The following is a 115,343-nucleotide window of genomic DNA, read 5'->3' as shown; positions in this document are numbered from 1 at the left end:
GCACAAGGGGATGTATGTCCGATCTGCGGTCAGCCGCTTACCTTCGATAAGGGCATTGAAGTAGGCAATACGTTTAAGCTGGGCACCAAGTATGCGCAAAGCCTGGGCTTGCAATATCTTGACGCCAATAATCAGCTGCAGCCGGTGGTGATGGGAAGCTATGGCATCGGTTTAGAGCGTTGCATGGCGGCAGTCGTAGAGCAGTACAATGATGAAAACGGCATCATCTGGCCAAAAGCCATCGCACCTTTTGATTTAGGGATCGTGATTGCCAATGCTAAGGACGAAGCGCAGATGGAAGCGGGATCACGCTTATATGATCTGTTGCAAGAACATGGCTATGATGTATTGTTAGATGATCGCAAGGAACGTGCCGGAGTAAAATTCAAAGATATGGAACTGATCGGCTTACCGCTTCGCATTACCGTCGGCAAACGTATCAATGAAGGCATTGTCGAAGTCAGAGAACGTACGGGAAAGGAAAACGTCGAAGTAGCGATCGCAGACTTGCTTTCTTATTTGAAACAGCTGTAGACGGCAGGTATGCATGAGGCAATGAACATTGATCAAAAAACGATAGAAAGAGAAAGAGGACGTTAACAAGCGTCCTTTTTTATCGGAAAGCTGTTGATAAACAAGTGATGAAAAAAGACATGTGATGTTTTTTCTCTGCTTTTCCTGATAGAAAGCCGTGCTGATCGCATACTGCCTGCTAATCTTTTATGGTATTTTTCAGTCTTTGTTAGTATAATAGGATAGAATGAGCATACATGGCAACATGGGAAAGGAGTTTTTATGAAAGAGAAGTTGTACTTGAAAAATGATTTGGCGATCATCAACTATACAGGCGATATTCCGAAAAGCAACGCAGAACTGATGAACTCATCGGTTTTTCATAATTTTATTCATGTTTATATCGACTACTTGCGTGATTTTGATGAAACGCTGTATCGCTATGCGTTAAATCATCGTTCACCGCGGGAAGCGTGCTTTGAGATCTGTAAGTTATTAAGAATGCTGATCGTTTTGAAATGTGAAGAAATTGAAAGCGACTATTTGAATGACAAAGGCAAGCTGGCGCAGTTTATTGAAGAACTGTATAATTTCTGGAAGCATCATCAGCGATTTGCGGTCATGGAAAATGCGACATCTGCTATGGTCATGGCTGCCGATACCACTTTCAGCAATCAGATTCGTGCTTTGTATCGTTTGCTGGAGGAAAAGATCCAAGGCAGAAGCACCCGCGTATATCGTCAGCTGCAGGCGGGCACCAATGCCTGTGTCAGCTTGAAAAAAATTGCACCGAAGCTGCCGGAACTGTATGCGGCGCTTCATGAAATTCCTTTTATTGATACGGTTACACTGCGTACACCGTTATTGATCTATCCAAAATCCAATAAACGTACCGGCATGTTTACGGAGCGTGATACCAACCCGATCCATGAATTCAGCGGCAATCAAGAGGAATGGATGTGTTATCCATGCAAGATCGGCAGTCTGCTTGCTTTTATTTATCTGCATCGCGATTATATTGCCAGCGGTATTTCCTTGGCGAACTTATTTGAATTAGCAACGGTTGAGGAATGCGGCAAAAAGCCGGACTTGATCTGCTTGTTTGGCAATGAGGACGGAAAAAATCAAACGACGTTTTATCATGATGTGCAGCACGATATCTGGGTAGGCTGTGTTTCCTATGGACCGCTGATCGATTATTTCGGCTATATCAAGAAGATGTCTTTGACATTGCATAATCTGGCGATGATGCAAAAGGGCTGGCTGCCGATTCACGGTGCATTTGTCAATATCACTTTGCGCAGCGGCTTAAAGAAAGGCATCATGCTGATGGGGGATTCCGGAGCGGGGAAATCAGAGTCCATTGAAGCATTGCGCGCGTTAGGGAAAGAGAAGATCAGAAAGATCGAAGTCGTATTTGATGACATGGGAAGCATTCATGTGGAAGATGGGATCCCTTATGGACAGGGAACCGAGATCGGTGCCTTTATCCGACTGGATGATCTGGATAAAGGAACCCCATACCGCGATATGGATCGTTCGATCTTCATGAATCCGGATTCTGCCAATGCCCGTGTCATTACGCCGGCCGCACCATATGATGTTGTTGCCCAAAATCATCGCATCGACTTATTCTGCTATGCCAATAATTATGACGATCAGATCGGCATGCGGGAAATCGAAGATCTGGAAGAAGCGAAGGCGATTTACAAGGAAGGCAAACGCATGGCGTTAGGAACGACGCAGGAGATCGGTATCTCTAAGACTTACTTTGCCAATCCGTTTGGGCCGATGCAGAAGCAGGAAATCTGTGATCCATTGATCGATGAAGTATTTGCGGTATTAAAGCAAAATCATGTTTATATCGGGGAAATCTTTACGCATCTGGGTTTTCGCGATGACAATACGGACGGCTTAAAGAAAGCCGCAGAAGAACTGTTGCGCTTTATTGAGGCAGATTAAGAAAACAAAAATACTGTCGATGGCGAGGTGTCCGTAAAATAGGTAAAGCTAAAATCGAACTGATTATGGTATCTGTCGGACAGGGGTGATTAAACAAGAGTAAGCTATATTTGGTTTGGTGATCAAATATAGCTTTTTTTATCTCAAAAGACAGGTCTGCTTCCTGTCATTTTTTAATTACCGGAAACTGGTTTACCAGTTATAGCCGCATAATTATGATGATGGGAAAAATAGAAACAAAAAGTTTCATAAAGTTTTCATGAAATACGCTTACAATTTATGATACAATAAAGATATTCAAAGAAAAAAGAGGGGTGTTGTTATGAATTATGTGTTTATTTCTCCCCATTTTCCGCCGACTTATTGGAATTTCTGCGATCGGCTGAAAAAGATGGGGCATCAGGTATTCGGAATCGGTGATGCGCCGTATGAAACCCTGCCGGAAGAATTAAGGGGATCGTTAAGTGAATATTATCGGGTAGACAATATGGAAGATTACGATCAAATGGTAAGAGCGCTTGGCTACTTTACGTTTCACTATGGCAAGATCGACTGGCTGGAGTCGAATAATGAATATTGGCTGGAACAGGATGCGGCATTACGTACTGATTTTAATATTGCGACCGGCCTAAAGAAAGAAGCGCTTGCATCATTCAAACTGAAATCAGCGATGAAGGCGCTCTATGAAAAAGCACAGGTACCTTGTGCGCGCTATCATTTGGTAGATACGCTTGAAAACGGCCTTGCCTTTATCAAAGAAGTAGGCTATCCGGTCATCGTAAAGCCGGATAACGGGGTCGGCGCCGCTGAAACCTATAAGCTGAAAAACGAGGAAGATGTCAAAGCCTTTTATGCGAAGGAGTGGATGACGCAGTACATCATGGAAGAGTTTATCGACGGCACGATCGTTTCTTATGACGGGATTGCCGATGCCAACCGCGATCCGCTCTTTGAAGTATCACATTATTTTCCTACACCGATCATGGATATCGTCAATGATCAGATGGATTTGTACTACTATACGCAAAAGACGGTCGATGCGGATCTGCAAGAGGTGGGCAGAAGGGTCATCAAGGTATTTCCGACCAATAGCCGCTTTTTCCACTGTGAGTTTTTTCGTTTGAATAAGGCAAAAAAAGGATTAGGGAAAAAGGGTGATATCGTGGCGCTGGAAATCAATATGCGCACGCCCGGCGGCTTTACTCCGGATATGATGAATTTTGCGGGAAGCTGCGATGTTTATCAAATCTTCGCCGATATGGTAACCTTTGATCATACGGACATCAAACCGAAGCAGGATCAGTACTGTGTGTTTGCTTCCAGACGTGATGGCAAAAGCTATCGCTATGACAAGAGCGAAGTCATGAAAAAATACGGAGATGAGATCAAGATGAGCGGCCGTATGCCGGATATTCTTTCCGGTGCAATGGGCAATGAGTTTTATATGCGAGTATGTAAAAAGAAAAGCGAGATCGAAGAATTTGCGGCGTATGTGCATGAAAAGGCGGTAGAAAAAGATGAAGATTGCGTATTATAAAGAATACAGTCATTTCTTACAAAGAGAAATGGAGTTTAAGGTGTATGGACATGCCGGCAAGCCGTGTTTGGTGTTCCCGGCTCAGGATGGACGTTTCTATGACTGGGAAAACTTCCGCATGGTAGAAGTAACGGATTATTTGCTGGAAGAGGGGCGCTTGCAGTATTTTTGTGTAGACAGCATCGACCGGGAAACATGGTCTGATCAATATGGCGATCCCCGCGGCCGCGCACTGCGTCATGAGGCGTGGTATCACTACGTGGTAGAAGAACTGGTGCCGCGCATCTATGAGATCAATACGCTGAGCAACGGCGGTAAGGTCGCAAGCGGTATCCTTACGACGGGATGCAGTATGGGTGGCATGCATGCGGCGAATTTCTTTTTCAGACGACCGGATTTGTTTGATGGCTGTATTTCACTGAGCGGGGTCTTTAACAGCCGTATGTTTTTCGGTGATTATATGGATGATATCATTTATAACAATGCACCGGAAGTGTACTTGCGCAATCTGGCAAATGATCATCCGTATGTCGATCTGTATAATCGCTCTTACATCGTATTATGCTGTGGACAGGGGGCATGGGAGGATGAAATGATCGCTTCCTCTAAAGAGATGAAACGCATTCTGGAAGAAAAGGGGATTCATGCGTGGATCGATTTCTGGGGCTATGATGTCAATCATGACTGGCCTTGGTGGCAGAAGCAGCTGCCTTATTTCTTAGAGAAGATCGTATAAAACAAGCGCTGCTTGCAGGGGGAAGGAATCACATATAGGGTTTCTTTTCCTATACTTTTGTGTATGAAAATGGAAAAGAACGCCGAGGGGGATGGCGTTCTTTCCATAAAAGTATGAATTATAAGGGGATAGAATGATATGGGAAACTACTAAGAGGGGATCTCATAGTTTTCCATTTGACAAAGGTTTTCCTTTGCCTGTCTATACTATACGAATTTGCTTTCGCGAAAATATCAATCCTTTATGGTAAATGATGTGAAAGCAAAAAAGGCAGCTGTTTCAGACAAAGAAAAACATCCGTGGGGAACGGATGCTTTTCCACTAAAAAATTATGATTTATAAGGGGATAGAATGATATGGATATACGATAGGGGAATCGTTATCCACGACAAGTTTCCTTGTCTGGTAATAGTATAGAAGAAAGCAATCGCAAAAATATCGTATGATTGTGGTAAATCATGTGAATTTAGTAGGAATTAAAAATAGGTGTGCTTGCTGATTGACCGAAGACCAAGTAAACGGAAACATTCATGACGAATGAAAAAGGAACGACAACGCAGCTGGATCCAATCACAGTGGCAATTGATTGGAAGAAAGGAGAAAGCATATTGTAAGGAATGACTGTTTAGATGCGTCAATTACGATATGCCAAAGAAATATGCGGTTTTGTTTATATCGTGGAGAAGCAATAGATGATACGCTGTTTGAAGCGATGCTGCGACTGGATAGCGTAGTATTCCCGATCGAGCAGGGAAATGCTTTGCCGCCGGAATACTTTTATGAGCTGTATGCGGAAAGCAAGGAAGGTTTGTTTTTGCTTTGTGATGCGGAAAAAGGAGAAGTGGTCGCTTATCTCAATGCGATCTTTTTGAATCAGGAACAGCGGGATCGCTATTTGCATGGCGGGCATTATCGTGAGTTAAAAAACTGCGGTCTGCGCAAAGGGGGCAATATTTTATATCTTTATACGATTGCCTGTGATGCGCGTTATCGCGGCGGTCAGGTGATGAAAGAACTGGCTAAGGGCTTTGTGATGTGGCTGGACGGCTGTGAGAGACAGGGCGCTTATATGCAGGAGGTATTTGCGGAAGCGGTAAGCGAGGATGGCGCACGAATCTTGTCAAAAGGCTTCGGTATGATTCCTTTTGACCCTGAACAGATTGATGAACAAGGCTGCGGCTATTATTATGCGCCGGATTGTCTGCGGCAGTATCGTCAAAAGATGAAGCGGATCATGCAGGAAGAAACAGCGGATCAGCATTGTTAAAGCTTGATCCATATAGAAAAAACCGGCTTGGACCGGTTTTTTTTGTATGACTGGTGGGGACAGCGGGACTTGAACCCGCACGGGAGTATAATTCCCAACGGATTTTAAGTCCGTTGCGTCTGCCTATTCCGCCATGTCCCCAATAATGGAGGTTCCGATCGGATTTGAACCGATGATCACAGAGTTGCAGTCTATTGCCTTACCACTTGGCTACGGAACCATGAGTGCCATTACATTATATTGTAACGCTATGGAATTGTCAATAACTTTTTTTCAAAAAGCACGTATCTGAAAAGTGATCTTCGAAGGATCAGAATATGGTAAAATTTCAAATCTGTTATATCCAATTTTAAGGAAACATGGTAGAATGATAGCGGTGGTGATGTTCATGAAAGTTCGATACTCCGAAGAGATGAAAAAACAGATCTTGGTTTACAGTACATCAGGAGGAATTTGTATCCTGTTGTATTTCATTATTGCGCATTTTGCGATCATTCGTGAAGCGTTTTATTATGTATCCGCATTGGCCTTTCCTTTCATCCTCGGGTTTGCGATCGCTTTCCTGCTAAATCAGCCGATGCTGTTTATCGAACGTCGTCTGCTTGGAAAAACGAAGCTGAAACAGTCTACCAAACGCTCGATTTCCGCGATCGGCGCACTGTTATTGGGCATCCTGATCGTTGTTTTGTTTTTATGGATCGTCATTCCGCAGCTGTTTGATTCACTGATGATGCTGGCGGATAAAATACCCGGTTATGTAGAGGGATTTCAGGAAGATGTAGAGGCGTTGATTGCCGAACACAATATCGACCTGCAGCAGATTCAAGATCTGCTTGGCGATCAAAGCGATATTTTCAGCAAGATCACGACATACTTCACCGATCTGCTGCCACAGATGCTGGCGGCCAGTTATCAGTTTGGCAAGACGCTCATGAATATCTTGATCGGTATTGTGGCGGGGCTTTATATCCTATTAGACAAAGAACGCTTCAGCCGCAACGTCAAACGTGCCAATTATGCGTTTTTACCGAAAGGCGTTGCCGATTATTTAAGCAAACTGATTCATATCATAGAAGATATTTTCAATAACTTCATCGTCGGCAAGGCGATTGATTCTTTGATCATCGGTATTCTTTGTTATATCGGATTGAATGTGTTTGGCTTCCCATATGCACCGCTGCTGGCGTTTGTGGTCGGCATTACCAATATGATTCCGGTATTCGGCCCTTTTATCGGTGCTGTTCCGGGTATTTTGATCCTGCTGATCATCGAACCGATGGAATCGTTGTATTTTGCGCTTTTCATCCTTGTTTTGCAGCAGTTTGACGGCAATATTTTAGGACCGTTGATCTTAGGCGATAAATTGGGATTGCCGAGTCTGGCGATTTTGTTTTCGGTCTGTGTCGGCGGCGGACTTTTCGGGATCGTCGGTATGTTCATCGGTGTACCGACCTTTGCGGTATTGTATTATGCGATCAAAGAATTGATCGATTATCGTTTGGAAAAGAAACAGATCAAGCCGCATGAATTGGAATTGAAAGAATAAACGACCGCTTCTGCTCATGATCCGTGGCAAAGCGGTCGTTTTTTAGGAAGAACAGCCGTGCTTGTTTGATGCCGGCTTTTTATTTTTTGCAGGCTGCCGCTTCATCGACCGATGCAAACAGTTCTTCATAGGTTGGCATCGGATAGTTTTCATAGGAGATCGATTCTTCTAATTCATCGATCACTTCCCGCAGGTAGCGCATGGAAACCACGACCTGATCATTGAGATAATAGGCGATTTCCTGATGATCGTTTAATCCTCTTACGCCCAGATAAGCATGCTTCAGATTGTGATAGCGCGTATGGAAGCGATCTAACACAGCTAACAGCTTATTGACCTTTTTCTCATAGAAAGGGTGTGGTGAAGGCAGTGCCTTTAATGCGTCGCTGTAAAAGCGGATTTCTTTAATGAGTGCTGGAAGCAGTGATTTTTTTGATACATCCAGCAGCGTTTTGACTTCTACATGCACCGAATTGATAAATTCCGTGTATAAGATGTCGCTGCGGGCAATCAGTTCATTACGATGATAAACTTGATTGCGTTCAAATAAAGCGACTGCCTTTTCCTCTGTCAAAGAAGCGATGGAATATACATAATAAGGGATGTGCGGTAAGCCGCGTTCCTTTGCTTCCTTTCGCCATGCCGGTGCATAGCCGTCTCCGCTAAATAAGATGCGGCGATGCTTTTGAATGATGCCGCGGCAGATCTTTAAGGAAGTCTTGCGAATATCGTCTATGTATTTATACTGCTGTAATTCATCGGCGATCTGTTTCAAAGTATCGGCGACGATCGTATTCAGTACGGTATTGGTCGTAGCGGCGGAGCGGGAGCTGCCGACCATGCGAAATTCAAATTTATTGCCGGTAAAGGCAAAGGGAGAGGTTCGGTTGCGATCACTGGTGTCTTTTGGCACATAAGCCAGATTGACAACGGACAAAGCGCCGGCATCCGCGGTCGGGTTAATGTCCATATCGCCTTTTTCAAGCCGCAGTAAAATGTCTTCCAGATAATTGCCCATGCAAATGGAAATGATTGCCGGCGGTGCTTCATGACCGCCTAAGCGATAGTCGTTGCTGTAAGAGGATGCCGCCATACGCAATAATTCCGGATAAGTGTCCACAGCCTGAATGATCGCACAGACAAATAATAAGAAACGGATGTTTTCATGCGGTTTTTCTCCCGGTTCCAGTAAATTTTGACCATCATCGCTGACAAGCGACCAGTTGTTGTGTTTTCCGCTGCCGTTTACATGTTCAAATGGCTTTTCATGCAGCAGACAGGCCAGATGATGGCGGGCAGCGCATTGCCGCAGTACGTCCATGATGATCTGATTCTGATCGACGGCGATATTGCTCTGCGCATAAAGCGGGGCGATCTCAAATTGACAAGGCGCTGCTTCATTGTGCTCCGTTTTCGCGTAGATGCCAAGCTTCCATAATTCTTCGTCCACATCGCGCATAAAGGCGCTGACCCGATCGGGGATCGCACCGAAATAATGATCGCTCATTGCCTGTGCCCGCGGCGGCAATGCCCCAAACAATGTCCTTCCGCAGTTGCGCAGATCCATCCGTTCATGAAACAGTTCCCGGTCCACAAGAAAATACTCCTGCTCTAAGCCGACCATCGGCTGCACTTGCTTGATGTCCTTATCCTTAAACAGATTGACGATGCGGGTCGCCTGTTTGCTGATGGCGTCGATCGACTTTAACAGCGGCGCCTTTTTATCCAGGGTTTCACCGTTGTAAGAAACAAAGATCGTCGGGATGCACAGCACATTTTCTCGAATAAATGCCGGAGAAGTACAGTCCCAGTATGTATAGCCGCGCGCTTCAAAGGTTGCCCGCAAGCCGCCGTTTGGAAAAGAAGAAGCGTCGCCTTCGCCTTTGATCAGATTTTTCCCGGAAAAGCGGCTGATTGCCATATAGTCGCCCGGTTCGATAAAGCTTTCATGCTTTTCAGCTGTGGAACCGCCCATTGGCTGAAACCAGTGAGTAAAGTGGGTAACTCCTTTTTCCATTGCCCATGTTTTCATCGCATGGGCGATCGCATCAGCGGTCGGCAGATCCAGCGCGTCTTCTTTGCGGGTCGCCGTCTTCCATTTCTGATAGATCGGAAACGGCAGGCGTTCCTTCATGACCTGCTGCGAAAAAAGATTGGTACCGAATGCGTCAAACGGATGTGTCTGCATAAATAAGCCTCCTTATTTTATCTATATTGGTAATTATATAGGAAATATGAAAAAAATCTATAAAAATATGAAATAAAAACAAAAATTAGAGGTAAATTATCATTTTATAGCAATAAAAACGGTGATAAAAACGAAAAAACGACATAATTTCAAAAAAACGAATATGCTTTGTGAAAGCTTTTGTGGTCATTTTCTTGCATTTGCCTGAATAGAAGCGTATAAATAAAGACAGAGGCATACCGTTTTTTGATTACCTGAAATAAAACAGACGAAATGAGCTGTTGATAAGGGGAAGCGCGTATCAATAGGAGGGTGAATGATGTTGTTGCTGCGGGAAATGAAACAAACAGATATTGAAGATTATGTACGCTGGTTTACCACAGAAACGAAGTGGGGATCGACAGATGCACCATGGGAGCCGTTTACCGGTACTGTGCAAGAGGAGCGGGAAAACTGGACGAACTATTATGAACAAATGCAAAAAAGGTCTGCCAATACGCTTTGCTGTCGCTTTGAAATAGAAGTGGACGGCGTCCATGTCGGCTGGATCAGCACTTATCGGGATATGGAATGGTTTACTGCTCCTGAAAGCGGCTTAGCGATCGGCATCAGCATCGCGCAGGACGGTTATCGTGGAAAAGGATATGGCAGGCTTGCTTTGTGCAAGGCGATCGATTATTATCGAGCGAAAGGGCTAACGTGTTTATATACCCAGACATGGTCAGGCAATGAAGCGATGATCGCACTGGCGAACAAGCTGGGATTCAAAGAGATCGCCCGCAAAAAAGAGCATCGGGAAGTAGCGGGGAAACGCTATGACGCATTGACCTTTGTTTTATGTTTATGACAGCAGCGGCGGATAAAAAGGTTAAAACATCCATCAGCAGGCAAGGCATGAGCGATCATGTCTTTTTTCATGTAAGACCTCTAAATAAAAGCTTTCTGTATTATGAAACGATACGTAGACGCATGCGTTTATCATAATCCGATGGAAAGCGCATATACTAAATGCAAAGGAGGTATGTCGATGGACTTGTGGAAATGTGATGTGTGCGGCTATGTCTGCGAAGCGATCCAAGCACCGGCAGTATGTATCAAATGCGGAGTAGGCAGCGAGCATTTTCAAAAACTGAATGAAGTGCAGTCACAGCTGCTGTATGACAGTGAACGCACCAACGATCAGCACATCAAGATCATCGCCTTGGCGGCAGAGTTAATAGAAGCAGCAAAGATCGGTATTGAAGAAAATTTAGATCCGGGCTGCAAAAAGGTGTTTGAAATCGTCATAAAAGACGCTTGGGAGATCAAACAGCTGGCAAAGGCAGAATTGGCAGGACATCAGAAGAAAGGGAAATTTTAGGAGGGGCATATATGGAATTAGCAGGAACAAAGACTGAGGCGAATTTGTTAGAGGCATTTGCAAAAGAGAGTGAAGCACGCAATCAATATACTTTTTATGCGAACAAGGCGTATGAAGAAGGGCTGGTCCAGATCGCTAAGCTGTTTGAACAGACCGCAGGCAATGAAAAGGAGCATGCCAAGCTGTGGTTTTCTTATCTTTGCTGTGGGATCCCATGCACGAAGGATAATCTGAAAACGGCGGCAGGAGCGGAAAATGCGGAATGGACGAGCATGTATGCACGCATGGCGAAAGAAGCAAGAGAAGAAGGCTTTTGCGAGATCGCGGAGGCGATGGAAGGCGTTGCCTGTATTGAAAAACGCCATGAAGCGCGCTTTGTGGCATTGCTGAACAATTTAGAAGACGGTACGGTGTTTGAGCGGAAAGAGGAAGTGGTTTGGGAATGTTTGAACTGCGGACATCTGCATTGTGGATGCAGCGCCCCAAACTGCTGTCCGATCTGTCATCACACAGCCTCTTATTTTGCATTGTGCTGTGAAAACTATTAAGGTTTTCAAGAGTCGATCTGTTGCGGATTGACTTTTTTTATGTGACTGTTTCTTACAAATGTTAAATCTACGTAAAATAGTTGAAAAAATTAAAAAAGTGTGTAAAATGGTGCGTAAGAGGTGGATTGAAATGATCACATTCATCAAAGAAAAGTATCGTCGTTTATCACCTGCCCGCAAGATCGCATTGACCTTTTTATTGGTGATCTTAAGCGGAGCAGTTTTGTTATGGCTGCCGATCAGTAATAAAGACGGCGGTTTTTTCCCGTTTTTAGACGCGCTTTTCACTGCCACCAGCGCGACCTGTGTAACCGGATTATTTACCAGTCCCATTGCGACACAGTTTAATCTGTTCGGTCAGATCGTCATGATGCTGCTGATCCAGATTGGCGGATTGGGGCTCATGACCTTGATGGCTTTGTTCGTGTTGGCGATGAAAAATAAACTGAGCATGAAAGAAAAGCTGGCGATGCAGGAAATGTTAAACAAAAACAATATTTTCGACATGCGTACGTTTTTGGTCGATATCTTACGCTATACCCTGTTTTTTGAAGGATTGGGCGTTGTCATTCTCGCGATTCGTCTCATGCCGGAATTTGGGATCTGGCAGGGCTTTTTCCATGCCTTGTTTTTATCGGTCAGCGCTTTCTGTAATGCCGGTTTTGATCTGTTCGGCGCCGATTCGCTCATCGGTTATCGCGGTGATCTCACTTTGAATTTTGTGATCATGACGCTCATTGTGTTAGGCGGGATCGGGTTTGCCGTATGGTTTGATGTAAGGGATAAGTTACATGATCTGTTCCATCGCCGTATTTCACTGCGCAAAGCGCTGCGGACGCTTTCCACGCATACCAAAGCGGTATTGCTTATGACGGCGATATTGATCTTCGGCGGCGCGCTGGTATTCTTTTTATTAGAATATCCAAATCCGCTGACCTTTCAGAATTACAGTGGTTTGGATATGGGCTTGGCTTCCTTGTTTCAATCGGTTACTTTGCGTACAGCCGGTTTTGCGACGATGGATCTTTCCACCACTACGGTCGCCACAAAGTTCTTGATGATGATCTTGATGTTTATCGGCGGGTCGCCGGGCGGAACGGCAGGCGGGATCAAGACGACGACTTTCTTCGTGCTGTGTGCTTTCATCTATACGATGTTAAAAGGACAGGAGCATGTCAAAGCTTTCCATCGTCTGATTCCCCGTGAAACGATCATCCGTGCCAGCAATGTGATGGTCATTAACCTGATCACGCTGTTTGTGGGGATCTTTCTGCTTTGTGTCAGCGATGGCGCGCTGGGTTTTGTGAATCTGGCGTTTGAAGCGGTTTCCGCCATGGCGACAGTCGGATTGACGCTTGGTATTACGACAAGTTTATCGGCAATAGGGAAAGTGATCATCATCTTATTGATGTATGCCGGCAGGATCGGCATTGCGACGCTGCTGTTGTCGCTGATCAAAATGAAACGGGTGGATGACCGCCCGATCGCGTATCCAAACGGAAATATTTTAATCGGATAAGGAGATGTGTGTATGCGTAAAATGAATGATCGTCAATATTGTGTACTGGGCCTTGGTATATTCGGCTCAACGGTTGCCAAAACATTGAGCAGTTATGATTGTGAAGTGCTTGCCATCGACAAGGATATGACCTGTGTGGAGCGCTTGGCTGATGATGTGACACAAGCGGTGCAGTGCGATATTACCAACAAGGAACAGCTGCGTGCGGTAGGCGTCGCGGATTGTGATGTTGCGATCGTCGGGACCGGCAGTCATTTGGAGGACAGCGTCATGGCCATTATCAACTTAAAAGAACTGGGTGTGCCATATGTCGTAGCCAAAGCGAAGAACAAGAGGTATATGCAGATCTTTCAGAAGGTCGGTGCAGATCGGGTCGTACGGCCGGAAAAAGAATACGGCAAGCAGTTGGGGAAAAGCCTATTGAGCCGTAATATTTTCGACATGATCGATATTGATGCCAATTACAGTATCGTCGAGCTGAAAGTGCCGAAGGAGTGGGTCGGAAAATCTTTGAAGGAAATCGACGCCAGAAGCCGGTTTGGAATCAATGTCATCGGTCTGCGCAATCAAAGCAGCGATGATTTGAAGATGAATATTGACGTAGACTATCATTTTCAGGAAGACGATCATATCGTACTGGTAACCGATATGGAAACGATTGCCGATTCCCGCAACCATCTGCTTGATGAATAAGCGCTGCATCACAGGCAGCCGCAAAAGGACGCAGGTCATGATGAAGAATCGGTTGATGCAAACGTTTTGTTTCAACTGAAAATATGCTTGAAACTCATGCACACTGGCATAAAGAAGCGCAGCACAGGAGAGGAGAAACCAGTATATGAATACACCGACACTGGAAACAAAGCGGCTGATCTTAAGGCGTTTTACAGAAGCTGATTTAGAGGCGCTGTTTCTGATCCTAAAAGATGAAGAAGTTAATCGCTTTTTGCCATGGTTTCCAATGAAAGACATTGAGGAAACAAGCGCGTTTTATCAAACGCATTATGCTGCGCAGTATGCAAAGCAATCAGGCTATGCTTATGCGATCTGCTTGAAAAGCGACAATGTGCCCATAGGCTACATAAAGGCAGATGTGGAGGAACCTTATGACTTCGGTTATGGACTGTTGAAAGCATATTGGCATCAGGGGATCATAAGAGAAGCGGGGAAAGCTGTTATTGAACAGGTAAGAAGTGATGGACTGCCCTTTATCAGTGCGACACACGATCGAAACAATGTGCGCAGCGGTAGGGTAATGCAGGCACTGGGGATGATATATCGTTATTCTTATGAGGAATTATGGCAGCCGAAAAACAAAAAGGTTGTCTTTCGCATGTACCAGCTGCATTTTACGGACAGCGATGATGTGTATGATGGCTATTGGAAACGATATGAGAATCATTTTATCGAAGAACTGGATGATGAAGCATAGCAAACGGTAAAAAGGCAGAATGATTCCTGCCTTTTGTTTTGTTTGAAAATATTGTTTGGGTGATCGATAAAGTTCCATAAGTATAGTGCTAAAAAGTTTATCTTTATGAAATACAGGTGTCTTATTCTTTTTGGATCGCCGCGGTAGATGCACCGAGCAGTTTGATGACAGCGTGAGGGTTCGTCTCGATCTGATAGCCGATCTTGCCGGCGCTGAACACGATCGTATCAAAACGCAGGCAGGTAATATCAAAAACAGTTACATACGTTTTCTTCATGCCGAGCGGAGAACAGCCGCCCCGTACATAACCGCTGACTTGATTGATCTCCTTGACCGGGATCAGCTCTACGCTTTTTGCCTTTACCGCTTTGGCGCATTTTTTCAGATCCAGTTCTGCATTTGACGGCACCACAAATACATAATATTGTTTTTTCAATGAAACGCAAAGCAAGGTCTTAAACACCATGGCAGGATCTATTTGTAAATGAGCGGCGACATCAACACCCAAAGAAGGGCCGTCTCCATGAGGATAAGTGTGTACGCGATAGGGAATGCCTGCACGATCTAATAAACGCATCGCGTTGGTCTTTTCGATCTTTTCTTTTTTCATCTGTTTCACCTTCTTAGCTTAATCATAATACAAAAGCATGCGGAATTCATCTTTTTTGTGAAACAACTACATGAAATGTTATAGCGTTTCCCAATGAATCAGTGTATAATTGACGAAGATGAGGTGGAAGATATGAAAATATCGTTAATTGCAATGGATATGGACGGCACGCTGTTACAAAGCGATCAGACGATCAGTGAGAAAACGACAAAGAAGCTGATCGAGCTGCAACAAAAAGGCATTAAGATCGTGTTGGTGAGCGGCCGTAATTATAATCGTTTGAAACGCTATGCCGAGCAGTTACAGTTAGAGAAGTACGGCGGCTATTTGATCGAAGTAAACGGAATGGCGATCAATGACCTGCAAAAGAAACAGCGTGAGGTGCTGGAACGTCTTTCCATTCAACAGGCCAGGGAACTGTTTGCCCTGCTTCAGCCTTATGAGGTGGAAACCCAATATATCATGGATGACGGCTTATATGTGCATATTCCCGAGGTGTGTATGCAGGAAAAAAAGAAACTGCGTAAAGAACATCATATCCCGGATGATTTCCCATGGACCGCCGGTGCCACAAATGTGTTTTTTGATGCGCGGGACGGTTATGCGCGCATTATGTATATGGAACACGCTTCCGAGATCGTCGAAGAGATCAATAAGGTCGGCATTCCCGCAACAGCGAAGCAGTTGGAAGTGATGATGAAAGATCTCAGTGAACTGAGCGATACGTACTGGATCGGCCGTACGACGCCGACTTGGCTGGAAATTATGCCGGTCAATCTCAGCAAGGGCAAGGCATTGCGCATGCTGGCACAGCGCTTGTCCATTCCGATGAGCGAAGTCATGTGTTTTGGCGATGGGGAAAATGATCTGAGCATGTTTGAAGTGTGCGCTTATCCGATCGCAATGAGCAACGCAATGGATATTGTAAAGCAAAAGGCGTATACTATCACTGTAGCCGATCATGATCATGACGGCATTATCGAAACATTGAAACAATATCATATTGGTGAAACGGAGGAAAATGTATGAAAGTAATCAAGCAAGCGGAATTTGAAGAATTGAAAAAACAGCCGGGCGTACTGGTCGTAGATTTCTTTGCGACATGGTGCGGACCTTGTAAAATGTTGTCACCGGTTTTGGAAGAAGTGGCAGAAGAATTAGCGGGAAAGGCTGCGATCGTAAAAGTAGATGTCGATGAATCAGGAGAATTGGCTTCCTCTTATGGCATCATGTCGGTGCCGACGCTGATCGTTTTCAAGGATGGAGAGGCAGTGAAGATGAGTGCCGGATTCCAGCCGAAAGAACAGCTGAAAGCGATGATCGAAGCTTATTTATAGTCTGCTGTGGTGAGAAAGGATGACGATGTGTTGCATCCTTTTTCTTTTGCATTTTTGCTTACTTCTGGTACAATGATTTTGCGATATAGAAAGGAGAAATGAATGATGTTGGCTGATTATCATATGCACAGTGCTTTTTCCCCGGACAGCGCGCTTCCTTTAGAGGAACTGATCGAAACCGCGATCCGAAAAGGTCTTGATGAGATCTGCATCACGGATCATTGTGATTACAGCGTCAAGGGTGCAGGGCATGGACTTTGGGAATTGGATTTTCCTCGTTATTATGAGCACTATCTGGCATTAAAGAAACGCTATCAGGATCAGATCACGATTCGCTTTGGCTGTGAGTTCGGCGTGCAGGAGGCGTGTATCAAGCGCTATCAGGAAGTATATGCGGCTTATCCCTTTGACTTTATCATTTTATCAAACCATCAGATCGATGATCTGGAGTTTTGGGATCAGGGTTTTCAAAAAGGCAAAACGCAGGCGGAATACAACAGACAGTATTACGAAGCGATCTTGGCGGTCATGAAACGCTTTGATGATTATCAGGTGCTGGGACATTTGGATATGATCAAGCGCTATGATGAGCAGGGCGTTTATCCGGATGAAGCGTGTATGGACGTGATCGATGCGATCTTAAAGCTGGCGATCGAAAAAGGCAAAGGCATTGAATTAAACACTTCTTATCATCGCTATGGTCTTGCGGACAGCACGCCTTCCCATATGATTTTGAAGCGTTATCGGGAACTGGGCGGCGTGATCGTTACGATCGGTTCTGATTCTCACGATGCCGCACAGGTCGGCGCTTATATCGAGGAGGGCAAACAGGTGTTAAGGGCATGTGGGTTTTCTTCGTTTTGTACGTTTGAGAAAGGGCAGCCGCTTTTTCACGCCTTATAGAAATCTGCCGTTCACCGGATCGTTCTTATTTTCTTTTGCTTGTTTTTCATAAACGTACAAAGTCTTGTTGATCTTCTCAATGGATGAGCAAGTGAACAAACAATGAAAGTTGGGAAAATGACAGTACTTTGTCATGCGAAAATATGAGTTTTGTTCTAAGATGAGAATGTAATAGGGATAGATGGCTGTAACTAACAATAAACGAACAAAAGATGATTTTTTTACTTTTTTTTCAGTTGCAATAAACATCAAAATAGTTGATTGTTATGCACTTATACAGAAAAAATACCGTCTTGGGGAAACGGTATTTTTTCATTAACAAATTATCAATACAAAATTAAGGGAGAAAAGTTATGAGAAAATTTATTTAAGGGGATTACTTCAACAGGAGTTCTCATCTCCTGTTGGCTATAGTATAGCGAATGGCAATGTTAAAAAGATGTTTCATTTTTGGTAAATGATGTGATTATCGAGATAATTGTGTTAGATTGTATGATGATGAAGGAGAATTTGCGTGAATTTTGTCAAAGATAGGAAAAAACCGGCAGCAAGACCGGCTTTTTCCTTGTTTTAGGGGATAGAATGATATACGGAATTGGGATAGATTAGGGGATTTTCCGTATGGCAAGTTCCTCTTGCCGCTTACAGTATAGCAAGTGTGAAAGCAGAAGTTTGTCGAAGCGTGGCAGGCAAAAATAAAAATGATGAAAAGATGAGAAAGTGGTATATGTGCACAAGGATTGGTAAAGCGGTTACAGAAAATGTAAAAATAATGATCATAATACGAGAAAAAGGTAACGATTGCTATTGACAAATATGACTGGGGGGGGGGTATAATATAGCTGAATATATCAGAATGATATGTCCGGATTCAACAGAATACAAGGAGAGGAGAAACGAAATGAAAAAAACAAGTGTTTTTGGTGTGTTGGCATCAGCTGCACTGCTTTTTGGCATGAGCGTTGTACCGACAACGGTTTATGCGGAAGGCAACAGCGGTTCTGCTCCGACTTACTCAGGAAATGAATTTTTTGCCAACGGTACACCGATTACCATTGAAGAAAGTGATGAAGCGGGGAAATCAGCGCTTATCACATGGGATGGCGGAAAACAGCTGATCGATGCCGATGACATCGTTTACGGCGGCAGTGATTCAACTGAGAGTGCTGTCAATCTGCCTAGCACCAAGATTACGATGAATGGCGGTACGGTAAGAGGCATCGTTGCCGGAAACAAGATGAAAAACGAGAAAAGCTGCAAAACCAGCAAAGTGACGAATGCCGAAGTAGATATCAACGGCGGTAAGATCACGCTTGGATTATGGGGTACTGATAATCAGAACGCAGCGTTTGGCCAAGCTGTGATCAAAGAAGAAAACGGCTATTCTTATAAAAATTATGCGATCGATAAACTGACGATGACGATCGACGGCGCTGAGATCAATGATCTAAGAGGCGCTACCTCTTATACTTATATCGGTGAGATGGATGTTCGCATCGGTGAGGAGCAAGCCGCTGTATTAAACAATTTTATCGCAGGAACAAACGGCAAACTGGGCAACGTAACGCTTTCTTTATATGACGGAGAGGTCAAGACGCTCAGCAGCTTATATCGTGCGATCATCGAAGGGAAACTGACTTACCATCTTTATGGCGGTAAGAGCGGTGTGATCTATGCGGGCTCTTATTATCCTGATGAAGAAAGCTATGAAGGAGCCGGCGGCGCCGGTTCTTGGTGGACGACAAATTTCGGCAATGTTGATTATGGCTATGCGAACGCAATTGAAATCAACGTGGAAGCAGGTGCTGCTTACCAAGACATCGTATCCGGATTCCAGTATCGCAGCGACGATGTAGCCAAGTTCAAAGCATTATACGCTGATCGTTTATGGGCGATCGAAGGGCTGAATGAAACGGCGCCGGTTACATTAAATTTAGGACAGCGTCCAAGCGCCGATCCGCTTGATGCTCATTCACTTGTGGATGCGTCCGCAGCCTATGTAACGACAAATTGGAAAGCAAACACGATTAGCATCGATCCGCTTAGCCTGTCGCTTCAGGTAGGAGAAAGCGCACAGATCAAAGCGACTGTCACTCCGTCTTATGCTACGGAAGCGATCTCTTACAGCAGCAGTGATCCATCAGTTGCGACCGTTGCACAGGATGGCACCGTAACAGCGAAAAAAGCAGGCACAGCGATCATCAGTGCGACTGTGGGAAGTGCAAAAGCAACTTGTGAGGTCAGCGTAGCGGAAGCGGAAAATGAAGTGGTTGTCGATCTGCCTTCCGTTGATCAAAACAGCAATGAAGTGGAAGCAGGCGTATCACAAAAAGACAGCGCGGCATTTACCGAAACGCTGAAGGACACGATCGAGCAGATCGAAAGTGTAAAGGGCAATGATGAAAAGGTTGTCGCTGCGATCAAGGCGGCGATGGAAGCCGGAGATGATATAGAAACGACACTTACCGTGGAAAAGAAAACAGCAGAAGAAGTAAGTGCGTCCGATGTCAAGGCAGTAGAGGCGGTATTACGCGATCTGATCACAAAAACCGAAGCAAAAGAAGCCAAAGTGGCACAGTATCTGGATCTGAGCATTTTGGTAGAAGCACAGGGAAGCGCGCTTGGCAAACTGAATCAGTTAAGTGAAAAAGTAACTTTTACCGTAGCGATTCCACAGCAGCTGCAAAAAGAAAACTATGACTTCTACATCGTGCGGATCCACGGAAATGAAGTAACCAGAATTCCGGTCGTGAAAAATGCGGACGGCACCGTATCTTTCCAGAGCGATCGTTTCTCGACCTATGCACTGGTTTATACAGACGGCGCGAAAACGACGCTGGATAAGGAAGAAGTAGTCAATCCTTCGATCATTTTGGATGATACAAAACCATCAGAGAACGGAAGTACGCCAAATACCGGTGATGCGAGCCAGACAGAAGCATATGCGGCACTGCTGATGCTGAGCCTTGCACTTGCAGGAGCATTGACACTGAAAAAGAAATTAAACTAAACAGATGTTAAATGATAACGAAGAAGTGGAGCGATCCACTTTTTTGTTATATATAGGAAAATAGTATTTGTGTAATCGCACAGACTATGCTATGATATGGCGGTTATGTTTTTAAGCGATGAAACCAATCAAGAAAGCAGGTAATTATGACGACATTTCAGGAATTAGCAATCAGCGCGCCAATCAAGCAGGCGGTGCTGGAAATCGGATATCAGGAAGCTACGGCGATCCAGCAGCAGGCGATCCCGCTTATTATAGCGGGTCATGATGTTTTAGGAAAATCACAGACCGGTACCGGCAAGACGGCCGCTTTCGGGATCCCGGCATTGGAGCATGTGCAGGCAGGACAAAAGAATCCGCAGGTACTGATCTTATGCCCGACCAGAGAATTGGTCATTCAGGTTGCAATGGAACTGCGGCGTTTTTGTAAATATAAAGAGGGTGTAAAGATCATTCCGATCTATGGCGGTGAACCGATCCAGCATCAGATCCGGCTTTTGGCAAGGGGATGTGGGATCGTGGTGGGAACACCGGGAAGGCTAATGGATCATTTGCGCCGGCATACGCTGAAATTGCATCATTGCGATATGGTAGTATTAGATGAGGCAGATGAAATGCTGAACATGGGATTTAAGGAAGACATTGAAGAGATCCTGCATGCCTTTCCGCATGCGCATCAGACGATCCTGTTTTCCGCAACGATGCCGGAAGCGATCATGGCAATCGCAGGGCAGTTTCAAAAAGATCCCATTACGGTCGAAATCGCATCTGCCCAGAAAACCATTCACACTGTGGAGCAGCTTTACTATGAAGTGCCGAGAGGACAAAAAGGCACGGCGTTAAAGATCTTGCTTCGTCATTATGCACCGCGTTTGTCGATCATCTTCTGCAATACGAAAAAACAGGTGGATGAACTGTCGGTGGAATTGAGCGCAGAGGGCATGAATGTGTTATCGCTGCACGGCGATATGAAGCAGGAGCATCGCACCAATGTGATGAAGCAGTACCGCAGCGGCGCTTATCCGATCCTGATCGCCACCGATGTGGCGGCGCGCGGCATTGACGTCGATGATGTGGAACTGGTATGCAACTATGATATTCCACAGGATAATGAATACTACATTCATCGCATTGGCCGAACCGGACGGGCTGGGAAAAGCGGGAAGGCGATTACTTTGATTAGCGGGAAAAGACAAGAACGAGCGCTGCGTGATATCATGCACTTTACGAAAACCAATATCCGCAAGTGCGCCCTGCCTAGCTCTGCCCAGCTGTTAAAGCAGGAAAAAGAAGCGTTTATCGAACGCTTGAAAACGGCATGTGGAGAGGAAATTACCGCAGAGAGCATAGAGATCGCCAATCGGCTGATGGCGGAGGGCATTGCGATCGAAAATCTGATCAGCGCACTTATCGCGATGAATTTCAAACCGCAGATCATTGAAACGGCGGCATTGAATCAAAAACGTCGTCTGCATGACTATGAAACGCTGACCCTTCAGTTTGACATCGGCAGAAAAGACCGCATTCAGGCGGGCAATCTGGTATGCGCGATTGCGGAATACGGCGAAAGTGGGACTGACATGATCGGACGCATCGATGTGCGCTCAAGCGACACGCTGGTAGCAGTCGCTGCCGACAGTGCTAAGATGCTGTTAGAACGCATGCAAAATGCTAAGATCGGCGGTAAAAGCGTTACCGTGCGTTTATTAGCAAAAAGCAAGAAGCAGACAAAACACATAAAGAAAAAAGCCTCTTCAAAAGGGCAGAAGAAAGCCGTTTTCCCCGATCGAAAGCAGCGTCGTCAAACGATGCGCGGTAAGAAAAAAACGATGCGAAAACAAAGAACAAGATAGCCGATGCCGTCTTGTTTTTTTTATCGAGCAGATTATCTTACAGAAATGTTAGGCGCTCGCGTCTGCTTTTATTTCCTATTGATAGGAAATATGATATAATGCCTGTGTTAAAAAGGTTTATGTGCTTGGGAGGCAGTTATGAAGATCTATTTATATTTTGAAGGTGAAAAAATCATTCAGACTTCCGGGATCGGCAGAGCGATGAAGCACCAGATGGCGGCGCTTACCTCCGCGGGAATTGACTTTTCGATCGAGCCGTGCGAAGATTATGATATTCTGCATATCAATACCGTTGGGCCAAGCAGCTATGGCATGATCAAAAAAGCGCGCAAGCTGGGCAAGAAGGTCATCTATCATGCGCACAGCACTGAAGAGGATTTTCGCAACTCGTTCGTGCTTTCCAATCAGATCGCACCGTTGTTCAAAAAGCATCTGGTGTCGCTTTACAGCAAAGCGGATTATATCATTACGCCGACTCCTTATTCTAAGAAACTGTTGGAAGGCTATGGCATCACGCTGCCGATTGCCGCTTTGTCTAATGGGATCGATCTCAAACGCTTTGAACCGGATGCGGGAAAGATTCGTGCTTTTCGCAATTATTTTTCTTTGACGCCGGAAGATAAGGTCGTGATTTCCGTAGGTCTTTATTTTGATCGTAAAGGCATATTGGACTTTGTGGAGGTGGCGAAGCGCTTGCCGCAGTATCAATTTATCTGGTTTGGCTATACGCAGCTTTACAGCATTCCTAAGCATATCCGCCAGGTGATCACGCACGATCATCCAAGCAATGTGCTGTTTCCCGGTTATATCAAGGGCGATATGATCGAGGGCGCTTATGCGGGAGCCGACTGCTTCTTTTTTCCAAGCAAAGAAGAAACCGAGGGCATTGTCGTATTAGAGGGATTGGCAGCCAGACAGAATATCGTTTTACGCGACATCGGCGTGTTTGAGCCGTGGATGAAGTCTGCCGTGAACTGCTATAAGGGAAGAAATGTCGATGAGTTTTGTGAACTGGTGCAGGGCGTGGTGGAAAAAACGCTGCCGGATGTGAGCGAAGCAGGGCATCAGACAGCGCAAGAGCGAAGCATTGAAGCAGTCGGACAAGGCTTGAAAAAAATATATGAGGAAGTATTGGCAAAGTAGATAGGGAAAGGCAGGTGGAGTGATGAAGGACGCAAAAAATAAATACGCGATCAATTTTATGGTCATCATCGCTTTGACCCTGCTGGCGCTGTGGTTTGCGATGAAAGACAATTATCGGGAAGTATTGGATCTGATTGCCGGAATGAAATGGTACTGGCTTTTGATCATTTTGCTTTGGGGCATTGTCTATAATGTGATCGCAGGCTGGATCATCGCTATATTCGGCAAGCATTATAAAAAAGACTATCGTTTGATCGATGGGATCTTGAATGGGTTTGTCGGTTCCTTTTTCAGCGGCATTACGCCAAGCGCGACCGGCGGACAGTTTGCGCAGGCTTATATTTTGAAAAAACAGGGCATCAAGGTCAGTGACGGCGCAAGCTTATTATGGACGGACTTTATCGTCTATCAAACGACGCTGATGATCTATGTAACGATTCTTTACATCTTGCGTTTTACGCATTATACAGATATGATGGGCGTATTCTTCGTGCTGATCTTATTCGGCTATTTTGTCAATATCTGTGTGATCGGCGCACTATGGACACTGGCGCTGTTTCCGAAATTATATGTAAAGCTGTCTCGTTTTTTGATTCGTTTGTTATGCCGCATCAAGCTGGTAAAGGATCCGGAGAAACTGATGCAGTCATGGACCTTGCAGCTGGAGGCGTTTACCTTGCAGATCAAAGCGATGAAGCATGAAAAGAAGATGATCTTAAAGGCAGCCGCGATCAATGTGCTGCGCTTGACGGTGTTATATGTACTGCCCTTTGTTACGGCAAGGGCGCTTGGCATTGCGATCAGCTTCGATCTGCTTATTGACGTCATAGCCATTTCCAGCTTTGTTTCAATGGCAAATGCGTTTATTCCGATTCCCGGGGCAAGCGGGGGAACCGAGCTGGTCTTTACCCGTTTGTTTATTCCGATCGTCGGCGGCGGCGCAAATGCGAGCAGCGTCATGATCTTATGGCGTTTCTCCACCTACCATTTTGTCATGCTGGTAGGCGGACTGATCTTTGTTTACTTAAAACGAAAGTATGATTTAGAAAAAACAGTGATTCATCTATGAGATGAAAGAAAGGAGCATTTATGCGAATCGGATTATTTACGGATACCTATACTCCGGATGTAAACGGCGTCGTATCTTCGATCGTTACGCTGCAAAAAGAACTGGAAGCGCATGGGCATACTGTGTTTGTGATCACCAATCATAAAGCCTTTCTTTCGACGCAAAGAGAGGGCAATGTGCTGCGTTTGCCGGGATTAGAATTAAAGTGGCTGTATGGGTATAAGCTATCAACGCCTTATCATTTTTCTGCCAAGGAAGAAATCAGAAAAATGAATCTGGATATCATTCATGTGCATACGGAATTCGGTGTTGGTTTGTTTGCGCGGATCGTGGCGCACAGCTTAGATCTGCCGATGGTATCGACCTATCATACGATGTATGAGGACTATACCCACTACATCAATAAGTTTGAAATCGAAGAAGTGGATAAATTAACCAAGCGTTTTGCGAGCAATTATTCAAGAATGCTCTCGGACAGCTGTCAGGGCGTGATCGCACCGAGCGATAAGACGAAGGAAGCATTGCTTCGCTATGGCATTCATGCACCGATCTATGTGATCCCGACCGGTCTTTCGTTAAAGCGTTTTGATCCGGCACTTTATGATGAAGTACGGATCCGGGAACTGAAAGAACGCTATGCGATCAAGGAAGAAGATCGAATCGTTGCTTATGTGGGGCGCGTTGCCAAGGAAAAAAGCATCGATCTGCTGATCGAAGCATTTGCTTATGTAGAAGATGCCTCCATGAAGCTGCTGATCGTCGGCGGCGGGCCGCAGCTAGAGGAATTAAAAGCAAGGGCCGCGCAGTTACAATTAGAGGAACGGGTGATCTTTACGGATCGTATCGCCAATGAAGAAATCGTCGATTATTATTTTATGGCAGATGTATTTGTGTCAGCTTCATTGACCGAAACGCAGGGCATGACGTTTGTGGAAGCGCTGGCGTGCAGGCTGCCGGTGTTTGCGCGTCCGGACGAACCGCTGGAGGATTTGATCGATGAAGGAGAAAGCGGCTATTATTTCCATACCCCGCAGGATCTGGCACAGGCATTGGAAAAACATTTTGCTTTGCCATCGGAAAAACGGGAAGCCATGGGTGAATATGCGCGTGCCAAAGCGAAAAAATATGACAGCGAGCTGTTTGCGGCCAAGGTGGTAAGCGTATATTATCAGGCAATCGAAGATTATGAAAATGCATACCGCATCACCAAAGTAAAAGCATATGATGATTATGTGAAGATCACTGTTGAAAATGATAAGGATGATGTACCGGTCAAGCTGCTGATCTCACTGGATGATTATTTTGATTACAAGCTGCGCAAGGATATGCGCTTGGATCGTTTCATGGTAGAGGAGTTTAAGCGAAAAGAAGCGATCTGGAAGGCGCACCGGCTCTGTATCAAAAAGCTGCGCAGCAAGGATCGCACGACGAAGGAAATTTTGACAGCGCTTGCGTATGTGGAAGGCTTAGAGGAACGCGACAAAGAACTGATCATTGCGGATCTGGAGGGAAAGGGCTACTTGAACGATGAGGCTTATGCGAAAGAAATGATCGAAAAGCTGCAAGCCAATATGACATCGAAGCAGAAGATCATCCGCGTGCTGATGAAAAAAGGGATCGATCGGGAATTGACGGAAAGTTTATTGGGCCAGTATGAAGGCGATGATGCGATGAAGGCATATGAGCGCGCAAAGCAGCTTTATGCGGGCATGCGCGGGAAATCGCTGGAGTTAAAGAAACAGGAAGTGATCCGTAAACTGGTGGGAGAAGGCTTTTCGTTAAGCGATGCCAAAGACGCGCTTGTGCGTTTGAATCCACAGGCTGACGAAGAAGAGCAGTCCGATGCCTTGAAGCAGACCATTCGCAAAGCGGTTAGAATGTATCAGCGTAAATATCAGGGCAATGAACGCAAGAACCGCGTCGTGCGCTATTGTATGAGCAAAGGCTTTTCACTTGAGGAAATCAAGGGCGGCATAGCAGGAATGGAGTGGGAAGATGAAACGATTGAATGAATTAAATGACGGAGAAAAGGTCAAGATCAAAGTATTGCTTCAAAGTGTGCAGCGTGGGGTTACGAATAAGGGCGCGCCTTATTTGTCGCTTGTCTTGCAGGACTGCACTGCCGCGATGGATGCGAAATATTGGAATGTAAGCGAAGAAGCATTGCATCTTTATCAGCCGGGCATGCTGGTGGAAGTGAGCGGAGATGTTTTATCGCACAATAAGCAGCTGCAGATCCGCGTCAATGCTTTGCAGATTTTAGATCGCAGCACGATCGACCTGCGCGACTATGTCAAGGCGAGTTCATTATCCAAGGCAGAGCTGAAAGAGCAGATCGCACAGGTGGTCGAAGGAATCAAAAACGATGAGATCCGCAATTTGATCAGCCATGTTGTGGCGCACTATGAACGTGATCTGTATTCCTATCCGGCTGCCAGCAAAAACCATCATGCGTTTGTGGGAGGTTTGGCAACGCATATTTTGGAAATGGTCAAGCTGGGCCGCTTCATCTGTACGATGTTTCCTTTCCTGAACGAGGATTTATTGATCGGGGGGATCATCCTGCATGATTTAGGCAAGCTGGAAGAATTGAGCGGGCCGGTCATTACCGAATACACGGTAGAAGGAAAGCTGTTAGGCCATATTTCGATCATGCAGGCAGAGGTGGCGCGTATTGCCGCAGAATTGCATACCGACAAGGAAGTGGAAACACTGCTGCGTCATATGATCTTGTCGCATCATGGGCAGAAGGAATATGGATCACCGGTCTTACCGATGATTCCCGAAGCCGAGGTGCTTTATTTCATCGACAATTTAGATGCGCGCATGAATACGTTGGAAAATCTGATGAAAACGGTGGAGCCGGGTGAATTCAGTGCGCGGGTATTCTCTTTAGAGCAGCGCAGTTTTTATCAAAGCAAACTGAAGAAGGCGTAAGACCTTCTTTTTTTGTCAGCTTTATATCGTTTACGACAAACTGTGGGATGTAAAAAACTTGAAAATCGGCACTTTCTCTTTTTATACGATAAGGAAAATGGTATAATAATTACTGCGTAATCAAATAAGGGAAATACGTAGTTAAGAAAGGAAAGGTGAGAAGAATGTCATTGTTTTTAGGCAAAATGCGTCAACATATCAACGGGCATAAAGAACTGAGCGAGCATAAAGACGTTGTGAAAGTAGATGCCGGCAAAGAAGTCTTGATCCCGCTGTTTGCGACGCATTCTACAAACTTTGATGTATTCGTTAAAGCCGGGGACCATGTCAAAGTGGGTACCAAGCTGGCACAGTGCAATGACCGTATGATCGTGCCGATCTATGCGAGCGTGTCCGGTGTCGTAACCGATATCGCGCGCAAATGTATGCATGCGACATTGAAGCCGGTGGCGCACATCGCGATCGAAAACGATGGAAAATATGAAACCACACAGGCGTTTGCCCCGCTGGATTACCGGCAGGCAAGCAAAGCGGAATTGGTGGAATTTATGAAGAATGCGGGCATTGTCGGATGCGGCGGTGCTTGTTTTCCGACTTACATCAAGTATAGCGGCGATGCAGCGATCGATACGCTGATCATCAATGCGGTGGAATGTGAACCATATATCACATCTGACTATAAGATGGTCGAAGCGCATATGGAACAGATGCTGTTAGGCGCAGACGCGATGAAGAAGACGGCAGGAGCAAGAAGAGTTTGCATTGCCGTAAAGGTCAGTCATCCCGAGCTGATCGAGCAGCTGAAACAGGCGTGTGCGAAATGGGAAGGCATGGAAGTCGCGGCAGTGGCGGATGTCTATCCGATGGGATGGGAAAAAACGTTGGTGCAGACGATCTTGAAAAAGACTTATTCCCGTTTGCCAAGCGAAGTCGGTGCGATCGTAAACAATGCTTCTACAGCGATCGCTTTGGCGGATGCTTTGACCAAAGGCATGCCGCTTTGTGAAAAGATCGTAACGGTATCCGGAGACGGTGTGAAAGATCCAATCAATGTGCAGGTGCGCATCGGTACGAGCGCCAAAACGATCATTGATGCGATCGGTGGTTATGCGGCTGAGGAAGTGATGCTGATTTCCGGAGGTCCGATGATGGGCAAAACGATCGTAAATGATCAGTTTGTGATCGATCGGGCGGTGAACGCGCTGACGGTGCTGCGCGTGAAAGCGTATGATGATGTGAACTGTCTTCGCTGCGGCATGTGCAGCGATCATTGTCCGGCTGGGTTACAACCGGTGCGGATCGCACAGGCGGTAAATGCCAAAGACAAGGATATGTTGCTGCGGCTTTGCGCCAATGAGTGTGTGGAATGCGGTTTGTGTACATACATTTGTCCATCGCGCTTAAATGTTACGGAAAATGTCAGAAACGGCAAACGGCAGACGATGGCCGCACTGAAGAAGTAAGGAGGGGAACAGATGAAATTTATTTATCACGCATCACCTAACTTACGTCAAAAGTTAAGCACCAAACGAATTATGTTAGAGTTGATGATTGCACTTTGTGCAGTATATGTATTTACATTGTTTTATTATTATACGCGCTATGATCTGGAACGTATGCTGCAGGCGGTATTGCTGCTTGCGGTTTCACTGGGAACGGCGCTGCTTACGGAAGGTGTCTGGGCGCTTTGTACAAAGCAGCCGGTCCTGCGCTATTTAAGCAGTTCCTTTGGCTGGATCACGGCGATGATCTTGACTTTGATGTGTACGATCAATACGCCGCCTTTTGCGATCGGGGTCGCGACATTCTGTGCGATCTTTTTCGGCAAGCTGCTGTTTGGCGGTTTCGGTCAGAACATCTTTAATCCGGCGGCGATGGGACGCGCGGTGATCTTTGCCTGCTTCGCGGGTGCGACCACTGATGCGATCACCGGCGCTACTCCGACAACGGTCATGGCAAACACCTATAACTGGCTGCCTACGACTTCTGCATCTTTTGACGCTTTATTAGAGCGGGTCGGCAGCATCTGGGATCTGTTCATCGGCTGGTATCCGGGCGCCATGGGCGAAACCTGTACGGCGCTGCTTCTAATCATCGGTGTGATCTTGGCGATCCGCAAGGTCATTGACTGGCGGGTACCGCTCATCTATTTGATGACAGTGGCGCTCATGGCATTGGTGCTTGGCTTATGCGCCGGTGTGGAAGAATTATGGCTGTATGTGGCATTCCATTTATGCAGCGGCGGGGTAATGTTTGGCGCGGTATTTATGTTGACCGATCCGGTTACTTCACCGACTGCGGCACAGGGACGAGTGATCTTTGCATTAGGCGCAGGGATCTTATCCATGCTGATCCGTGTCAAAGCCAATTTGCCGGAAGGCGTTTTATATTCGATCCTGCTTATGAACATGCTGACGCCGCTGATCGAACGGGCGTTAGATGGACAGCAGGTGCGCATGCGCAAGAAAGCCTATACGATTACCGCTGTGCTGGCAGTGCTGGGCATCGCTTTGGCGGCGCTTTTGGGCAATGTGATGGAAAGCGCGGAAGAAAAGGCGGAATCGCTTGCCCTTGCCGCAGAGACGACCACTGTGCAGGAGGTGCTGTGATATGAAAAAGATTTTACATTTGACGATCTTTTTAGCAGTCGTGGCAGCGGTTGCCGGCGGCGCCTTGGCGTTTGCCAACGATCTGACGACGCCGATCATTGAGAAAAATCAACTGGCAGCGGAAAAAGAATCACTGAAGATCTTATATCCGGAAGCCTCCGATTTTAAGTCCGTTGCTCTAAAGGGCGACTCTAAGACGATCCAGAAGATCTTTCAGGTCGATGACACGACTTATATCTTTAAGATGCAGGTAGCGGGCTACAAGGACGGTACGGTCTTTATGGTAGCCATCAATACAGAAGGCGACTTGCTGAAATATCATGCGATCTCTAACGGTGATACGAGCGGGATCGGCACGAAGGTAACGGAAGATGCTTTCAAGGCTTCTTTGGAAGGCAAAAAAGCGAATGAACCACTCGACACGATCAGCGGTGCGACCGTTAGTTCTAAACCGGTCGTAGAAGGTATTCATGAAGCAGCCGCTTATGTGGACGAGTATTTGAAGTAGGAGGGTGATCTGATGAACCGTATGAAAAATTTTACTGCGGGATTTGTTCGTGAAAACCCGGTATTCTCACTATATTTAGGAATCTGTTCGACGCTGGCGGTATCGACGACGCTAAACAATGCGATCGGTATGAGCGTTGCGGTGATCGTGGTGCTGGTATTGTCAAACATGATCATTTCGGCGATTCGCAACATTACGCCAAATGAAATTCGTATTCCGGTGTATATCGTGATCATCGCAGCACTGGTAAAGATCATTCAGATGCTCATTACCGCGTATGCACCAGCACTGGATACGGCGCTAGGCACCTTTATTCCGCTGATCGTCGTAAACTGCATCATCCTAGGACGGGCGGAAGCGTTTGCGAGCAAAAACAATATTTTCGATTCCGCATTAGACGGCTTGGGCATGGGCATCGGCTATATGTTTGCGCTGCTGGTCATGTCGGCAATTCGTCAGCTTTTAGCAACCGGCGTCTTGAATTTCGCCAATCCGTTTGACATGACGCAGATGATCTTTGAGATTCGCATCATTCCTGCCGAATATGTCATCAGCATGTTCTCGCAGCCGGTCGGCGCATTCTTCACATTTGCGATCTTGGCAGCCGGTGTGGCAGCTTATAAAAATCATTTAGAAGCAAAAGCGAAAGAACAGGAGAAAGCGGAAGCGGCACTGAAAAAAGCCGCAAAGGAGGCGTAAGCAATGACTGAATTATTTACGATGTTTATTACTGCCGTATTGATCAATAACGTCATTTTGAGTCAGTTTTTGGGCATGTGTCCATTCATGGGCGTTTCCAAAAAAGCAAGCTCGGCGATCGGGATGGGCGTGGCGGTCATCTTCGTCATCGTCGTTGCGTCGATCGTAACGTATGGTATTTACTATTTGGTGCTAGATCCGCTGGGAATCACTTATATGGATCTGCTTACCTTCATTTTGGTCATTGCCTCTTTGGTGCAGCTGACAGAGATGATCATTAAGAAGAGCAGTCCGGCACTGTATCGCTCTTTGGGCGTTTACCTGCCTTTGATCACGACGAACTGTGTGGTCTTGAATGTAGCGTTGGAAAATATCAAGCAGGGCTATAACTTTGTGGAAATGTTGACGTATTCGATCGCGATCCCGGTCGGCTTCACGTTGGTGCTCTATATTTTCGCAACGATTCGGGAGCGTTTGGATGCGGCGAAAACGCCGGCAGCCTTTAAGGGCAATCCGATCGCATTGATCGTTGCCGGTATCATGGCAATTGCATTCAGCGGTCTGGCGGGACTGGTATAGAGCTATGATCTATGCGGTGCTGCTATTTGCGGTAATGGGCGGTATTTATGCGCTGCTTTATTATCTCAATCATAAGACCCCCGTACCGGAAGGCTGTGAGAATGCAAAGGCTGAATGTACGGGATGCCGAATTACATCTTGTGCAAATCATCCTTCACATGATTTGGAGGAGGAAAGGTAAAGACGATGGTAACAACAATTATTGTAATGATCATATTAGGTGCAGTGCTTGGTTTGGGACTTGGAGTTGCCGATAAGTTTTTGAAAGTGGAAGTCGATGAGCGTGTTGAAAAAGTAACGGCAATGCTTCCGAACTATAACTGCGGCGGATGCGGCTATGCGGGATGCTCGGGACTTGCGGAGGCTTTGGTAAATGGCGAAGTAGCAAGTGTTTCCCTGTGCAAGCCAAGCAAACCGGAAGTAAAAACGGCGATTGCCGAATATTTGAATACTACACCGGGGCCGGATGGCACCTGCTGTAAAGTAAAGCCTTAAGTTTATAAAAAAGCATCTTGTCAAGGGTTCATACCCAGTCAAGATGCTTTTTCTCTGTTAAGCAGGTGAATGAAGCAATCTTATGCTTCTTCTTTGTCGATCTGCTTGATGAATAAGAACTTGCGGATCAGAAACAGCACGGCAAGCGATAAGATCGCAATCAGCGTTTCCAGCGTGGAGAAGTGATTGATGATGACTTCACGGGTAACCGCGATGATCAATACTTCCACGACGCTGTCTAAAGAAGGCTTACATACGACATGGATCATTTCTACCGCAATCAGCATATTGATCGCATATTGCAGAAAGCCGATCAGTGATTCGGAGCTGAAATCCAATAAGGCATGCAGCTGATCCGGCAAAGCAAACAGCGTCATGATGATCGCAATAAAGATCGAAAAAACTAAAATATAGATCAAATAATCGCAAATGCGATAAATTAAATCTCGCAGCCATAATTGAAATTTGTCATAGTTGCGCATAACATCCCTCATCTCTTATCATCATTATAAGGGAAATGCCGGTCATCTGTAAATATCAAAGCGAAATTTGTCGCTTCTGAAGAGGAAAACAATCGCTTTGAAAGCCCTTGTCAGAGAAAAAGGCAAGTGCTATAATGAAAGCAATCAAAGGAGGTGCAGCGATGAACAGCAAATAATGATAAGAATTTCGGTTGAACAGTTCTCATGTTTCTATTTACCGGTTTTTGTCATGCCCTCTCCATTTGGAAAGAGAGGTGTTGCTGATGCTGCAAGTCCAAAAGCTTACCGTTACGAAAAGTGATGGAAAACAATTATTTCATGATCTATCTTTTTCTGTTTCCAACCATGATCGTTTGGCGATCATCGGAGAAGAAGGGAACGGAAAATCAACACTGCTGAAATTGATTTGTCAGGAAGATACAGATTACATTGATGTGCAGGGGCAGATCGCATGCGATGAAGCAATCGCGTATTTGCCGCAGCATTTCCCAGATGGCTGGGAAGGACAGGGCATACTGGATTATTTATTAAAAGAAACACCGGAAGCGGAAATCGAAATGCATCGCTATAACCAACTGCCGGAAGTAGAGCGGTTATGGATCAAGATGAATGGTAAGATTTCCTTTTTATATGAAGAAACAAGGCTGGAATCATTGAGCGGCGGAGAAAAGGTGAAACTGCAGCTGTTGAAGCTGATGATGACACACTGCACGCTGTTATGCTTAGATGAACCGAGCAATGACTTAGATCTCAATACGATCAAATGGCTGGAGAATTGGATCAGACAATTAGAAATTCCATGTATTTTTATTTCTCATGATGAATGGCTGCTGCGAAAATGTGCGAATCAGATCCTGCATTTAGAGCAGGTGAATCGCCAAAGCAAGTGCCGTCATACGTTATTTAAGGGCAGCTATGATGCCTATCGAAGTCAAAGACAAAGCGCTTATGCAAAAGAAGTACAGATTGCGCATAATGAAAAGCTGGCGTATCGAAAACAGATGACAAGGATGAATGACATCGCCAATGCCGTTCGATCGGCGCAGAATCAAATTTCCCGACAGCAGCCCTATCTTGCGGCGCGTTTGAAATCAAAGATGCACACGGTCAATGCGCAGATCAAGCGAATCGAAGAAAAAAGCTATCATCAGGCGGATACCCCACAGGAAGCGATTTGTTTGTTTTTTGATGAAAAGGAGCCGCTGCCAAAGGATAAATGTATCATATCTTATAGCGGAACGATCGCTTTGGCAGATCGGCCTTTGCTGGTGTTGGAACAGTTTGCGATCTATGCAAGAGAGCGCATCGTGATCGTCGGTGATAACGGGTGTGGCAAGACGACGCTGCTGCGGTTTCTGCATGAGTGCTTAAAGCAGCGCGATGATCTGAAAGTCGGATATATGCCGCAGCACTATTTGGAAGGCGTCGCTCCAAACGGCACTGTTTTAGACATGCTTTGTCATAAACAGGAAAAAGAAGTGATGCAGCGGGCACGTGATCTGCTGGGCAGCTTACAGTTTACCGCAGAGGAAATGGAACATGCAGTCGCTTCGCTCAGCGATGGACAAAAAGCGAAGCTGCATTTGGCATCACTGGTATTGGCAAACTGTGATGTGCTGCTGCTGGATGAGCCGACTCGTAATTTGTCGCCGCTCTCTCAGCCGATCATACATCGGCTGTTACAGGATTATCACGGCTGCATCATCTGCGTCAGCCATGACCGCTATTTGATCAAACAGGTATTTCAGGATGCTTATGTCGTCCATAAGCGAAGATTAGTAAAAACAACGGTAGCCAAACTGTTGGATGAGGAGGAAGGATCATGAAAAAGTGCGCAGTGTTAGTATATGATCTATGCAGTAATTATGAAATGAGCGTTGCTTTATCAGCGCTTTACCAATGTGGCAAAGAAATCGTCGTGTTCGCTAAAAAAGAAGTGGTGATCAGTGAGGAGGGACTGCATATCAAAGCAGATCAGCTGCTGGATGAATTGCGCATAGAAGAGTTTGATTCTTTATTGCTGCCGGGGTGTATGAATTTAACTGAGGTAATCGATGATGAAGCGATCCTTGCCTTTGTGAGGTCCTTTCGTTCGCTGCCGATCGGCGCAATTTCCTCATCGCCCTTGCTGCTGTTAAAAGCAGGGGTGCTGGGAACGCGCAAGGTGATCGCCGGTATTGATAAAACAGAGCTGACGGAAGCCGGGTATTTCCGAAAGGAGGAACTGGAGGCGATCATTGATGTGCATGATCTGGATCACACAAAGCAGCGTATTCGGGTTGAACCCAATCTGATCACGACCGTAGGCGGGTATTTTGTCGCCTTTGGATTATTGTTTGCACAAATGGTCGGCTGTACGCCGCATCCGGGCTGGTATGGGAAAGAAGAAACCTTGCAGCTGCGCAGTTATGAACAGGATGAACTGCGTAAGATGTGGCGCTGAGAAGGTGAAGCAGGTGATTAAGCAAAAAAATTATTTGTTAGATAGTTATCTAATAAATATATTGATAATTTTCTAAAAAAAACATTGACAATCATCAAACGATTATCTATACTGTATATAGATATCAATCTAATTATATAGTTGATGGACGTCTATGGAGGTGCAAAATGTATCGTTTATTATGGAAGAACCGAAATTATCGCAGCTTACTGTTGGCCAATGTGGTCAATCGCTTTGGTGACAGTATTGATGCCATCGCCTTTACTTGGCTGACTTATACATTTACCCAAAGCGCCGCTTTGTCGGCAATCGTGTTTGCGGCCAATATGCTGCCGACCGTGATCTTTCAGCCCTTGGCTGCGCCGATCGTCGATAAGCTGAAAAAGCGCAAGGTCATGATTTATGCTGATCTGGCAAGAGGAATCTGTCTGGCGTTTTTCATCGCCCTGCATCAACTGGATCTATTGGCGGCATGGATGTTTGTCGTATTTACCTTTGTCGTCAATTCCATCGAAGCGTTTCGGGTACCGGCAGGAGTCGCTTTTCTGCCGTCTGTATTGTCAAAAGAAGAACAGGATGCCGGTATCAACTTCAATCAGTTAAGTTCACAGGTCTGTACGCTGGCGGGGACGGCTGCCGGCGGTGCACTGGTAGCGGTTTCGCCGGTGCTTGCCATGATGATCGACTGTGCGACCTTCTTTTTATCAGCGCTATTCATCGCTTTGATCCGTTTGCAGGAAATCATCGATCAAACGACTGCGGCCAACAATTACTGGAAAAATCTCAAAGGCGGCTTCCTTTATTTGGGTAAAAATCATGCTTTTCTGATCTTTATTATCGGTGCGGTCTTGGTCAATTCACTCAACGCGGTATTCAGCTCGGTTGCCGCTGCCTTTATCAGTGGAACGCTTCACGCCTCTGCCAATTATATGTCGATCGCAAACATCATTCTTACGGTATGCAGCTTGGTAACGATGCTTTTTTATCCGAAGCTGTCAATGAAGCTCAAGCCGTCGTTTATGTTTATGTGGATCCCCTTCAGCGGATTGGCGATCTTCTATTTATCGCTCAGTTTTTTGTCTCATCTAAATGAGTGGGCGTTATTCGGTGCATGGATCATATTGTTTTTGATCGAAGGTCTCTGCAGCGGTATCATGGGCGCGTTTATCAATGTGATGTTTGTGAAAGTGGTGGAACCGGCTTATCTTTCTCGGGCTGCCGGGGTCTTTAATTCAGTGGGAACGGTCATCATGCCGGTATTGTCGTTTCTGATCGCCGGGGTGCTGCAATTGATTGAAATTCCGACAATTTTCTTTATTACTGGGATATTTGCTGTTATGATGATATTGATCTTTGCGATCAGCGGTGCCGGGAAGGTACTGGACGCATTTGATGAGAAAAGAGGGAAAGCATGAAAAAACTGAATCCGGATCTTTATGTAGAAGCCTTTGGCGTGGTATTTCGCAAGGTGGTAAAAGATGACTGCCGTAAAACATTGGCGTCGATCTTATCTAAGCAGCAGGAAAAAGAACTGATCGAAACGCTGTTTCAACCGGCGATCGAAATGATGGATGCCTGTGCAAAGATCACTTTGCATGAAGAGAATCCCTTTTATCTGCCTCTTGATGACGATGATGAAAAAGGCAATGAGTATTTGTTACATTCCTTGTTTTATGTGTATTATGATATTACCGGCAGCCGGGATTTATCCAGTATCTTGACCGGTTTTGAAAAAGATCGGGGCAAGGCGTTTTTGGAGGCGGTATTTTCTTTGAATGAGGAGATCCAAGATCCGATCCATTATGTCTTATATTGTGAATGCAGAAATGAATTGAAAGTTGCGCTGCTTACCATCTTGCAGGATCATGAACGCTGGATCAAGGATTTTCTTGCGACCATGGAAGAAGTAGCAGTGAAAATTGCGCCGATCATGGATGCGCATCGACATCTATACGCTTATTTAGATCAGTTTCTGCACACCAAGGAAGCATATGATCGCCTGTTAAAGCGCATTGGCTTTCCATTAGCGGAAGATATGCCGGTCATTGCCTCTTTATCGGCCTGCAATATGGCGAATGTGCAGGGGACCCAGCGCGGCGATCGCCTCGACATCGTATGTTATATCGGTATTTTGCTTTGCGCAGTCGATTTCTTCATTCCGAGTGATTTTGATGAAGAGCAGATGAGCGAGCATCTGAAGATGTTAGCGGATCCGACGAAGTTTGCGATCTTGATGATCTTAAAAGAAGGTCCCGCCTATCAAAGTGAATTGGCAAGACGACTATCGCTTACAACGGCGACGATTTCCCACCATTTAGGGCAGTTATATCAAAACGGCTTTGTGGGAAGCATGCTGCAGGGAAAGATGGTCTATTATGTGCTCCAGCAGGATATGATCGATCATACGATCGAGCAGTTAAAACGGTATTTTACAAAACAATAAAATACTATAATCAGAGTGGCGGGAATCTCTCCTGCCATTTTTTACATAAGATCATCGCTTTCTTTCAGGAATGGTGTCAAGCGAAAATGAAAATGTCCCAAAAAAAGTCAAACATTAGCACCGTTCATTCGGTGCTTTTGTTTTGCCACATAATTGAGATAAGAAGCATGTTTCCAAGGATGTGACATAGGCGGTATATAGTACTTTCTTTGTTTAGGTTTCTCATATTGTACATCAAAAGTTTTAGATAGTTCTTCATGTTCAGGAATTTCTACCATAACGAAAAGCTGATCAAGAATATTGACATATAAACTTCCTTCAAAGGATTCGATGACCATGGCTGTAGTACCTTTTTTCAAGTATGTCCTGATTCCATTTTTTGTAACAGGTATGTAATACTTGTTCTTATAGCGTATACAGTGACCGTTGTCTATTTTACGTGTACTCAATACAGCTAAGATTTGATTGATTTTTGTGTTCTCTGGTTGCTTTTCAAATACTGTTTTAGTATTATTTAAGGGTAGAGAGAACATGTCATTGAATTCTTTTATGTAGGAGTTTAAGAACTCGTTGGCTTCCTCTATGGTGGAAATACCTGCAAGTCTAAGCTCAATAGGCAAACGAGATTGCAGGGTTTGGTTCAAGCGTTCTACACGCCCTTTTGCTTGCGGAACGCTTGAACATTCTAATTCGATCCCTAATTGATGACAGGCATAAGAGAACTGTGTAAACGTGTCTTCTTCATCAGAAGATGCGTTTTTTCTTTTGTATTCAAAAACAGTACGACGGTCTGTGAAGAACTTAGCAGGGATGCCATAAGCAGTGAGTATCTGGTAGGTAATTTGATAATAAGCATTTAATGTTTCCTGACGATCAAAATAAGCACCCACGATCATACCGGTGGCATCATCGATCGCTAAATGAAGATGAGAGATGGTATCACCAAACCAAAGGTGAGGAGAGGCATCCATCTGAATCAATTCACCAAAGTAAGCACAACGAGGACGGCGAGGATGAGCATCAGATCTATCTAAGCGTTCAAGTTTTTCCTCGATCTTAACCAGTTCTTTTTTAGAATTTGATCGTTTCTTATGTTCGCTCAAGATAGATTTCATTTTTTTGATCGTTTTCTTTCTTGCTTTAGGAGAAAGGATCCCTTCATCAAATAACCATTTCTTAATAGTAGAATCACTAACAGAAATATTCTCATTCTTCAAAAGGAGTTCAGAAAAATGAGTAAAATTGGCATCGTGATATTTAGTACGATACAGATCGATCACTTTACGTCTTGTATCTTCAGGAATAGTAGTAGAAGGTTTCCTGTTTCTATTCTTATGGATAAAACCTTCTTTTCCTTCATTCTGATATAACAGAATCAAACGATTCACGGTACGGATCGTGCAATGCAATTTCAAAGCAGCGTTTTTCTTGTTTCCGTTGGTATCAACTAATTTTTTAATAATTTCATATTTATATTGTTCTTTCATTCTTAATACAACCTCTCTCATATTAACCTCTCTTTCACGAAAGGTTTATCATATATCACTTTTGGGACAAATTCAATTCCGTTTCATTAAGACATTATCATTTTCGATTCATATAAGATCATCGCTTTCTTTCAGGAATGGTTTGGGTTCCTTGCGATTTATGCTATAATAAAAAAAGATTGGATGTGATGAGATGAAAAAAGTTACCAATACGCAGACGTGGAAAGACTTGCGTTTGTGGATCATCCTGATTACTTATGCAGTGCTGCTGACGGTGTTTTTATTTCGCTTTTCGTTTATCATGGCGGCGTTCTTATCATTTTTGGCACTTTTTCGCTCCTTGTTTTATGCGATCGGTATCGCCTTTGTCTTGAATATACCGATGCGCAAACTGGAACGATTGATGAAAAAACGCTTTGCGAAAAACGGCTTTCTCTATAAGCGCGTACGCGGCATCGCGATCTTTTTTACACTGATCTTGGCGCTGGTCGTTTTGATCGTTGTCGGTTCTTTGATCATTCCAAGTCTGGTGGATTCTTTGATCCAGCTGTTTCAAAATTTGCCGGCTTTATTTAACGGCGTCGTCCGTTCGCTGGATGAGGTGCTTGCTTATCTGCACATTGATTTTCAAGTGCAGGATATCGCCAGCGTTGAGAAATTTCTGGATATGTCATGGAGCAGTGTGATCTCCAATGCCGTGGCGTTTTTATCAAACAGCTTCAGCGGGATCATGGACAATGCTATGGCGTTCAGTTCGACTTTCTTTACTTGGTTTACGGCTTTTATGTTTTCTCTGTATCTGCTTTCCGGCAAAGAGAAGTTTATTCGTCAGGGGAAGAAACTGATCGTCGTCTTATTGCCGCGGCAGCAGGCTGAATTTGTACTGGCGTGCGGCACCAAGGCAAACCGCATTTTTACGAGCTTTGTGAGCGGCCAGCTGATGGAGGCATGTATTTTGGGTGTCTTATACTATACGACGATGCGCTTGTTTCACTTCCCTTATGCGGAACTGATCGCTACGATGATCGCGGTCATGTCGATCGTACCGGTACTGGGACCGATGCTGGCAATGGCGATCGGGGCGGTGATGATCTTATCACAGGATGCATTGCAGGCGCTGGAGTTTATCGTTTATTACCAGATTCTTTCACAGATCGAAGATAATTATATTTATCCGAAGGTCGTGGGCAATTCCGTGGGACTGCCGGGACTTTGGGTGCTGCTTTCGATCTTTGTATTCGGCGATCTGTTTGGCTTTATCGGCATGATCACGGCGGTGCCGACAGCGGCTTTTCTCTATGTGCTTTTCGCGGAATTGGTAAATCAACGCCTTGCCAAAGAACGGATCTTGGTCGATCATGACAAAGTGATCTTTCCAAAGGAAGAAGCGGAAAAAGCGCCTTTTGATTATGAGGAAGAGGAAGAGTTGCCTTTTGATCCGCTTGCCTTTAGTGAAGAACAAGAACAGTAAGAAGGTGTTTCATCGTTATGGTGAAACCTTTTTTATGACTTGACATAGTCAGGATCTATGGTAGAATAAATAGCGTGCTATCTATTAAAGGAGGGAGCGCCATGCGCCGACACATCGGCTTTTTGTTGAAACAAGCGAATTTGCTTCATCAGATGCAGTTAAATCAGATCTTCAAGGAATTCGATCTGACAGCCAGCCAGACTTTTTCTTTGATTTATCTGTTTGAGGCAAAGCGCGCGCAAAAGGAAGTCAATCAAAAAGATATTGAGCGGGAGATGGATGTGTCGAATCCGACTGTTACCGGGATTCTCAACCGTTTGGAGCATAAAGGCTTGATCGAGCGGGTGGAGTGTCCAAGCGATGCGCGGGTGCGCAATATCGTGGTAACGGAAAAAGCGCTGGAAATCGACAAGCAGTTACAGATTAAGTTTCGTGAAGCGGAGGAGGAGCTGATCGCTTCGCTCAGCGAAAAAGAAGCAGATGAACTGCAACGGTTATTGAAAAAGATCTTGCATCAGCACAGTTGATTTTTTCATCGCTTAAAAGATAGCGTGCTATTAAATTTGGGAAGGAGTGTTTAGATGATCAAAAGAATTTTGAAAGAAGTAAAAGAATATAAACTCGCTTCTTTTCTTGCGCCTTTGTTTATGGTCGGCGAAGTATTGCTGGAAATCGCTTTGCCGTTTTTGATGTCGTTCATCATTGACAAAGGAGTTGCGAAAGGGGATATGAAGCAAGTGCTTTTTTATGGCGGGATCATGGTGATCGCGGCATTTGGTTCTTTGTTTTGCGGTGCGATGTCAGGGAAATATGCGGCTTATGCTTCTGCGGGATTCGCTAAGAATCTGCGTAAAGCGCTGTTTCATCACATTCAGGAGTTTTCTTTTCACAACATTGATAAATATTCGACGGCAGGCTTGGTTACGCGTATGACGACTGATGTGACCAATGTGCAGAATGCCTATCAGATGGTGCTCAGAATGTGTGTCAGAGCGCCGCTTTCGTTGATCTGTGCCATGACGATGACTTTTGTGATCAATCATGAACTTTCGATGACCTTTTTGTATGCGATCCTTTTTCTGGGGGTCGTCCTCATCGTGATCATGCGTTTCGCACATCCGATCTTTCTGTATGTGTTTGACAAATACGATGATCTCAATGCCAGCGTACAGGAAAATATTACGAATATGCGGGTCGTGAAAGCCTATGTGAAGGAAGAACATGAAATCGAGAAATTCAAAAGTGCTTCTTACCATATTTATCGCTTATTTAAGAAAGCGGAAAATATTTTGATCTTCAATACGCCGGCCATGCAGTTGAGCATGTATGCAAGCATCATTTTTATTTCCTGGATGGGTGCGAAGATGATCGTGGGCGGTACGCTTACGACCGGTGAGCTGATGAGCATGATCACTTATACGACGACGATCTTGATGTCGCTCATGATGCTTTCGATGATCTTTGTCATGCTTTCGATGTCGTTAGCTTCTGTACGAAGAATCGATGAAGTGCTGGATGAAACCAGCGATATCGTATCGCCGCCGCATGCGGTCAAAGAAGTGAAAAACGGCGAAATCGTGTTTGATCATGTGGATTTCGCTTATAACAACGACCAGGCAGAACCGAATTTACAGGATATTCACTTTACGATCAAAAGCGGGGAAACGATCGGTATTTTGGGCGGTACGGGCAGTGGAAAGTCGTCCTTTGTCAATCTGATTCCAAGACTTTATGATGTAAGTGCAGGTACGTTGTCGGTAGGCGGTGTGAATGTGAAAGATTATGATCTTGACGCCCTGCGCGATCAGGTAGCGGTCGTTTTACAAAATAACGTCTTATTTTCCGGTACGATCAAAGAAAATCTGCGCTGGGGCGATCCCGATGCCAGTGATGAAGAACTGATCAAAGCCTGTGAACTCGCGCAGGCAGATGAGTTTATCAAGCGTTTTCCAAAAGGCTATGATACGTATATCGAACAGGGCGGAAGCAATGTGTCGGGCGGTCAGAAACAGCGTTTGTGCATTGCCAGAGCGCTGTTGAAGAAACCGAAGATCTTGATCTTAGATGATTCGACCAGTGCGGTCGATACTAAGACCGATGCGCTGATCCGCAAAGCGTTCAAAGAGGATATTCCGGATACGACCAAGCTGATCATATCCCAGCGTATTTCTTCTTTGCAGGATGCGGATCGCATCTTGGTGATGGATGATGGGAAGATCGTGGATGCGGGCAAGCATGAAGAACTGTTATCCCGCTGCAAGATCTATCGGGAAGTGTATGAAACACAGGTGAAAGGGGGCGAGGAAGCATGAGAAAGATCAGAGCCGATAAAGCGAGCATGAAAGTGCTGGGACGCTTAGTCGTTTATGTGCTCAAGCATTATAAAGCTGCCTGTCTGTTTACGATGTTCTTTATCGTAATCAGCTCCTTAGCCTCTGTCGCAAGCTCACTGTTTTTGAAAACCTTGATCGACGATTATATTACGCCGATGTTGGCAAGCAGCGGACGGGCAGACTTCGCTCCGTTATTAGAAGCATTAACGATGATGGGAGCGATCTATGGATGCGGTGTGCTTTCCACTTATCTGTATAGCAGGATCTTGATCAATGTGGCGCAGGGAACGATGAAAAATATTCGCGACGATCTGTTTTCGCATATGGAAAAACTGCCGATCCGCTACTTTGATACACGCAATCACGGCGATATCATGTCGGTTTACACCAATGATGCGGATACGCTGCGGCAGGCGATCTCACAAAGTATTCCACAGCTGTTTTCTTCACTGATCACAGTGATCAGCGTATTTATTTCCATGGTCATGCGCAGTCCTTATCTGACACTGATCGTCATCGTGATGACGGCGGTCATGTTTCAGGTCATGGGGAAGATCGCCGCAAAATCTTCGCTTTATTTCAATGCGCAGCAGAAGCATCTCGGTGAGGTAAACGGCTATATCGAAGAAATGATGGCAGGACAGAAGGTCATCAAAGTGTTTACCCATGAAGAGGCGACCAAGGAAGGCTTTGACGAGGTCAACGAACGCTTATGCGACAGTGCTTATCATGCCAATCAGTATGCCAATATCTTAATGCCGATCCTTGGCAATCTGGGGAATATCTCCTATGTGCTGACCGCGCTGATCGGCGGTTTATTGGCAATCAACGGCATCGGGGCGCTGACACTTGGCGGTCTGGCAAGCTTTTTACAGTTGAATCGCTCCTTTACGATGCCGATTACCCAGATTTCCCAGCAGTTGAACTTCGTGATCATGGCATCAGCCGGGGCGAAGCGAATCTTCGCTTTGATGGATGAAGCGGCGGAAAGCGATCAGGGCATCGTTACCCTTGTCAATGTCAAGGAAGAAAACGGCGTGCTGATCCCTTGTGAAAAGCAGACTGGGAAATGGGCATGGTGCCATCCGCGTCCAAATGGGAAAGTGGAATATGTGCCGCTAAAAGGCGATGTGATCTTTGATGCGGTGGATTTCGGTTATAACGCGGATAAACAGATCTTACATGATATTTCGCTTTATGCGAAACGCGGACAGAAGGTTGCCTTTGTCGGTGCGACGGGAGCAGGCAAGACGACGATCACCAATCTCATCAACCGCTTCTATGATATTCAAAGCGGATCGATCACGTATGACGGCATCGACATCAAGCTGATCAAAAAAGATGATCTGCGCCGTTCTTTAGGGATCGTCTTGCAGGATACGCATTTATTTACCGGAACGATCCGCGATAATATCCGTTATGGAAAAAGTGACGCAAGTGATGAAGAAGTGATCGCGGCGGCGAAATTAGCCAATGCGGATACGTTCATTCATTATTTGGAAAATGGCTATGATACGGTCATTACCGGTGATGGTGCGGCTTTATCACAGGGACAGCGGCAGTTATTGGCGATCGCCAGAGCGGCTTTGGCTAATTCACCGGTCTTGATCTTAGATGAAGCGACTTCTTCGATCGATTCCCGTACCGAAAAGATCGTACAGGACGGTATGGATAAACTGATGGAAGGCAGAACGGTCTTTGTCATTGCCCATCGTTTATCGACGATTCGCAACTCTGATGTCATTATGGTGATGGATCAAGGGCGGATCATTGAACGCGGCAATCATGAAAAACTGATGCAGGAAAAGGGTACTTACTATCAGTTATATACCGGAGGGTTAGAATTGGATTAACAAAAAAAACAGCGGTTTACTGCTTTTGGGCAGCAATCGCTGTTTTCTTATAGGAGAGGAGGATCAACGGTTGGCAACGGCTTTTTCCTTTAAGCAGATTGCATGCTCGCCCAGTGCTTCCTCAATGCGCAGCAGCTGATTGTATTTCGCCACGCGTTCACTGCGGCTTGGCGCGCCGGTCTTGATCTGAGAAGTATTGAGTGCGACTGCCAGATCGGCGATCGTGGTATCTTCGCTTTCACCGGAGCGATGGGAAATGATCGCACGGTAGCCTGCTTCCTGTGCCATCTTCACCGCTTCCATCGTCTCTGACAAAGAACCGATCTGATTCAGCTTGATCAAGATCGCATTGGCACAGTGCTGCTTGATGCCTTTGCTTAATCGCTTGGTATTGGTGACGAACAGATCATCGCCTACCAGCTGGATCTGCTTGCCTAAGCGTTTCGTTAATTCTTGCCAGCCTTCCCAGTCTTCTTCATCTAACCCGTCCTCGATCGAAATGATCGGATAAGACTGTACCAGCTGTTCCCAGCGTTCGATCAGCTGTTCGCTGGTATAGCGTATTTTTGATTTCGGCAGAAAATAAGCATCGTCGTCTTTGCTTTTCCATTCACTGGCGGCCGCATCTAATGCCAAGGCAAAATCACTGCCCGCCCGATAACCGGCTGCTTCGATCGCTTTTAAGATGTATTCGATCGCTTCTTCATCGTTCTTTAAGTTTGGGGCAAAGCCGCCTTCATCACCGACAGCGGTAATGTGTCCGTCTTTTTTCAAGATCGCTTTCAGAGTTTGAAAGACTTCCGCACACCAGCGCAGTCCTTCCTGAAAATCTGATGCGCCGATCGGCATGATCATAAACTCCTGAATATCGACAGTATTGGCGGCATGGGCCCCGCCGTTTAAGATATTCATCATCGGCAGCGGCATGCGGTTGGCATTGATCCCGCCGATGAAGCGATAAAGCGGGAGATGATAAGCTTTCGCAGCGGTCTTGGCACAGGCCAAAGAAACAGCCAGAATGGCATTTGCGCCTAAATGGATCTTGTCTTCACTGCCATCCAAGGCAAGCATCGCCGCGTCAATCGCATAAATGTCTGAAACATCCATGCCTTTGATCGCTTCTTTGATCTCATGGTTGATGTGGTGTACGGCCTTCATAACGCCTTTTCCCAAATAGCGTCCTGCATCTTGATCACGTAGCTCCAGCGCCTCAAATTCACCGGTGGAAGCGCCGCTTGGCACGCTGGCTCTTGCGGTGGTGCCGTCTTGCAGCACGATCTGTGCTTCAACAGTCGGGATTCCGCGAGAATCTAGGATCTCACGCCCGATGACGTTTTCGATCATATAAGGTTTCATAGTAGTCCTTCCTTTCTTTTTTTGTTAGTTTTAACTAACTAATATTTATCCTATCATGTTCCAATGACTTTTTCCACTCATATACAGTATGTCCTTAAGAACAGGTATTTATCCCATAAACAGGAAAGGGTTTCGATAAGCAGATTTGTTTCTTCGCGTATTCAATGTTATAATACAAAAAAAGATGAGGTGCATAAGATGAAATACGCATGGATCAACGGAATCATATTAGATGGAACAAAGGACATGGAGCCGGTGCGCGGCAAGATCGTTTTAACGGAAGGCAGCTGGATCAAGGACATCATAGCAGATGAACAGGTACCGCAGGGCTATGAGATCATTGATCTGAAGGGGCAGTATCTGATGCCGGGACTGATCAATTTGCATGTGCATTTGCCGGCGGGCGGAAAGCCTAAGAAAAAAGAAAGCGATCCAATCAAACTGGTCAAATGGGTAAGCAGCAACGCATTGTTTCGCTATGCGGCGAAACGCTTATGTGCGGCGAACGCACGGAAACAGCTGATGAGCGGTGTTACGACGATCCGTACGATGGGCGGCATTCTCGACTTTGACAGCGCGGTGAGAGAGATGAGCGAGCATGGCAAAGAGCTGCCGCGGATCTTAGCTTCTAATATGGCAGTATCGGTGCCGGGCGGACATATGGCCGGTTCTTTGGCATACGAGGCGAAAAGTGTGGAAGAAGTGATAGCGGATGTGCGTGCGATCATAAAAACCCATCCCAATGTCGTGAAGCTGATGATCACCGGCGGCGTGCTGGATGCAAAGGAAAAGGGAGAACCGGGCGCTTTGAAGATGCCGGGTGAATTTGTGAAGGCGGCGTGTGAAGAAGCGCATCGCCATGGTCTGCCGGTAGCGGCGCATGTGGAAAGCCCGCAAGGGGTGAAAGCGGCGCTGGAAAACGGTGTGGATACGATCGAACACGGTGCGGAAATCGATGAAGCGTGCATCGAGCTGTTTTTGTCAAATAAAGCGGCGCATGTGGCTACATTGTCGCCGGCGCTGCCGTTTGCTTTGTTTGATCGTTCAATCAGTCATGTTTCACAAACAGCGCAATATAACGGCAAGATCGTATTTGAAGGCATCATTGCCTGTGCGAAGGCATGCTTAAAGGCGGGCATACCGGTAGGACTGGGGACAGATACCGGCTGTCCTTATGTCACGCACTATGATATGTGGCGAGAACTTCACTATTTCCATAAATACTGTGATGTGTCCAATCGCTTTGCTTTGCACAGCGCAACGCAGGTCAATGCCCGCATTGCCGGTATCGGTGATCTGACCGGGGTCATCATGGCGGGGAAAGCAGCGGATCTCATCGTAACCAAGGAAAACCCGTTAGAAGATCTCAGCGCCTTGCGCAGCATCAGCATGGTCTGTACGCGGGGAAAGCTCATCAAAGCGCCGAAAGTAAAAAAGATCAAGCAGGTAGAGGAACAGTTGGACCGCTATTTATAATGCCTGATGAAAAAAACAGCTTCCTGATTGACAAAGCCGGATGTTTGGTGTATAAAGAAGGCAAGACGTTGAAAAGGATATGGGCAGCATGATTTGATGCAGAGAGAAGGGCGGCTGGTGAAAGTCCTTTGAAAAATGTGTTCGCTTACTCCCTTGGAGTCGTACCTGAAAAGGATTACCGTAGGTTCTGCGTTAAAGACAAGAGGGCATGACAAGTTTCATGAACAAAGGTGGTACCGCGATTTTTCGTCCTTTGACGAGAGATCGCGTTTTTATTTTATGACACAGTGATAAGGAGGATGTATATGATCGATATTAAGCAAGATGAAAAACTGAGCGTAATCAATCATTCCTGCGCGCACATGATGGCACAGGCAGTGAAAAGGCTGTATCCACAGACGAAATTTTGGGTAGGACCGGTCGTATCGGAAGGCTTTTACTATGATATGGATCTGGGAGATGCGGTCATTCGTGATGAGGATCTGGAAAAGATCGAAAAAGAAATGAAAAAGATCGCCAAAGACGGCAAACGGATCGTTAGGGAAGAATTAAGCAAAGCGGATGCGCTGGCGCTGTTCCATGATGATCCTTACAAGCTGGATCTGATCGAGGGCTTGGAAGATGGTGAGATCACCGTATATCGTCAAGGTGAATTTGTGGATCTCTGTCGTGGTCCGCATGTGGAAAGCGTCAAGCAGTTAAAGCATTTCAAACTGTTAAAGCATTCCGGTGCCTATTGGAAGGGTGATGCGAACAATCGGGTATTGCAGCGTGTATATGGAATCTGCTTTGAGAGCAAGGAAGCGCTGGAAGAACACCTGTATGCGTTAGAAGAAGCGAAAAAGCGCGATCATAAAAAGCTGGGCAAAGAGATGGAATTGTTCATGATGAGCGAATATGCGCCGGGCATGCCGTTTCTTTTACCGAACGGTATGATCATTCGCAATATCTTAGAGCAGTTTTGGTATGAAGAACATACCAAAGAACACTATCAGTTCATCAAAACACCGATCATGATGAGCCGTGAGCTTTGGGAAGTGAGCGGACATTGGGATAATTATAAAGAAAATATGTATACTTCCGAAGTAGATGATCGAGAGTTTGCGATCAAGCCGATGAATTGTCCCGGCAGCATGCTCGTTTATAAAAACGGTCTGCATTCTTATAAAGATCTGCCGATCCGTATGGGCGAACTTGGACAAGTGCATCGTCATGAGGCCAGCGGCGCATTGAACGGCTTGTTTCGCGTGCGTACGTTCACCCAAGATGATGCGCATATCTTCATGCGTCCTGATCAGATCGAAAGTGAAGTGGTCGGTGTCATCCGTTTGATCGATCGGATCTATTCGATATTCGGTTTACAGTATGACATCGAGCTGAGCACCCGTCCGAAAGAAAAATACATCGGCAGCATAGAAATCTGGGATCGCAGTGAAAAAGCGCTGGCAGACGCTTGTAAGGCGGCAGGCAAGGATTATAAGATCAATGAGGGCGACGGCGCTTTCTATGGACCGAAGCTGGATATCCATATCAAGGATTCTTTGGGACGCGTATGGCAGTGCGGTACGATCCAGCTGGATATGAATTTGCCGGAACGCTTTGATCTCACTTATGTGGATCATGACGGCAAGAAGGTAAGACCGGTCATGCTGCATCGGGTCGTATTCGGTTCGGTGGAACGCTTTATCGGCATCTTGATTGAGCATTATGCGGGCAAATTCCCGCTTTGGCTGGCGCCGCAGCAGGTAGCGGTGGTACCGGTGCATTGGGAAAAGCATATCGACTATGCGAATGAAGTGCAGAATTTATTGAGCGCGGCAGGTTTTAGAAGCAAATTAGATGCGCGCAATGAAAAATTAGGTTATCGTATCCGTGAAGCACAGATCCGTAAAGTGCCGTTACAGGTCGTTGTAGGAGATGGCGAATGTGAAAACCGCAGCGTTACCCTACGCCGGCTTGGCTCAAAGGATTCGCTCAATATGCCTTTGGATGAATTTATGGAGCTGCTGCAACGGGAAGTAGAGGAAAAACGATAAAATGAAATGGATGAAAGGCTTGCTTTTAACACTTTTACTGTTAGCGGGATGCGCGAATAGAGGTTCAAATGAAACCGTGCAGAAAGATCAAGAACCGCTCATGATCTTAGCGCCGAGCGGTGCACCGGCATTGGCGCTGTTGCCGCTTTATGGGAATTATGATATCGAGACCGTACAGGGAAGCGATGTGATCACAGCGGAATTAGCCAGAACGGACAGTATGTATGATGTCATCGTCGCCCCGATCAATACCGGGACAAAGCTGCTTGCGGAAGGAAAGAGCAGCTATGCTTTGAACGCAGTGCTTACCTGGGGCAATTTATATCTGGTAGGAACAAATCCGGATGCCTTGCAGGAAAGCGGCGTACTGGCGGCATTTGGCGAAGCGGCGGTACCGGGCATGATCTTGAAAAATACGATCGATCCGGATACGCTGCCTTTGCAGGTTACTTATTACAATGCGGTCAATGAAGTACAGGCTGCTTTGCTTGCCCAAAAAGCAAATGTCGGTTTAATGGCGGAACCGGCGGCGAGCGCAACGATTGCCAAAGGAAAAGAAAACGGGATCGACTTGCAGATCATCGCCGATTTACAGACCATGTATTTAGAAACGCATGAGATGACCAATCCATACGGTTATCCACAGGCAGCGCTGTTCATAAAAGAAGGCAGGGAGGAAGCCTGCAAGGAGCTGATCGAGCAGTTGGATACCTTCAGCAATCAAAGTGCAAAGGATCGCCAAACGCTGAAAAAAATGCTGGAAGAAGCAGACATGGAAATGATCGGTATGCCAAACGCTTCGATCGCGCTGGCAACATGGGAGCGGCAGAACATTCATTATGTGCCGGCAAAAGATCTGAAAGAGGATCTGAGCAGCTTTTTAGCACTGTTTCAGGTTACTTACAGTGAAGATATGTTGAGCAGGCAATAAGTGAATACGCTTTGTCAAGCATGTTCGACCAATGAAAAAGGACACCTCATGTCCTTTTTTTTCATAATAGCAGTGTTTGATTCGCTGTGGGAAGCAGCTGAAGCATTTTGAAACTACAAAGGAGCTTGTTCACAAAGCTGCTTTAGTTCTGCCAAAAACAGCTGTGCGCTTTTTGAAAGGATCTGGTTCTTTTTCCAGACGAGGTGCATCGTGGAAGTGATCGGCGGATCAAAGGGGCGAAAACAGAGGATGCTGTCAGTGCCGGTATGGATCAGATGATCGAAGCTGAGCGCATAGCCGATGCCCTCCTTTACCAGAATGGCGGCATTGTAGATCAGATCATAGGTAGCGACAATGTTCAACTGATCTTGTTTTTGTTTGAGCCATGACGGGATTTCATTGGCGATGCCTTGCCGTGAGACAATTAACGGCAAATCGGTCAGATCATCTAAGGTAAGCGTCTGTTTTGCGACAAGCAAAGCGTCCTTGCGCATGATGAGCCCCCAAGTATCACGAAAAGGGATCATCAGGCTTTCATACTTGGCCGTTTCAAGCGGCTGTACGATGAAGTTGAAATCCAGCAGTCCTTGATCAAGGCGTTCATTTACGCTTTGGGCATTGCCGCTGTATAAATGAAAACGGATGTTGTGATAGCGGCTGCGCAGCTGCTTGATCGTTTTGGCAAGATAGGCGATGCCTTCTGATTCAGCACAGCTGATATAGATGTCCCCGCCTTGAAAGCTCTGCATCGAAGCAAATTCTTCACTGGTCTTATCTGCGATCTGTAAAATATCTTCGGCACGTTTTAATAACAGTTTTCCTTCTTCGGTCAAATTGATATGATAATTGCTGCGCACAAACAGCTTTTGTCCCAGTTCCTCCTCCAGCGCTTTTAACTGGCGCGATAAGGTCGGCTGCGTTACATGCAGATTTGCGGCTGCCTTGGTCATGCTTTTTTCATGTGCGGTTTCCACAAAATACTTTAATACACGAAGTTCCATAGCGTTTTTCCCAAATGTAAAGGACTCATGTGTTCGATTCCTGATAAGGGCTCCTTTCTTTTTTATCATAGCAGAAAACAGTTATTTGTTTCAAGCATAATTAGATATGTGTAATAGGCAATAGACATAATTAAACGAGAAGTTATAATGAAAAGTAAAGGAGGTGTGCGACATGCAGAAAAAGGTATTGATTCTTTCTAGTAGTCCGCGTATCGGCAGCAATTCTGAATTATTGGCCGATCGTTTTGCGCAGGGAGCAAGCGAAAGCGGTCATCTCGTTGAAAAAATCACTTTGCGTGATCAGCAGATCTATTTTTGTAAGGGCTGTTTGGCCTGCGTGAAAAACAACCGGTGTGTCATAGAGGACGATATGGCTTGGATCCTTGGCAAGATGAAGCAAGCAGATGTATTGGTGTTTGCGACACCGGTCTATTATTATGAGATGTGTGGGCAGATGAAGACGCTCTTAGATCGTTCTAATCCGCTTTATACCGATACTTATGCGTTTTCTGATATTTATTTGATCATGACGGCGGCGGAGGACGGCAATCATGTGTGGAAACGCGTGGTAAACGGCTTAGAAGGATGGATCGAATGCTATGAAAAAGCCCATTTATCCGGTGTTGTTTTCGGCGGCGGTGTGAATGGACCAAAAGAGATCATTTCCCATTCAGCCATGCAGAAGGCTTATGAGATGGGAAAAGCAGTGTAAGAAGGAGGAAACAGATATGGAAAAACAGACAGCAGGCAGAGATGCTTTGGGAACATTTGCCCCAAAGTTTGCGCAGTTAAACGACGATGTTTTATTCGGTGAAGTATGGAGCAGAGAAGATCGGCTTTCTTTGCGGGATCGTTCCTTGGTAACGATCTGCGTATTTATGGGAAAAGGCATGGTTGATGATTCTTTGCGTTATCATATCATGAACGCCAAGCGCAACGGCATTACCAAGAGCGAAATGGCGGAAATCATTACTCATGCCGCTTTTTACGCCGGTTGGCCGAATGCGTGGGCAGTATTCCATATGGCAAAGGAAATCTATGCGGATGAAGAAGACGAGGAACATGGCGGCTTGTTTGGTTTGGGCGAACCGAATGATGCTTATGCGCAGTATTTTATCGGCAATTCTTATTTGAAACCGCTGACCGATCCGCAAAACACCTCCCTGTTTCTGGCAAATGTTACTTTTGAGCCGGGTGCGCGCAACAACTGGCATCGCCATTTGGCGAAAAAAGGCGGCGGACAGATCTTGGTCTGCGTAGATGGACAGGGCTGGTATCAAGAAGAAGGGAAAGCAGCGATTAGTCTGGAACCCGGCATGGTAATTACGATCCCCGCAAATGTCAAGCACTGGCATGGGGCAAAAAAAGATGCATGGTTCAGCCATATTGCGATAGAAGTACCAGGTGAGGAAACAAGCAATGAATGGTGTGAACCGGTAAGCGATGAAGCATACGATCAGCTGTAAAACAGGCATGCGCATCGTTTGAGCAGACGATAGAGACAAGAAGCACGGAAACGATCGATCCTTCTGTGCTTTTTTATTTTCTTGCGGCATTGTCTGAAAAAGTGATGGCGTTATGAGGTGAAAATGGTACAACCGGCTAAATCATGGTATAATACAAAAAATAAAGAGAGGTGAAGGAAATGCGGAAAAGCGATTATCGAAAACTAGGCGGCATCGTTATTTTGCTTGTTTTATGGTGGCTGCTTGCCTATGCGCTGAATCGACATTTTTTGTTTCCTTCCCCTTTTGCCGTAGGTAAGGTCATGCTTTGTCAGCTGCAAAACGCCGCCTTTTATCAGGCGATCATAATGACCTTGTCGCGCTGTGTGATCGGCTTTGTGATCTCTTATGGCACTGCGCTTGTCTTGGCGCTTGTTACCGGTCATATGAAATGGCTGCGGGATTATCTTGCGCCGCTCATCACATTGTTGAAAAGCGTGCCCAATATCTCGTTTATCTTGTTGATCTTGATCTGGTTCAACCGAGAAATCAGTGTGATGATCATCGTGTTTTTTGTTTTATTCCCTTCTTTTTACAGCAGCTTTACAAATGGGCTTGACGCAATCGATCAAAGCCTGCGGGAAGTGATGATCCTGTATCCGCAATCACTATGGCGTCAGATCGTAAAGGTAGAACTGCCGCTGTTAAAGCCTTATTTAGCAGCGAGCTATGAAAGCGGCATCGGCTTGGCCTTTAAGGTAGGGGTCATGGCGGAAATCTTAGGACAAGTGCCGGATGGGATCGGTAAAAAACTGCAATGGAGCTATCTGAACATTGAAATGGCGGAAGTATTTGCATGGACGATCTGGCTCATTATTTTATTGGTGCTGTTGGAGCATGGACTGCGCTTGCTTTGGAAAAAGCGAAAGGAGTAAGGCATGGAAAAACTGTTTTGTCGCAGCACATATCGCTATGTATGTGTGGTTTTATATATGATACAAACCTTAAATCTTGCTTTTTTAGGACTGCCGCAGCATCCGGCTTATTATGTCTTGATTCCTTATGGGGTGCTGCTGCTTGGATACGAGTGGTATCACCGCAAACTGGATGGCAGAAATTACAGTGTGACATGGCTGCTGCTGTTTTTACTGTGCGCGGCGTTTTCCACTTTTACAAGCACTTACAGTGAAACACGTTCCTTTCTGTTATTGCTTTTGCAGGGCTTGATCTTTCTGCTGGCATTCGCACAGGAGAAAGGGCGGCGGATCTATGAAATGCGTCAAGAGATGATCCGGATCTTGAAGTTGGTTTGTGTGCTGAGCTTTCTCGCTTCTTTTTTGTCACTATTGACGTTTTTGTTCAATATCTCATGGACGCGCAATGGTGCGGTGTTTGGGCTTGTAGGGAATCGGCTGTTCGGTGTTTATTTTAACTGCAATCCGGCGGCGTTTTTAGCTTGCATGAGCATTTGCGGCAGCCTGCTGCTGCTTTATTTGAAAAGCCGTTTTCCCTATTTTCATCTGGCGAATCTCATTGTACAGGGCACCTATGTGCTGTTGAGCAACTGCCGCAGCGCCTTTTTGATCCTGCTTTGTCTGTTGATGGTGGTGGTTTACTATATTTTGTTCAAACGCCGGGATTATCGGCGCATAAGCAATGTGCTGATCGCATTTTGTGTCGGCTTTTTGGCGATGTTTGGCGGGCAGGCCGTCAAAGCGGGCTTGTTTGTGATTCCTCAGTTACAGGGAGCGGTGTTCAAGGAAGAAAGCCGTTTTGCCTTTGATGATGTCGTGGAGCTGGTTTATATGATCAAAGAGGATCCGATCGGCAATGCGAAAGCGATCTACCATCTGGCAAATGATCTTTCTTCACGCCGCGTGGAACTGTATTATGATGCTTACCGTCTTTATCGTGCGCATCCGATCACCGGCATCGGTCTTAATAATTTTCAGCGCATGGGACAGGAGATGTTTTACGCAGACGGTCTTTTTGCGGGCAGTACGATCGTCCATGCGCACAATCTGTTTTTAGAAGTGCTGGTCGTATCGGGTACATTGGGTTTTCTGTGTTTTATGATCTTTTTGGGACAGGCGCTGGTACGCATGCTTGAGAATTTGCGCCGTTATGCCTTTACGCCCGGTTATTTCATCGTTTTGTTGATGAGCGCAATGGTATCGGTGGAATTTGCCGGCAGCATGCTGGACTATGGGGTCTTATATGATTATTCTTTGTCAGCACTGTTGTTTTGGATCATGCTGGGGTATCTTTTCTGTATCAATCAAAATCGCAAGGCCAGATTACAGCGTTCCAGCTATGCGTTTGAACTGTTGTCTTATCGCCTTTTGCACATTCATTATGAAACGTCTGTATCGGATGAAGCGGTGTGCGCACAGGTGCTGCGGCGGGAATGTGACGATGCTTATACGCTGTGCATCAAGTTTACCGCAGGTGTCGCTTTCTCACTGATCTATGAAGCAAGCTATGCCCTGCATGTAGAAAAAGAAGAAGCGCGTGCTTATGAACAAAAGATGGCGGAAGAGCTGTATGCGATTGCCGAAGCGGAGATCGGCGAGATGATCGGTGCGCACTTGCCGATTATGAGCATTTCGCTCAGCGATTGACAATTTTGAGGAAACATGTTAGGATGAGATCACATCGGAGGGTATCAAGATACCGGATAAGATGGTGGAAGACACTGTCTGTCCGGTTTTTTTGTAAGGATCGGAGGAATGAATGAAATGCGTTGGGAATTAGTAGAGGGGAAAATCGGCGTTACGCTGTTGAAGTTTGCTTTGCCGTTTCTGCTTTCCAGCTTCTTACAGGCGTTATATGGCGCTGCGGATCTATTTATCGTAGGGCGTTTCAGCGGCAGTGAGGCGGTTTCGGCAGTTGCGATCGGTTCACAGCTCATGCAGACGATCACCGGGATCATTTTGGGAATCTCTATGGGGTCTACGGTTTTGATCGCCCGTAAGATCGGCGAAAAAGACGATGCAAGCGCCGGCCGCGCGGTGGGAACGACGGCGCTCTTATTTTTCTTGCTTGCGCTTTGTTTGACGCCGCTTATGTATGTGATCAGTGAAGATCTTGTGCGGTTTATGGAAACGCCGCCGGCAGCGATCAGCGATACGCTGGTATATTTGACGATCTGTGCATGCGGGATCCCTTTTATCATCGGCTATAATGCGGTCAGCGGGATTTTTCGCGGCATCGGCGATTCCCGTTCTCCAATGTATTTTATCGCTTTGGCATGCTTGATCAATATCGTATTGGATTATGTATTTACCGGTATGTGGGACATGGGGACAGCCGGCGTTGCGGCGGCGACGATCATTGCGCAGGGCGCAAGCTTTGTTGTTTCTTTGTTTTACATGATGAAAAAGGGATTGGGTTTTCCACTATCCCATCGGCACTTCCGGCTGTATCGTGCAGAGCTGGGGCGGATCTTGATCGTCGGTTTTCCCCTTGCCTTGCAGGACGCACTGGTCAATGTGAGCTTTCTGGTCATTACGGCAATCGTCAATACGATGGGACTGATTGCCAGCGCCGCGGTCGGCGTCGTGGAAAAGATCATCGTGTTTGCGATGCTGCCGCCAAGTTCTTTTGCTTCTGCAGTAGCGACGATGAGCGCCACCAATATCGGTGCGGGAAAAAGAAAAAGAGCATTTCACATACTCTGGTATGGCATCGGTTTTTCTCTTGTGTTCGGGGTGTGCTTTTGTCTGTTTGCCCAGCTCATGCCGACATGCGCCACCGCTTTGTTCAGCGCTGATCCGGCAGTCATTGAAGCCAGTGCGAGATATTTGATGTCATATTCCATCGACTGTATCTTAGTAAGCTTTGTATTCTGCATGAATTCTTACTTTTCCAGCTGCAACCTCTCATTGATCGCGTTTGCGCACAGCATGGTGGCAACCTTTGTCATTCGCATTCCGCTTACTTATCTCTTATCGAAAACAGCGGGCAGCGATCTTTATCATATGGGGCTGGCCGCACCTGCCGCTACGCTTGTTTCACTGTTCATCTGTCTGCCGGTGCTTTACTTCATGAAGTCGCTGCGTACCGATTAAGCCATAAAAAAATCTTTGAAAAGACACGCTGCACATCAAAAAGGCAGACCGGTTCTTTCAAAGATTTGATCGTAAAGCGATAGTCGTATGGGAAAACTCATGCGTCCAACTGCTGATGTAATGCGGCCTTTTCTTCCGGTGACAGAAAGGCGTTTTGAATGGCGGTGTGATTGCATGCGCGCAGTTCTTCCTCGCTGCATCCCATATATTTTTTTAATAATTCGTATTCTTTTGCCAAGGTCGTATTGGAAATGGTGCGGTTATCGGTATTGATCGTTACCGCAATGCCATGATCAAGCAGGGTGCGAAAAGGATGGGTGTCTGCTTTGGCGACCTGTGAATGCAGATTGCTGCTGAAGCAGATTTCCAAAGGCACTTGCTTTTCCTTTAACAGTTTCATGACATAAGGATCCATTGCCGCCGCGATTCCATGCCCGATCCGTTTGGCACCCATGATCAATGCTGTTTCCACATGCTGCGGGTAAGGATTTTCACCGGCGTGGATCGTATAAGGCAGCGCATTTAATTTCGCTTCCATAAAATACGGCATATAGGCTTTTAACGGCACTGCACCTTCCGCTCCGGCCAGATCCAGAGCGCATACGCCTTTTTGATGATAGGCGATCGCCAAGCGCAGCGTTTCTTCATTATCGGCCTGGGTAAAAGCAAAATCTTTCAGTACCATCATGCACAGGATCAAATTGACGCGAATAGCGGGAAAGTCATGACGGGCATCTTCGATCGCTCGCAACGCGCTTTGCAGGATCGCTTCCTGAGAGGCACCTTTTTTGGTATGCTGGGCCGGGGCGAACCTGATTTCCGCATAGATCACATCATCCTTTGCCAGATCTTCAATCAGTTCATACGTACAGCGATAGATCGCATCGGGATCCTGCAAGATCGCCAATACCGGGTCAAAGCATGCCAGATACTCCGCTAAGGACGTACAGTCCTCTTTTACCTGCATCAGCTTTTGAAAATCCGCTTCGTTTTCTGCCAAATGCAGTCCTCTTTCCAGCGCCATTTCCCATGCGCTGTGAACTCTGACGCTGCCATCGATATGCACATGCAGTTCTACTTTTTTCATTGTTCTTCCTCCTTGCACATTTCCGCTAATGGATCAGGAGCGAAGGTAATTTCCCGATCCGGAATGAGCTTGCCCGCAACAAAAGCGCAGATCAGCTGATAAGCGCTGTATCCGACCTGCGGATCCATAAGCAGCCGGTGCGTCCCACCATGCAGTAAAAACAGCTGTTTTCGCGCATGTGGGATCTGTTCATATGCCCAGATCGAACTGCGCACCGCAATGACCTCATCCTGATCACCATGCAGCAACAATACCGGGCACTGCACATGTGCGATATATTTCTTTAATCCCTTGACAATGCTGGCAAACGTATTGTCAAAAGAAGCCGGCAGGACGATCTCACTGCTGCTTTTATTTTCTTCACTGCTGAAAAAGCGGCTTGCCTGCTTGGTGATCGCCGTATAGATCTTATCAAAATTCAAATAATGAAAGGCCGGCGCCAATAAGATCAGCCGATGCACTTCACAGGTGGCTGCCACATAAGCGGCAATGACGCCGCCCATGGAAAAGCCGACGACATCGACGACATAGCCCTTGCGGATATAATCTTCACAGGTCTTTTTCGCTCTTGCGGCCCAAAGCATCCAGTCATTGTCTTTTTCATCATAGAGATCGAACAGGTCAAACTGGATGATCTCCATCTGGTCTTCACTGCCCCAAAGGGCAAGGTTATCAAATTCACGGCTTCTTCTGCGTCCATAGCCATGAATCGTCAGCAGCACTTTTTTTACTTCGGCAGCCGGTTCGCTTTTGCGGCGTAAAAAGGCAAACATCAAACATCACTTCCTTTTGTTTCATTATAGCTTGTTTTGAAAGGAAATACAATTCACATCGCAAAGCGGGGAAGCCGACATGATTCAACAGGATTCCTCTGTTTTTTTTAGTACGATAGAGCAAGAAAGGAGTGATGATATGGAATTATATAAACAGAAAGCAGGCGGTGGAAAGGACTTGATCCTGCTCAATGACTATTGTCCGAATCCCGCCATGAAAAATGAGATCCAGACCCAGTTTTTCGATCTGAAAATTCATCATATGGAAATCGTGGAGAAAAAGCTGATGGGCTATGTGATCGAAGATCGGGCGCAGTATCTGATCATCGACATGACGATCACCAATATCAGCGGCCGGCCCTTTCGCATGTATCAGGATGATCTGTTGATTCGCTGCGATCAGATGGAAGCCTATGAAGCGGAGGAAGCGTTTGGCTTAAACGGACAGTTTCCCGATGAGTACACGCTGCTCCCCGGGGAACAGCGAAAGGGCAAGCTGGTCTTTATCATCCCGAAAAAAGTAAAGAAATTCGCATTGTGCTACAGTGAATATTTTGATGATGATACGGTCGGCAAAAGCTATCATATGAAATATCGCTTTAATGGAAATGAACGGCTTTGATCATTTGATCAGGCTATGGCGAGCTGAGCGGAAACAGGCAGACAGCGGAATGCGTGATTTATTGAAAAAAGTTTCATGAATATTTTTTCATCTTTGCATTGACATCTTTTCTAAAGTAGAGTAAGATATGGTCATTGAAAGACTGTGAAGGAAAAAGTAGGCAAGGACAGTTTTTACAGAGAGTGTGCATTTGGTGCAAGCACATAAAGCAGATACTTGTTGAAGATGGTTCCGGAGTTGCGTAGTCGAATGCGCATGCTTGAGACTATGACGGGTTCGCCCGTTAAAGCGACAGAGTATAACCGGCATGCCGGCGTACTTGATGAGGCTGTTTCTGTGAGGAAGCGGTGAAATAAGGTGGTAACACGAAGTCAGACTTTCGTCCTTAGTGATGAAGGTCTTTTTTTGTAAAGGAAAGGGGAATGGATATGATTCGCTTAGAGCATGTATCAAAAACATTTACCAGCAAGCATGGCAGTGTGGAAGCGTTAAAAGATGTGTCGCTGACGATTGAAAAGGGCAAGATCTTTGGCATCATCGGTTACAGCGGCGCCGGGAAAAGCACGCTGATTCGCTGCATGAATCTGCTGGAGCGGCCAAGCGCGGGGAAGGTTTGGGTAGATGGGGAGGATCTGATGACGTTAAATGCCAAGCAGCTTAGAGAAAAAAGGCGGAAAATGGGCATGATCTTTCAGCATTTTAATCTGCTGCGGCAGCGCAATGTGTTCGATAACGTCGCGTTTCCGCTCAAGCATGAGAAGTTATCGAAGCAGCAGGTCGAAACGAAGGTAAACGATCTGCTTGCCTTGGTCGGCCTTGCGGATAAAAAATATGCCTATCCTTCGCAGCTCTCCGGTGGACAGAAACAACGGGTGGCGATCGCCAGAGCATTGGCGTGTGATCCAAGCGTTCTGCTCTGTGATGAAGCGACCAGCGCCCTTGACCCGCAGATCACGCATTCGATTCTTGCACTGTTAAAGGATATCAATCGCAAGACCGGCATTACGATCGTCATCATCACGCATGAAATGGCGGTCATCAAAGAGATCTGTGATGAAGTGGCGGTCATGGAAAACGGTGTGATCGTCGAAACCGGAAGCATCGTCGATATTTTCGCAAAGCCAAAGGAGAAGATGACACAGGATTTTGTCAATATGGCAGCTTCGGTCAATCGCATTTATACGCTGATCGAGGAAGGCAATCCTTTGACAGAACTAAAAAGCGGGGAAACGATGGCAATGCTTCGCTACAATGCGGACAATACCTCACAGGCGCTCATTTCCAAGATTTCAAGAGAATACGGAGTGGATTCCAATATTATCTTCGGCAATATCGAAGTATTAAAAGACAAGCCGATCGGTTCGCTGGTCGTGGTGTTTTCAGGCTCCAGCGTCGGTATTACGCATGCGATGCAGTGTCTGCATGAAAAAGGGGTGGAAGTAGAGGTGATTCGATCATGTTAGAACAGTATTTTCCAAATGTATGTCAGATCGCAGGGGAAATTCCCACAGCGATCATCGATACATTAAAGATGATTTTTATCCCGGGCGTGATCGCGTTTTTGGTAGGCCTGGTACTGGCGATGAGCGTAGTGGTCAGCCGCAAGGACGGTATTAAGCCAAATCGCATCTTATTTAATATTGTCGATCTGTTTATCAATTTATTCCGTTCGATCCCTTTTGTGATCCTGATCGCGGTCATGGCGAGTCCGACCCGCCTGATCATGGGTACTTCGATCGGTGTAAAAGGCGCCTATCCGGCTTTGATCTTAGGCACGATTCCCTTTTTTGCCCGCCAGATCGAAAGTGCATTTCGGGAAGTTGACAGCGGTTTGATCGAAGCCAGTCAGGCAATGGGACTATCGACTTGGGATATCATTACCCGTGTTTATTTAAGGGAAAGCGTACCAAGTCTGGTAAGAGCGGTTACGATCACTTTGATCTCATTGGTCGGCTTAACGGCCATTGCCGGTGCGATCGGTGCCGGCGGCTTAGGCGATATGGCGATTCGCTATGGCTATAACCGCTACATGGATGATGTCACGCTTGTCATCGTCATCATTATATTGATTATCGTCTCCCTGATTCAGGTGATCGGCGATCTAATCATAAAAAAGACAACACATTAAGGAGGAAGGAAAGATGAAAAAATTTGTATTTGGTGCATTATGCGCCCTGCTTGTGTTAAGTGGATGCGGAAGTGAGGAAAAGGATGAAAATACGTTGGTTGTCGGCGCTACGACGGCTCCGCACGCACAGATCTTAAAGTTTGTGCAGGATGATCTGGAAGCGGAAGGCATCCAGTTGGAAATCAAAGAATTTACTGATTATACGAAGATCAATGCGGCGCTTGATGAAGGCAGCTTGGACGCCAACTATTTCCAGCATGAAGTTTATCTGAACGGCTATAATGAAGATGCCGGCAGTGATCTGGTTTCCGTAGGAGCGATCCACTATGAGCCTCTTGGCATCTATGCGATGGATCCGGCAGGCAAAACGTCGATTTCATTAGATGATGTAAATGAAGGCGATGTCATCGCCGTGCCAAATGATGCGACCAATGAAGCGCGGGCACTGCTCCTGTTAGAAAAATACGGCATCATCAAACTGAAAGAGGGAGTAGGCGTCAAAGCCACAAAACTGGATATCGTGGAAAATCCGAAGAATGTCGATATTCAGGAAATTGAAGCATCTCAGCTGCCGCGTCAGCTGGAATCTGTCACTTTTGCGGTCATCAACGGCAATTATGCACTGGACGCCGATATCATCGATAAAGTAATCGTAACCGAAGATAAAGAAGATGAAGCGGCCATCACATATGCCAATATCGTAGCGGTGCGCAAGGAAGACAAAGACAATGAAAACGTCAAGAAGCTGGTGGAAATCTTAAAAAGCGAGAAGACCCAGCAGTATATCAACGATACTTTTAACGGAACCGTTGTGCCAAGCAAATAAGCAAGTAAAAGAAAGATACGGGATCAGGCAAGTCCGGTATCTTTTTTTTATCTATGGCCATGCTAAGAAAAAGGCTTTTGGGAATAAATTGTTTTTTTCTATGGAGTTATAAAAGAAAAAACAGTATAATGGTAAAAGAAGCGGAGGTTGATCAGATTGAAAGTAACGAAGTTTTTGAAACAGAATTTCATGTTTGTTCTTTTACTTTCGATTATCGTATGTGTTACTTTGGGATTGGGCATTTATCACTTATTGACATCTTCGCCGAAGGAAACACAAAGCGATCCGACGCCGACGCCGCCAAAGGAGAGCGAAACAGCGACCGAGATTTCTTATTTGAGCGCGGATTTCAAGAGCGGCAATACGGTGAGAGTATCTTGGACGATTACCCAGGGCGAAGCAAAAGTGAGTGCGCTGGAGCTGTATTGCAATGAAAACAAGTTAGCGGATGTCACTTCTTTGAATTACTTTGAGATGCCTTTGGGCGTCTATCAGTTTTATGGAAATGTGCCTTTCACTTTGCAGGCGACTTTGGATAATGGAGAGGTGTTAAGCAAAAATGTGCAGGTGCAGATACCGAAGATCTTAAGCCCAAGACAGGAGATCACGCATATTGATGACGGGGTGGAGGTAACCTTCCATTATAAATATTATGAAAATGATGCCATCGAGGTGCCGAAGCTGTATCTGATGAACAGCGGCAGCGCTGCATGGCAGGTGGAGTTTGTATCGAATGTGCAGGAGGGCAAAGAGGGCATTTATGTGAATGCGGCCGCGACTTATCGCATTCGTGCGGAAGGACTTGCGAGCGGATCGTATGGCTTTGATGTGCGCTATGTATTTGAACAGGTCGCACAGAGCTTCAATGACCGGGTAGAATTTGTTTATGAGCGGGTGGAAAGCAGTGAAGGCGATGATCACCAAGATCCGGATCAGGAAGAAAGCGATACGCCAAATGAGGAAGCGTCAACAAAGGACTGATCGGCATCGGTCCTTTTTTCAAAAAGGCAAGGAACAGAAAGGGTGAAAACGATGAAAGCAGAAAGCAAGCAATTATGCAAATGGATAAAAGAAGCAAAACGCATCGTATTTTTCGGCGGTGCCGGGGTTTCTACGGAAAGCGACATACCGGATTTTCGCAGCAGCGACGGTCTTTATCAGCAGAACAAATATCCTTATCCGGCTGAGGTCATGCTTTCTCATGATTTTTTCATGGCGCATACGCAGACGTTTTACGACTATTATTTTCATGAGATGATCTATCCTCATGCGCTTCCCAACGCGGCGCACAAGGCGCTGGCTTATTTAGAGGAAAGCGGAAAGCTAAGCGCGATCATCACGCAGAATATTGATAGCCTGCATCAGAAAGCAGGAAGTAAAAAGGTATTAGAGCTGCATGGAAGCGTGCATCGCAATCGTTGTATGCACTGCCATGCTTTCTATACGCTAGAAGAGGTGTATGCACAACGCGGTCAGATTCCTCGCTGCTGTCATTGTTCCTCGATCATCAAGCCGGAGGTCGTATTATATGGCGAAGGGTTGGATCAGGATGTGTGGGAAGCAGCGGTGCGGGAAATTGCACAGGCAGATCTGTTGATCGTCGGCGGAACGTCTTTGGTCGTTTATCCGGCAGCCGGCTTACTGCGCTATTTTAAGGGCAAACATCTGGTTTTGATCAATCGTGATGAAACAAGTGCGGATCATCTTGCCCAGTTGGTCATTCATGAGCCGATCGGCAAAGTGCTTGGTGAAGTCGCAGAACGTTTGAAAGCGGAATATGAATAAAAAGAGAAAAACCTTAAGTTATTTTCAGAAAGCAATTTACATTTCCCTAGAATGGGTGTAGACTAGAACCAGTCGACACATTATGTGCGAGGTGAGGAGGGTTCAGCTTGATTGAAGTAAAACATTTGAAAAAGGCATACCGGATCGAAAAGCAAGAAATTCCGGTACTGGAAGATATTTCGCTGACGATCCATGATGGAGAGTTTACAGTGATCATGGGAGAAAGCGGATGTGGGAAATCGACATTTCTCAACTGCATCAGCGGATTGTTGAAAGCGAGCGATGGGGAGATCTTATTAGATGGGAAAGATTTGAGTCAGGCCACGCGAAAAGAGATGGAAGCGATCCGTTTACATCAGTTCGGCTTTATTTTTCAGGATAACTATATGATCGACAACTTAACGATCTTGGAAAATGTAGCGATGACAAGGCTGCTTTATGCAAAAGACGGTTATGAAAAAGCGATGTCGCTGTTAAAGCAGATGCGCATCGAGCATCTTGCGGATAAATATCCGGCGCATGTATCAGGCGGAGAAAAACAGAGAGTGGCAATCGCCAGAGCGATGATGAATGATCCGGCGATCTTATTTGCGGATGAACCGACCGCTTCTTTAGACAAGTACAGCGCTAAAGAAATCATGGAAATCTTTGCGGAATTGAATCAAAAAGGGCAGACGATCCTGATGGTAACGCACAGTGCCGGTATCGGGGCGTATGGGAACCGTATCCTGGTGATGGATAAGGGCTGCTTTTTAGATGATAAATATTTAGAGGGAACGCTGCCGGATAAGACAAAGGTGATCCAAGGACTGGTGGATAAAGTATGAAGCTGATCATTCAATCGCTCTATCAAAAACGGATCTTTCAGTACAGCATTTTGGTCGTTATCTTTGTGCTGACTATTTTATCGATGCAGATCAGTGCGACGATCACTTTGAAAAATGAAACGATGATCGATCAGATGAATGCGATCCAAGCGCCGCATACGACCATTTATACAGCCGGCAATGACCAAAGAACGATCTATACGCTGGAAAAGTATTTGTCTACGTTTAATGAAACCAACGAAATTGATTTGATTGCCCATTACGAACATAATTATTTTTTAACGGCGATCGAAAAAGGGATCGATGAAAAAGAGATTCCTTCACAGTATTGTGTCTTGGAAGGCTATTTGAATGAAGGGGGCAGAAATCGCTATCACGTAGTGAAGGGAAAGGCGCTGGATCAGTTAAAAGGCAATGAGATTGCGGTCAATGAGCGTTATGCGAAATCATTAAGCGATGATTTTGATGATGTGATCGGCAAGCAGTTAGAGCGGATCGCTGTATCCGGCGGAGAAGCACAGGATGCGGATTATCAGATCGTTTCGATCTTTGAGGACCCGCGCACCGGCGTCTTAAGTGAAAAAGATCAGGATACGCTGAAGCTGTTTGAAGCGTCGAATGAGGAACTGAGCGACCATGACTACTGGGGCTTTATCAACTATGATACGGCGAAGGTGCATCAGGTAGAAACAAATGTTCGGATCCGTGAGATTCATGAAAACGGCAAGATCACGGAGATCGAAGAGCCTTATGAAATGTATCATGAGACCTTTCAGCTGTATTATCAAAATTATTCCATGGAGGATGAGGCGACATTATTGACGCTTTATACTTATAATGTAGATGGCGGATCGTTTATTTCATTCCAGCCGTTTTATACCTTGCTGATGCAGGAAAGCATGTCGCAAAGCATTTTCCGCTTTTTGAGCTATACATTGTTGGCAGCTTTGCTGATCGCCGATTTCTTTATCTTTTATGCTTTCTTGAAACGGCAGTTAGATGAGGATAAAGAAAAACTGGCTTTGATGAACATCAGCGGTGTCAAACGCAAGCAGATCATTTATGCGTATCTGTTTGAAATATTGGTGTTAATGGGAATCGCGGTTTCCATCATGGCGGTCATCGATATGGTTTGTGCATGGATCGGTGTGGATAAAATGCCGTATTTATCGACGTTTTATCAAATGACGCCGCGCATTGCCGGTATTACGCTGGCGGGGGCGGTTGGCGTCAGCTTGCTGTTGATGGCCGTTACAATCATTACGCTTTGTTCCTTCTTGAAACAGGATATGATCCATTCGCTGAAGGAAAAAGATCTGACGATCCAGCGACATGTGCATCGTCGCATTTCTTTTCGCCATCAGCTGTCGGCTTTTGCATGGCGGGATCTGATCGCAAGCAAGTGGAAATTGATGCGTACGACCTTGGCATCGACGTTTTTGATCTTGTGTCTGCTTTTAACTTATCATGCTTATCAAAGCTTGGCGAATCTGTATAACGAAACGACGGTAGGCATTCATTTCGACTATACCATCGGCGGGCTGAATGAAGCGCAGTATGCGGCATTGCAGGAAAACTATGCCAAGGATATCTCCTATCTGTCGGCTGAAAATAAATATTATAAAGAAAAAGTCGGTGAGATCGATGATATCAATGTTTATCTGTATTATCCGGCAAAGCTGATGCGTATTTACGATGACATGGCGCCGTTTGTGGATCTGCATGCGGGCACCTACCCATCGAAGGCGGAGATGTTTATCATTGAATACGGCTGGTATTACAAGGATATGCAGGTGGTCTTATCAAGAAGGATCATGGATATGAAAGGCGCTGCTTTTGCGGATGAGCATGATATTGTCAGCGGCATCAACGAAGGAACGCTGAGTTATGATGATATTCCTTACGGCTACTATGCCAATGGGGGCAATTCGGTCTATATCAAGGGCAATACGGATTCTTTGTTGAACAACGGTTACAGTTCTTTCAGTATTTTCAGAAATGAAGATGGAATAGAACCCTATATCTTAGCTGAGAATGATGTAACGCGCGATCTGAGCGGCGGTACGATCGTAAATCTGAAGGAAGGCGTTGCGCATCAAGATTTCGAGCAGTGGCTGAAGCAGGAAGGCATTTCCTATGTGCCATATGCGGCGATGTTAGAGCAGCTGAATGAAACCAATGCGAAAGTGCAGGAAAAAACGTTCTCGATCATGGTGGCGGTCATGAGTTTGATGGTGCTGCTGCTGGTGATCTTGATCGTCGCCAATATCGCGGAAGATCATATGCATAAAAAGAAACAGCTGTATTTTATGCAGGCAGTCGGCTATTCCGCCTATTTTATCAGAAGCTGGAATTGGGTGCGGGTCATGTTGTCGCTGCTATTGTCATTTGTCTGTGCGCTGGTGCTGTATGTACCAATAAAATGGCTGTTCTTTATGCTGCTGGCAAGAGCGGTCGGCGTATATGAACTGGCTGGCTATGGTTATTTGGCATTTATCGCAGTGTTTGTTTTGATGATCGTCGGTGCATTATGGATCATTGTGCAGAATCATCGCATGAAGCACTATTATCATGCAAAAGGCTAAGGAAAAGAAAAAAAGCAGTTAAACAAACAGAAAACACCCTGTATCGAAATGGATACAGGGTATTTATTGATGTGTGAAGCGATCAGCTGCTCAGTTTTTTGATAGACAGGGAAACACTGACGCCGGTTCCCAAATTGAGGTTCAAAGAGAGCAGGGAAGAAACTGAAATGGTGATCACATCACCGGCATTCAATGGTTCGATGACGCTTCCGGAATAGATGGATTCCACTCCGACCGCAAGTAAATGACGTTCTTGTGTGCTGACGATGCTGGTGCCGTTTTTTCGTACCGCCAAGGTAACAACGGTGCCTAGAGTTGATGATGCGTTGAACATATAGTTGATTTCATAATCACCGGCAGTTTGTACGGTCAGACTGTCAGTCGGCGAAAGCGTTACGTTGTGTGCCTGCATCGCAACTGCAAGCGGCAAGGTTTCCGGAACACCTGATGAAAGGTGGATCGTTCTCGCTGTTGCATTGTATTTTCCACCATAAGCGACCAAACCGCTGCCGGCTGTTCCGGTTGCGCCCGTTGCACCGGTTGCTCCGCTAGGACCTGTCGCACCGGTAGCTCCGGTTGCGCCACTTGGTCCTGTTGCTCCGGTAGGTCCCGTAGGCCCAGTTACGCCTGTTATACCAGTAGGACCTGTTGCCCCGGTTGGGCCCGTCACACCGGTAGCTCCAGTGGCTCCTGTGGCACCGGTCGGTCCTTGGATACCCTGTGGTCCAGTTGCGCCTGTCACACCGGTTGGTCCGATCGGTCCGGTACTTCCAGTAGGCCCTGTGGTACCGGTAGGACCAGTAGCTCCGGTAGGACCGGTTGCCCCGATCGGTCCGATCTCACCTGTTGCACCGGTAACGCCGGCAAAACCTTGGATTCCTTGTTCTCCGGCAGGTCCGGTAGCTCCGGTAGGTCCAGTTGCTCCCGTTGGCCCCGTAGGACCGGTTGCTCCTTGTATGCCTTGTGGCCCTGTTGGTCCCGTAGGTCCGGTAGCTCCGGCAGGACCACTTATGCCTTGAATACCTTGGATGCCCTGTGGCCCGGTCGGCCCTGTTGGGCCTTGCACTCCTTGTATGCCTTGCACACCTTGTTCACCCTGTGGCCCAGTTGTACCGGTAGCTCCGGTAGGTCCAGCTACGCCGGTTGGTCCGGTCGCTCCCGTTGGTCCTGTTGGACCTTGGATTCCCTGTGGTCCTGCAGGTCCGGTTGCTCCGCTAGGTCCTGTTGCCCCTGTTGGCCCGGTTGGTCCGGTAACACCCTGAACCCCTTGTGCTCCCATTGGTCCAATCGCTCCGGTCGCACCCGTTGCTCCGGTAGCTCCGGTAGCGCCTGTTGCTCCGGTCGCACCGGTTTCTCCTTGCGGCCCTTGTGGCCCAAATGGTCCCTGTGCTCCTTGTTCTCCGGTTGCACCGGTTGCTCCGCGCAGTCCCATCGGCCCCATCGGTCCTGTTGCTCCTCTAGGTCCCATTGGTCCTCTTGGCCCTTGTGGTCCTGTTGGCCCGGTTGGTCCTACACAGTGATGTGGGGGACATGGACAAGATGAACAGCACTCACATGTTTCAAAACCGCAGTCCATATAATCACATCGACGATTCATATGCAATACCTCCTTCGCAGTTATCCTGCTGCTTTACTGTATGAGGTAAAAATAAAGTTGCGAGGTTGGATAGCCTATCAAACGCGTCTACAGTAGATTTTTTATGAAAAATCGTCTATACTGTTTCCTATGAATACGATCAGACTGAAACAATATCCAAAATGGAAAAAACTACAGTTTTATATGCTTATTATCGTGATCTTGATTTCTTTTGTCATCGCGATCCAAGCACCGCTGCTGAGCGAAAATCTGTCATTCATCGGCAATGCACTGCATCATCGTGGTTTGCTTGTATTATGGGGAACGTGCACCGCATGCTATTTCTGGTTCGCTTTTTTGACGATTTCACACCTTTCCGCTCTCATTCCCAAAAGGATTGCTCTTTATTGTGCGCTTGCCTGTCTCTTGATGGTCATTGCTACCATTTTGCCATATGATGAAGGGCGTGTACCGATGCTGTCATTTTTACATACTGCGGCAGCGATGCTGGGTACCGGCATCTATATTGCGTGCTATTGGTACTGCCTGTTTGTTTATCAATCGATCGATTATTGGTTTTATCGTATAGCGATGTCTTGTTATAATCTGCTTTTACTATTCTGTCTGCTTTTGATCGCTACATTTGCAAGCATCAATACATTAGCGGAAATTCTTTTTTCGATCGTCTTGCCGCTTTTACAATATCGTTTTCTTTGTATGCAGGAACAAAAAGGAATACCCTTAACAAAATAAAAAGTGAATACCGTTTATGACTATAACAAGGCTGTTTTAGTTTCATTCAACATGAAAAGTTCGAAAGAAAAGCACATGGGATCGAAAGTAAACAAAGCATCGAAGGCACTCTTTTCAACAGCGAAAGTAAAAAACATACGAAAAGCATAAATAGGGAAAAGAAATAAAATACGAATCCGGAAGCGGGGAGGAACGATCCAACTTCTGCAAGATTCGTATTTTTTTGTCATTTTAATGATCAGCACCGATCAGAACCATCGATCATTTCTGAAAGGTCCAGTAGTTCTGGTTTCTGGCAATCGTTTTGAAGATCGCTCTGGCAACGCCGTCATCACTGTTGCGATTGGCAATCAGCGAGGCTTTGCTTCTGACTTCCTGCGGAGCATTTGCCATGGCGAAGGAATAAGGGAAATAAGCGAACATGGAAAGATCGTTGCCACTGTCGCCGATCACCATCACTTCCTGTGGATATAAGTGCATGCTATCACAGAACCGCCGCAGTGCTTCTCCTTTTGAAGCGTGGATATCATTGATTTCGATACCGCTACCGGGTGCATAGGAAACAGCAAGGCTTTCGTCTTTTTCCAGCAGTTTTGCCACTTTTGCTTTTGCACTTTCCGCACCGTTCAATTCAACCTTATAAATAGAAACATCGTTTGGCAAGTCAGTCGGCTGATTGATTTTTTGAAATAAGGCGTAGTAATCATTTAACATTGCAATGTCATGATCATTCATCTTCTTTTGACCGATGAAATCACGGCGATGGATTTCCAGCTCATCACAGGAATAGATGCCGCGATCACACATGATCTGTGTATGCAGCCCAAACGCTTCGGCAATATGCAATAGTTCCATGGTTTTTGCTCTTGTAAGCGGGACTTCCCATAATAGATGACCTTGTGCGTCAAAGCACTGTGCGCCGTTGATACAGATCATCGCCGGCGTCAAGGATGTGTCTTTTAATAAAGAAGCGACATTTTCCTGATGTCTTCCGGTCGCGATCATGAAATCAATGCCTGCTTCCCTGGCCGCCTGGATCGCGGTCAAAGATACATCGGAGATACGATGCTTCTCATTTAACAGCGTTCCATCCAGATCGCTTACGATTAGCTTGATCATGCTGTTTCCTCACTTTCTTTGCGCATATGCAGGAAAGCACCGATCAAATTGGCTTCGCCTTGATAAGCACAGGCAGTAATGATCGTTTGATCGGGCAAGGTCGGCGAAATAAAAGAACGAGTCATTTGCCGATAGCGTTCCCGCAGTGCTTCAATGACCCATGCCTGTGCACTGATTGCACCGCCGATACAGATGATCTGCGGATCATAGACACTGTGTATCGTAATAAGCTGCATGGTGATTGCCTCCAGCCAGTGATCGATGGCTTTTTGTGCGTCCGCTTCTTTTTGAAAATAGCGCCGGGTAATGATATGCGTATCATCTACTTCCGGATGCCCTAAGCTTTGGTAATAGCGCAGCAGTCCCGTCATGCTGGCTTCATTGCCTAATTGTGCGATCGCTCCCTGATGATAAATCGGCATATAGGAAAACTCACCGCTGAAGCCGTTGGCACCGGTATGAATGCCGTTTTCATCGATCAGGCAGCCGCCGATGCCGGTGCCGATCACATAAACAGCCGCACGTTTTTTGCCTTTGGCAGCACCGCGGTAAAATTCGCATAGCCCGCAGGCTTTGGCATCGTTGAGCAAGCTTGCCGCAAGCCCGGTGCGCTTTTGTAATTCTAAGATCGGATTCGTCTGGTACAGCAGGGACGCATTTCCCGAAGAGGCGCTTAAGATCATGCCGTCATTGCGGAAGATTCCCGGTGCGCAAATACCGATCCCATACGCTTTATGGGTTAAAAAAGCAGTTACTTTATCATAGAAAGCATCGGCAGAAGGAGAAGCGGTCTTGATTTTTTCCAATTGTAAAATTTGACCGTCCTCATCAAGATAGGCAATCTTGGTATAGGTACCGCCGATATCAATGCTGTAATAGTTTTTCATGATGATCACCCAATCTGTATTTTATCATGAAAACAGTTGATTTTGGGAAAACTCTTATAAAACTTGAGGATTTTTCTAAAAAGCGGCGCATAAGGAGGGCAGGAGGTGAAAAAACAGCGTGAAATCAGTTGTGATGACGTATTTGATCATTGTGCTGGGCTCGCTTTTCTGTGTAGTCTGTTGCCGCGTGATCGCTTTTGATCATGTCGAGTCGATGACTTATGACAACTGTAAGCATGCTTTGGCTTATGCGATGAAGCAAAATCGTGAAACGGATGGATTAAGCGCGGCAGCGTTTATGCAGGATTTTGAAGCCTATTTCAAAAACAATCTGTTCCGTGGCTATCATTATGAGATACGTCTGATCGGCTTTATGGATGAGCCGCTGTTTGCGAGTGTCGAAGTGGAGATGAATGGGAAAGGGATGCAGATCCAAGTGCGTGAAACTATGATAGAGGAGGTACGGGAAGATGGGGCAGAAACATAGAAAACTGCTTTTAGCGGGCAGTTTGCTTTTGGTAAATGTATTGGTCTTTATGATCGCCCTTGCGAAAACAAATGAAATGGTAAAAATGCCGGTTGCCAAAGAAGCGATCTTGCCCAGAATGAAGATCACCGAGGAAATGGTCGCTTATATAGAAGTGCCTAAACAGGCAGTGCGCAATAATATGTATCAAAGCAAAAAGGCGATCATTGGGAAGGTGGCCGCGATCGAAGGGCTGATCCCCAAAGGCTCTTTCTTTTATAAAGGGGCGATCGAAGCGTCAGATACCCTCAAGGATGCGCCGGCATTGGCGTTAAAAAAGGGACAGAGCGCTTTTTCACTGTCTTGTAATTTGTTGAAATCAGCGGGCAACAGCATCGTTGCGTTTCAGCATGTGGATGTTTATGTAACGATCGATGATCGAAGTGCGGGAATGAAAAGCGATGTGCTGCTTCAAAATGTACGTGTGCTTTCGATCAAGGACCGCAAAGGAAAGGAACTGGGTAAGGATGATGATGGAGTGCCGTATGTCTGTGTGCTGGCGGTGCAGGATGAACAGATCCCGCTATTGCAAAAAGCGCTGGAAATGGGCAGCGTGGATATTTATGCGATCCACACCAGTGCCTACCGACAGCCGGAAGCAGTGCTGAAAACATCCAGTGAAGTGCTGGAGGTATTGCGATGAAAGAGCTGTTTTACTTATTTCAGTCTTATTTAGATGATCCTGATATAACAGATGTGAATTATAATGGCCGTATGCTGTGGCTGGATCATCTGAAAAAAGGACGCTATCGTGATGATACGTTTTGTGATGATGAGATCGAGCAGTTTTGCTTTCAGGTTGCCAATCGTCTCAATCTCCCTTTTAATGTTACCAATCCGCTTTTAGAGGCGGAAACAGAGGATATGCGTATCTCGATCCTGCACCCCTCCGTTTCAAAAAGCGGCATCAGTATTTCGATCCGCAAAACGCCGGCTGTGCAACGACTTTCGCGGTCGATGCTGATCAAAGAAAAATATGCGCCTGCCGCACTGCTTGACTTTTTGAAGCTGGCGGTACAGAAGGGATGCAATATCATGGTCGGTGGGCTTCCGGGGGTCGGGAAAACGGAATTGATCAAGTTTTTGGCTTCCTATATTCCATCGCATCAGCGCATCATTACGATCGAAGATACATTGGAGCTGCGGCACCACATCATTCATCCGGCAAGCGATTGTGTTGCGCTGAAAGTGAATGAGCGTTTTACATACAGCGATGCGATCAAAGCGAGTTTAAGACAAAAACCGGACTGGCTTTTGGTAAGTGAGATCCGCTCACATGAAGTGGTTTATTTGTTGGAGGCGGTGTCTACCGGCGCGCATTTGTTATCGACGATTCACTGTTCTCAAGCAGCTTCGATCCCAAAGCGTATGATACAGATGTTTCCGGACGGCTATGCGCAGCTGGAAGCAAAATTGGAAATGATGTATGAAGCGGTAGATATCGGTGTTTATCTGCAGGCAAGCGTAACGGATAACGGTATCAGACGGCAGATCGCAGAAGCGGTGGTTTTTACCAATGAAGCGCATTTGTGCAGTACGATGATCTATGATGGACAAAAGCTGTCTTTAGAAGAACTGCCGAAGCCGCTGTATAAAAAGCTGTATCCGATGAAGGAAAGGAGAAAGAAAACATGCTCTTGAGCGGTTTGATCACGCTGATGCTCACAGTGCTTTTCTATACGCGGTGGCGCTTTTGTATGAAATATCATATTTTAAGCAAGCATGCGTATCGGATGCTGAAAGAGCAGTTTTCCTATTTGGGCTATCACTATCAGATCTTCCAGCACATTGCATTGATCTTATTGGTCATGGCTGTTGTCTTTTGTTTCTTTCAGCTGTTTTCGCTGCGTCTGGTGTATCAAATGCCGCTTTATCTGATCACTGTCTTTCTGCTTCCGGATATGCTTTTCTGTATTTTGGCACAGCGGATGGAAGAACAGCGCTTTCGTGATATGACATTGTTTTTACAGCATTTGATCGCTTTATTTCGGCAATATCAGAAAGTATATCAGGCGATGCGAGAGTGCGGCGCTTATGTTTCCATAGATTTTCAAAAACGCATTGCGCAATGTGTGGCGGCGCTTGATCGGGGCTGTTCTTTGCAAGATGCATGTATGCTGCTTTATGAGGATCATCCACACTTTATCATTCACCATACGTTCATGTGCATGGAAACATTGGAAGCACAGGGCGGTGATCTAAAAGAACAGGGACTGGATTTGATCTTAGAGGATATTGATGATTGGATCGAAGATACGTATGCCTATAAGCAAGAACAGTTGAGCAGTAAAAACCGGATTTTGATTTTATGTGTGATGTCCGCTGTCATTGCGTTTCTGGCAAAAAACATGCTGCGGCAGTTGGAAACAGAGCTAGTCGGTGAATGGTATCAGTATGCGATGGTATTCTTTTTCATCTGTCTGCTTCTGACGCTTTGGAATGCGCATCGTATTTTGAAAAAAACTTGGATCGATGAAAAGGAGTGTATATGGCTGAAGTAATCGTAATTGTCGCTGTGTTTGCGGTTTTGACTTACTTCCATAAAGAATGTGTTGCTTTTCTTGCCTTGCTTTTGCAGGAAAAGGATGAAGGGCGTTATAGCGGGGAAGAGACGATGACGAAGCGATTGTATCGGGCCTTGCCGTTTTGTTATTGTCTTATACTGTATCCGCTTTGCGGGCATGATAACCGCATGCTTCTGGTGATCGGTGCGTCGTTTCTCTACCTGCTGAAAAAGGATTACTGGAAAAAACGCAGGCAGTATCGTAAGGAATTGGCACAGCTGCGCATTCAGTTTCCGATTTGGCTTAGGCAGATTCAGATCTTATTGCAGACCAATACGGTGCTTTCCGCATTGCAGCTTTCTTATGCTGCTTCGCCGGAGCTGATGAAAAAGGATCTGAAAGCACTGATCGCCGCCCTGCAAAAGGATGCGATTTCTTTAGAACCATATTTGCGGTTTTTATCGCGTTACCAGTTAGCGGAGGTAGAACGCGCGATGAAGCTGCTTTATCGTTATCAATGTGTGGGTGAAACAGACTGTGATCGGCAATTGAACGGCATGATACAAACGACGACCAGATGGCTTAGAAAGCAGCGACAAAAAAGAAGCGAGGAAGAAACGGCGATCTATCAGTGGTGGGGCATGCTGCCGCTGTTTGGGGTAACGGTCGTATTTATGGCAGTGATGTTTGAAATGATCATTCAATTATTCGGAAAGGGGGTGATGGGATGAAAGCATTTTTTGAGGAATATGGTCTTGTGCTGGTGGTAACGATCATTGCGACCGGTATGATTGCATTTTCAGATGGATTTAAGGAGATCATGCAGGAAACACTGGAGCAGCAGTGGAATCAGATGACGAGTGAAACAGGAGGATGAGATGAAAGGGTCATTTGAGTTCGCGTTTTTGATGGTATTTTCCATGCCGTTTCTGGTGCTGGGAATCAATTTTATCGACATCTTGATGCAATACAACCACGCCCGCTATTTGAAGGAGTATGCGGTGTCGGCGATCGAACATCAGAATCGCTATGACAGCAGTGTGGAGGAACTGATCACGGCAGTGGAGGAACAGTATCCGAATTTAGAACTGGAAATTAGGGAGGTGGGAGAACGCTATCAGGTAAAAGTATCTTTTCCTTTGCGTTTGCCGTTGATCGACTATGAAACGATGGGGGAAGTTGCTTCTTATACGATGCTGGTCGATTAAAAAAGGAAGGCGCATTGCCTTCCTTGTCATGCTTATGCTGCTTCTTGGGGTGCTTCCTGTGGAACGACTTTGCGGATTCGTCCGAATGCGATCGTTCCCACGCCGGTATGGGACATGATGATAGAGCGAAAGGTTGTCTGCTGTACGGGAACCCCCAATGCTTCTTCCATCATGCCTTTCAAAGCATCACTGGCGCTGCGATTGTCCGCATCAATGATCATCCAGTCATAATCCTCTGCATTTTCTATGCCTTTCATGACCGCCGCAAGTCCTTCTTTGTAGGCTTTGTTTAAGGTGCGAACCTTATCATAGACATCGATTCTGCCTTCTTCGATCGTCAGCAGTGGATGAATTTTCAATAAACCGGCTAATGCGGCCGCAGCCGGAGAGATACGCCCTCCGTTTTTTAAGGTCGTCAGATTTTCGGGAATCAAGATGGCATATAATTCACCTTGCTTCTCAAACATCTCTTTTACTTGTTTACAGGAATAGCCCTGTTGAAACAGTTTTCTTGCCTGTTCCAGCATCAAGATGATCGGATAGCAGGCAAAGGTACTGTTCACAACGGTAACTTTTCCATCGTATTCCTTGCTTGCGGCGATCGCATTTTCACAAGTGCCGCTTAATTCTCTTGATAACGGCAGATAAAATATTTCATCGTACTGTGTGAGCAGCTGCTCCCATAACGCAGTAACCTCTCCGATTGGCGGCTGTGTTGTTTTGATCGTTTTGCCTTCTTTCAGCATGCGGATGATATCCTCTTGAGAAATATCGACTTCCTCTATGTAGGTTTTGTCTTCTACCATCAGCGGCATTCGTATGACATGTATATCGAGCGCTTTTGCGGCTTCTTTTGAAATATCGGCCGCGGAATCGCACAGCAATGCGATTTTTTTCATGCTATCACTCCCTTATTTTTCGCTACTAACGATTATAGCAATAAAATGAAAAAAACTCAATAAAAGTATTTACAAACAAAGGGGAATACGCTATAATTACAAAGCATTTGATAAATGGCGACCGTGGTGAAGTGGTTAACACAACGGATTGTGGCTCCGTCATTCGTGGGTTCGATTCCCATCGGTCGCCCCATTTTGAGCAATACCGCTTAAATAGGCGGTTTTTTTGTTCGTTTATGCTATGAAAAAATTCCATTATTATGACTGATTTTGTTATCATTTATAATGGATATTGATAAGCAAACGGAAAGTTTTACTTTAAGGGAAAATAAAAGATGATAAGGAAAGTAGAAAAACTGTCATAAACTTGCGAATGGATGAGCCGCAATGATAAAGCACCTGTGCGCGTGCAGGAGAAATGCCATCAGGAGCGAAGTTTTGAAATGAAGGCTTCTTGCAGTACTTGCGAAAAACTGATCTTCTTATTAGCGGTGAAGATACCTAAATACGCATTTTGATTGACAGATTGCTTCTTTTGCCATATAATGACAGCGACAAAACTTCAGGGCAGGGTGCAATTCCCGATCGGCGGTAAAGTCCGCGAGCGTAAACGCGCAGGATTTGGTGAAATTCCAAAACCGACAGTATAGTCTGGATGAAAGAAGTAGTTTTTTTGTGTCCCAAAAGGTTTTGTTGAAAGACCTTTTTTCTTTTTGAAAAAAGGAACTGACGATGAGGAGGAGAAAAGATGTCAGAGTTCGTTTCAACAAAAAAGGCGCCTTTCTTAAGCGCCCAAATGATTGCCAAGGTGGCAGTGTTAGGAGCATTTGCGTTCCTAGTGATGATGTTCGAGGTTCCGATTCCCTTCTTTGTATCATTTTATAAACTAGGGTTCGATGAAGTGATCGTCATGATCGGCGGTTTTGCGCTTGGCCCACTTGCGGCGGTCATGATCGAAGCAATTAAGATCCTGCTGAATCTGCTCGTTAATTCCACTGTAACAGCCGGGGTCGGCGAACTGTCGAATTTCTTGGTCGGATGCGCCTATGTCATTCCGGCTGCGATTTACTATCAGCGTCATAAAGATAAGCAGCATGCTTGGCTGGCGCTTGGAATCGGTACACTGTGCATGACGATTGCCGGTACCTTGATCAATTATTTTTTCATCTTACCGATGTACAGCGCGATGCTGCCGCTGCCGATGGATGATCTGATTGCGGCAGGTACGGCGCTGAATGGAAATATTGACAGCTTATTCATGTTTGTGCTGCTGATGACCGCCCCATTCAACTTTGTGAAGGCGACGCTCAGTTCGCTCATCGTAGCGCTTTCCTATAAACGCGTCTCCGGCTTATTAAAGCGTTAGTTTCGTTTGGTATGCGCACTACGCTCATAGGTAAATAAATGAAAATGCGTTTCATTCGTCTTTCGATTGCTTCCTGCTTTTGAAAAACGAGTGAAACGCATGTTTTTTATCTTGTTAAAATGATCGGTTTAACGACTCTGCATCCGCTTTTGGCATGCCGCTTGGCTTCGATGATGACGCTGCGGGCATCGGCCTTGGCTTCGTCATATACAAACTGCATCCGTTTGATCTCCATGCTGTGCTGCTGCAATAAAGCGACCAGATCACAGATGCGATCCGCACGATGCACGATATAGCAGCGTCCGTTTTCCGCAATCAGCTCGCTGATGCACTGAATCAGTGTTTCCAGATCTAAATAGAATTCATGTCTGGCAATCTGACGGCTCGTCGGTTTTACCCGTGCATCGGGAGCAGGGAAATATGGTGGATTGGAAACGATCACATCGGCCTTGATGCCGCTTACGTCTTTAATATCGCCGGCAAGAATACGCGCATCGATCTGATGCAGCTGCAGATTGAACGCTGCCAGCTCACACGCTTCTTCCTGTATTTCCACCCCGATACAGCTGCCTGCTCCCTGCAAAGACGCATATAACAAAAGGGCGCCGTTATTCGTGCCGATGTCTAGTACCGTTTCTCCTTTACGAATTTCCATAAACTGTCCCAGCATAGCCGTATCTGTATTATTGCGAAACATTCCGCGCTTTTGAAACAGATACAGACTGCTTCCCGCCAAATAATCAAAGCTCAGATCCGCTTCCTTTAACATCTGCGCAAATGCTTCCGGCTGGGTTTGCTTTAAGTGCAGCGCTTGTTCAATACTTGTGATCTCATTCCATTTCATATTCTCACCGTTCCCATTTTAACATGAAATCAGCGCCGCTCCAACACCATCCTGCCAAGAGTAGAATTTTCTTTTTGCCCATGCTATAATAAAACTGTTTAAGGGAGGATCGTTATGAATACGAAAGAGCGGACACGTTTTATCTTCGCCATATTGATCATGGTGCTTGCACTGATGATCCTGATGCGTTTTGGCCCGATACAAGCCGAGTTATTGGTTGCCGGCGGTCTTATGATCATCTATTTTGCATTGAATGCTTATTATGCTTGGCAAGAGCAATCCGATCGTGAAATGAAAGGCAGTATCCTGCTTGCTTTTGTTGTAGCAATCGTCATGATTTTCTATTTTTCATAAAAAACGGCAGAGGAACAGCTCTTTTTTTACTTATGAAGCATTTGGAAAGGAAGGAATCATATGGAACAGAAACAATGCCTGATATTTGATATGGACGGTACGCTGTGGGATGCCACAAAAGGCGTATGTGCAGCTTATAATGAAAAACTGGAACAGGAAAAGGGATGGAAGCAGTATTTGACCCAAGAACAGATCGAAGCCGTACAAGGCATGACCATTGATGAAATTGCCGATGCCTTTTTCCCGCAGTTAGATCAAGAGGAGCGCATGGAACTGGTATTAAAGTGTATGGATCATGAAAATGAATATCTATCTCAGCATGGCGGCACGCTTTATCCGGATGTGGTGGAAGGATTGTCTCGTTTATCTGGACGATATACGCTGATGATCGTAACCAATGCACAGGATGGCTATGTGGAAGCGATGTTTGCGGCACATGGGCTAAGCCCGTATTTCAAAGATTTTGAAACTTATGGCAAGACCAGATTGGAAAAAGGCGAAAATCTGAAGCTGATCATGAAACGCAATGGTTTTACACCAAAGCAGTGCGTTTATATCGGTGATACGCAAAAAGATTTGCAGGCATGTGAGCTTGCGGGACTGGATTTTATTTATGCGGCGTATGGGTTTGGCGAAGCATCACGTTTTCTTTCAAAAATCGATTCTTTCAAAGAGCTGGAAACCCTTTTTCTGTAAAAGGGTAAATGAAGAAAAGCAGGCTTTCCCAGATGAAAGCCTGTTTGCTTGATCAGGCAGTCATTACTTGATCGCATTTATAAAAATAGTATTCGCTTTGCGTTATGTCAAGGGCGCATGTCTATGAAACCCTTGCGCATACGGCCTGTTTTACAGATGCGGCACGCAAAATAACTATGATTATCACTGCTTTGCGCCGTAATGGCATTAAACGATGTGAGGGCGACTGTTTTTGCTGCTTCGTACAAATTTGAGGAGGATGAAAAATGGTCATACAAATTGAAGATCCTAATGAAAAACAAATCATATCCCGCAAAATATTAGAGGCTTTACCTGAGTGGTTCGCACTCCCGGAAGCAAGGGAAAAATATATAAAAGACAGTGCCGAGCAACCGTTTTTTGCTGCTATGGAGGAAGAAACGCCAATCGGCTTCCTTTGCTTGAAGGAAACCGGGAAAGATACAGTAGAATTGGCGGTTATGGGCGTGCTGAAAGAATTTCATCATCATGGGATAGGACGAAAGTTATTTGTGCTGGCAAAAGAAAAAGCAGCCAAAGACGGGTTTTCTTTTATTCAGGTAAAAACTGTTCAAATGGGACGATATAAGGAATATGACAATACAAATAAATTTTACATAAGCCTTGGCTTCAAAGAATTTGAGGTGTTCCCGACGCTTTGGGATGAGTGGAATCCCTGTCAAATTTATGTAATGGCTTTAATGCAATAAAAAAGCGCGTTCTTTCATCAGGACACGCTTTTTTTGCTTTTTGCAAAGCAGGAAAGTATCAGCCTTTTTCCACATGTGCATTGGTAAGAGCAGGCAGCTTGATCGTGGTAAAATCACGATGACATTCATCGGCACAACGTCTGATTTCTTCTTTGCATGGTTCGGCCAGGGAAATCACATAGCACCCGAGTGCCTTGGCGCTTTCCATCACATGCAAAGAATCTTCAAAAACGACGCAGTCTTTTGCCTCGACATGCAGGCGTTTGATCGCGGTTTCCCAGATCAGGGGATCCTGTTTGCTTAAGTTTGCGCTTTCCGCCGATAAGACAAAGGCAAAATCATCTAAGATCCCGATGCGTTTCAGGACATGATGGGTCAATTCCTCATCATTAGAGGTTACGACACAAAGTCGATATCCGCTTGCCTTGGCTGCTTTTACAAAAGCGACGGCGCCTTCCTTTGGCTGAATGTGATGCAGATACTGGTCCTTCACATCGGCGATGACCAGATCCTTTAACTGCGATTCACTTTGCGATAATGCAAAACGGGTCTTGATCTCATGCAGCACCTCGGAAAATTTCATCTTCCCGAATAATGTTCTTGCTTCCTCTAGATCCATGGTCAGGGATAACTGATCAAATAAACGGATCACTGCTTCCTCCCATACATGCATAGAATCGATCAATGTATTGTCTAGATCAAATAGACAGGCTTTCATCTTTTCACACCTCTTTTACAGTTATATAGAATAACACAAGAAAAAGCAATCTGCAAATGCTGCTGCACTTTCCCTACACAGTGGAGTTTGCCTTTTCATAAGCAGGAAAATCTGCTAAAATAAATAGCATGAAAAGATGGGAGCATGTATATGAAAGAATTGATGATCGCAACAAAGAACGCACATAAAGTGGAAGAATTTCGGGCGATGCTGGAACCGTTTGGCTATCGGGTGCTGAGCCTGCTTGATCTGGAAGAAGATCTGGAGGTGGAAGAAACCGGTACGACCTTTGCGGAAAATGCCTTATTAAAAGCAAGAGGCGTTTATGAGGCAAAGCATATCGCCTGTATTGCCGATGATTCCGGTTTGGCGGTAAACTGTATGGGTGGAGCGCCCGGGGTGTATTCAGCGCGTTTTATGGGAAGAGATACGCCTTATGAAGAGAAGAACCGCTATATCATCGAACAGGCAGATCAAAGCGATGATCGCGGCTGTCAGTTTATCTGTGCGATCGCTTATGTGAATGAAAAGGGAGAAGAAGCGGTATTTGAAGGTATCGTTGAAGGGGAAGTCGCTCATCAGATCATCGGTGAAAAAGGTTTCGGCTATGATCCGATCTTCTATTATCCGCCCTTTCAAACGACCCTTGCCAACGTGAGCGAAGAACAGAAAAATGCGGTCAGCCATCGAGCCAGAGCGCTGGCGCAGTTTATCGAGCATTTACGAAAAGAGGGATAACAAGATGCTGCACGTTGTTTTATATGAACCGGAAATTCCACAGAATACCGGCAATATCATGCGCACCTGCATGGCCGCCGGCGCAAACCTGCATTTGATCGAACCGCTGGGCTTTTCCTTGGAGGAAAAATATGTGCGAAGAGCAGGTATGGACTATATCAAGGATCTGCATTATACCATTTATCCCAACTGGGACGCGTTTGTTGCGGAAAATCCCAGCAAGAATTATTATTTTATGACCCGTTACGGCAAAAAGGCGCCTTCGGATTTTGATTTTCGTGCCTGTGAGGGAGATATTTATCTGATCCTGGGCAAAGAGAGCACCGGTGTGGACAAGCATATCTTAAAAGAACATTTGGATCACTGCATGCGCCTGCCGATGGTGCCGAATGCCCGCTCTTTGAATTTATCCAACTGTGCGGCGATCATCGTGTATGAAGTGCTGCGGCAGTTAGGGTATCCGGGCCTTTGTGCACATGAAACGATCAAGGGTGAGGACTTTTTAGAATGTATCGAGTAGATCGTTTTGTGGATACAGCGGAAAAACGCAGCTGTTTCTTCTATTTGCTTTTATTTGGCTGCATGATTTGGCTGCTCGTTATACAGATCCTGTTGGGATTTGCTTTGTTTTCCATAAAGGGGCAAGAAGAATTATTTGCTTTATTGTCTAATCAGGTGCTGTCCTACGCGTATCTGGCAAGGGTGGTCATGCAGTTTCTATCACTTGGCTCGCTCTCCTTTTGGAAGATTCTCAGTATTCTTGTTTTTTCAACGACCTTCTATGAGATCGTTCTGGCGGCCTTGCTCATCATCGGATTATTCCCATCTCCCTTGAAAGGGTGTCGGAAAGGTCTGTTATGGATATTGGGCATCATGGGTGTCATGCTCATCGGCTTCGGTGCATTTGCGGCGCAGGCATTGCAAATGGTAACGCTGCAGACATCGATCCATCTGTTGCAGATGATGGGCGTCGTGCTCATGATCGGCAGCTTTGTTTGTCTGTTGATTGCGGTCAGTGTGATTTATCACATTGTTTTGATCGATTATCCAAGTGCGCTGCAGGTCGAAGTAGAGATCATCTCCTAAAAATAAAAAGTACAGGCTGCTGCCAAGACAGGCGCCTATACTTTTTTTATGGAAATTTTTAGAATTCCTTTAAGTTTGTCAGATTGGTACTTTCATCTCCATCATTCATGCCGCGGATATGACGAGCGCCGTCTCTTCCGGTAAAAGGAATGGCATTTTCGATCTTGCCCGCTTCTACAGCTTCTAACGCCATTTCATAATCATATACTTTACCGGAATTTGACTTAAATTCCTTTAAGGTACCGTCTGAATTGCGTCGTACTGCCACAAAGCGTTCTTTTTTGTTTGTCTTTGATTTTTTCATTTCATTTTACCTCCTGACATTATTCTGATACGCGTACATATAGTTATACAGGAGGTGGACTGTGAAATTTTGGAAATACCATGTCAATGGCAATGACTTTATTTTATTGGAATCATCGCATAAGATGCATCCATCACAGATCACGATGCTGTGTGATCGCCATAAGGGGATCGGTGCCGATGGGATCTTGTGCGTAGCGGAAGAGGAACAGGTCCGCTATCTTCATTATAATGCGGATGGCAGTGTTGCCAATATGTGTGGAAACGGGATCCGCTGTGTCGCACATCACATCTGTACGAAACGCCATCTGTCAAAGATCGAGATTACTATTTTAGGACAGACCTACACAGTGGCGTTAAACGATCATATTGCGACGCTGTACGCACCGATTCCAAAAGTGCTGGAGGAAAATCGCTATAACAGCGGTGTCAATCATCTCATTGTATCAGCATATACGCAAAGTGAGGATGACAATGTCGATGTGGTGAAATACCGGGATGACACGCATTTTGAAATGACGACATATGAGCTCGGCGTAGGGGAAACACTGAGCTGCGGGACCGGCATGATCGCGGCTTTCTACCACGGTGTCCGCAATCAGCTGCTTTCTCATATGGCGATCGGTACCAGCAAAGGCGGTTATAATCTATTATATCTGAATGATGATTCGATCTGTTTGAGCAGTTGTGTCCATGAGGTATATAGCGGAAACTGGAATGAGCGAAAGTAGATGGGAAGGAACACCTTCCTTTTTTATATATGATCAATGGGAATATGGATGATAGAAAAGAAGCGTTTTTGTAGTGGCGGCAGTCAAAAAGGACTGCGCTGCTGTTTTTGAAATAGTGATCTTCTTGAACAAAAGTTTGTTTTCTATTGTATGGCAGAAACGATTCTATGACGGAAATAGAGAGAAGGAAGGGAAAGTGTTTGAGAATTGAAAGCATGGGTAAAATATGATAGAATACACACGAGGTGAGCGTATGATCGAAAATGTAAATGATGCCTTGTCGCTGCTTGCATTAGCTGCTGTTCCCGTCGGGGTATTGACATGGTGGCTATCGAGAAAATACCGCCGCCGTAAATGGAAGCTCTTGAAAAACCGAGAGCCGTATTATCCTGAATGGGAATGATGAAATCACACCTGTTCTATAAAAAGCATCATGCGATACAAAGGAGGATTTAGAAGATGTTTATCAATGCAATTCATTCGGAACATGCACCGAAGGCAATCGGGCCGTATTCACCGGCTGTAAAACTGGGCGACTTTGTGTATCTGTCAGGACAGATCCCGTTAGATCCGAAGACAGGAGAAGTAGTGGGAACAACGATTGAGGAGCAGACGCATCAGGTCATGAAAAATATCGGTGCAGTGCTTGCGGAAATGGGCTTAGCGCATCGCCATGTTGTGAAAACAACGGTATTTATGAAGGATTTGAATGATTTTAACGCATTCAATGAAGTATATGGTTCTTATTTTACGCAGCCTTATCCGGCAAGAAGCTGTGTTGAGGTCGCAAAGCTGCCAAAAGATGTCTTAGTAGAAGTGGAATGTCTTGTAATCGACACATTGGTGTATGAACAACAGATGGCGGCACAGTCTTGCGGCGGATGCAGCGGATGTGAGGATGGCACCGGCTGCGCAGGCTAATTCATTAGAAATCAAAAAAAGCACATAACAGAGCGCATTTGCTTAGGTATGTGCTTTTTTCTTGCTTTTGTTGTTTTTTGATCCGTTAAGATGCCAGTGCGTCGATCAGCGAGGTGTCTTGAGAGAGCGTCGTCATATTATAGAGGAATAAGACATCGGTGATCTGTTTTTCCTGCATCAAGGCATTGACGCTGTCAAAGTAATAGCGTGGATCGATGATCGTGATCGTACTGTAATAGGGAGTTAAAAACGGAATCAGGGCATTGGCGTAACTGTCCTTGATGACAAGCAGATGATTTCTTCTGGTAGAAGCGGTTTCGATCTGAACAAGGGGATGATTGCCTTTTAGGAAAAAATCATAAGGATTGTCCGAAGCTAGTTTTGTACTGTCGAAGAGCGTATATTCGCTTGCTTCGATATCACTGTAGGTAACGCGGTAGACATCATCGCTGTTTTGATTGAGATAGACGCTGATTTCATCCGGGTAGCGGTAAATTCCGGTCTTGCTTGCCAAGGTGCCGTAGAAATCGTTTTTCACATAAAGCTGTTCATAGCTGTTGGCGCCGGTATCTAATGAAAGAGCCTTTGCATAAGTATCAAATGCCAGCTTGGCGCCGCTGCTGGTCCAGTGATGATCACTGCGATAATATAATAGATCTTCGCTTTTTTCAAAAGGCTCGATCAGATCGATGCAATTCATAGGCGATACCTTTTGATAAAAGGTTTTTATGTCGTTTTCCTGTTTCGAGCGCGGGGCGCCGAAAGGCAAAGCATTGTCGCTTAGACCAATGGCGGTAGGAGCGATCATCATCTGCATGGCAACATCGGGATGAGCGCTTTGAAAAGCGGTGATCGCCTCTGTCATCTTATTCATCTGTGCAGCGGACATCGGCGTATAGTCCTGTACCAGCGCATCTTTGCCAAGATAGACATCTTTGCTTTTGCGATTGCCCATCAGCTGATCGAAGATCGCGTGCATGCTGACGAATTGCTCACGCATCGGGAACTGGTCGTTTTTCATCGTTTCATAGTTTTCCTGATAAGTGCCATCCAGCAATGAAGTGCCCTCCAGCGCCTGCTTGGTCGTCAGATTGCGTTTTTCGGTTTCGGAGAACGTCTGCTGCGGCTTTTGCCAGGCATAAAGCGACAGGGCAGTAATGAGGACCATCATGATGATCACAAAGGCCAACTGATAATATTTTTCCTTCATAAGCGCTCCTGGTATATTGGAAATGACTCATCTAAAAGTCATTACAACATACCTTTTCCTTTCTATCAACCTTTATACCCGTGGTTGATTACGGGGTTCATTGTCTGTATGATTGAAATATGTGAATGTGGATTTGTATTGCTCCTTGTGGCTCTGACTACTTTAGAAAGGTTCTTACCACTCCTTATTCCAAAATAATGATGAGTTAGATGAGTCTTTGAATTCGTATCTCGTTCCAGGTTTTATGGTCTAAGTGCTGTGGTTTCTTCACTTCACATACTCTTATTTCAGAAAGGATGTGTTTTTATGTTTCTTGTTGGAATCGATGTCGGTAAGCTCTCTCACATGTTTTGCATCATGGATTCTTCCAATGGCGAAATCCTCGTCAGTCCTGTTTCTTTTAAAAACAATAAACAAGGCTTTGATTTTCTGATGGGCAACATCAAGCTTTATCCCAAAGACAAATTGCTGATCGGTATGGAAGATACAGGCCATTATCATTTCAACCTTTTGAAGTTTTTACTCGATTCCGGTTATACCGTTGCACTCATCAATCCCATAACGACCGATCTTACCCGAAAGATGCAACTAAATCCTACCAAAGACGACAACCTGGATACCATGACCATCTGTGATGTCCTGGCTTCCAGTCCTCGTAAAAAGGGTTACAGGATTTCTAAAATCAATAATTTTGAATTTTATGAGCAGAAACGTCTGACCCGTGAACATCACGATCTCAAGGAACAATTAAACGTATATGCCAATAAGCTTCAGAAATGTATTGATATCGTTTTTCCTGAATATAACTCCCTGTTTAAATCCAAGTATGGAACTGTATATATGAAGGTCTTAAAAGCGTTTGGCTGTGCGAATGCTATTGCTCATGCCGATATCCGCAATATTCGCAAATGCTTCGAAACCAATAGGAACGGCCGCACTATTTCACTGACACCGGAAAAATTAAAAGAAGCTGCTAAGCATTCGATCGGGTTTCCTTCAAAGGCTGAAGTGATCGAAATACGTCATCTGATCGATTTGATCGAATTGATCAAAGAACAAATCAACGATGTGGATATAAAAATAGAAGAGTTCAGCACGCAACTTAACTCTCCTATCCTCACCATACCGGGAATCTCACATTTCTCCGGTACTTCTATTTTAGCTGAATTAGGAGATTTACGCAACTATTCTAAGGCGTCTCAAATCATCAAATTTGCCGGTGTTTCCCCATATAAGCATCAATCAAGTCAATATGAAGCCCAACATACAGCCATTACCAAGAAGGGATCACGATATCTTCGCAAAACACTTTATCAGGTGATCTTACCTGTTATTCGCTACAATCCTGTATTTAACGAATACTATCATCTCAAGTTGTCGCAAGGGAAAGGCCATCGTTGCGCTCAGGGACACTGTGTACGAAAGTTACTTCGGATCATCTATCATCTGGTAATAACGAATCAACCGTTTGATTCAACTCTTTTAAAATAAGTCATTACTAAATTCTTAGATCCTCTACTAAGTTCTTTTTGTCATGCCTTTTTATTCACTATTTCAAAGATCGAGACAACTTCAGCTAACTAACTTCAATAAATTTTTATTTTCAGACTTTTTCATACAATTTACTTGATTTTTATATAGTTAGCTTTCTAAAACTGTGTATAGAGAAACGGCTGGAATGTCGAAGTAACCAGATAACAGATGCTGAGGATGAACAATCCGAGGATCATCAGATCATGCAGGGGCAGGCGCAGTGCTGCTTTGGTGCGAAGATAGATCTGGTGAAAGAGCGGGGTAGAGGCAATGACGGCACAGAGGAAATAGAACAGATGATTTTTGAAATACCAGAAAGACTGTTCATCTATCAAACCGTTTGCCCCAAACATCGCTTTAAGATAATCGCTCATTTGCGCAAGATCCGGGAATGCAAACAGCATCCAGCCGATCGCGACAAGTAAAAAGGTAAGCAAGATCCGCAGCGCCTGCGGACATTTCCGCAAGAAGCCGCCAAGCACATAGCGTTCTAACATCAGCAGGACAAAATAGTAAATGCCCCATAATACAAAATTCCAGCTGGCGCCATGCCATAAGCCGGTCAGCGACCACACGATAAAGGTGTTTAAGATCACTCTGGGAAGCTTGCGGCGGCTGCCGCCAAGGGGAATGTAGACATAATCTTTGAACCACGTACTGAGGGTGATATGCCAGCGTTTCCAAAAGTCTTTGATGCTGTTTGCCATATAAGGATAATGGAAATTTTCCGGCATGCGAATACCAAGCAGCAGGCTCAAACCGATTGCCATATCACTGTATCCGCTGAAATCAAAATAAATCTGAAAAGTAAAGGCGAATGCACCGATCCATGCGCTGACCATAGATAATGCGGCATTGGCGCTGATCTGTTCAAATAAGAATGCAAACGTATTGGCGAGGATCACCTTTTTGGCAAGACCGATGACAAAACGGCAAAGCCCTTCATGGGTCGCAGCGATCGAGATGCGCAGCGGCTTTAACTGTGCCTCAAAATCCGGATAGCGCATGATCGGTCCCATGATGATCTTAGGGAAATAAAAGACATAAAGCAGGAAATCGCCGAGCTTTGGCTGCTTTTGCAGTTTGCCTTGATAAAGATCGATCGCATAGGAAATAAGCGAAAAACTGATGAAGCTGATTCCCGCCGGTGCAATGAGCAGCCGCAAAGTAAAATCAAATGAAGCAAGTGCGGAAATACCGGATAACAGAAAACCATAGTATTTGAAATAAAGAAGCAAAAACAATACGATGCCGATCAATTCCATGCAAATCGCAAGTTTTTTGTACTGTCGTACCCGCTGCATCCGCAGATTAAGCAGATACAGATAGCAGGCAAGCATCAGCAGCAGGATGGAAAACAGCGGTTCTACCCAGAAATAAGCCGCAAAGGAAATCACCAGCAGCATGTAGCGTTTGCCCTTTGGCGGCGTCAAAAGATATAGCGCATAAAATAGCGGCAGCGCACTGAAAAGAAAAAAGATACTGTTGAAACTCATCCGTGCACCTCCGTTTCGATGATCTGATACAGATCTTTGGCATCTTCGCCGACGACATAGATCACATAGTTGCCTTTGCGCATGAGGATCGCCTGCTTCAATAATTCACATTGTTCGATGCCATAGCCTTCAAATGCGTGCAGCTGTTCCTCTTTGCGCTTGTTTACTGCCTGAAAGATCGATTCTGCCTGCACTTCTCCTTTTGCCTGAATGATCGCAACTTCATTGACGCGCATGCTGGTAGCGGGGATATAGAGGATAAAGCGCTCTACATCGTCAAAATTGATGTGATAAAACTTGCGCAGGCCGCTCTTGTCGCCTTCGCTTATATATTCACTGTTGTGTTTTTCCTGCAGCGCTTTTGCCAGATCGTCCATGTCGATGCTGGTCTGATCTTTGAGAAACGGTATGATGAGCAAAACTGCCGCAATGATGAGATAAATCAGATAGCGTATTGATTTCATATCAGCTCTCAGCCTCTTTCTTTTGTAAACACATCACCATCAGATCGAGCCAGTCGCTGTAAAAAGGCTCCTGCGGGTGAAGACCGTCAAATTCATATGTAGATGATGCGCTGATGAGGATCGACGTATCGACATAGGTCAGATCATCTCTTTCACACATTTCCTTCATCGCTTGATTATAGGCGGTATAATTGCGCAGGGATGGCGTTGCGCTCATGCCGTGCTCTTGCAGCGGGTGGATCCCGATCACATATAAGTGTGCGTTTGGCAGCGCTTGGCGGATCTTCGTGATCATCGCTTCGTAGTCAGCGATGAAAGGAGCAGGATCACCGCGGTAATAGATGAGGTCATTCATGCCGAACTGCATAAACACATGTTCGGGATGAAAAGCGATCGCCGCGTCGATTTCCGCATCGCTTGTTTTGATGCGCCGGCCGATTGCCGCAAAAACATTGGCGCTGTCTAATAAGCCATAAGCCACCAGCCCTTCCGACATCGAATCACCGATCAAGGCGCTGCGCCGAAAGAAAAACTGATTATCGATTGGCAGGCCGTTTTCTTTTCTGATCTGTAATTCGATCTGATAAGAAGCAGTGGCAATCTTATTGCTGACGTCTTCTGCGGAATTGGCTTCCTGATAAGCCTGCAGCGTCTTTTGATCCTTTTTGATCTGCGCATCGCTGTGCAAGGAATAGCCGCCGCCCAGAAACGGGGAAATAAACAGAAAAAACACTGCGATCACCGCAATGAACATTAAAATAATCGGGAACATGCCTGTTTCTCGCCTTTTCATAAATCAAATCCTTTCTTTTACATCCCGCCATGGGCAAAGCAGACGCTTAACAAAGGCGGAAAGCAGTTGTAAATACAATATTTTAATCTGTCGCTATATTGCTCGCAAATAACGAGAGATGAGGTAAAAATAATACTTCTCATTTACGGAATAATCATAATCCATAAATGCAATGGATTCAAGTGCCAATTTATTAAAAATGATCGCTTCATCGATCAAGTGTCGTGAAACAGCGAATTATGGAGAATCATTGATGCGGTATTTGTAATCAAGGCAGGTTAGTGATATACTTCTCTCATGGAAATGAGGGATCAAGATGCGTTTACTGATAACCGGTTTTGAGGCGTTTGGGAAGGATGTGATCAACCCTTCACAATTATTATTGGAGCGGATGCCGAAGACGATACAAAATGCGCAGATCGATACATTGCTGCTGCCGGTAGCCGGCGCGCAGGCATTAACGCTGATCGAGAAGCAGGTGTTGGCAGTTTCCTATGACGTCGTTTTATGTTTAGGACAGGCAGGAGGAAGAGACGCGCTGAGCGTGGAGCGGGTGGCGATCAACCTAGATGATTATCCGATTGCGGATAATGCGGGCATTCAGCCAATCGATGAAATGATCATGGCAGATGGCGAACCTGCCTATTTCAGCGATCTGCCGATCAAAGCAATGGTGCATCTCTGTCGGGAAGCAGGTGTGCCTGCCATCGTTTCCAATACTGCCGGCACTTATGTCTGCAACCATGTCATGTATGGCTGTGCTTATTTGAAGCGAAAACACCATCTGCATTATCGAAACGGATTCGTACATGTACCTTATCTGCCAAGTCAAAGCGATCATTTGCCGAGCATGGAACTGGGCGTGATGGAACAGGGGATCTGCGCGATGCTGACCGCCATCGTGTCAAATAGAAAGAAAGGAAAGGAAACAGAGGGCGCACTTTGTTAAAACGGTGCGGGAAAGGAACTTCATATGTTAGAATTAAAGCAGATCAAGAAGGATTATTTAAGCGGAGAAAACTGTGTGCATGCGCTGAACGGCATCGATATTCAGTTTCGAGAAAGTGAATTTGTATCAATTTTAGGGCCGAGCGGCTGTGGGAAAACGACGCTGCTGAATATCATCGGCGGCTTGGATCATTACACCAGCGGCGATCTGCTGGTCAATCATACTTCGACCAAGCATTTCAAGGACAGTGATTGGGATACGTATCGCAATCATACGATCGGTTTTGTCTTTCAAAGCTATAATCTGATCCCGCATCAAAGCGTCTTATCCAACGTGGAACTGGCATTGACTTTATCCGGGGTTTCAAAGGAAGAGAGAAGAAAGCGTGCGGCAGATGCCTTGAAGCAGGTCGGCCTAGAGGATCAGCTGCATAAAAGACCGAATCAGATGTCCGGCGGGCAAATGCAGAGAGTGGCGATTGCCAGAGCGTTGGTGAACAATCCGGATATCCTGCTTGCCGATGAGCCGACCGGCGCATTAGATTCTAAGACCAGCGTGCAGATCATGGAAATTCTAAAGGAAGTGGCAAAGGATCGTCTGGTGATCATGGTTACACATAATCCGGATCTTGCCAATCAGTATTCGACGCGTATCATCTCTTTATCAGATGGACAAATCGTGCATGACAGCGATCCCTATCAAACAGATGGCAAAATGGTGGAAAAGATCACACGCAAAGGGAAAAAGCCGTCTTTGTCGTTTCGAACGGCGTTATCGCTCAGTCTGAATAATTTAATGACCAAAAAGGCGCGTACCTTTATGGTTTCTTTTGCGGGCAGCATCGGCATCATCGGGATCGCGCTGATCTTGGCGATTTCCAATGGGACCCAGAATTACATTACCAGCGTGGAAGAAGAAACACTTTCCAGCTACCCGATTCAAATTGAATCGACTGCGATGGATATGGGTGCGATGATGAGCACCATGATGACGCAGGCAAACAAAGAAGTAAAGCATCAGGATGGTAAGATCTATACCAGCTTTATCATGAATGAGATCTTGGACAGCATGGTTTCGGAAATGAACAGCAATGATCTCAAATCATTTAAGACTTATTTGGAAAAACATCAAAAGGAGCTGTCGCAATATGCCAATGATGTCGTATATACATACAGCACACCGCTACATGTCTACCTTGCGGATACAAGCGAGGACGTCGTGCAGGTCAATCCAAGTCAGATCATGGATGAAATCGGATTTAATATGGCGGTAGATGGCTTGGCAAATACCAATATGATGATGGGAACGGACGCATGGGTGCAGCTATTAAATAATGAAAAGGTGCTGGATGCGGAGTATGAAGTATTGGCGGGGCGGATGCCGCAGGCATATAATGAAGTGGTCGTCATTGCCGATCAAAACGGTGAGATCAGCGATTATGCCCTTTATTCGATCGGCTTAAAGGACAGCGATGAAGTCAAAGGCGTCATGAAAAAGCTGCTCAACGGAGAAGAAATCGGCAATCATGAGGAGGAAGAAAGCTTCGCTTATGAGGAATTGCTGGCGCTTCGCTTCAAATTGGTCGTGAATACGGATTACTATGAAAAGCAAGGGAATCGCTGGATCGATCAAAGCGAGGATGAAGATCGCTTAAAGGAAATCGTAGCGGCAGGAGAAAACATTACGGTGGTCGGCGTTGTCAAGGCGACGGATATGGCTTCGATCACGCCGAGTCAATGTATTGGTTATCGCGGTGATCTGATGACCCATTTGATCGAACGGGTGAATGAAAGTGAGATCGTGAAGGCCCAGCAAAGCGATCCGGAAATCAACGTGTTTACCGGTATGAAATTCAGCGATGGCGAAAGCAGCAAGCTGGAAATGAGCGCATTGAGCGCAGAAGAGAAACTGTATCTGGCATCGCTCAGTGAAGCAGAGCTGGCGCAGCTGATGGCACAGTATAAAGAAGAAATCGATGCGACCTATGAAAGCAATTTAGAGAAACTGGGCGTTGCGGATGTGGAAGAACCGTTCCAGATCTCGATCTATCCAAAGGATTTTGAAGCAAAGGAGCAGATCGCGCAGATGATCAGTGACTATAATGACGAGGTGTTGGCGCAGGGCAAAGAAAATCTGGTCATTCAATATACGGATATCGTCAAGACGATGATGTCGTCAGTCACCGATATCATCAATTCGATCAGTTATATCTTAGTGGCGTTTGTCGCGATCTCGCTCATCGTTTCTTCGATCATGATCGGCATCATCACTTATATTTCGGTGCTGGAGCGTACGAAGGAAATCGGCGTACTGCGCAGCATCGGGGCGTCGAAGCGCGATATTTCAAGAGTATTCAATGCGGAAACGCTGATCGTTGGATTCTGTGCCGGTGCTTTTGGCGTATTAGTGACCGTATTGTTGTCTATGGTGATCAATGCGGTGGTCGCAGATGCACTGAGCATTGAAAACATTGCTTCCCTGCCGATAGAGGCTGCGATCATCTTGATCTGCATCAGCATGGCTCTGACTTTGATCGCCGGTTTATTCCCGGCACGCTTCGCGGCGAAGCAGGATCCGGTCAAGGCGCTGCGTACGGAATAAGCAAGCGAGCAACACCGGTGCACTAAGGATATGAAAAAGCGGATGATCCGCTTTTTTGTTTATATGGGTGTGCGATTCGCTTTGTGATCGTTTTGCACATCAGTGATAAAGCGCATGCAGCAGGCATCATTTTACATAAATTTAACATTTCTATGATTTTTCATTAACATTGCTATGGCAGAATAGGGTTGTATCTAAGAAAATGTATCATTTAGATAAAATCTGTGTTAGTTGTACGTAAAATCAGGAGGATGGAACAGATGGAATTAGTGAAGTCGATTCTCGTATTTATCGGCGGGCTCGGTATGTTCTTATACGGCATGCATGTCATGGCGGAAGGATTGCAGAAGTCTGCCGGTGCGAAGACGAAAAAGATGATGGGCTATTTGACCAATCATCGTTTAATGGGCGTTTTGATCGGTGCGCTGGTAACGGCGATCATTCAAAGCTCGTCTGCCACTACGGTCATGGTAGTCGGTTTTGTCAATGCCGGCATCTTGAATCTGGTGCAGGCGGTCGGTGTGATCATGGGTGCCAATATCGGTACGACGATGACCGCATGGCTGGTATCAATGAGCGAGTGGGGCGATTTGTTGAAGCCGGATACGTTTGCACCGCTGCTGCTCGGTGTGGGTGCCTTTTTGATCTTGTTTACGAAAAAAGACGGCAAACACAATGCCGGGTCGATCTTGATTGGTTTCGGTATCCTGTTTACCGGTCTTTCCAGTATGTCCGCTTCGGTGGCGCCTTATGCCGATGCGCCGATCTTTTCACAGGCATTTACGATCATCGGCAGTAATCCGCTGCTTGGGATATTGGTAGGATTGGTCGTAACCGGCATCATTCAGAGTTCTTCTGCTTCCATGGGCATTTTGCAGACGCTGGCGATGAACGGACTGGTAAACTGGGGCTCGGCGGTGTTTATCGCTTTAGGACAAAACATCGGAACCTGTGTAACAGCGATGATCTCCAGTGCCGGCACCAATGCCAATGCCAAACGAGCAGCGGTGATCCACTTGCTGTTTAACGTCATCGGTGCGATCATTTTCGGAACCATCGGCTATGTGATATTCTTAGTTTATCCAAACTGGGCGCATATGGAAGTAAACAGCGTGCATCTGGCGGTTTTCCATACCGTGTTCAATGTGCTGAATACGATCCTCTTATTCCCGTTTGCCGGCGTATTGGTAAAACTCTCTGAGAGGCTGGTAAAGGATCATGACGATACGGAACGACTGCTGGTGCATTTAGACGAGCGTATTTCCGAAGCGCCTGCTTTCGCCTTGGAATCGGTGAAGAAAGAAATCGAGCGCATGGGCAAATTGGCTTATGAAAATATCCGCTTATCCATTCAGATGGTACAGGACAAAAACAAAGATGTGCGGGAACAGATCCATAAAAACGAAGCTAAGGTCAATGTATTTGAAAAGAAGCTGGTCGAATATCTGATTACCTTTGATATGACGGCATTGACATTAGACCAGCAGCGTCAAGTAAAAAACTTATTATATACGATCAGCGATCTGGAGCGCATCAGTGATCATTGTGAAGATGTTGCCGGTATGTGCGATGATCTTTACCGAAACGGCGATGATTTCTCCATCGGCGCCTATGAAGATCTGAAAGAAATCGGAGAATGCAGTGCGCAGACGCTGTTCTATGCACTGGATGCCCGTAAATATCAAAAGGAATTATCGAGCGAACAGGCACTGCAGTGTGAGGAGCAGGTCGATGCTTTGGAAGTATCGCTGCGGGAAAAACATATGCGGCGTTTGACCGAGAAAAAATGTAATTTAGAATCCGGCGTCGTATTCTTGGATGTGATTGAGAATTATGAGCGGATCAGCGATCATGCGACCAATATCGCAAAATACGTCCTGCATGAACTGGAGCCGGTTCAATAGTGCATGTTTCGTGAAATATGATATACTAAAACAAACAGATAAAAGAAAGGAAATGATGGGACAAGGAAGCTTGTTTCATCCTAGTAGGTGAAGGCTATGGCGAGAATTGCGGTAATAGAAGATGATGAAAGCATTCGCTCTTTGATTGAGATCGCTTTGAGTTCACAGTATGAGGTTGCGGCATTTGAAAGCGCTGAACAGTTTTTGAAGGAAGTACCGCATTACCGGTATTTTGATTTACTGGTATTAGATATCATGTTGCCGGGCATGAACGGGATCGATCTGATGAAGCAGGTACGATCGAAAGAACAGGGAAATGATACGGCGATCTTGCTGCTCAGCGCGAAGGATCGAGAAATCGATAAGATCATCGGATTAGACGGCGGTGCCGATGATTACATGACCAAGCCTTTCGGCGTCATGGAGCTGATGGCGCGCATTCGCAATTTGTTGAAGCGGATGAAGCGGCAAAACGTGTATGAAAACGCTCGTTTGAAAGTGGAACAGGAGACCCGCAGCGTCTATTTAGATCAGCAGCTGATCGAATTGACTTATAAAGAGTTTGAACTGCTTTGGTTTTTGATCAGCAATCGCCGGCGGGTCGTACCGCGCGAGGAATTGCTGAATCAGATCTGGGGCTATGAGTTTATCGGAGAATCCCGTACGCTGGACGTGCATATCAATTCCCTGCGTAAAAAGCTAAAGGATTATGGCAGTCATATCCGCTCTTCCCGAGGGGTCGGCTATCGTTTTCATGAGGAGGAAGCTGCGTGAAAAAGCGGATCTTCCGCAATTTTACCATCATTATCTGTTTTGCCTTGACGATCGGCAGCGTCATGCTTTATTTGGTCATGTCGTCGATCTTATTGGAAAAAGAAAAAGAAAACCTGATGACTACGCTGAAAACGCTCGATTATGCGCAAGGCGATCTTTTGGAAAACGACGCAATCTTCAAAAACTTCTTAGATGATGAAGATGAACGGCTGACGATCATTGACGAACAGGGGAAGGTGCTGCTTGACAGCGGTGTAGAAGATGCGGAAATGATGGAAAATCATCTGCAGCGAGATGAAGTGAAGGAAGCGCTTCGGGATGGCTTTGGCTATGACATTCGCTTTTCCGATACCTTAAAGGAAAATATGCTTTATGCAGCGTATTATAATGAATCCGTACATCAGATCTATCGGATCTCGACGCCTTATCATGGCTTGGCTGCTTATGGTTATATGCTGGTGCCGTTGCTGCTTATGACGCTTGGCGTTTCTTTGCTGATCTCATTGTGGATGGCCAAGCGTTTCAGTGACAACAGCGTCAAACCGCTTGAGGAAATCGCGGCGGAAATCGCAAAGATCAGTAAGCGCGGCGCTGCGCTTCATTTCAAAAACTATGATTTTGAAGAACTGCGTGCCATTACCAGCGCATTGACACAGATGAAACAGGAACTGGAAACGACGATTTCCCGTTTGGAACAGGAAAAACTGATTCGCACTGAGTTTTTTTCCAATGCTTCCCATGAATTGAAAACCCCATTGACCTCCATCCGCGGCTATGCGGAGCTGCTAAACAGCGGTATGGTAAAGGAAGAACAGTATGCGCAGTGTATTGCACGCATCATGATTGAATCTGATCACATGATCGAGCTGATCAACGATATTTTGATGATCTCCCGTTTGGAAGGAAAACATATGGATGCCCAGGCAACGACCTTTGATCTGGGCGCGCTGATCCAAGATATCGTCGATGCGCAGATGCCGCTTGCCTTAAAAGATCAGATTCAGGTGCATACGGATCTGGCGCATGTTGAAGTCGTTGCGGCGAAGCGCTATATGCAGGAATTGGCAAATAATTTGATTACCAATGCACTGAAATACAACCGCGCAAACGGACAGGTGGAAATCGAACTCACAAAAGAAGAAACGGGCATCAAGCTGATCGTCGAAGACAGCGGGATCGGTATCAGTGAGGAAAATCAGGCACGGGTCTTTGAACGCTTTTATCGGGTAGATGAAGGCAGAGATAAAAAAGTCGGCGGCAGCGGTCTAGGCTTGGCGATCGTCAAGCACATCGTTCATTATTATGAAGGAACCTTGCATATGCACTCTAAATTAGGCATCGGTACGAGAATTACCGTACATTTGCCGATCTTAGCGAAACAGATCGATCATTGAGATGGATCTGTTTTCCTTTTTGTCCATACCGCACACTGTTTGCTTACATATCCATAAGTATAGCGAAGCGCTATAGAAAGGAGTCGATTATGAAACCGATTATTGATATCTCTGTTTATCAGGGAGAAACCGATCTTGCTTTGGCAATGAGTCGAATCGATGGGGTGATCGCACGTTGTTCTTATGGCTGGAGCGCAGGGCAGATCGATGCACAGTGGGCGCATAATGCCAAACAGGCAAATGATTTAGGCATCCCATTGGGGGCATATCACTTTGCTTATGCCCGAAACGAGGAAGAAGCCAAAAAGGAGGCGAAGTTAGCTTTATCCGCGATCAAAGGCTATCGTATCCGCGTCTTGTATTATGATTTAGAATATACGCCGCAGCAGGGGAATCTGAGCAATGAACAGCTGTATGCGATCGCCAAGGCATTCTGTGATGAGATCGAGGCGGTTGGGATCCCGGTCGGGATCTATGCGAATACCGATTGGTTCCGCAATAAATTGACGAATCCCGGATTTGCGGCATGGACGCTGTGGCTGGCTGATTACGGCACCAATTCCGGCTATGATGAATGGAACGGCAAACTGCTCTATGATCCTTTCGATCATGTGCTGCTGCACCAATTTACTTCAAGAGCAAAACAAGGGGTGTTAAAAGGCATTGAGGGAATCCCGTCAGAAGGACTTGATGCGAGCAGCGATCATGGCTGGCTGCAGACATGGAACAAAGACCATGTGTATGAGGAAACGACGGCAGGAGGCACGCCTTCACTTGCGCATCGAATCGGGGAACGGGTTTATTTTGATGTGCTGTTTGCTTCTTCTACTTCGACAACGCCGCTGAAAGCGCTGATTCACAGCGGTACGATCACAAAGATATTGGCAGGAAGAAGAAATCCTTATCTGATCAATGACGGTTCAGGCTGGCTGAATGATGCTTCGATCATTGAGCAGCTGTTTCAGATAGGCGATCAGGTCATGGTCAAGCAGGGCGTTGGCGCCACCTGGGTCAATCAGGTGCCGATCGCAGGCTTTGTCTATCAAAACATCTATACGATCATGGAACTGTCCAATGCTTCGCAGACGGCGGTCATCGGTATAAACGGCAAAGTAACCGGCAGGATCAGCATGGCTTATCTAAAGCGAGCATGATCGATGCAGCCGCTTTCACTTGATCGACTTGCCATAAGAAAAGCGGATCTCGATCATCCGCTTTATTTTTTACATGCCGCAAGCAAACTAAATATTATGGCTCTTTTCGCGTTCTTGTTTCTTACATGGATCGCTTCTTGTCTTTTATTTCTATCCTTTTCTATCCGGATTTTGTGGATATTTGACAAAAAAGTGCAAAAAACGAAGTGAAATTATGTGATTGTCTTGCATAAAATGTCAAGCGAAAATGAAAATGTCCCAAAAAAAGTCAAACATTAGCACCATTCATTCGGTGCTTTTGTTTTGCCACATAATTGAGATAAGAAGCATGTTTCCAAGGATGTGACATAGGCGGTATATAGTACTTTCTTTGTTTAGGTTTCTCATATTGTACATCAAAAGTTTTAGACAGTTCTTCATGTTCAGGAATTTCTACCATAACGAAAAGCTGATCAAGAATATTGACATATAAACTTCCTTCAAAGGATTCGATGACCATGGCTGTAGTACCTTTTTTCAAGTATGTCCTGATTCCATTTTTTGTAACAGGTATGTAATACTTGTTCTTATAGCGTATACAGTGACCGTTGTCTATTTTACGTGTACTCAATACAGCTAAGATTTGATTGATTTTTGTGTTCTCCGGTTGCTTTTCAAATACTGTTTTAGTATTATTTAAGGGTAGAGAGAACATGTCATTGAATTCTTTTATGTAGGAGTTTAAGAACTCGTTGGCTTCCTCTATGGTGGAAATACCTGCAAGTCTAAGTTCAATAGGTAAACGAGATTGCAGGGTTTGGTTCAAGCGTTCTACACGCCCTTTTGCTTGCGGAACGCTTGAACATTCTAATTCGATCCCTAATTGATGACAGGCATAAGAGAACTGTGTAAACGTGTCTTCTTCATCAGAAGATGCGTTTTTTCTTTTGTATTCAAAAACAGTACGACGATCTGTGAAGAACTTAGCGGGGATGCCATAAGCAGTGAGTATCTGGTAGGTAATTTGATAATAAGCATTTAATGTTTCCTGACGATCAAAATAAGCACCCACGATCATACCGGTGGCATCATCGATCGCTAAATGAAGATGGGAGATGGTATCACCAAACCAAAGGTGAGGAGAGGCATCCATCTGAATCAATTCACCAAAGTAAGCACAACGAGGACGGCGAGGATGAGCATCAGATCTATCTAAGCGTTCAAGTTTTTCCTCGATCTTAACCAGTTCTTTTTTAGAATTTGATCGTTTCTTATGCTCGCTCAAGATAGATTTCATTTTTTTGATCGTTTTCTTTCTTGCTTTAGGAGAAAGGATCCCTTCATCAAATAACCATTTCTTAATGGTAGAATCACTAACAGAAATATTCTCATTCTTCAAAAGGAGTTCAGAAAAATGAGTAAAATTGGCATCATGATATTTAGTACGATACAGATCGATCACTTTACGTCTTGTATCTTCAGGAATAGTGGTAGAAGGTTTCCTGTTTCTATTCTTATGGATAAAACCTTCTTTTCCTTCATTCTGATATAACAGAATCAAACGATTCACGGTACGGATCGTGCAATGCAATTTCAAAGCAGCGTTTTTCTTGTTTCCGTTGGTATCAACTAATTTTTTAATAATTTCATATTTATATTGTTCTTTCATTCTTAATACAACCTCTCTCATATTAACCTCTCTTTCACGAAAGGTTTATCATATATCACTTTTGGGACAAATTCAATTTCGTTTCATTAAGACATTATCATTTTCGATTCATAGAAATTATGTGATTGTCTTGCATAAAATTGCGCTTGTAATTACAATAGAATATAATAGATGACGTTGATAGAGGTGGATGCTTGTGGAATTGAAAAGTAAGAAGCTGAAAGTGAGAAATCTTCCTGAACGTGATTATAAATTGGGAGATATTCAGTCAAAGCCCTATGGATTTATTATTTTCTTTTTATTGCTCGGCATTTATATAGCCTATCGCTCGAATTTGCTGTTTGGCATATTGTTGATCGGGATCTTTCTGTATTATCTGCTGGTCAATAAAAATCAGGTAATGACGGAATTTTATGAAGATTTTGTCGTCTTTTACAATGAGCGTGATCCACAGGAGTGTTATATCGTATTCTGGGATGAGATCGCTTCTTGGACATATGAACGCGGGCGCTTTGATACCGACCGTGTGCATGTATCGCTCAAAAACGGTGAAAAGATCGTCTTTCGCTCGCTTTCTCCAATGAAGATGAAAAAGTATTTCCATCAGAAAGCCGGTAAGGCGGAAGTGCGTAAATCAAAAGTTCACGCATGAACAAATAGGCAGAGAAGAAGTCATACGGCTTCTTTTTTTGTTTATGCTAGTAAAGAGAGAAGTTGCTTTTTTGCTTGATTTAGGATATGATGATAACGCATGTTAGAAATGATAGAAGGAGATTATATGAGTCGTTACGATAGTTATAAAAAGAAAGCGATGGAGCTGTTACAAAGCTCGCGTATGAAATTGTTTGCGGTGATCTTGACACTGAATTTTATTTCGATGTTAAATTCGATGCTTTCCTCTTTTTACAGTGGAAATGACAACTTTAAGATCGTTTCTTTTCTTATTACGGTTGTATTGATCGCCGCTAATTTATATGTATATATGTTATTTTTGCAATTAACGAGAACAAAGACGCTTCGCTTTCGCGCACTGCGCTTAAACGGCGCACAGATACTGGCGATGTTTTTGGTCGCGATCATCTTGGGACTTGGCAATGTGGCGCTGCTGTTTGTGGTGGCTTTGGCGCTGCAATGGATTCCATCGCTGTATGCGGTAGGCGTATTTTTCGTATCGCTTTTGGTCATGATGGTCGAAGCGATCGCGGCCTTTGCGATCAGCGACGGCTATCGCGGTATTTTTAAGATCTGTCTTTCCAGTATCCGCTTTGTCCGCTCTTTTGCCAAAGAGATGTTGCAGGCGGCAGGTGTTTATATTCTGGTCTATCTGACATTGATGGTCGTAACCAATTTACTGACTGCCCAGTTTCTTGAGATCTTAAATCCGAGCAGCGAAGAGCTGAACGCGATCATGGCAAGCGGCAGTGTGATGTATCATGCTTTGCAATATGAAAAGACCTTGATGATCGGATATGCGCTATTGGGTGTGCAGGCGGTGCAGCTGGTCGTCAATAGTTATCTGTATGCTTATATTTATACATTTTATGCGCTGCTGTATGAAGATGCGAAAGACAATTTCTTTTTGATCGAAGAAGCGCCGTCGCTACAGAAGCGAAAGAAAAAATAAAGTGTTTTATGATCAAAACAGTCGTCAGGCTGTTTTTTTTGTTTGATCAAGCAAAGGCCGCAAGGGCATAAAGCCTTCTGATAAAAAAGGATTATTTTTATAGATATCGGCAAGATGAGCAGTACAGATAAATGCGTTGTAGCCAAACAGTGCATGTCATTTTAGTGCATTTCGATAAATCTTAGGCTAATTTCCGGGATATGGGCACAATTTTGGGCATTCGTTCATATAATGCAGTGTAATCAGTATGTGTTTTCAATGAAGAAGGAGGAAACGGATGAAAACATGGGGTATTTATACACGACAGTTTGCCCGGTTTGCACTGCTCAACCATGTCGAATTGAAGGATAAAAGTCAAATTCACGTTACTTTGGAAGTGAAAGATGAAAACGGACAGGCGATGGGCGGCATGTACCAGGCCGTCATGGGGACAGTTTCAGGAAGAACGCAGCACTATGCGATCCAAGTGGCGGAAAACGGCAGCGGGGAAAGTGTGATCTATGATGTGGATCCGGAGCTGGTCAGCATCTCGATTGCGGATGCGTGCGGTGATCCATTGATGAATCAGGAGCAGTATGCGATCAGTTATTTTGTGGATGGGGTGGAAGCGCAGGAGAACTTTGCGAAATTCACCGTATGCAAGGAAGTGCATGAAGTGCTGATCGTGATGGAACAGCTGCGCTATGCATCGCTTTCCCTTGTACTGATGCGTCAAAATCCGATCGGCGATACGATTTCGCATGAGGAAGACGAAGTGTTTACTTATACGCTGCATACACCGACCCGGGATATTTGCATGACGTTAGACTGCCGGAATGACTGGCGTGCGGAATGCAAGGGTCTCATGCAGGGCGTATATGAATTGTGTGATGAAAATGTATATGAGGGAGAAGTGTGTCATTATTTAGATGGTGAAGTCAGCGACTGCCGCTTTTTATTAGAAGGGGATCATACGCTGGTAATCAATGAAGTGATGACGCATTGTTCGATCTTGACGGTGCGCTTTGCTTCGGATTGTGAGGAAAGCGAAACACGGGTGCATATCGTAAGCAGCGATCACTGCTTTGATGAGTGGTTTACGCTGTGCAGAGAAAATCATTATCTGCTGGAACTGGATGATCTGCCAAACGGTGTTTACAGCATCCAAAGCGATGATGATGGTTTATGTTATCAGGTGGACTGTGATCGGGTCAAGGAAAACTATGCGTTATTGCGCTTAGAGGGCGGCGAGCATCTGATCGAGCTGATCCGCTGTGATCATACGCCTGCCGATATGCAGGGGAATTTGAAGATCCGCAAATTTATCAGGGACGAATATGGGCTGGAGGTGGATCCGGCCTGCGATGAAGCATTTGCGGTGCGTGTGTGCGGATGTGGGAAAGACGATGTTTATTATCTGAACGCATCTAACAGCTGGAGCGTGGATATCGGCTGTTTATGTGCAGGCACTTATACGATCGAGGAACAGTGTGATTGTGAATATGAAGTGAATTATCGGATCAACCGCGGTCGCATGCAAAGTGAAGCATGTGTGGAAATCGATCCGGAATGCCGCACGCTTGTAGAGATCATCAACGAACGGAAAGCGAGCGGAAAACTGATCATCAGCAAGTATGTGATGAAAGAGGACGGGTGCTGGCATCGTCCAGATGAAGCCGATGTATTCTATTTTTCCCTGCGAGGATTTGATTATCGCAATATGATCACATTAAACTGTGAAAACAACTGGTATGCGGTCATTGACCATTTGTGCCCGGGCTGTTATGAATTGAAGGAACACGGCAGCTGCGATGAGGTCTGCTTCAGTGTCGATCACGGCTGTATGCAAAATCATGGCAGGGTTTGTTTAGAGGGCGGTGACTGTAAAGAGATCGCGGTCTATAATCGAAACAAAGGGCAGCGTTATGGCAGCTTGAGCGTATCAAAATGGATCAATACGGCATGCGGCGATCTGGTAAGACCGGATACCACCCAGCGTTATGAGGTCATCGTGGAAAGCGATCATCAGATGTATTCACTCTGTCTGCATGCGGGCAATGGCTTCTGTGCCCTTTTGGATCGTTTGGAGGAAGGCTGCTACCGCATCAGTGAGCTGCATGAAGAAGCGCAATATGTGGTAAATGGCAAAGCGCTTCCGAAAGGAGAATGCGCGAGCGTCATGGTGTGCGGCAATGATCATGAGGTGGCGATCATCAACGAAGAAACGCCGCGGGCTGCATTGCAGATCGAAGCGCTGTTTGTGGATGGCGATGGCAATACCTGTGAAATGGGAGAAGCGCTGCGCGTATGCTTACAATCCTGTGCATATGAGGAAGAAATCGAATTGAATGAAGACAACAACTGGTGCATGTGTTTGACGGACCTGCCGCAAGGAACCTATCGCATTACCCAGCTGAGCGATAATGGCTGTTTGGTTCGCTATGTGGTAGAGGGCGTATGTCGGCCTTATGCGAATGTGGTCGTCAAAGACAGTGATGTGCATGTCGTACTGGAAAATCAGATGCCGTGCTGCGCACAGCGGGTAACGCTGCGTAAATTCGTGAGTGATGGCGAACGTCGTTTCACCCCGAAAGAGGAAAGCTATCATCTGCGCATCTACAACAAATGCTTTGATGCGGCGATCACTTTGCATGCGGATAACGGATATTGTTATGTCTTGCACGATATGCAGCAGGGCACTTACTATGTAGAAGAAGACGGCTGTGATTTCGACATGTATGTAAACAATGCGCCAAGCGATCATACTTTTACAGTAGGACAGGAAGATGTGAAAGTCGATATCGTCAATTATTTGGAAACCAAGACCCGCGTATGCTTTGAACAGCGGTTGGTCGATGAAAACGGCTGCGCCTTGCCGCTGTGTGATCCAAGTACCTTCTATCTGCGCTCACAGGAGGAAGAGTGCTGCTTTACGCTCAGCGCCGACAATGATTTTGAACAGTGCATGCTTCTGCGTAGCGGGGTCTATGAGATCGCGGAGGAGAACGATTTGGATATTACGCTGTGCATCAATGGCAAAGAGAGCAGTTCCGGCCGCTTTGAGGTGGGAAATCGACCGCTTTCGATCCAGATCATTGCGCACTGCTGTCTGCGTCACACGCTGTGTGTAGAAAAATGGATCCGTCATAACGGCATGCTGCGGCGCCCGATGCAGGATGAATGCTTTGAAATCTGTCTGATCGCGGAAAACGGCATGAAGCAGTATGCGACCATGGATGCCGGCAGCGGCTGGTGTGCGGTATTTGATGATCTGGAGCAGGGCTGCTATGAGATCAAAGAAGGGATGGATGACTGCTATGACGCTTCATTCATCATCAATGGCAAAGAGCAGGAAATGGGTACCTTTGCATTAAGCGATCATGATCTGGATATCATGCTCATCAACACGCCGTTAGCGGAAGCAGCGCCGGAATATACGCTCACCCTATGCAAGCGGATCGATGGTGCCGGCTGTCCTGATGAAAAGGAAACCTTCCATTTTGTCATAAGCGGCATGCGTGAAGAGCAGGTAACGCTGGATGCGAAAAACCAGTTTGAGGCAAAGCTGCGTTTACCGAAAGGGGAATATCAGATCAAAGAAGAAAATGCTGATCCGATGCAGGTAACGTATTATCTCAACGGACAGCAGTTAGCCAAGGGAGCATTCCACTTAAAAGGCAATTCTTCTTTGGTGGCATTAAATGAACGGCCGAAAGAGGTAGGCAATTTGCATTTGCGGGCCTTTGCAATAGATGAAGAAGGCAATGAGAGTGCCTTGGATGTTTCAAAGATCGAGGTACAGATCGAAGGCATCGGCACTTCTAAGACGATAACCTTAAAAGCGATGGAAGGCTTTGCCCAAAGCGTCGCTTTAGAGAAAGGCCGTTATGAAGTAAGTGCGCAGTCACTAGAGCAGTATGAAAAACGGAACTATCGTATCGACGGGGGCAAGCTTCGCTCTTATGCGTTCATCTGCATGCGTGATGAGGATATTTCGGTAGAGATCATTTACAGCAAGATGAAAGGCAGTTCGCTGCAGATCAGCAAATTCATCAAAGATGAAGCATGCGGCTGTTTGATCAAGCCACAGGAGCAGGAGGTATTTCAGGTAGAGGTCAGCGGTGAGATGCGCAAGACGCTGATCCTTTCCTCCAGCAATCATTGGAGCGAAACGCTGCATGATCTGCGCAGCGGTGATTATTTGATCAGTGAAACGGGCAGTGATCGTTATTTGACCACGTATCTGGTAGACGGCGTGTATCAGGAAAACGGTCATGTGCGTTTGGGGGATGGTCATCATCAGGTGCAGATCATCAATACGCCGATCGCCCAAAGCGGCAGCATCACCTTGACCAAGCGCTTGCGTGGAGCGGGGAATACGCTCATTGAACCGACGCGCCGCGATCGTTTCGTGTTTATGGTAGAGGGCGATCAGTATCGGGAAGAAGTGATCTTGGATCGAAGCAATGCGTTCCAAAGCGTATTGGAAGATCTGCCGGCCGGTGTTTACACGATACGGGAAGCGCAAGGGGGACGCGTTACGTATCTGATCGATGGGGAAGATGTGGGCAGCATCGCCCAGATCAGCGTACAAAGTGACAAGCATCAGGTCATTGCGATCAATGAATCCCGCAGCGGCGGACAGCTACGCATCGATAAGGTCATGCGCCGTCTGGATGGTACGTTAGCGCGGCCGCAAACGGATCAGCGTTTTACCGTTCATATCACCCGTTCCGGATTTAGTGAATTTTATGAACTGAATGAAGCCAATAACTGGATCTTGGAGCTGTCGCTGGATAATGGTTTATATGTGGTAAATGAGATCGGCGGCGCTTATGACACCACTTATATTTTAGATGGTCAGGGAGAGACGAGCTTTGGCAATGTGCAGATCCAGGATGATGTGCACTACTTGCAGATCATCAATACCGAAAGGCGCACTGCCACCGGCAGTATCGCTTTAAGCAAAAAGGTGCGTGATGAAAACGGTGTTTTACAAGATCCGCCGATGTCTGCATCATATGACTTTCTGATCAGCGCGCCGCGCTTTCAGGAAACGGTAACGCTTGATCAAAGCAATCGTTTCCGGATGGTTTTGAACAATCTGGAGCCGCGCACGTATGTGATCAGCGAACAGGGAGAAGAAGCCAGCTTTATCATTGACGGCGGGTATGAGGTGGATTTTGCCAATGTGCAGGTAAACGGCGATGCCCATACGGTACTTGTGATCAACGCCATGCCGGCATTTGGCAATTTGCGGCTGGAAAAAGTGATGCGTTCGCCGCAAGGCGTGCTCGTTTCACCGCAAAGCGATCAAAGCTTTGAGATCCACATTTCCAAGGCGGGCTACAATGAATACTTTGTCTTAAATGAAGCGAATCAGTGGCGTTTACAGCTGCAGTTAGAGCCGGGAACGTATCATATTCGTGAAAACGATGATCGCTATGAGACTACGTATGTGATCGATGGACAAAGTGAAGTGAGCTATGCCAATGTAACGATCGACGCGCAAGTCCATGATGTGCAGATCATCAACACGCAGCGAAGCACCAATCTGCATATCAGCAAGACGATCAGAAGCGCTGCCGGCGATATTCGCACGCCTTCTGATGAGCAAAGCTTCCGTGTGCATATCAGCGCGTCCGGCTTTAATGAGTTCTATGATCTGAATGCGAATAATTATTTTGCCTTGGATCTGACGCTGCCAGATGGGCAGTATGTCATAAATGAAGTAAGCGGCGGTTATGATACGACCTATATCGTCGATGGACAAAGTGAGGTCGGCTATGCGAACGTAACCATTCAAGGGGATAATCACAATGTCCAGATCATCAACAATGAGCAAAGCGGCGGCGGCAGTCTGCTGATCAGCAAGTATGTGAAAGCGGCAGACGGCACTTATACTCGGCCAAGTGCCACTGACAGCTTTGAAGTGACGTTGTCATCGGAAAACTTTTATCAGATCTATACGCTCAACGCTGACAATCTGTTCACGGAAACGATCGATCATTTGCCGGCCGGCATCTATGATGTGGTGGAAAGCGGATCTGCGTCTGACACGGTACGCTATGTGGTGGACAGCGGCGCCGCCGGCGACAATGCCCGCTTTGTCATCAATAACAGCGCGCACACGGTGCGGATCTTAAACGAACGCGGCAGTTCGCAAAGTTCGATCCAGCTGCTGAAGTTTATCCGCCGCGGCGACGATTATGTAAAGCCGCAGCCTGAGGAAGTTTTTACGGTGCGGATCAGCGGCGCCTATGAAACGGATGTGATCTTAGATGCTTCCAATAACTGGGACTATACGCTACAGGATCTGCCGCAGGGCGATTATAAAGTAGAGGAGATCAGCGGACGTTATCCGATCGTACGCTATTCCTTAAACGGCGGCAATCCACTTCCGGTATGTGAATTTACCATCGTCTCTGACAGCCGCTACCTGGTCGGCATCATCAACCGGGAAAGCAGCGTCAATGCCACGACCGTAAAAATGGTATTGGAATAAGCGATAAACAACATCGACAAGCAGAAAGCAGGCACGGTCTAAAAGACTGTGCTTTGCTTTTGATCGGTTTGCATGCCTGCTGATACTGTATGAGGAAGTAAGAGCACGGTGCTTGATTTACCATATAGGTGCACTTCTAATAGGATGACGCTGGCAAAGGACATAGAAAATCGTGCAAAAATTCACAAGTTTTCAGAGGCTTGATGAGATTTCAGACAAAAACTCGTAAAATCATCGGATTTTCCTTTTACAAACGAAGTGAAAAGTTTTATAATAAATAAGGACATTATTCAAGGAGGAATTAAGATGACAAAACAGTTTATGTCAATGGACGGTAATACCGCAACAGCACATTGTGCCTATGCGTTTACCGAACTAAGCGCGATCTATCCGATCACTCCGTCCTCACCGATGGCGGAAGTGGTAGATGTTTGGGCTTCTCAGGGCCGTAAAAACATCTTCGGAAGCATTGTCAAGGTTGCGGAATTACAATCTGAAGGCGGTGCTGCCGGTGCGGTACATGGCGCTTTGCAGGCAGGCACGTTGTCGACTACGTTTACCGCGTCTCAGGGTCTGCTGCTGATGATTCCAAACATCTATAAAATGGTAGGGGAATTGTTGCCGGGCGTACTGCATGTATCCGCTCGTGCACTGGCGAGCCGCGCCTTAAATATCTTCGGCGATCACGAAGATATCTATGCTTGCCGTCAGACCGGTATCTGCATGCTTTGTTCTCATTCCGTACAGGAAGCGATGGACTTGGCAGGCGTTGCCCATTTGTCCGCAATCAAGGCAAGCGTTCCGTTCATGCATTTCTTTGATGGATTCCGTACTTCTCACGAGATCCAGAAAATCGAAGTGATGGATACCGATGTATTCAAAGACATGGTGGATAAAGAAGCGCTTGCGGCTTATCGCAAACGCGCATTGAACCCGCATACCAATCCGGTAACCCGCGGCGGTGCGGAAAACGATGATATCTTCTTCCAGGGGGTAGAAGCCCGCAATGAACACTTTGCGAAAGTGCCGGATATCGTTGCGGATTACATGAAACAGATTTCCGAAATCACCGGTCGTCATTATGCACCGTTCACTTATTATGGTGCAGAAGATGCAGAACGCATCATCATCGCGATGGGTTCGGTAACCGAAGCTGCGAAAGAAACGATCGACGCGTTAATGGCAAACGGCGAAAAAGTCGGTATGATCAAAGTGCATCTGTATCGTCCGTTCTCAGTGAAATATCTGTTGGACGTACTGCCATCCAGCGTAAAACACATCGCTGTACTGGACCGCACCAAAGAAACCGGCGCAACCGGCGAACCGCTGTACTTGGATGTACTGGCGGCATTAAAAGATCGCAAAGATCTGCGCATCATCGGCGGGCGTTATGGTTTAGGTTCAAAAGATACACAGCCTTACCACATCAAAGCGGTATTCGATCATCTGAAAGAAGCAGAACTGATCAATGGCTTTACCATCGGTATCAATGACGATGTAACGCATTTATCATTGCCGTATGATGAAACGTTTAACGTAACCGGAGACTATACTTCTTGTCTGTTCTGGGGTCTTGGATCTGACGGTACGGTTTCTGCCAATAAATCGACGATCAAGATCATCGGTGATAATACGGATCAGTATGCACAGGCTTACTTTGCATATGACTCTAAGAAAGCCGGCGGCGTTACGCGTTCACATCTGCGTTTCGGACATTCACCGATCCATTCTACTTACTATATCAACAATGCGGACTTCATCTCCTGTTCATTAGATGCTTACATGTTCAAATATGACATGGTAAGAAATCTGAAGGACGGCGGTACGTTCCTGTTGAATACGACTTTCTCCAAAGACGAGATCGTAGAACATATGCCAAACCGCATGAAAGCGCAGTTGGCGAAAAAACACGCAAAATTCTACATCATCAATGCGACGCAGATCGCTGCGGAAATCGGTATGGGACGCCGTACGAACACGATCTTACAGTCTGCTTTCTTCGCATTGAACGAACAGATCATGCCGTTAGAACAGTCGCTTGATCTGATGAAGCAGTTTGCGAAAAAATCTTACAGCAAAAAAGGCGATGCGATCGTGCAGCTGAACTACAAAGCGATCGATGCCGGAAAAGACGGCATGGTGGAAGTAAGCGTAGATCCGTCTTGGGCAGATCTTCCTTATGATGCAAGCCGCAAATTGACCGGCGATGAATATTTTGATAATCATGTTGCGGTAATCAACGGTTTGGAAGGCTATGACATGCCAGTCAGCGCTTTCACGAAATACAATCTGCTGGACGGCAGTATCCGCAACAATGTCGCATTTGAAGAAAAACGTACCATTGCGGTACAGGTACCGACATGGCATCCGGAAAACTGTATCCAGTGCGGCATCTGTTCCTTCGTATGTCCGCATGCAACGATTCGTCCATTCTTATTAACGGATGAAGAAGTGGCAAATGCGCCGATGGAATTCAAGTCGCTGCCGGCAATGGGCAAAGGCGTTGAAAACATGAAATATCGGATCCAGGTATCTCCGGCAAACTGTGTCGGATGCGGCCTCTGCGTTGTGGAATGTCCGGGCAAAGCCGGCAATAAAGCGCTGGAAATGGTAGATATCAATGAAAAACTGGATCAGGAGCCGTTAGCAGACTACCTGTTCAAGCATACGGAATACAAGACCGACTACTTCCCGGTAGATACGGTAAAAGGTTCTCAGTTCGCAATGCCTTACTTTGAAGTATCCGGGGCATGTCCGGGATGTGGTGAAACACCGTACTACAAACTGGTATCACAGTTATTCGGACGCGATATGTTGGTTGCCAATGCGACAGGATGTTCGATGATCTACTGTTCTTCAACTCCTTCTACACCGTTTGTCAATGACAAAAACGGCGAAGGTGTGGCATGGGCGAACTCGCTGTTTGAAGACAATGCGGAATTCGGTTATGGTATGGCTTTGGCACAGACCTATAAAGAAGGACGTATCTTGGAAACGATGGAAAACAACATGGACAATGTGGAACCGGCATTGAAAGAAGCGTTTGAAGCATATATTGCGGCGCACAACGACCGTGATGCACAGCGCGCCGTAGCACCGACCATCAAAGAGCTGGCCGCAAAATCTGATATTGAAGCGGTAAAGGCATTAGTGGATGAAGATCTGGTATCGAAATCCATCTGGATCGTCGGCGGCGATGGCTGGGCTTATGACATCGGATACGGCGGTTTGGATCATGTGATCGCCAACAACCTGAATGTCAATGTATTGGTATTGGATACCGAAGTGTACTCTAACACCGGCGGTCAGTCCTCTAAATCCTCTCAGGCATCTTCGATCGCGAAGTTTGCGGCTGGCGGTAAAGCGACAGCGAAGAAAGATCTGGGACAGATCGCAATGGCTTATGGACATGTCTATGTCGCACAGATCTCCATGGGTGCCAACAAGGCGCAGACCTTAAAGGCATTAAAAGAAGCGGAAAGCTATGATGGACCATCTTTGATCATCGCTTACTCGCCTTGTGCAGAACACGGTATCAAGGGCGGCTTGGCAAACCATCAAAGAACACAGGCCAAAGCGGTAGAATGCGGATATGTAGATCTGTACCGTTTCGATCCAAGAAAAGAACAGCCTTTGACGATCGATTCTAAAGAACCGGATTATGACAAGTTCAATGACTTCATCATGAGCGAAACACGGTACGCACAGTTACCGAAGCTGAAAGGTGAAAAAGCATACGAATTGTTTGAAAAGACAAAACAGGATGCACAGAAACGTCATAAACGTCTGGTACATTTAGCACAGAATCAGTAAATAGGATAAAGAAGCGTTTGGGTAACTCTTGCGCTTCTTTTCTTTTTATGCGGAAGGTGCATTTTTCATCGCTTTTGATGATCCTTGCAGAAACACACTTGTGCTTATTCCTTTTGATTGCTACAATAAGGAAGAATGAAAAGTCGGAAAGGAAAAAATATATGAATATAGACGTTATCGGTAAGAAAGACGGATTTGTAATTCGTCTAGCTAAAGCAGAAGATGCGATTGATTATTACGAACAGAATTATTGTCCTTTAGACAAGGAAGTGGCACGACTGACTGGCTGCAAAGAAGCGTTTTCAAAGGAAGAAGTCATATCCTTTTTCATGAAATCGCTTGAGGAAGATGATCGGTATTTCTTTTTGATTATAGCACCTAATGGAGAAATCATAGGAGAAAGCGTAATCAATGAAATTGATTGGGATTTGAAGTGTGCTAATTTTCGTATTGGTCTTTATCGTCAAACGGAAAGGGGAAAAGGTATTGGTACATGGGCAACGGAAATTACACGCGATTTTGCTTTTGAAGTGTTAAAACTACATCGTTTAGAATTAGATGTATATTCATTTAATGCCAGAGCTGAAAAAGTATACTTAAAAGCAGGGTTTCAGCGAGAAGGTGTTTTAAGAGATGCCGTTTTAGATGGAGAGAAGTATGCAGATGATATTTTAATGTCGATTTTAGAAAGTGAATGGAAGGAATTGAAAAAAGCAGAATAACTAAGCCTAGTATGTAGGTGGTGCAGAACAAAATAGTATGAAAAAATCAATTAGCTAAGAAGGTGCATTTTTCATTGCTTTTGATTGACAATTCACGGCTTAGATGATATGCTTTCTACGTTATCAAACAAAGCGATGAGAAAGGATAAGTACCGTGATCGGACTGCTCATGCAGAGAGGAAGTGGCTGGTGAAAACTTCTTGGGAGCGATGATGGGAAGCTGCTTTTTGAGCTTTGCGCAAACGTCTGGCGTTATAGACAAGTGAGGGCATATCAGATAAACTGATATGAACTAGGATGGTACCGCGATGATTCGTTCCTAGAGGAGCGGATCTTTTTTATTGTAAAACAGGAGGAAACAGATGAAACAGCTAACAGGAAATCAGATCAGAAAAATGTTTTTGGATTACTTTGCTTCCAAAGGACACATGGTGGAACCGGGAGCGAGCTTAGTACCGCACAATGATCCTACACTGCTTTGGATCAATTCCGGGGTTGCGGCATTAAAAAAATATTTTGACGGCAGCGAGAAGCCAAAATGTAACCGCATCACCAATGCGCAGAAATCGATCCGTACCAACGATATTGAAAATGTCGGCAAGACGGCACGGCATCATACGTTTTTTGAAATGCTCGGTAATTTTTCCATCGGCGATTATTTTAAGCCGGAAGCGATCCATTTCGCATGGGAGTTTCTGACCGATGAACAGTGGATGGCGATCCCTAAGGAAAAACTGTATATTTCCGTTTATACGGACGATCAGGTTGCTTATGATGTATGGACGAAGGAATGCGGGGTCGATCCAAGCCATATCTTAAAGACAGATGATAATTTCTGGGAGATCGGAGAAGGGCCGGGCGGACCGGATTCAGAGATCTTTTTTGACCGTGGAGAAGCATTCGATCCGCAAGGGCTGGGTGAAAAGCTGTTCTTTGAAGAACTGGAAAACGATCGCTATATTGAAGTGTGGAATGTCGTATTTTCACAATATGACTGTAAGCC

Annotated in this window: 103 protein-coding genes, 3 tRNA genes, 1 riboswitch and 2 other annotated features (2 of these 109 running past the window's edge); of the genes, 84 read left to right on the top strand and 22 right to left on the bottom strand. The window is 45.6% G+C overall.

Features of this window, described 5'->3' with window-relative positions; translation table 11 throughout:
* From C1712_RS05260 to C1712_RS05240, 5 genes are all read left to right on the top strand, one after another.
* Window positions 1-534, top strand: partial view of a proline--tRNA ligase gene (locus C1712_RS05260; RefSeq protein ID WP_102267460.1) — the end only. It extends 1,152 nt beyond the left edge of the window; only the last 534 of its 1,686 coding nucleotides appear in the window; the start codon falls outside the window, past its left edge; its stop codon occupies window positions 532-534.
* A gap of 261 nt (window positions 535-795) precedes the next feature.
* A complete protein-coding gene (locus C1712_RS05255) occupies window positions 796-2,475 on the top strand; it encodes a phosphoenolpyruvate carboxykinase (ATP) (RefSeq protein ID WP_102267458.1) in 1,680 nt (559 codons plus the stop codon).
* A 322-nt stretch (window positions 2,476-2,797) separates the two neighbouring features.
* Window positions 2,798-4,012, top strand: a complete 1,215-nt coding sequence (locus C1712_RS05250) for an ATP-grasp domain-containing protein (RefSeq protein ID WP_102267456.1) — start codon at window positions 2,798-2,800, stop codon at window positions 4,010-4,012.
* Window positions 3,993-4,748, top strand: a complete 756-nt coding sequence (locus C1712_RS05245) for an esterase family protein (protein WP_102267454.1) — start codon at window positions 3,993-3,995, stop codon at window positions 4,746-4,748. The genes C1712_RS05250 and C1712_RS05245 overlap by 20 nt, the downstream gene beginning before the upstream one ends.
* Window positions 4,749-5,406: 658 nt before the next feature.
* Window positions 5,407-6,015 (top strand): hypothetical protein, encoded by a 609-nt coding sequence (locus C1712_RS05240; protein ID WP_102267452.1) that lies wholly within the window; start codon window positions 5,407-5,409, stop codon window positions 6,013-6,015.
* Window positions 6,016-6,066: 51 nt separating this feature from the next.
* Here the strand turns inward: C1712_RS05240 and C1712_RS05235 are convergent.
* Window positions 6,067-6,156, bottom strand: a tRNA-Leu gene (locus C1712_RS05235).
* 5 nt (window positions 6,157-6,161) lie between these two features.
* Window positions 6,162-6,235 (bottom strand) — tRNA-Cys (locus tag C1712_RS05230).
* Between the two features lie 168 nt (window positions 6,236-6,403).
* On the opposite strand from C1712_RS05230, the gene C1712_RS05225 reads away from it, so the two are divergent.
* Window positions 6,404-7,561, top strand: a complete 1,158-nt coding sequence (locus C1712_RS05225; RefSeq protein WP_102269765.1) for an AI-2E family transporter — start codon at window positions 6,404-6,406, stop codon at window positions 7,559-7,561.
* A gap of 79 nt (window positions 7,562-7,640) precedes the next feature.
* Here the strand turns inward: C1712_RS05225 and C1712_RS05220 are convergent, their stop codons facing one another.
* Window positions 7,641-9,749 carry a glutamine synthetase III family protein gene (locus C1712_RS05220; protein WP_102267450.1) on the bottom strand — a complete coding sequence of 703 codons (2,109 nt, stop codon included), beginning with the start codon at window positions 9,747-9,749 and terminating at the stop codon, window positions 7,641-7,643.
* 319 nt (window positions 9,750-10,068) lie between these two features.
* Here C1712_RS05220 and C1712_RS05215 point away from each other — a divergent pair, with 319 nt between their 5' ends.
* The 6 genes from C1712_RS05215 to C1712_RS05190 all read left to right on the top strand — a co-directional run bounded on the left by C1712_RS05215 (window position 10,069) and on the right by C1712_RS05190 (window position 14,608).
* On the top strand, window positions 10,069-10,596 hold the full coding sequence (locus C1712_RS05215) for a GNAT family N-acetyltransferase (RefSeq protein WP_178200135.1): 528 nt from the start codon (window positions 10,069-10,071) through the stop codon (window positions 10,594-10,596).
* A 180-nt stretch (window positions 10,597-10,776) separates the two neighbouring features.
* The gene (locus C1712_RS05210) at window positions 10,777-11,109 is read left to right on the top strand and encodes a rubredoxin-like domain-containing protein (RefSeq protein WP_102267446.1); all 333 of its coding nucleotides are present in this window, start codon (window positions 10,777-10,779) and stop codon (window positions 11,107-11,109) included.
* 11 nt (window positions 11,110-11,120) lie between these two features.
* A complete protein-coding gene (rbr, locus tag C1712_RS05205) occupies window positions 11,121-11,657 on the top strand; it encodes a rubrerythrin (protein ID WP_102267444.1) in 537 nt (178 codons plus the stop codon).
* Between the two features lie 130 nt (window positions 11,658-11,787).
* On the top strand, window positions 11,788-13,176 hold the full coding sequence (locus C1712_RS05200; RefSeq protein WP_102267442.1) for a TrkH family potassium uptake protein: 1,389 nt from the start codon (window positions 11,788-11,790) through the stop codon (window positions 13,174-13,176).
* A 12-nt stretch (window positions 13,177-13,188) separates the two neighbouring features.
* On the top strand, window positions 13,189-13,869 hold the full coding sequence (locus C1712_RS05195) for a potassium channel family protein (RefSeq protein ID WP_102267440.1): 681 nt from the start codon (window positions 13,189-13,191) through the stop codon (window positions 13,867-13,869).
* A 145-nt stretch (window positions 13,870-14,014) separates the two neighbouring features.
* Window positions 14,015-14,608, top strand: a complete 594-nt coding sequence (locus tag C1712_RS05190; RefSeq protein ID WP_102267438.1) for a GNAT family N-acetyltransferase — start codon at window positions 14,015-14,017, stop codon at window positions 14,606-14,608.
* Window positions 14,609-14,729: 121 nt separating this feature from the next.
* Here C1712_RS05190 and ybaK read toward each other — a convergent pair whose 3' ends face one another.
* Window positions 14,730-15,218 carry a Cys-tRNA(Pro) deacylase gene (ybaK, locus tag C1712_RS05185; protein WP_102267436.1) on the bottom strand — a complete coding sequence of 163 codons (489 nt, stop codon included), beginning with the start codon at window positions 15,216-15,218 and terminating at the stop codon, window positions 14,730-14,732.
* A gap of 93 nt (window positions 15,219-15,311) precedes the next feature.
* Here ybaK and C1712_RS05180 point away from each other — a divergent pair, with 93 nt between their 5' ends.
* From C1712_RS05180 to C1712_RS05105, 16 genes are all read left to right on the top strand, one after another.
* Window positions 15,312-16,247: a Cof-type HAD-IIB family hydrolase gene (locus tag C1712_RS05180; protein WP_102267434.1), complete on the top strand. Its 936-nt coding sequence runs from the start codon at window positions 15,312-15,314 to the stop codon at window positions 16,245-16,247.
* On the top strand, window positions 16,244-16,555 hold the full coding sequence (trxA, locus tag C1712_RS05175) for a thioredoxin (RefSeq protein WP_102267432.1): 312 nt from the start codon (window positions 16,244-16,246) through the stop codon (window positions 16,553-16,555). The genes C1712_RS05180 and trxA overlap by 4 nt, the downstream gene beginning before the upstream one ends.
* A gap of 105 nt (window positions 16,556-16,660) precedes the next feature.
* Complete coding sequence (locus C1712_RS05170; RefSeq protein WP_102267430.1) at window positions 16,661-17,458, top strand: histidinol-phosphatase HisJ family protein; 798 nt, start codon at window positions 16,661-16,663, stop codon at window positions 17,456-17,458.
* Window positions 17,459-18,359: 901 nt separating this feature from the next.
* Entirely contained in the window at window positions 18,360-20,468 is a 2,109-nt protein-coding gene (locus tag C1712_RS05160) for an Ig-like domain-containing protein (protein WP_180963081.1), read from the top strand.
* A 146-nt stretch (window positions 20,469-20,614) separates the two neighbouring features.
* Window positions 20,615-22,321 carry a DEAD/DEAH box helicase gene (locus C1712_RS05155; RefSeq protein WP_102267425.1) on the top strand — a complete coding sequence of 569 codons (1,707 nt, stop codon included), beginning with the start codon at window positions 20,615-20,617 and terminating at the stop codon, window positions 22,319-22,321.
* A 138-nt stretch (window positions 22,322-22,459) separates the two neighbouring features.
* Complete coding sequence (locus C1712_RS05150) at window positions 22,460-23,464, top strand: LTA glycolipid anchor biosynthesis glycosyltransferase, IagA/BgsA family (protein WP_102267424.1); 1,005 nt, start codon at window positions 22,460-22,462, stop codon at window positions 23,462-23,464.
* Window positions 23,465-23,486: 22 nt separating this feature from the next.
* Window positions 23,487-24,533: a lysylphosphatidylglycerol synthase transmembrane domain-containing protein gene (locus tag C1712_RS05145; protein ID WP_102267422.1), complete on the top strand. Its 1,047-nt coding sequence runs from the start codon at window positions 23,487-23,489 to the stop codon at window positions 24,531-24,533.
* Window positions 24,534-24,553: 20 nt separating this feature from the next.
* On the top strand, window positions 24,554-26,545 hold the full coding sequence (locus C1712_RS05140) for a glycosyltransferase (RefSeq protein WP_102267420.1): 1,992 nt from the start codon (window positions 24,554-24,556) through the stop codon (window positions 26,543-26,545).
* Complete coding sequence (locus C1712_RS05135; protein ID WP_102267418.1) at window positions 26,529-27,470, top strand: 3'-5' exoribonuclease YhaM family protein; 942 nt, start codon at window positions 26,529-26,531, stop codon at window positions 27,468-27,470. The genes C1712_RS05140 and C1712_RS05135 overlap by 17 nt, the downstream gene beginning before the upstream one ends.
* A gap of 164 nt (window positions 27,471-27,634) precedes the next feature.
* Complete coding sequence (locus C1712_RS05130) at window positions 27,635-28,933, top strand: RnfABCDGE type electron transport complex subunit C (RefSeq protein WP_102267416.1); 1,299 nt, start codon at window positions 27,635-27,637, stop codon at window positions 28,931-28,933.
* A 12-nt stretch (window positions 28,934-28,945) separates the two neighbouring features.
* Window positions 28,946-30,079, top strand: a complete 1,134-nt coding sequence (locus C1712_RS05125) for an RnfABCDGE type electron transport complex subunit D (protein WP_102267414.1) — start codon at window positions 28,946-28,948, stop codon at window positions 30,077-30,079.
* 1 nt (window position 30,080) lies between these two features.
* Complete coding sequence (locus C1712_RS05120; RefSeq protein ID WP_102267412.1) at window positions 30,081-30,587, top strand: FMN-binding protein; 507 nt, start codon at window positions 30,081-30,083, stop codon at window positions 30,585-30,587.
* A 12-nt stretch (window positions 30,588-30,599) separates the two neighbouring features.
* The gene (gene rsxE, locus C1712_RS05115) at window positions 30,600-31,286 is read left to right on the top strand and encodes an electron transport complex subunit RsxE (RefSeq protein WP_102267410.1); all 687 of its coding nucleotides are present in this window, start codon (window positions 30,600-30,602) and stop codon (window positions 31,284-31,286) included.
* Between the two features lie 3 nt (window positions 31,287-31,289).
* Window positions 31,290-31,865: an electron transport complex subunit RsxA gene (gene rsxA, locus C1712_RS05110; protein WP_102267408.1), complete on the top strand. Its 576-nt coding sequence runs from the start codon at window positions 31,290-31,292 to the stop codon at window positions 31,863-31,865.
* Window positions 31,866-31,869: 4 nt separating this feature from the next.
* The gene (locus C1712_RS12645; RefSeq protein WP_178200143.1) at window positions 31,870-32,046 is read left to right on the top strand and encodes a hypothetical protein; all 177 of its coding nucleotides are present in this window, start codon (window positions 31,870-31,872) and stop codon (window positions 32,044-32,046) included.
* A 5-nt stretch (window positions 32,047-32,051) separates the two neighbouring features.
* On the top strand, window positions 32,052-32,360 hold the full coding sequence (locus C1712_RS05105) for an RnfABCDGE type electron transport complex subunit B (RefSeq protein ID WP_102267406.1): 309 nt from the start codon (window positions 32,052-32,054) through the stop codon (window positions 32,358-32,360).
* Between the two features lie 80 nt (window positions 32,361-32,440).
* Here the strand turns inward: C1712_RS05105 and C1712_RS05100 are convergent, their stop codons facing one another.
* Entirely contained in the window at window positions 32,441-32,842 is a 402-nt protein-coding gene (locus C1712_RS05100) for a hypothetical protein (RefSeq protein WP_102267404.1), read from the bottom strand.
* A gap of 263 nt (window positions 32,843-33,105) precedes the next feature.
* On the opposite strand from C1712_RS05100, the gene C1712_RS05095 reads away from it, so the two are divergent.
* From C1712_RS05095 to C1712_RS05080, 4 genes are all read left to right on the top strand, one after another.
* Entirely contained in the window at window positions 33,106-34,668 is a 1,563-nt protein-coding gene (locus C1712_RS05095; protein WP_102267402.1) for an ATP-binding cassette domain-containing protein, read from the top strand.
* Window positions 34,665-35,285: a DJ-1/PfpI family protein gene (locus tag C1712_RS05090; protein WP_102267400.1), complete on the top strand. Its 621-nt coding sequence runs from the start codon at window positions 34,665-34,667 to the stop codon at window positions 35,283-35,285. The genes C1712_RS05095 and C1712_RS05090 overlap by 4 nt, the downstream gene beginning before the upstream one ends.
* 167 nt (window positions 35,286-35,452) lie before the next feature.
* A complete protein-coding gene (locus C1712_RS05085) occupies window positions 35,453-36,700 on the top strand; it encodes an MFS transporter (protein WP_102267398.1) in 1,248 nt (415 codons plus the stop codon).
* The gene (locus tag C1712_RS05080) at window positions 36,697-37,728 is read left to right on the top strand and encodes an ArsR/SmtB family transcription factor (RefSeq protein ID WP_102267396.1); all 1,032 of its coding nucleotides are present in this window, start codon (window positions 36,697-36,699) and stop codon (window positions 37,726-37,728) included. Before C1712_RS05085 ends, C1712_RS05080 begins: the two co-directional genes overlap by 4 nt.
* A gap of 107 nt (window positions 37,729-37,835) precedes the next feature.
* Here the strand turns inward: C1712_RS05080 and C1712_RS05075 are convergent, their stop codons facing one another.
* Entirely contained in the window at window positions 37,836-39,215 is a 1,380-nt protein-coding gene (locus C1712_RS05075) for an ISNCY family transposase (RefSeq protein WP_102269713.1), read from the bottom strand.
* Window positions 39,216-39,408: 193 nt separating this feature from the next.
* On the opposite strand from C1712_RS05075, the gene C1712_RS05070 reads away from it, so the two are divergent.
* The 4 genes from C1712_RS05070 to C1712_RS05055 all read left to right on the top strand — a co-directional run bounded on the left by C1712_RS05070 (window position 39,409) and on the right by C1712_RS05055 (window position 44,872).
* A complete protein-coding gene (locus C1712_RS05070; RefSeq protein WP_102267394.1) occupies window positions 39,409-40,686 on the top strand; it encodes an AI-2E family transporter in 1,278 nt (425 codons plus the stop codon).
* A gap of 101 nt (window positions 40,687-40,787) precedes the next feature.
* Window positions 40,788-41,213 (top strand): MarR family winged helix-turn-helix transcriptional regulator, encoded by a 426-nt coding sequence (locus tag C1712_RS05065; RefSeq protein WP_102267392.1) that lies wholly within the window; start codon window positions 40,788-40,790, stop codon window positions 41,211-41,213.
* A gap of 54 nt (window positions 41,214-41,267) precedes the next feature.
* Window positions 41,268-42,998, top strand: coding sequence for an ABC transporter ATP-binding protein (locus C1712_RS05060; protein ID WP_102267390.1), 1,731 nt, complete (start codon window positions 41,268-41,270; stop codon window positions 42,996-42,998).
* On the top strand, window positions 42,995-44,872 hold the full coding sequence (locus tag C1712_RS05055) for an ABC transporter ATP-binding protein (RefSeq protein WP_102267388.1): 1,878 nt from the start codon (window positions 42,995-42,997) through the stop codon (window positions 44,870-44,872). Before C1712_RS05060 ends, C1712_RS05055 begins: the two co-directional genes overlap by 4 nt.
* A 63-nt stretch (window positions 44,873-44,935) precedes the next feature.
* Here the strand turns inward: C1712_RS05055 and eno are convergent, their stop codons facing one another.
* Entirely contained in the window at window positions 44,936-46,228 is a 1,293-nt protein-coding gene (gene eno, locus C1712_RS05050; RefSeq protein ID WP_102267386.1) for a phosphopyruvate hydratase, read from the bottom strand.
* A 198-nt stretch (window positions 46,229-46,426) separates the two neighbouring features.
* On the opposite strand from eno, the gene C1712_RS05045 reads away from it, so the two are divergent.
* From C1712_RS05045 to C1712_RS05035, 3 genes are all read left to right on the top strand, one after another.
* Window positions 46,427-47,704 (top strand): metal-dependent hydrolase family protein, encoded by a 1,278-nt coding sequence (locus tag C1712_RS05045; RefSeq protein ID WP_102267384.1) that lies wholly within the window; start codon window positions 46,427-46,429, stop codon window positions 47,702-47,704.
* A 305-nt stretch (window positions 47,705-48,009) separates the two neighbouring features.
* Window positions 48,010-49,740 (top strand): threonine--tRNA ligase, encoded by a 1,731-nt coding sequence (thrS, locus tag C1712_RS05040; protein ID WP_102267383.1) that lies wholly within the window; start codon window positions 48,010-48,012, stop codon window positions 49,738-49,740.
* A gap of 1 nt (window position 49,741) precedes the next feature.
* Window positions 49,742-50,671, top strand: coding sequence for a hypothetical protein (locus C1712_RS05035; protein WP_102267381.1), 930 nt, complete (start codon window positions 49,742-49,744; stop codon window positions 50,669-50,671).
* 113 nt (window positions 50,672-50,784) lie between these two features.
* Here the strand turns inward: C1712_RS05035 and C1712_RS05030 are convergent, their stop codons facing one another.
* Window positions 50,785-51,672 (bottom strand): LysR family transcriptional regulator, encoded by an 888-nt coding sequence (locus tag C1712_RS05030; protein ID WP_102267379.1) that lies wholly within the window; start codon window positions 51,670-51,672, stop codon window positions 50,785-50,787.
* Window positions 51,673-51,844: 172 nt separating this feature from the next.
* On the opposite strand from C1712_RS05030, the gene C1712_RS05025 reads away from it, so the two are divergent.
* The 5 genes from C1712_RS05025 (at window position 51,845) to C1712_RS05005 (ending at window position 57,187) form a co-directional block, all read left to right on the top strand.
* Complete coding sequence (locus C1712_RS05025) at window positions 51,845-52,384, top strand: flavodoxin family protein (RefSeq protein WP_102267377.1); 540 nt, start codon at window positions 51,845-51,847, stop codon at window positions 52,382-52,384.
* 16 nt (window positions 52,385-52,400) lie between these two features.
* Window positions 52,401-53,138 (top strand): carboxymuconolactone decarboxylase family protein, encoded by a 738-nt coding sequence (locus C1712_RS05020; RefSeq protein ID WP_102267375.1) that lies wholly within the window; start codon window positions 52,401-52,403, stop codon window positions 53,136-53,138.
* Window positions 53,139-53,317: 179 nt separating this feature from the next.
* The gene (locus C1712_RS05015) at window positions 53,318-54,052 is read left to right on the top strand and encodes an ABC transporter permease (protein WP_102267373.1); all 735 of its coding nucleotides are present in this window, start codon (window positions 53,318-53,320) and stop codon (window positions 54,050-54,052) included.
* A 3-nt stretch (window positions 54,053-54,055) separates the two neighbouring features.
* Window positions 54,056-55,738 (top strand): O-antigen ligase family protein, encoded by a 1,683-nt coding sequence (locus tag C1712_RS05010; RefSeq protein ID WP_102267371.1) that lies wholly within the window; start codon window positions 54,056-54,058, stop codon window positions 55,736-55,738.
* Between the two features lie 108 nt (window positions 55,739-55,846).
* Entirely contained in the window at window positions 55,847-57,187 is a 1,341-nt protein-coding gene (locus C1712_RS05005; RefSeq protein ID WP_102267369.1) for an MATE family efflux transporter, read from the top strand.
* Window positions 57,188-57,284: 97 nt separating this feature from the next.
* Here C1712_RS05005 and add read toward each other — a convergent pair whose 3' ends face one another.
* Together add and C1712_RS04995 are read right to left on the bottom strand one after the other, a co-directional pair.
* Window positions 57,285-58,274 carry an adenosine deaminase gene (gene add / locus C1712_RS05000; RefSeq protein WP_102267367.1) on the bottom strand — a complete coding sequence of 330 codons (990 nt, stop codon included), beginning with the start codon at window positions 58,272-58,274 and terminating at the stop codon, window positions 57,285-57,287.
* Entirely contained in the window at window positions 58,271-59,047 is a 777-nt protein-coding gene (locus C1712_RS04995) for an alpha/beta hydrolase (protein ID WP_102267365.1), read from the bottom strand. Before C1712_RS04995 ends, add begins: the two co-directional genes overlap by 4 nt.
* A gap of 139 nt (window positions 59,048-59,186) precedes the next feature.
* Here C1712_RS04995 and C1712_RS04990 point away from each other — a divergent pair, with 139 nt between their 5' ends.
* From C1712_RS04990 to C1712_RS04955, 8 genes are all read left to right on the top strand, one after another.
* A complete protein-coding gene (locus tag C1712_RS04990; protein WP_180963080.1) occupies window positions 59,187-59,669 on the top strand; it encodes a DUF4352 domain-containing protein in 483 nt (160 codons plus the stop codon).
* Window positions 59,670-59,804: 135 nt separating this feature from the next.
* Window positions 59,805-60,059 (top strand) — a binding site (T-box leader).
* 38 nt (window positions 60,060-60,097) lie between these two features.
* Window positions 60,098-61,132 carry a methionine ABC transporter ATP-binding protein gene (locus C1712_RS04985; RefSeq protein WP_102269763.1) on the top strand — a complete coding sequence of 345 codons (1,035 nt, stop codon included), beginning with the start codon at window positions 60,098-60,100 and terminating at the stop codon, window positions 61,130-61,132.
* A complete protein-coding gene (locus tag C1712_RS04980; RefSeq protein ID WP_102267361.1) occupies window positions 61,126-61,797 on the top strand; it encodes a methionine ABC transporter permease in 672 nt (223 codons plus the stop codon). The genes C1712_RS04985 and C1712_RS04980 overlap by 7 nt, the downstream gene beginning before the upstream one ends.
* A 13-nt stretch (window positions 61,798-61,810) precedes the next feature.
* Window positions 61,811-62,623, top strand: a complete 813-nt coding sequence (locus C1712_RS04975) for a MetQ/NlpA family ABC transporter substrate-binding protein (RefSeq protein ID WP_102267359.1) — start codon at window positions 61,811-61,813, stop codon at window positions 62,621-62,623.
* Window positions 62,624-62,779: 156 nt separating this feature from the next.
* On the top strand, window positions 62,780-63,604 hold the full coding sequence (locus C1712_RS04970) for a hypothetical protein (protein WP_102267357.1): 825 nt from the start codon (window positions 62,780-62,782) through the stop codon (window positions 63,602-63,604).
* 51 nt (window positions 63,605-63,655) lie between these two features.
* The gene (locus C1712_RS04965) at window positions 63,656-64,408 is read left to right on the top strand and encodes an NAD-dependent protein deacylase (protein ID WP_102269761.1); all 753 of its coding nucleotides are present in this window, start codon (window positions 63,656-63,658) and stop codon (window positions 64,406-64,408) included.
* Between the two features lie 107 nt (window positions 64,409-64,515).
* Window positions 64,516-65,235 (top strand): ABC transporter ATP-binding protein, encoded by a 720-nt coding sequence (locus C1712_RS04960; protein ID WP_102267355.1) that lies wholly within the window; start codon window positions 64,516-64,518, stop codon window positions 65,233-65,235.
* Window positions 65,232-67,820: an ABC transporter permease gene (locus tag C1712_RS04955; RefSeq protein WP_102267353.1), complete on the top strand. Its 2,589-nt coding sequence runs from the start codon at window positions 65,232-65,234 to the stop codon at window positions 67,818-67,820. The genes C1712_RS04960 and C1712_RS04955 overlap by 4 nt, the downstream gene beginning before the upstream one ends.
* Window positions 67,821-67,902: 82 nt before the next feature.
* On the opposite strand, the gene C1712_RS13100 is transcribed toward C1712_RS04955, so the two are convergent.
* Entirely contained in the window at window positions 67,903-69,417 is a 1,515-nt protein-coding gene (locus C1712_RS13100; RefSeq protein WP_102267351.1) for a BclA C-terminal domain-containing protein, read from the bottom strand.
* Window positions 69,418-69,546: 129 nt separating this feature from the next.
* On the opposite strand from C1712_RS13100, the gene C1712_RS04945 reads away from it, so the two are divergent.
* Window positions 69,547-70,149, top strand: a complete 603-nt coding sequence (locus C1712_RS04945) for a hypothetical protein (RefSeq protein WP_102267349.1) — start codon at window positions 69,547-69,549, stop codon at window positions 70,147-70,149.
* Between the two features lie 261 nt (window positions 70,150-70,410).
* Here C1712_RS04945 and C1712_RS04940 read toward each other — a convergent pair whose 3' ends face one another.
* On the bottom strand, window positions 70,411-71,268 hold the full coding sequence (locus C1712_RS04940) for an HAD family hydrolase (RefSeq protein WP_102267347.1): 858 nt from the start codon (window positions 71,266-71,268) through the stop codon (window positions 70,411-70,413).
* Window positions 71,265-72,155 (bottom strand): ROK family protein, encoded by an 891-nt coding sequence (locus C1712_RS04935; protein ID WP_102267345.1) that lies wholly within the window; start codon window positions 72,153-72,155, stop codon window positions 71,265-71,267. Before C1712_RS04935 ends, C1712_RS04940 begins: the two co-directional genes overlap by 4 nt.
* Window positions 72,156-72,273: 118 nt before the next feature.
* On the opposite strand from C1712_RS04935, the gene C1712_RS04930 reads away from it, so the two are divergent.
* From C1712_RS04930 to C1712_RS04905, 7 genes are read left to right on the top strand one after another with little or no spacing between them, the layout of a single operon-like run.
* Window positions 72,274-72,642 (top strand): hypothetical protein, encoded by a 369-nt coding sequence (locus C1712_RS04930; RefSeq protein ID WP_146003314.1) that lies wholly within the window; start codon window positions 72,274-72,276, stop codon window positions 72,640-72,642.
* The gene (cpaB, locus tag C1712_RS04925; RefSeq protein ID WP_102267341.1) at window positions 72,626-73,324 is read left to right on the top strand and encodes a Flp pilus assembly protein CpaB; all 699 of its coding nucleotides are present in this window, start codon (window positions 72,626-72,628) and stop codon (window positions 73,322-73,324) included. The genes C1712_RS04930 and cpaB overlap by 17 nt, the downstream gene beginning before the upstream one ends.
* Window positions 73,321-74,322, top strand: a complete 1,002-nt coding sequence (locus C1712_RS04920; protein ID WP_102267339.1) for a CpaF/VirB11 family protein — start codon at window positions 73,321-73,323, stop codon at window positions 74,320-74,322. Before cpaB ends, C1712_RS04920 begins: the two co-directional genes overlap by 4 nt.
* A gap of 56 nt (window positions 74,323-74,378) precedes the next feature.
* Entirely contained in the window at window positions 74,379-75,182 is an 804-nt protein-coding gene (locus C1712_RS04915; RefSeq protein WP_180963079.1) for a type II secretion system F family protein, read from the top strand.
* Window positions 75,170-75,916, top strand: a complete 747-nt coding sequence (locus C1712_RS04910; RefSeq protein ID WP_102267335.1) for a hypothetical protein — start codon at window positions 75,170-75,172, stop codon at window positions 75,914-75,916. The genes C1712_RS04915 and C1712_RS04910 overlap by 13 nt, the downstream gene beginning before the upstream one ends.
* Window positions 75,913-76,062 carry a hypothetical protein gene (locus C1712_RS12640; protein WP_178200168.1) on the top strand — a complete coding sequence of 50 codons (150 nt, stop codon included), beginning with the start codon at window positions 75,913-75,915 and terminating at the stop codon, window positions 76,060-76,062. The genes C1712_RS04910 and C1712_RS12640 overlap by 4 nt, the downstream gene beginning before the upstream one ends.
* A 1-nt stretch (window position 76,063) precedes the next feature.
* On the top strand, window positions 76,064-76,393 hold the full coding sequence (locus C1712_RS04905) for a hypothetical protein (RefSeq protein WP_102267333.1): 330 nt from the start codon (window positions 76,064-76,066) through the stop codon (window positions 76,391-76,393).
* A gap of 32 nt (window positions 76,394-76,425) precedes the next feature.
* On the opposite strand, the gene C1712_RS04900 is transcribed toward C1712_RS04905, so the two are convergent.
* Window positions 76,426-77,292 carry a DegV family protein gene (locus C1712_RS04900; RefSeq protein ID WP_102267331.1) on the bottom strand — a complete coding sequence of 289 codons (867 nt, stop codon included), beginning with the start codon at window positions 77,290-77,292 and terminating at the stop codon, window positions 76,426-76,428.
* A 117-nt stretch (window positions 77,293-77,409) separates the two neighbouring features.
* On the opposite strand from C1712_RS04900, the gene C1712_RS04895 reads away from it, so the two are divergent.
* Window positions 77,410-77,485, top strand: a tRNA-His gene (locus tag C1712_RS04895).
* A gap of 361 nt (window positions 77,486-77,846) precedes the next feature.
* A riboswitch (FMN riboswitch) is annotated at window positions 77,847-77,963 on the top strand.
* Window positions 77,964-78,040: 77 nt separating this feature from the next.
* A complete protein-coding gene (locus tag C1712_RS04890; protein ID WP_102267329.1) occupies window positions 78,041-78,658 on the top strand; it encodes an ECF transporter S component in 618 nt (205 codons plus the stop codon).
* Window positions 78,659-78,764: 106 nt separating this feature from the next.
* Here the strand turns inward: C1712_RS04890 and C1712_RS04885 are convergent, their stop codons facing one another.
* Entirely contained in the window at window positions 78,765-79,502 is a 738-nt protein-coding gene (locus C1712_RS04885) for a tRNA1(Val) (adenine(37)-N6)-methyltransferase (protein WP_245858065.1), read from the bottom strand.
* A gap of 114 nt (window positions 79,503-79,616) precedes the next feature.
* Between C1712_RS04885 and C1712_RS04880 the strand changes: the two genes are divergently transcribed.
* The 3 genes from C1712_RS04880 to C1712_RS04870 all read left to right on the top strand — a co-directional run bounded on the left by C1712_RS04880 (window position 79,617) and on the right by C1712_RS04870 (window position 81,280).
* Window positions 79,617-79,856 carry a hypothetical protein gene (locus C1712_RS04880; protein WP_102267327.1) on the top strand — a complete coding sequence of 80 codons (240 nt, stop codon included), beginning with the start codon at window positions 79,617-79,619 and terminating at the stop codon, window positions 79,854-79,856.
* Window positions 79,857-79,916: 60 nt separating this feature from the next.
* Entirely contained in the window at window positions 79,917-80,552 is a 636-nt protein-coding gene (locus tag C1712_RS04875; protein ID WP_102267325.1) for an HAD family hydrolase, read from the top strand.
* A gap of 266 nt (window positions 80,553-80,818) precedes the next feature.
* Complete coding sequence (locus C1712_RS04870; RefSeq protein WP_102267323.1) at window positions 80,819-81,280, top strand: GNAT family N-acetyltransferase; 462 nt, start codon at window positions 80,819-80,821, stop codon at window positions 81,278-81,280.
* A 58-nt stretch (window positions 81,281-81,338) separates the two neighbouring features.
* Here C1712_RS04870 and C1712_RS04865 read toward each other — a convergent pair whose 3' ends face one another.
* Window positions 81,339-81,998 carry an HAD family hydrolase gene (locus tag C1712_RS04865; RefSeq protein WP_102267321.1) on the bottom strand — a complete coding sequence of 220 codons (660 nt, stop codon included), beginning with the start codon at window positions 81,996-81,998 and terminating at the stop codon, window positions 81,339-81,341.
* Window positions 81,999-82,148: 150 nt separating this feature from the next.
* Here C1712_RS04865 and rdgB point away from each other — a divergent pair, with 150 nt between their 5' ends.
* The 3 genes from rdgB to C1712_RS04850 are packed head-to-tail and all read left to right on the top strand — an operon-like array spanning window position 82,149 to window position 83,822.
* On the top strand, window positions 82,149-82,736 hold the full coding sequence (rdgB, locus tag C1712_RS04860; RefSeq protein WP_102267319.1) for an RdgB/HAM1 family non-canonical purine NTP pyrophosphatase: 588 nt from the start codon (window positions 82,149-82,151) through the stop codon (window positions 82,734-82,736).
* 4 nt (window positions 82,737-82,740) lie between these two features.
* A complete protein-coding gene (locus tag C1712_RS04855; protein WP_102267317.1) occupies window positions 82,741-83,256 on the top strand; it encodes a tRNA (cytidine(34)-2'-O)-methyltransferase in 516 nt (171 codons plus the stop codon).
* Window positions 83,244-83,822 (top strand): hypothetical protein, encoded by a 579-nt coding sequence (locus C1712_RS04850; protein ID WP_102267316.1) that lies wholly within the window; start codon window positions 83,244-83,246, stop codon window positions 83,820-83,822. Before C1712_RS04855 ends, C1712_RS04850 begins: the two co-directional genes overlap by 13 nt.
* A 58-nt stretch (window positions 83,823-83,880) precedes the next feature.
* On the opposite strand, the gene C1712_RS04845 is transcribed toward C1712_RS04850, so the two are convergent.
* Window positions 83,881-84,126: a DUF3892 domain-containing protein gene (locus C1712_RS04845; RefSeq protein ID WP_102267314.1), complete on the bottom strand. Its 246-nt coding sequence runs from the start codon at window positions 84,124-84,126 to the stop codon at window positions 83,881-83,883.
* Between the two features lie 61 nt (window positions 84,127-84,187).
* Here C1712_RS04845 and C1712_RS04840 point away from each other — a divergent pair, with 61 nt between their 5' ends.
* The 3 genes from C1712_RS04840 to C1712_RS04835 all read left to right on the top strand — a co-directional run bounded on the left by C1712_RS04840 (window position 84,188) and on the right by C1712_RS04835 (window position 85,777).
* Window positions 84,188-84,856 (top strand): diaminopimelate epimerase, encoded by a 669-nt coding sequence (locus tag C1712_RS04840; protein ID WP_102267313.1) that lies wholly within the window; start codon window positions 84,188-84,190, stop codon window positions 84,854-84,856.
* Between the two features lie 253 nt (window positions 84,857-85,109).
* Window positions 85,110-85,259 carry a hypothetical protein gene (locus tag C1712_RS12635; protein WP_178200174.1) on the top strand — a complete coding sequence of 50 codons (150 nt, stop codon included), beginning with the start codon at window positions 85,110-85,112 and terminating at the stop codon, window positions 85,257-85,259.
* Window positions 85,260-85,315: 56 nt separating this feature from the next.
* Complete coding sequence (locus C1712_RS04835; protein WP_102267311.1) at window positions 85,316-85,777, top strand: RidA family protein; 462 nt, start codon at window positions 85,316-85,318, stop codon at window positions 85,775-85,777.
* Window positions 85,778-85,862: 85 nt separating this feature from the next.
* Here C1712_RS04835 and C1712_RS04830 read toward each other — a convergent pair whose 3' ends face one another.
* Complete coding sequence (locus tag C1712_RS04830) at window positions 85,863-86,987, bottom strand: DHHW family protein (RefSeq protein WP_102267309.1); 1,125 nt, start codon at window positions 86,985-86,987, stop codon at window positions 85,863-85,865.
* 306 nt (window positions 86,988-87,293) lie between these two features.
* Between C1712_RS04830 and C1712_RS04825 the strand changes: the two genes are divergently transcribed.
* Entirely contained in the window at window positions 87,294-88,478 is a 1,185-nt protein-coding gene (locus tag C1712_RS04825) for an IS110 family RNA-guided transposase (protein ID WP_102266835.1), read from the top strand.
* Window positions 88,479-88,636: 158 nt separating this feature from the next.
* On the opposite strand, the gene C1712_RS04820 is transcribed toward C1712_RS04825, so the two are convergent.
* From C1712_RS04820 to C1712_RS04810, 3 genes are read right to left on the bottom strand one after another with little or no spacing between them, the layout of a single operon-like run.
* A complete protein-coding gene (locus C1712_RS04820; RefSeq protein ID WP_102267307.1) occupies window positions 88,637-90,016 on the bottom strand; it encodes an MBOAT family O-acyltransferase in 1,380 nt (459 codons plus the stop codon).
* Window positions 90,013-90,480: a DUF4358 domain-containing protein gene (locus C1712_RS04815; RefSeq protein WP_102267305.1), complete on the bottom strand. Its 468-nt coding sequence runs from the start codon at window positions 90,478-90,480 to the stop codon at window positions 90,013-90,015. The genes C1712_RS04820 and C1712_RS04815 overlap by 4 nt, the downstream gene beginning before the upstream one ends.
* Window position 90,481: 1 nt before the next feature.
* Entirely contained in the window at window positions 90,482-91,252 is a 771-nt protein-coding gene (locus C1712_RS04810) for an SGNH/GDSL hydrolase family protein (protein WP_219718838.1), read from the bottom strand.
* A gap of 337 nt (window positions 91,253-91,589) precedes the next feature.
* Between C1712_RS04810 and C1712_RS04805 the strand changes: the two genes are divergently transcribed.
* The 6 genes from C1712_RS04805 to C1712_RS04780 all read left to right on the top strand — a co-directional run bounded on the left by C1712_RS04805 (window position 91,590) and on the right by C1712_RS04780 (window position 100,049).
* Window positions 91,590-92,222 carry a pyroglutamyl-peptidase I gene (locus C1712_RS04805; RefSeq protein ID WP_102267300.1) on the top strand — a complete coding sequence of 211 codons (633 nt, stop codon included), beginning with the start codon at window positions 91,590-91,592 and terminating at the stop codon, window positions 92,220-92,222.
* A gap of 24 nt (window positions 92,223-92,246) precedes the next feature.
* Complete coding sequence (locus C1712_RS04800) at window positions 92,247-94,823, top strand: ABC transporter ATP-binding protein/permease (protein ID WP_102267298.1); 2,577 nt, start codon at window positions 92,247-92,249, stop codon at window positions 94,821-94,823.
* A 260-nt stretch (window positions 94,824-95,083) separates the two neighbouring features.
* Complete coding sequence (locus C1712_RS04795) at window positions 95,084-96,727, top strand: Na/Pi cotransporter family protein (protein ID WP_102269757.1); 1,644 nt, start codon at window positions 95,084-95,086, stop codon at window positions 96,725-96,727.
* A gap of 96 nt (window positions 96,728-96,823) precedes the next feature.
* Window positions 96,824-97,501 carry a response regulator transcription factor gene (locus C1712_RS04790; protein WP_102267296.1) on the top strand — a complete coding sequence of 226 codons (678 nt, stop codon included), beginning with the start codon at window positions 96,824-96,826 and terminating at the stop codon, window positions 97,499-97,501.
* The gene (locus C1712_RS04785; RefSeq protein ID WP_102267294.1) at window positions 97,498-98,895 is read left to right on the top strand and encodes a sensor histidine kinase; all 1,398 of its coding nucleotides are present in this window, start codon (window positions 97,498-97,500) and stop codon (window positions 98,893-98,895) included. The genes C1712_RS04790 and C1712_RS04785 overlap by 4 nt, the downstream gene beginning before the upstream one ends.
* 89 nt (window positions 98,896-98,984) lie before the next feature.
* On the top strand, window positions 98,985-100,049 hold the full coding sequence (locus C1712_RS04780) for a GH25 family lysozyme (RefSeq protein ID WP_102267292.1): 1,065 nt from the start codon (window positions 98,985-98,987) through the stop codon (window positions 100,047-100,049).
* 268 nt (window positions 100,050-100,317) lie between these two features.
* Here C1712_RS04780 and C1712_RS04770 read toward each other — a convergent pair whose 3' ends face one another.
* A complete protein-coding gene (locus tag C1712_RS04770; RefSeq protein ID WP_102269713.1) occupies window positions 100,318-101,697 on the bottom strand; it encodes an ISNCY family transposase in 1,380 nt (459 codons plus the stop codon).
* Window positions 101,698-101,893: 196 nt separating this feature from the next.
* On the opposite strand from C1712_RS04770, the gene C1712_RS04765 reads away from it, so the two are divergent.
* From C1712_RS04765 to alaS, 6 genes are all read left to right on the top strand, one after another.
* Window positions 101,894-102,349: a hypothetical protein gene (locus C1712_RS04765; RefSeq protein ID WP_146003313.1), complete on the top strand. Its 456-nt coding sequence runs from the start codon at window positions 101,894-101,896 to the stop codon at window positions 102,347-102,349.
* Between the two features lie 126 nt (window positions 102,350-102,475).
* Window positions 102,476-103,321 carry a hypothetical protein gene (locus tag C1712_RS04760; RefSeq protein ID WP_102267286.1) on the top strand — a complete coding sequence of 282 codons (846 nt, stop codon included), beginning with the start codon at window positions 102,476-102,478 and terminating at the stop codon, window positions 103,319-103,321.
* Between the two features lie 277 nt (window positions 103,322-103,598).
* Window positions 103,599-109,805: an MSCRAMM family protein gene (locus tag C1712_RS04755; protein ID WP_102267284.1), complete on the top strand. Its 6,207-nt coding sequence runs from the start codon at window positions 103,599-103,601 to the stop codon at window positions 109,803-109,805.
* Between the two features lie 306 nt (window positions 109,806-110,111).
* The gene (nifJ, locus tag C1712_RS04750; RefSeq protein WP_102267282.1) at window positions 110,112-113,618 is read left to right on the top strand and encodes a pyruvate:ferredoxin (flavodoxin) oxidoreductase; all 3,507 of its coding nucleotides are present in this window, start codon (window positions 110,112-110,114) and stop codon (window positions 113,616-113,618) included.
* 161 nt (window positions 113,619-113,779) lie between these two features.
* Complete coding sequence (locus tag C1712_RS04745) at window positions 113,780-114,340, top strand: GNAT family N-acetyltransferase (protein ID WP_102267280.1); 561 nt, start codon at window positions 113,780-113,782, stop codon at window positions 114,338-114,340.
* A gap of 126 nt (window positions 114,341-114,466) precedes the next feature.
* Window positions 114,467-114,664: a binding site (T-box leader), on the top strand.
* Between the two features lie 38 nt (window positions 114,665-114,702).
* On the top strand, window positions 114,703-115,343 hold the 5' portion of the coding sequence (alaS, locus tag C1712_RS04740) for an alanine--tRNA ligase (RefSeq protein WP_102267278.1). Its footprint extends 1,981 nt past the window's final position; 641 of the gene's 2,622 nt are visible here — the first part of the coding sequence; its start codon is at window positions 114,703-114,705; its stop codon lies off the right edge, out of view.

Source organism: Massilicoli timonensis (assembly GCF_900199515.1).
GTDB lineage: Bacteria > Bacillota_I > Bacilli_A > Erysipelotrichales > Erysipelotrichaceae > Massilicoli > Massilicoli timonensis.
This window is presented reverse-complemented; position numbering and strand designations above follow the sequence as displayed.

Coding starts and splice junctions, on each gene's coding strand:
- C1712_RS05035 (WP_102267381.1), top strand. CDS start 49,742: ATGAAATGGATGAAAGGCTTGCTTTTAACACTTTTACTGTTAGCGGGA.
- C1712_RS05020 (WP_102267375.1), top strand. CDS start 52,401: ATGGAAAAACAGACAGCAGGCAGAGATGCTTTGGGAACATTTGCCCCA.
- C1712_RS05030 (WP_102267379.1), bottom strand. CDS start 51,672: ATGGAACTTCGTGTATTAAAGTATTTTGTGGAAACCGCACATGAAAAA.
- C1712_RS05195 (WP_102267440.1), top strand. CDS start 13,189: ATGCGTAAAATGAATGATCGTCAATATTGTGTACTGGGCCTTGGTATA.
- C1712_RS05045 (WP_102267384.1), top strand. CDS start 46,427: ATGAAATACGCATGGATCAACGGAATCATATTAGATGGAACAAAGGAC.
- C1712_RS04995 (WP_102267365.1), bottom strand. CDS start 59,047: ATGTTTGCCTTTTTACGCCGCAAAAGCGAACCGGCTGCCGAAGTAAAA.
- C1712_RS04850 (WP_102267316.1), top strand. CDS start 83,244: ATGTATCGAGTAGATCGTTTTGTGGATACAGCGGAAAAACGCAGCTGT.
- eno (WP_102267386.1), bottom strand. CDS start 46,228: ATGAAACCTTATATGATCGAAAACGTCATCGGGCGTGAGATCCTAGAT.
- C1712_RS04815 (WP_102267305.1), bottom strand. CDS start 90,480: ATGAAATCAATACGCTATCTGATTTATCTCATCATTGCGGCAGTTTTG.
- trxA (WP_102267432.1), top strand. CDS start 16,244: ATGAAAGTAATCAAGCAAGCGGAATTTGAAGAATTGAAAAAACAGCCG.
- C1712_RS04745 (WP_102267280.1), top strand. CDS start 113,780: ATGAATATAGACGTTATCGGTAAGAAAGACGGATTTGTAATTCGTCTA.
- C1712_RS04790 (WP_102267296.1), top strand. CDS start 96,824: ATGGCGAGAATTGCGGTAATAGAAGATGATGAAAGCATTCGCTCTTTG.
- C1712_RS04835 (WP_102267311.1), top strand. CDS start 85,316: ATGTTTATCAATGCAATTCATTCGGAACATGCACCGAAGGCAATCGGG.
- C1712_RS04945 (WP_102267349.1), top strand. CDS start 69,547: ATGAATACGATCAGACTGAAACAATATCCAAAATGGAAAAAACTACAG.
- C1712_RS05125 (WP_102267414.1), top strand. CDS start 28,946: ATGAAATTTATTTATCACGCATCACCTAACTTACGTCAAAAGTTAAGC.
- C1712_RS04915 (WP_180963079.1), top strand. CDS start 74,379: ATGAAATATCATATTTTAAGCAAGCATGCGTATCGGATGCTGAAAGAG.
- C1712_RS05155 (WP_102267425.1), top strand. CDS start 20,615: ATGACGACATTTCAGGAATTAGCAATCAGCGCGCCAATCAAGCAGGCG.
- C1712_RS04990 (WP_180963080.1), top strand. CDS start 59,187: ATGGAATTATATAAACAGAAAGCAGGCGGTGGAAAGGACTTGATCCTG.
- C1712_RS04935 (WP_102267345.1), bottom strand. CDS start 72,155: ATGAAAAACTATTACAGCATTGATATCGGCGGTACCTATACCAAGATT.
- C1712_RS04940 (WP_102267347.1), bottom strand. CDS start 71,268: ATGATCAAGCTAATCGTAAGCGATCTGGATGGAACGCTGTTAAATGAG.
- C1712_RS13100 (WP_102267351.1), bottom strand. CDS start 69,417: ATGAATCGTCGATGTGATTATATGGACTGCGGTTTTGAAACATGTGAG.
- C1712_RS05135 (WP_102267418.1), top strand. CDS start 26,529: ATGAAACGATTGAATGAATTAAATGACGGAGAAAAGGTCAAGATCAAA.
- C1712_RS04980 (WP_102267361.1), top strand. CDS start 61,126: ATGTTAGAACAGTATTTTCCAAATGTATGTCAGATCGCAGGGGAAATT.
- C1712_RS04830 (WP_102267309.1), bottom strand. CDS start 86,987: ATGAAGGAAAAATATTATCAGTTGGCCTTTGTGATCATCATGATGGTC.
- C1712_RS04755 (WP_102267284.1), top strand. CDS start 103,599: ATGAAAACATGGGGTATTTATACACGACAGTTTGCCCGGTTTGCACTG.
- C1712_RS04760 (WP_102267286.1), top strand. CDS start 102,476: ATGAGTCGTTACGATAGTTATAAAAAGAAAGCGATGGAGCTGTTACAA.
- C1712_RS05145 (WP_102267422.1), top strand. CDS start 23,487: ATGAAGGACGCAAAAAATAAATACGCGATCAATTTTATGGTCATCATC.
- C1712_RS04870 (WP_102267323.1), top strand. CDS start 80,819: ATGGTCATACAAATTGAAGATCCTAATGAAAAACAAATCATATCCCGC.
- C1712_RS05255 (WP_102267458.1), top strand. CDS start 796: ATGAAAGAGAAGTTGTACTTGAAAAATGATTTGGCGATCATCAACTAT.
- C1712_RS04880 (WP_102267327.1), top strand. CDS start 79,617: ATGAATACGAAAGAGCGGACACGTTTTATCTTCGCCATATTGATCATG.
- rbr (WP_102267444.1), top strand. CDS start 11,121: ATGGAATTAGCAGGAACAAAGACTGAGGCGAATTTGTTAGAGGCATTT.
- rsxA (WP_102267408.1), top strand. CDS start 31,290: ATGACTGAATTATTTACGATGTTTATTACTGCCGTATTGATCAATAAC.
- C1712_RS12640 (WP_178200168.1), top strand. CDS start 75,913: ATGAAAGCATTTTTTGAGGAATATGGTCTTGTGCTGGTGGTAACGATC.
- C1712_RS04770 (WP_102269713.1), bottom strand. CDS start 101,697: ATGAAAGAACAATATAAATATGAAATTATTAAAAAATTAGTTGATACC.
- C1712_RS12645 (WP_178200143.1), top strand. CDS start 31,870: ATGATCTATGCGGTGCTGCTATTTGCGGTAATGGGCGGTATTTATGCG.
- C1712_RS04800 (WP_102267298.1), top strand. CDS start 92,247: ATGTTAGAATTAAAGCAGATCAAGAAGGATTATTTAAGCGGAGAAAAC.
- C1712_RS05100 (WP_102267404.1), bottom strand. CDS start 32,842: ATGCGCAACTATGACAAATTTCAATTATGGCTGCGAGATTTAATTTAT.
- C1712_RS05250 (WP_102267456.1), top strand. CDS start 2,798: ATGAATTATGTGTTTATTTCTCCCCATTTTCCGCCGACTTATTGGAAT.
- C1712_RS05055 (WP_102267388.1), top strand. CDS start 42,995: ATGAGAAAGATCAGAGCCGATAAAGCGAGCATGAAAGTGCTGGGACGC.
- C1712_RS05150 (WP_102267424.1), top strand. CDS start 22,460: ATGAAGATCTATTTATATTTTGAAGGTGAAAAAATCATTCAGACTTCC.
- C1712_RS04890 (WP_102267329.1), top strand. CDS start 78,041: ATGTCAGAGTTCGTTTCAACAAAAAAGGCGCCTTTCTTAAGCGCCCAA.
- C1712_RS05015 (WP_102267373.1), top strand. CDS start 53,318: ATGCGGAAAAGCGATTATCGAAAACTAGGCGGCATCGTTATTTTGCTT.
- C1712_RS05120 (WP_102267412.1), top strand. CDS start 30,081: ATGAAAAAGATTTTACATTTGACGATCTTTTTAGCAGTCGTGGCAGCG.
- C1712_RS04975 (WP_102267359.1), top strand. CDS start 61,811: ATGAAAAAATTTGTATTTGGTGCATTATGCGCCCTGCTTGTGTTAAGT.
- C1712_RS05070 (WP_102267394.1), top strand. CDS start 39,409: ATGAAAAAAGTTACCAATACGCAGACGTGGAAAGACTTGCGTTTGTGG.
- C1712_RS04845 (WP_102267314.1), bottom strand. CDS start 84,126: ATGAAAAAATCAAAGACAAACAAAAAAGAACGCTTTGTGGCAGTACGA.
- C1712_RS04900 (WP_102267331.1), bottom strand. CDS start 77,292: ATGAAAAAAATCGCATTGCTGTGCGATTCCGCGGCCGATATTTCAAAA.
- C1712_RS04910 (WP_102267335.1), top strand. CDS start 75,170: ATGGCTGAAGTAATCGTAATTGTCGCTGTGTTTGCGGTTTTGACTTAC.
- C1712_RS05240 (WP_102267452.1), top strand. CDS start 5,407: ATGCGGTTTTGTTTATATCGTGGAGAAGCAATAGATGATACGCTGTTT.
- add (WP_102267367.1), bottom strand. CDS start 58,274: ATGAAAAAAGTAGAACTGCATGTGCATATCGATGGCAGCGTCAGAGTT.
- C1712_RS04955 (WP_102267353.1), top strand. CDS start 65,232: ATGAAGCTGATCATTCAATCGCTCTATCAAAAACGGATCTTTCAGTAC.
- C1712_RS05060 (WP_102267390.1), top strand. CDS start 41,268: ATGATCAAAAGAATTTTGAAAGAAGTAAAAGAATATAAACTCGCTTCT.
- C1712_RS04875 (WP_102267325.1), top strand. CDS start 79,917: ATGGAACAGAAACAATGCCTGATATTTGATATGGACGGTACGCTGTGG.
- nifJ (WP_102267282.1), top strand. CDS start 110,112: ATGACAAAACAGTTTATGTCAATGGACGGTAATACCGCAACAGCACAT.
- C1712_RS05105 (WP_102267406.1), top strand. CDS start 32,052: ATGGTAACAACAATTATTGTAATGATCATATTAGGTGCAGTGCTTGGT.
- C1712_RS04885 (WP_245858065.1), bottom strand. CDS start 79,502: ATGAAATGGAATGAGATCACAAGTATTGAACAAGCGCTGCACTTAAAG.
- C1712_RS04855 (WP_102267317.1), top strand. CDS start 82,741: ATGCTGCACGTTGTTTTATATGAACCGGAAATTCCACAGAATACCGGC.
- thrS (WP_102267383.1), top strand. CDS start 48,010: ATGATCGATATTAAGCAAGATGAAAAACTGAGCGTAATCAATCATTCC.
- C1712_RS12635 (WP_178200174.1), top strand. CDS start 85,110: ATGATCGAAAATGTAAATGATGCCTTGTCGCTGCTTGCATTAGCTGCT.
- C1712_RS05065 (WP_102267392.1), top strand. CDS start 40,788: ATGCGCCGACACATCGGCTTTTTGTTGAAACAAGCGAATTTGCTTCAT.
- C1712_RS05170 (WP_102267430.1), top strand. CDS start 16,661: ATGTTGGCTGATTATCATATGCACAGTGCTTTTTCCCCGGACAGCGCG.
- C1712_RS05225 (WP_102269765.1), top strand. CDS start 6,404: ATGAAAGTTCGATACTCCGAAGAGATGAAAAAACAGATCTTGGTTTAC.
- C1712_RS05190 (WP_102267438.1), top strand. CDS start 14,015: ATGAATACACCGACACTGGAAACAAAGCGGCTGATCTTAAGGCGTTTT.
- C1712_RS04805 (WP_102267300.1), top strand. CDS start 91,590: ATGCGTTTACTGATAACCGGTTTTGAGGCGTTTGGGAAGGATGTGATC.
- C1712_RS05095 (WP_102267402.1), top strand. CDS start 33,106: ATGCTGCAAGTCCAAAAGCTTACCGTTACGAAAAGTGATGGAAAACAA.
- C1712_RS05200 (WP_102267442.1), top strand. CDS start 11,788: ATGATCACATTCATCAAAGAAAAGTATCGTCGTTTATCACCTGCCCGC.
- C1712_RS05005 (WP_102267369.1), top strand. CDS start 55,847: ATGAATGAAATGCGTTGGGAATTAGTAGAGGGGAAAATCGGCGTTACG.
- C1712_RS05210 (WP_102267446.1), top strand. CDS start 10,777: ATGGACTTGTGGAAATGTGATGTGTGCGGCTATGTCTGCGAAGCGATC.
- C1712_RS05220 (WP_102267450.1), bottom strand. CDS start 9,749: ATGCAGACACATCCGTTTGACGCATTCGGTACCAATCTTTTTTCGCAG.
- C1712_RS05180 (WP_102267434.1), top strand. CDS start 15,312: ATGAATCAGTGTATAATTGACGAAGATGAGGTGGAAGATATGAAAATA.
- C1712_RS04905 (WP_102267333.1), top strand. CDS start 76,064: ATGAAAGGGTCATTTGAGTTCGCGTTTTTGATGGTATTTTCCATGCCG.
- cpaB (WP_102267341.1), top strand. CDS start 72,626: ATGGGGCAGAAACATAGAAAACTGCTTTTAGCGGGCAGTTTGCTTTTG.
- C1712_RS05075 (WP_102269713.1), bottom strand. CDS start 39,215: ATGAAAGAACAATATAAATATGAAATTATTAAAAAATTAGTTGATACC.
- C1712_RS05245 (WP_102267454.1), top strand. CDS start 3,993: ATGAAGATTGCGTATTATAAAGAATACAGTCATTTCTTACAAAGAGAA.
- C1712_RS05215 (WP_178200135.1), top strand. CDS start 10,069: ATGTTGTTGCTGCGGGAAATGAAACAAACAGATATTGAAGATTATGTA.
- C1712_RS04965 (WP_102269761.1), top strand. CDS start 63,656: ATGAAAGCAGAAAGCAAGCAATTATGCAAATGGATAAAAGAAGCAAAA.
- C1712_RS05010 (WP_102267371.1), top strand. CDS start 54,056: ATGGAAAAACTGTTTTGTCGCAGCACATATCGCTATGTATGTGTGGTT.
- C1712_RS05090 (WP_102267400.1), top strand. CDS start 34,665: ATGAAAAAGTGCGCAGTGTTAGTATATGATCTATGCAGTAATTATGAA.
- C1712_RS05025 (WP_102267377.1), top strand. CDS start 51,845: ATGCAGAAAAAGGTATTGATTCTTTCTAGTAGTCCGCGTATCGGCAGC.
- C1712_RS05080 (WP_102267396.1), top strand. CDS start 36,697: ATGAAAAAACTGAATCCGGATCTTTATGTAGAAGCCTTTGGCGTGGTA.
- C1712_RS05160 (WP_180963081.1), top strand. CDS start 18,360: ATGAAAAAAACAAGTGTTTTTGGTGTGTTGGCATCAGCTGCACTGCTT.
- C1712_RS04820 (WP_102267307.1), bottom strand. CDS start 90,016: ATGAGTTTCAACAGTATCTTTTTTCTTTTCAGTGCGCTGCCGCTATTT.
- C1712_RS04920 (WP_102267339.1), top strand. CDS start 73,321: ATGAAAGAGCTGTTTTACTTATTTCAGTCTTATTTAGATGATCCTGAT.
- rsxE (WP_102267410.1), top strand. CDS start 30,600: ATGAACCGTATGAAAAATTTTACTGCGGGATTTGTTCGTGAAAACCCG.
- C1712_RS04795 (WP_102269757.1), top strand. CDS start 95,084: ATGGAATTAGTGAAGTCGATTCTCGTATTTATCGGCGGGCTCGGTATG.
- C1712_RS05140 (WP_102267420.1), top strand. CDS start 24,554: ATGCGAATCGGATTATTTACGGATACCTATACTCCGGATGTAAACGGC.
- C1712_RS04865 (WP_102267321.1), bottom strand. CDS start 81,998: ATGAAAGCCTGTCTATTTGATCTAGACAATACATTGATCGATTCTATG.
- C1712_RS05130 (WP_102267416.1), top strand. CDS start 27,635: ATGTCATTGTTTTTAGGCAAAATGCGTCAACATATCAACGGGCATAAA.
- C1712_RS04825 (WP_102266835.1), top strand. CDS start 87,294: ATGTTTCTTGTTGGAATCGATGTCGGTAAGCTCTCTCACATGTTTTGC.
- C1712_RS05085 (WP_102267398.1), top strand. CDS start 35,453: ATGTATCGTTTATTATGGAAGAACCGAAATTATCGCAGCTTACTGTTG.
- C1712_RS04780 (WP_102267292.1), top strand. CDS start 98,985: ATGAAACCGATTATTGATATCTCTGTTTATCAGGGAGAAACCGATCTT.
- C1712_RS04810 (WP_219718838.1), bottom strand. CDS start 91,252: ATGTTCCCGATTATTTTAATGTTCATTGCGGTGATCGCAGTGTTTTTT.
- ybaK (WP_102267436.1), bottom strand. CDS start 15,218: ATGAAAAAAGAAAAGATCGAAAAGACCAACGCGATGCGTTTATTAGAT.
- C1712_RS04985 (WP_102269763.1), top strand. CDS start 60,098: ATGATTCGCTTAGAGCATGTATCAAAAACATTTACCAGCAAGCATGGC.
- rdgB (WP_102267319.1), top strand. CDS start 82,149: ATGAAAGAATTGATGATCGCAACAAAGAACGCACATAAAGTGGAAGAA.